General features: G+C 62.9%; 102 protein-coding genes, 2 tRNA genes and 2 pseudogenes (1 of these 106 running past the window's edge). 51 read left to right on the top strand and 55 right to left on the bottom strand.

All coding sequences use genetic code 11. The annotated features are described in order from the left end of the window. Window positions 1-74 carry the start of an adenosine deaminase gene (locus tag NKH42_RS24950; RefSeq protein WP_254816868.1) on the bottom strand. Its footprint begins 901 nt before the window's first position, so the window shows 74 of its 975 coding nt (coding positions 1-74); the start codon lies at window positions 72-74; its stop codon lies off the left edge, out of view. 167 nt (window positions 75-241) lie between these two features. On the opposite strand from NKH42_RS24950, the gene ubiE reads away from it, so the two are divergent. The 5 genes from ubiE (at window position 242) to coaBC (ending at window position 4,650) form a co-directional block, all read left to right on the top strand. Beyond that, on the top strand, window positions 242-1,018 hold the full coding sequence (gene ubiE, locus NKH42_RS24945) for a bifunctional demethylmenaquinone methyltransferase/2-methoxy-6-polyprenyl-1,4-benzoquinol methylase UbiE (protein ID WP_352506392.1): 777 nt from the start codon (window positions 242-244) through the stop codon (window positions 1,016-1,018). Window positions 1,019-1,088: 70 nt separating this feature from the next. Then, a complete protein-coding gene (gene ubiB, locus NKH42_RS24940; protein WP_352506391.1) occupies window positions 1,089-2,663 on the top strand; it encodes a 2-polyprenylphenol 6-hydroxylase in 1,575 nt (524 codons plus the stop codon). 70 nt (window positions 2,664-2,733) lie between these two features. Further along, complete coding sequence (locus NKH42_RS24935) at window positions 2,734-2,994, top strand: FitA-like ribbon-helix-helix domain-containing protein (RefSeq protein WP_254816871.1); 261 nt, start codon at window positions 2,734-2,736, stop codon at window positions 2,992-2,994. Then, the gene (locus tag NKH42_RS24930; protein ID WP_352506389.1) at window positions 2,991-3,398 is read left to right on the top strand and encodes a type II toxin-antitoxin system VapC family toxin; all 408 of its coding nucleotides are present in this window, start codon (window positions 2,991-2,993) and stop codon (window positions 3,396-3,398) included. Before NKH42_RS24935 ends, NKH42_RS24930 begins: the two co-directional genes overlap by 4 nt. A gap of 25 nt (window positions 3,399-3,423) precedes the next feature. Further along, on the top strand, window positions 3,424-4,650 hold the full coding sequence (coaBC, locus tag NKH42_RS24925) for a bifunctional phosphopantothenoylcysteine decarboxylase/phosphopantothenate--cysteine ligase CoaBC (protein WP_254816873.1): 1,227 nt from the start codon (window positions 3,424-3,426) through the stop codon (window positions 4,648-4,650). Window positions 4,651-4,672: 22 nt separating this feature from the next. Here coaBC and NKH42_RS24920 read toward each other — a convergent pair whose 3' ends face one another. From NKH42_RS24920 to NKH42_RS24895, 6 genes and pseudogenes are all read right to left on the bottom strand, one after another. After that, window positions 4,673-6,181, bottom strand: a complete 1,509-nt coding sequence (locus tag NKH42_RS24920; RefSeq protein WP_352752573.1) for an MFS transporter — start codon at window positions 6,179-6,181, stop codon at window positions 4,673-4,675. Between the two features lie 409 nt (window positions 6,182-6,590). After that, window positions 6,591-7,064: a DUF992 domain-containing protein gene (locus NKH42_RS24915; RefSeq protein WP_352506387.1), complete on the bottom strand. Its 474-nt coding sequence runs from the start codon at window positions 7,062-7,064 to the stop codon at window positions 6,591-6,593. A gap of 136 nt (window positions 7,065-7,200) precedes the next feature. Further along, window positions 7,201-8,046, bottom strand: a complete 846-nt coding sequence (locus tag NKH42_RS24910; RefSeq protein WP_352974616.1) for a tetratricopeptide repeat protein — start codon at window positions 8,044-8,046, stop codon at window positions 7,201-7,203. Between the two features lie 161 nt (window positions 8,047-8,207). Then, entirely contained in the window at window positions 8,208-8,480 is a 273-nt protein-coding gene (rpsU, locus tag NKH42_RS24905; protein WP_023675331.1) for a 30S ribosomal protein S21, read from the bottom strand. Between the two features lie 267 nt (window positions 8,481-8,747). Continuing rightward, entirely contained in the window at window positions 8,748-9,134 is a 387-nt protein-coding gene (locus NKH42_RS24900) for an SET domain-containing protein (protein WP_352506386.1), read from the bottom strand. Window positions 9,135-9,242: 108 nt separating this feature from the next. Beyond that, window positions 9,243-10,001 (bottom strand): annotated as a pseudogene (locus NKH42_RS24895) (SDR family oxidoreductase). A 272-nt stretch (window positions 10,002-10,273) separates the two neighbouring features. Between NKH42_RS24895 and NKH42_RS24890 the strand changes: the two are divergent. The 6 genes from NKH42_RS24890 to NKH42_RS24865 are packed head-to-tail and all read left to right on the top strand — an operon-like array spanning window position 10,274 to window position 16,093. Next, entirely contained in the window at window positions 10,274-11,527 is a 1,254-nt protein-coding gene (locus tag NKH42_RS24890) for a sarcosine oxidase subunit beta (protein ID WP_352506384.1), read from the top strand. Further along, window positions 11,527-11,949, top strand: coding sequence for a hypothetical protein (locus NKH42_RS24885; protein ID WP_352506383.1), 423 nt, complete (start codon window positions 11,527-11,529; stop codon window positions 11,947-11,949). The genes NKH42_RS24890 and NKH42_RS24885 overlap by 1 nt, the downstream gene beginning before the upstream one ends. An 8-nt stretch (window positions 11,950-11,957) precedes the next feature. After that, window positions 11,958-12,254 carry a sarcosine oxidase subunit delta gene (locus tag NKH42_RS24880; protein ID WP_352737020.1) on the top strand — a complete coding sequence of 99 codons (297 nt, stop codon included), beginning with the start codon at window positions 11,958-11,960 and terminating at the stop codon, window positions 12,252-12,254. Further along, complete coding sequence (locus NKH42_RS24875) at window positions 12,251-15,244, top strand: sarcosine oxidase subunit alpha (RefSeq protein ID WP_352752572.1); 2,994 nt, start codon at window positions 12,251-12,253, stop codon at window positions 15,242-15,244. Before NKH42_RS24880 ends, NKH42_RS24875 begins: the two co-directional genes overlap by 4 nt. Beyond that, window positions 15,237-15,815 (top strand): sarcosine oxidase subunit gamma, encoded by a 579-nt coding sequence (locus NKH42_RS24870; RefSeq protein WP_352752571.1) that lies wholly within the window; start codon window positions 15,237-15,239, stop codon window positions 15,813-15,815. The genes NKH42_RS24875 and NKH42_RS24870 overlap by 8 nt, the downstream gene beginning before the upstream one ends. Before the next feature lie 53 nt (window positions 15,816-15,868). Further along, on the top strand, window positions 15,869-16,093 hold the full coding sequence (locus NKH42_RS24865) for a hypothetical protein (protein ID WP_352737017.1): 225 nt from the start codon (window positions 15,869-15,871) through the stop codon (window positions 16,091-16,093). A 101-nt stretch (window positions 16,094-16,194) separates the two neighbouring features. Here NKH42_RS24865 and NKH42_RS24860 read toward each other — a convergent pair whose 3' ends face one another. Next, window positions 16,195-16,434 carry a DUF680 domain-containing protein gene (locus NKH42_RS24860; RefSeq protein WP_352752569.1) on the bottom strand — a complete coding sequence of 80 codons (240 nt, stop codon included), beginning with the start codon at window positions 16,432-16,434 and terminating at the stop codon, window positions 16,195-16,197. A gap of 177 nt (window positions 16,435-16,611) precedes the next feature. Continuing rightward, complete coding sequence (locus tag NKH42_RS24855) at window positions 16,612-17,253, bottom strand: TetR/AcrR family transcriptional regulator (RefSeq protein ID WP_352737015.1); 642 nt, start codon at window positions 17,251-17,253, stop codon at window positions 16,612-16,614. Between the two features lie 192 nt (window positions 17,254-17,445). Here NKH42_RS24855 and NKH42_RS24850 point away from each other — a divergent pair, with 192 nt between their 5' ends. Next, window positions 17,446-18,153, top strand: coding sequence for a hypothetical protein (locus tag NKH42_RS24850; protein WP_352737014.1), 708 nt, complete (start codon window positions 17,446-17,448; stop codon window positions 18,151-18,153). A 20-nt stretch (window positions 18,154-18,173) separates the two neighbouring features. Here the strand turns inward: NKH42_RS24850 and NKH42_RS24845 are convergent, their stop codons facing one another. The 3 genes from NKH42_RS24845 to NKH42_RS24835 all read right to left on the bottom strand — a co-directional run bounded on the left by NKH42_RS24845 (window position 18,174) and on the right by NKH42_RS24835 (window position 20,870). Next, the gene (locus tag NKH42_RS24845) at window positions 18,174-18,668 is read right to left on the bottom strand and encodes a MaoC family dehydratase (protein ID WP_031211357.1); all 495 of its coding nucleotides are present in this window, start codon (window positions 18,666-18,668) and stop codon (window positions 18,174-18,176) included. Between the two features lie 39 nt (window positions 18,669-18,707). After that, window positions 18,708-19,523 (bottom strand): SDR family oxidoreductase, encoded by an 816-nt coding sequence (locus NKH42_RS24840; protein WP_352752567.1) that lies wholly within the window; start codon window positions 19,521-19,523, stop codon window positions 18,708-18,710. 522 nt (window positions 19,524-20,045) lie between these two features. Next, complete coding sequence (locus NKH42_RS24835; protein ID WP_352687995.1) at window positions 20,046-20,870, bottom strand: MurR/RpiR family transcriptional regulator; 825 nt, start codon at window positions 20,868-20,870, stop codon at window positions 20,046-20,048. A gap of 145 nt (window positions 20,871-21,015) precedes the next feature. On the opposite strand from NKH42_RS24835, the gene NKH42_RS24830 reads away from it, so the two are divergent. The 13 genes from NKH42_RS24830 to NKH42_RS24770 all read left to right on the top strand — a co-directional run bounded on the left by NKH42_RS24830 (window position 21,016) and on the right by NKH42_RS24770 (window position 35,949). Beyond that, window positions 21,016-21,840 (top strand): N-formylglutamate amidohydrolase, encoded by an 825-nt coding sequence (locus tag NKH42_RS24830; protein ID WP_352752566.1) that lies wholly within the window; start codon window positions 21,016-21,018, stop codon window positions 21,838-21,840. A gap of 22 nt (window positions 21,841-21,862) precedes the next feature. Further along, window positions 21,863-23,425 carry an amino acid permease gene (locus tag NKH42_RS24825; RefSeq protein WP_352752565.1) on the top strand — a complete coding sequence of 521 codons (1,563 nt, stop codon included), beginning with the start codon at window positions 21,863-21,865 and terminating at the stop codon, window positions 23,423-23,425. 100 nt (window positions 23,426-23,525) lie between these two features. Further along, entirely contained in the window at window positions 23,526-24,896 is a 1,371-nt protein-coding gene (locus tag NKH42_RS24820; RefSeq protein ID WP_352752563.1) for a glutamine synthetase family protein, read from the top strand. A gap of 180 nt (window positions 24,897-25,076) precedes the next feature. Continuing rightward, window positions 25,077-26,465 (top strand): aldehyde dehydrogenase family protein, encoded by a 1,389-nt coding sequence (locus NKH42_RS24815; RefSeq protein ID WP_352974613.1) that lies wholly within the window; start codon window positions 25,077-25,079, stop codon window positions 26,463-26,465. A gap of 42 nt (window positions 26,466-26,507) precedes the next feature. Continuing rightward, window positions 26,508-26,993 (top strand): DUF2569 domain-containing protein, encoded by a 486-nt coding sequence (locus NKH42_RS24810; protein WP_352506368.1) that lies wholly within the window; start codon window positions 26,508-26,510, stop codon window positions 26,991-26,993. A gap of 38 nt (window positions 26,994-27,031) precedes the next feature. Next, window positions 27,032-28,204, top strand: coding sequence for an iron-containing alcohol dehydrogenase (locus NKH42_RS24805; RefSeq protein WP_352506367.1), 1,173 nt, complete (start codon window positions 27,032-27,034; stop codon window positions 28,202-28,204). 242 nt (window positions 28,205-28,446) lie between these two features. Next, on the top strand, window positions 28,447-29,553 hold the full coding sequence (locus tag NKH42_RS24800) for an ABC transporter substrate-binding protein (protein WP_352506366.1): 1,107 nt from the start codon (window positions 28,447-28,449) through the stop codon (window positions 29,551-29,553). 64 nt (window positions 29,554-29,617) lie between these two features. Beyond that, the gene (locus NKH42_RS24795; RefSeq protein ID WP_023675356.1) at window positions 29,618-30,532 is read left to right on the top strand and encodes an ABC transporter permease; all 915 of its coding nucleotides are present in this window, start codon (window positions 29,618-29,620) and stop codon (window positions 30,530-30,532) included. Then, complete coding sequence (locus NKH42_RS24790; RefSeq protein WP_352478173.1) at window positions 30,529-31,320, top strand: ABC transporter permease; 792 nt, start codon at window positions 30,529-30,531, stop codon at window positions 31,318-31,320. Before NKH42_RS24795 ends, NKH42_RS24790 begins: the two co-directional genes overlap by 4 nt. Window positions 31,321-31,336: 16 nt before the next feature. Next, complete coding sequence (locus tag NKH42_RS24785; RefSeq protein WP_254816897.1) at window positions 31,337-32,401, top strand: ABC transporter ATP-binding protein; 1,065 nt, start codon at window positions 31,337-31,339, stop codon at window positions 32,399-32,401. 140 nt (window positions 32,402-32,541) lie between these two features. Further along, window positions 32,542-34,092, top strand: a complete 1,551-nt coding sequence (locus NKH42_RS24780) for a cation:proton antiporter (RefSeq protein WP_352506365.1) — start codon at window positions 32,542-32,544, stop codon at window positions 34,090-34,092. 89 nt (window positions 34,093-34,181) lie between these two features. Continuing rightward, window positions 34,182-35,096 carry an endonuclease/exonuclease/phosphatase family protein gene (locus tag NKH42_RS24775; protein WP_352506364.1) on the top strand — a complete coding sequence of 305 codons (915 nt, stop codon included), beginning with the start codon at window positions 34,182-34,184 and terminating at the stop codon, window positions 35,094-35,096. 7 nt (window positions 35,097-35,103) lie between these two features. Further along, window positions 35,104-35,949: an EamA family transporter gene (locus tag NKH42_RS24770; RefSeq protein ID WP_352506363.1), complete on the top strand. Its 846-nt coding sequence runs from the start codon at window positions 35,104-35,106 to the stop codon at window positions 35,947-35,949. Here the strand turns inward: NKH42_RS24770 and NKH42_RS24765 are convergent, their stop codons facing one another. The 13 genes from NKH42_RS24765 to NKH42_RS24705 all read right to left on the bottom strand — a co-directional run bounded on the left by NKH42_RS24765 (window position 35,950) and on the right by NKH42_RS24705 (window position 50,630). Continuing rightward, window positions 35,950-36,261 carry a Dabb family protein gene (locus tag NKH42_RS24765; RefSeq protein WP_352506362.1) on the bottom strand — a complete coding sequence of 104 codons (312 nt, stop codon included), beginning with the start codon at window positions 36,259-36,261 and terminating at the stop codon, window positions 35,950-35,952. Between the two features lie 10 nt (window positions 36,262-36,271). Further along, entirely contained in the window at window positions 36,272-37,900 is a 1,629-nt protein-coding gene (locus tag NKH42_RS24760) for a GMC family oxidoreductase (protein ID WP_352506361.1), read from the bottom strand. 12 nt (window positions 37,901-37,912) lie between these two features. Continuing rightward, the gene (locus NKH42_RS24755; RefSeq protein ID WP_352506360.1) at window positions 37,913-38,674 is read right to left on the bottom strand and encodes a 3-ketoacyl-ACP reductase; all 762 of its coding nucleotides are present in this window, start codon (window positions 38,672-38,674) and stop codon (window positions 37,913-37,915) included. Then, complete coding sequence (locus NKH42_RS24750; protein WP_352506359.1) at window positions 38,671-40,185, bottom strand: GMC oxidoreductase; 1,515 nt, start codon at window positions 40,183-40,185, stop codon at window positions 38,671-38,673. The genes NKH42_RS24755 and NKH42_RS24750 overlap by 4 nt, the downstream gene beginning before the upstream one ends. Window positions 40,186-40,190: 5 nt before the next feature. Beyond that, the gene (locus NKH42_RS24745) at window positions 40,191-41,306 is read right to left on the bottom strand and encodes an ABC transporter ATP-binding protein (protein WP_352506358.1); all 1,116 of its coding nucleotides are present in this window, start codon (window positions 41,304-41,306) and stop codon (window positions 40,191-40,193) included. 4 nt (window positions 41,307-41,310) lie between these two features. Next, the gene (locus NKH42_RS24740; protein ID WP_254816905.1) at window positions 41,311-42,255 is read right to left on the bottom strand and encodes a carbohydrate ABC transporter permease; all 945 of its coding nucleotides are present in this window, start codon (window positions 42,253-42,255) and stop codon (window positions 41,311-41,313) included. Further along, on the bottom strand, window positions 42,252-43,211 hold the full coding sequence (locus NKH42_RS24735) for a carbohydrate ABC transporter permease (RefSeq protein WP_352506357.1): 960 nt from the start codon (window positions 43,209-43,211) through the stop codon (window positions 42,252-42,254). Before NKH42_RS24735 ends, NKH42_RS24740 begins: the two co-directional genes overlap by 4 nt. Window positions 43,212-43,353: 142 nt before the next feature. Then, on the bottom strand, window positions 43,354-44,607 hold the full coding sequence (locus tag NKH42_RS24730) for an ABC transporter substrate-binding protein (protein ID WP_352506356.1): 1,254 nt from the start codon (window positions 44,605-44,607) through the stop codon (window positions 43,354-43,356). A 60-nt stretch (window positions 44,608-44,667) separates the two neighbouring features. Further along, window positions 44,668-46,179, bottom strand: a complete 1,512-nt coding sequence (locus tag NKH42_RS24725; RefSeq protein WP_352506355.1) for an aldehyde dehydrogenase family protein — start codon at window positions 46,177-46,179, stop codon at window positions 44,668-44,670. A gap of 15 nt (window positions 46,180-46,194) precedes the next feature. Then, window positions 46,195-46,971 carry an enoyl-CoA hydratase/isomerase family protein gene (locus NKH42_RS24720; protein ID WP_352506354.1) on the bottom strand — a complete coding sequence of 259 codons (777 nt, stop codon included), beginning with the start codon at window positions 46,969-46,971 and terminating at the stop codon, window positions 46,195-46,197. Further along, a complete protein-coding gene (locus NKH42_RS24715; RefSeq protein WP_352506353.1) occupies window positions 46,964-48,565 on the bottom strand; it encodes an acyl CoA:acetate/3-ketoacid CoA transferase in 1,602 nt (533 codons plus the stop codon). The genes NKH42_RS24720 and NKH42_RS24715 overlap by 8 nt, the downstream gene beginning before the upstream one ends. Next, the gene (locus NKH42_RS24710; protein ID WP_352506352.1) at window positions 48,562-49,578 is read right to left on the bottom strand and encodes a Gfo/Idh/MocA family protein; all 1,017 of its coding nucleotides are present in this window, start codon (window positions 49,576-49,578) and stop codon (window positions 48,562-48,564) included. The genes NKH42_RS24715 and NKH42_RS24710 overlap by 4 nt, the downstream gene beginning before the upstream one ends. Beyond that, on the bottom strand, window positions 49,575-50,630 hold the full coding sequence (locus tag NKH42_RS24705; protein ID WP_352647626.1) for a LacI family DNA-binding transcriptional regulator: 1,056 nt from the start codon (window positions 50,628-50,630) through the stop codon (window positions 49,575-49,577). The genes NKH42_RS24710 and NKH42_RS24705 overlap by 4 nt, the downstream gene beginning before the upstream one ends. A gap of 245 nt (window positions 50,631-50,875) precedes the next feature. On the opposite strand from NKH42_RS24705, the gene NKH42_RS24700 reads away from it, so the two are divergent. Next, entirely contained in the window at window positions 50,876-52,030 is a 1,155-nt protein-coding gene (locus tag NKH42_RS24700) for a dihydrodipicolinate synthase family protein (protein WP_352688018.1), read from the top strand. A 162-nt stretch (window positions 52,031-52,192) separates the two neighbouring features. Further along, window positions 52,193-53,155: a GDP-L-fucose synthase gene (gene fcl, locus NKH42_RS24695; RefSeq protein WP_352752556.1), complete on the top strand. Its 963-nt coding sequence runs from the start codon at window positions 52,193-52,195 to the stop codon at window positions 53,153-53,155. A 91-nt stretch (window positions 53,156-53,246) separates the two neighbouring features. On the opposite strand, the gene NKH42_RS24690 is transcribed toward fcl, so the two are convergent. Both NKH42_RS24690 and cpdR read right to left on the bottom strand, forming a co-directional pair. Beyond that, window positions 53,247-53,321, bottom strand: a tRNA-Val gene (locus NKH42_RS24690). 103 nt (window positions 53,322-53,424) lie between these two features. After that, window positions 53,425-53,787 (bottom strand): cell cycle two-component system response regulator CpdR, encoded by a 363-nt coding sequence (gene cpdR, locus NKH42_RS24685; RefSeq protein ID WP_006199474.1) that lies wholly within the window; start codon window positions 53,785-53,787, stop codon window positions 53,425-53,427. A gap of 153 nt (window positions 53,788-53,940) precedes the next feature. Here cpdR and NKH42_RS24680 point away from each other — a divergent pair, with 153 nt between their 5' ends. Further along, complete coding sequence (locus NKH42_RS24680) at window positions 53,941-54,882, top strand: N-formylglutamate amidohydrolase (protein WP_254816915.1); 942 nt, start codon at window positions 53,941-53,943, stop codon at window positions 54,880-54,882. A gap of 326 nt (window positions 54,883-55,208) precedes the next feature. After that, window positions 55,209-55,982 (top strand): histidinol-phosphatase, encoded by a 774-nt coding sequence (gene hisN, locus NKH42_RS24675; protein ID WP_352688022.1) that lies wholly within the window; start codon window positions 55,209-55,211, stop codon window positions 55,980-55,982. Window positions 55,983-56,128: 146 nt separating this feature from the next. Here hisN and NKH42_RS24670 read toward each other — a convergent pair whose 3' ends face one another. After that, window positions 56,129-56,587, bottom strand: coding sequence for a styrene oxide isomerase (locus NKH42_RS24670; protein WP_352752554.1), 459 nt, complete (start codon window positions 56,585-56,587; stop codon window positions 56,129-56,131). Between the two features lie 137 nt (window positions 56,588-56,724). Beyond that, window positions 56,725-57,699, bottom strand: a complete 975-nt coding sequence (locus tag NKH42_RS24665; RefSeq protein WP_352688026.1) for an alpha/beta fold hydrolase — start codon at window positions 57,697-57,699, stop codon at window positions 56,725-56,727. Window positions 57,700-58,169: 470 nt separating this feature from the next. Between NKH42_RS24665 and NKH42_RS24660 the strand changes: the two genes are divergently transcribed. Further along, window positions 58,170-58,634 (top strand): Hsp20 family protein, encoded by a 465-nt coding sequence (locus NKH42_RS24660; protein WP_352478207.1) that lies wholly within the window; start codon window positions 58,170-58,172, stop codon window positions 58,632-58,634. A 90-nt stretch (window positions 58,635-58,724) separates the two neighbouring features. Here NKH42_RS24660 and NKH42_RS24655 read toward each other — a convergent pair whose 3' ends face one another. Further along, entirely contained in the window at window positions 58,725-59,777 is a 1,053-nt protein-coding gene (locus NKH42_RS24655; protein WP_254816920.1) for a threonine aldolase family protein, read from the bottom strand. 477 nt (window positions 59,778-60,254) lie between these two features. Between NKH42_RS24655 and gltB the strand changes: the two genes are divergently transcribed. Next, window positions 60,255-64,985 (top strand): glutamate synthase large subunit, encoded by a 4,731-nt coding sequence (gene gltB / locus NKH42_RS24650; protein WP_352688028.1) that lies wholly within the window; start codon window positions 60,255-60,257, stop codon window positions 64,983-64,985. A gap of 143 nt (window positions 64,986-65,128) precedes the next feature. Then, window positions 65,129-66,583 carry a glutamate synthase subunit beta gene (locus tag NKH42_RS24645; RefSeq protein ID WP_254816922.1) on the top strand — a complete coding sequence of 485 codons (1,455 nt, stop codon included), beginning with the start codon at window positions 65,129-65,131 and terminating at the stop codon, window positions 66,581-66,583. A gap of 36 nt (window positions 66,584-66,619) precedes the next feature. Here NKH42_RS24645 and NKH42_RS24640 read toward each other — a convergent pair whose 3' ends face one another. Continuing rightward, window positions 66,620-67,867: an SGNH/GDSL hydrolase family protein gene (locus tag NKH42_RS24640; RefSeq protein WP_352688030.1), complete on the bottom strand. Its 1,248-nt coding sequence runs from the start codon at window positions 67,865-67,867 to the stop codon at window positions 66,620-66,622. Window positions 67,868-67,893: 26 nt separating this feature from the next. Beyond that, window positions 67,894-69,120: a lytic murein transglycosylase gene (locus tag NKH42_RS24635; RefSeq protein ID WP_254816924.1), complete on the bottom strand. Its 1,227-nt coding sequence runs from the start codon at window positions 69,118-69,120 to the stop codon at window positions 67,894-67,896. A 207-nt stretch (window positions 69,121-69,327) separates the two neighbouring features. On the opposite strand from NKH42_RS24635, the gene galU reads away from it, so the two are divergent. Continuing rightward, window positions 69,328-70,233, top strand: a complete 906-nt coding sequence (gene galU, locus NKH42_RS24630; RefSeq protein WP_352506340.1) for a UTP--glucose-1-phosphate uridylyltransferase GalU — start codon at window positions 69,328-69,330, stop codon at window positions 70,231-70,233. Between the two features lie 131 nt (window positions 70,234-70,364). Here galU and NKH42_RS24625 read toward each other — a convergent pair whose 3' ends face one another. Further along, window positions 70,365-72,122: an outer membrane beta-barrel protein gene (locus NKH42_RS24625; RefSeq protein ID WP_352506339.1), complete on the bottom strand. Its 1,758-nt coding sequence runs from the start codon at window positions 72,120-72,122 to the stop codon at window positions 70,365-70,367. Window positions 72,123-72,272: 150 nt separating this feature from the next. Between NKH42_RS24625 and NKH42_RS24620 the strand changes: the two genes are divergently transcribed. Continuing rightward, complete coding sequence (locus tag NKH42_RS24620; RefSeq protein WP_254817072.1) at window positions 72,273-73,274, top strand: KpsF/GutQ family sugar-phosphate isomerase; 1,002 nt, start codon at window positions 72,273-72,275, stop codon at window positions 73,272-73,274. A gap of 13 nt (window positions 73,275-73,287) precedes the next feature. Here the strand turns inward: NKH42_RS24620 and NKH42_RS24615 are convergent, their stop codons facing one another. The 8 genes from NKH42_RS24615 to NKH42_RS24580 all read right to left on the bottom strand — a co-directional run bounded on the left by NKH42_RS24615 (window position 73,288) and on the right by NKH42_RS24580 (window position 83,042). Then, the gene (locus NKH42_RS24615) at window positions 73,288-73,752 is read right to left on the bottom strand and encodes an NfeD family protein (protein WP_352506338.1); all 465 of its coding nucleotides are present in this window, start codon (window positions 73,750-73,752) and stop codon (window positions 73,288-73,290) included. A gap of 4 nt (window positions 73,753-73,756) precedes the next feature. Next, a complete protein-coding gene (locus NKH42_RS24610) occupies window positions 73,757-74,704 on the bottom strand; it encodes an SPFH domain-containing protein (protein ID WP_352688032.1) in 948 nt (315 codons plus the stop codon). A gap of 131 nt (window positions 74,705-74,835) precedes the next feature. Then, window positions 74,836-75,900, bottom strand: coding sequence for a ferrochelatase (gene hemH, locus NKH42_RS24605; RefSeq protein WP_352688034.1), 1,065 nt, complete (start codon window positions 75,898-75,900; stop codon window positions 74,836-74,838). A gap of 150 nt (window positions 75,901-76,050) precedes the next feature. Then, on the bottom strand, window positions 76,051-78,177 hold the full coding sequence (locus NKH42_RS24600) for a 5'-nucleotidase C-terminal domain-containing protein (protein WP_352688035.1): 2,127 nt from the start codon (window positions 78,175-78,177) through the stop codon (window positions 76,051-76,053). A 290-nt stretch (window positions 78,178-78,467) separates the two neighbouring features. Then, a complete protein-coding gene (gene omp10, locus NKH42_RS24595) occupies window positions 78,468-78,842 on the bottom strand; it encodes an outer membrane lipoprotein Omp10 (RefSeq protein WP_254817073.1) in 375 nt (124 codons plus the stop codon). Window positions 78,843-79,029: 187 nt separating this feature from the next. Continuing rightward, window positions 79,030-80,475, bottom strand: a complete 1,446-nt coding sequence (locus NKH42_RS24590) for a homospermidine synthase (RefSeq protein ID WP_352688036.1) — start codon at window positions 80,473-80,475, stop codon at window positions 79,030-79,032. A gap of 122 nt (window positions 80,476-80,597) precedes the next feature. Then, on the bottom strand, window positions 80,598-81,836 hold the full coding sequence (locus NKH42_RS24585) for a hypothetical protein (RefSeq protein ID WP_352688037.1): 1,239 nt from the start codon (window positions 81,834-81,836) through the stop codon (window positions 80,598-80,600). 156 nt (window positions 81,837-81,992) lie between these two features. Next, window positions 81,993-83,042 (bottom strand): LacI family DNA-binding transcriptional regulator, encoded by a 1,050-nt coding sequence (locus NKH42_RS24580; protein ID WP_352688039.1) that lies wholly within the window; start codon window positions 83,040-83,042, stop codon window positions 81,993-81,995. A gap of 194 nt (window positions 83,043-83,236) precedes the next feature. Here NKH42_RS24580 and NKH42_RS24575 point away from each other — a divergent pair, with 194 nt between their 5' ends. Continuing rightward, window positions 83,237-83,563 (top strand): MoaF-related domain-containing protein, encoded by a 327-nt coding sequence (locus tag NKH42_RS24575; protein ID WP_352752551.1) that lies wholly within the window; start codon window positions 83,237-83,239, stop codon window positions 83,561-83,563. A gap of 14 nt (window positions 83,564-83,577) precedes the next feature. Next, window positions 83,578-84,021, top strand: a complete 444-nt coding sequence (locus NKH42_RS24570) for a hypothetical protein (RefSeq protein ID WP_352688043.1) — start codon at window positions 83,578-83,580, stop codon at window positions 84,019-84,021. A gap of 122 nt (window positions 84,022-84,143) precedes the next feature. On the opposite strand, the gene NKH42_RS24565 is transcribed toward NKH42_RS24570, so the two are convergent. The 6 genes from NKH42_RS24565 to NKH42_RS24540 form a co-directional block, all read right to left on the bottom strand. Then, window positions 84,144-85,082, bottom strand: coding sequence for a heme-dependent oxidative N-demethylase family protein (locus NKH42_RS24565; protein ID WP_352688045.1), 939 nt, complete (start codon window positions 85,080-85,082; stop codon window positions 84,144-84,146). Beyond that, window positions 85,079-85,366, bottom strand: coding sequence for a YciI family protein (locus tag NKH42_RS24560; protein ID WP_352688047.1), 288 nt, complete (start codon window positions 85,364-85,366; stop codon window positions 85,079-85,081). Before NKH42_RS24560 ends, NKH42_RS24565 begins: the two co-directional genes overlap by 4 nt. Window positions 85,367-85,383: 17 nt before the next feature. Beyond that, window positions 85,384-86,046 carry an aminotransferase class IV family protein gene (locus tag NKH42_RS24555; RefSeq protein ID WP_352688048.1) on the bottom strand — a complete coding sequence of 221 codons (663 nt, stop codon included), beginning with the start codon at window positions 86,044-86,046 and terminating at the stop codon, window positions 85,384-85,386. Then, a complete protein-coding gene (locus tag NKH42_RS24550) occupies window positions 85,995-87,140 on the bottom strand; it encodes an aminodeoxychorismate synthase component I (protein WP_352506327.1) in 1,146 nt (381 codons plus the stop codon). Before NKH42_RS24550 ends, NKH42_RS24555 begins: the two co-directional genes overlap by 52 nt. Before the next feature lie 156 nt (window positions 87,141-87,296). Next, on the bottom strand, window positions 87,297-88,085 hold the full coding sequence (locus NKH42_RS24545) for a helix-hairpin-helix domain-containing protein (RefSeq protein ID WP_352688050.1): 789 nt from the start codon (window positions 88,083-88,085) through the stop codon (window positions 87,297-87,299). 391 nt (window positions 88,086-88,476) lie between these two features. Beyond that, complete coding sequence (locus NKH42_RS24540) at window positions 88,477-90,312, bottom strand: M3 family oligoendopeptidase (protein ID WP_352688052.1); 1,836 nt, start codon at window positions 90,310-90,312, stop codon at window positions 88,477-88,479. Between the two features lie 152 nt (window positions 90,313-90,464). Between NKH42_RS24540 and NKH42_RS24535 the strand changes: the two genes are divergently transcribed. The 3 genes from NKH42_RS24535 (at window position 90,465) to NKH42_RS24525 (ending at window position 94,388) form a co-directional block, all read left to right on the top strand. Beyond that, complete coding sequence (locus NKH42_RS24535) at window positions 90,465-92,027, top strand: sigma-54-dependent transcriptional regulator (RefSeq protein WP_352736986.1); 1,563 nt, start codon at window positions 90,465-90,467, stop codon at window positions 92,025-92,027. A 359-nt stretch (window positions 92,028-92,386) separates the two neighbouring features. Beyond that, a complete protein-coding gene (mepK, locus tag NKH42_RS24530) occupies window positions 92,387-94,231 on the top strand; it encodes a peptidoglycan L,D-endopeptidase MepK (protein ID WP_352752583.1) in 1,845 nt (614 codons plus the stop codon). A gap of 83 nt (window positions 94,232-94,314) precedes the next feature. Beyond that, window positions 94,315-94,388 (top strand) — tRNA-Gln (locus tag NKH42_RS24525). A 41-nt stretch (window positions 94,389-94,429) separates the two neighbouring features. Here NKH42_RS24525 and NKH42_RS24520 read toward each other — a convergent pair. Then, on the bottom strand, window positions 94,430-95,068 hold the full coding sequence (locus tag NKH42_RS24520) for a 2-dehydro-3-deoxy-phosphogluconate aldolase (protein WP_352752549.1): 639 nt from the start codon (window positions 95,066-95,068) through the stop codon (window positions 94,430-94,432). Window positions 95,069-95,221: 153 nt separating this feature from the next. Here NKH42_RS24520 and trhO point away from each other — a divergent pair, with 153 nt between their 5' ends. Continuing rightward, the gene (gene trhO / locus NKH42_RS24515) at window positions 95,222-96,139 is read left to right on the top strand and encodes an oxygen-dependent tRNA uridine(34) hydroxylase TrhO (protein ID WP_352752547.1); all 918 of its coding nucleotides are present in this window, start codon (window positions 95,222-95,224) and stop codon (window positions 96,137-96,139) included. Between the two features lie 22 nt (window positions 96,140-96,161). Here trhO and NKH42_RS24510 read toward each other — a convergent pair whose 3' ends face one another. Then, the gene (locus NKH42_RS24510; RefSeq protein ID WP_352752545.1) at window positions 96,162-96,521 is read right to left on the bottom strand and encodes a YybH family protein; all 360 of its coding nucleotides are present in this window, start codon (window positions 96,519-96,521) and stop codon (window positions 96,162-96,164) included. Window positions 96,522-96,796: 275 nt separating this feature from the next. On the opposite strand from NKH42_RS24510, the gene NKH42_RS24505 reads away from it, so the two are divergent. From NKH42_RS24505 to NKH42_RS24485, 5 genes are all read left to right on the top strand, one after another. Beyond that, entirely contained in the window at window positions 96,797-97,543 is a 747-nt protein-coding gene (locus tag NKH42_RS24505; protein ID WP_352752544.1) for a tellurite resistance TerB family protein, read from the top strand. Window positions 97,544-97,769: 226 nt separating this feature from the next. Then, window positions 97,770-99,242 carry a 3'-5' exonuclease gene (locus NKH42_RS24500; protein ID WP_352752542.1) on the top strand — a complete coding sequence of 491 codons (1,473 nt, stop codon included), beginning with the start codon at window positions 97,770-97,772 and terminating at the stop codon, window positions 99,240-99,242. Beyond that, entirely contained in the window at window positions 99,239-99,898 is a 660-nt protein-coding gene (locus tag NKH42_RS24495) for a DarT ssDNA thymidine ADP-ribosyltransferase family protein (protein WP_352752540.1), read from the top strand. Before NKH42_RS24500 ends, NKH42_RS24495 begins: the two co-directional genes overlap by 4 nt. Beyond that, a complete protein-coding gene (locus NKH42_RS24490) occupies window positions 99,895-101,598 on the top strand; it encodes an ADP-ribosylglycohydrolase family protein (RefSeq protein ID WP_352752538.1) in 1,704 nt (567 codons plus the stop codon). The genes NKH42_RS24495 and NKH42_RS24490 overlap by 4 nt, the downstream gene beginning before the upstream one ends. 196 nt (window positions 101,599-101,794) lie before the next feature. Beyond that, window positions 101,795-102,550 carry an SDR family oxidoreductase gene (locus NKH42_RS24485; protein WP_352688061.1) on the top strand — a complete coding sequence of 252 codons (756 nt, stop codon included), beginning with the start codon at window positions 101,795-101,797 and terminating at the stop codon, window positions 102,548-102,550. A gap of 20 nt (window positions 102,551-102,570) precedes the next feature. On the opposite strand, the gene NKH42_RS24480 is transcribed toward NKH42_RS24485, so the two are convergent. Together NKH42_RS24480 and NKH42_RS24475 are read right to left on the bottom strand one after the other, a co-directional pair. Continuing rightward, window positions 102,571-102,951: a YciI family protein gene (locus NKH42_RS24480; RefSeq protein WP_254816974.1), complete on the bottom strand. Its 381-nt coding sequence runs from the start codon at window positions 102,949-102,951 to the stop codon at window positions 102,571-102,573. A gap of 22 nt (window positions 102,952-102,973) precedes the next feature. Further along, window positions 102,974-104,158 carry a pyridoxal phosphate-dependent aminotransferase gene (locus NKH42_RS24475; protein ID WP_352752536.1) on the bottom strand — a complete coding sequence of 395 codons (1,185 nt, stop codon included), beginning with the start codon at window positions 104,156-104,158 and terminating at the stop codon, window positions 102,974-102,976. A gap of 82 nt (window positions 104,159-104,240) precedes the next feature. On the opposite strand from NKH42_RS24475, the gene NKH42_RS24470 reads away from it, so the two are divergent. The 4 genes from NKH42_RS24470 to denD all read left to right on the top strand — a co-directional run bounded on the left by NKH42_RS24470 (window position 104,241) and on the right by denD (window position 107,273). Further along, window positions 104,241-104,927: a GNAT family N-acetyltransferase gene (locus NKH42_RS24470; protein ID WP_352647573.1), complete on the top strand. Its 687-nt coding sequence runs from the start codon at window positions 104,241-104,243 to the stop codon at window positions 104,925-104,927. A gap of 114 nt (window positions 104,928-105,041) precedes the next feature. Further along, on the top strand, window positions 105,042-106,025 hold the full coding sequence (locus NKH42_RS24465) for a cation diffusion facilitator family transporter (RefSeq protein ID WP_352736981.1): 984 nt from the start codon (window positions 105,042-105,044) through the stop codon (window positions 106,023-106,025). A gap of 62 nt (window positions 106,026-106,087) precedes the next feature. Beyond that, complete coding sequence (locus NKH42_RS24460) at window positions 106,088-106,294, top strand: hypothetical protein (RefSeq protein ID WP_254816978.1); 207 nt, start codon at window positions 106,088-106,090, stop codon at window positions 106,292-106,294. Between the two features lies 1 nt (window position 106,295). Next, window positions 106,296-107,273 carry a D-erythronate dehydrogenase gene (gene denD, locus NKH42_RS24455; RefSeq protein ID WP_352702815.1) on the top strand — a complete coding sequence of 326 codons (978 nt, stop codon included), beginning with the start codon at window positions 106,296-106,298 and terminating at the stop codon, window positions 107,271-107,273. A 25-nt stretch (window positions 107,274-107,298) separates the two neighbouring features. On the opposite strand, the gene NKH42_RS24450 is transcribed toward denD, so the two are convergent. From NKH42_RS24450 to NKH42_RS24435, 4 genes are all read right to left on the bottom strand, one after another. Next, the gene (locus tag NKH42_RS24450; RefSeq protein WP_352752581.1) at window positions 107,299-108,453 is read right to left on the bottom strand and encodes a nickel/cobalt transporter; all 1,155 of its coding nucleotides are present in this window, start codon (window positions 108,451-108,453) and stop codon (window positions 107,299-107,301) included. Continuing rightward, window positions 108,450-109,118, bottom strand: a complete 669-nt coding sequence (locus NKH42_RS24445; RefSeq protein ID WP_254816980.1) for a DUF1007 family protein — start codon at window positions 109,116-109,118, stop codon at window positions 108,450-108,452. The genes NKH42_RS24450 and NKH42_RS24445 overlap by 4 nt, the downstream gene beginning before the upstream one ends. 86 nt (window positions 109,119-109,204) lie before the next feature. After that, entirely contained in the window at window positions 109,205-110,104 is a 900-nt protein-coding gene (locus NKH42_RS24440) for a LysR family transcriptional regulator (protein WP_352688077.1), read from the bottom strand. Between the two features lies 1 nt (window position 110,105). After that, window positions 110,106-111,305 carry an amidase gene (locus NKH42_RS24435; RefSeq protein WP_352752534.1) on the bottom strand — a complete coding sequence of 400 codons (1,200 nt, stop codon included), beginning with the start codon at window positions 111,303-111,305 and terminating at the stop codon, window positions 110,106-110,108. 563 nt (window positions 111,306-111,868) lie between these two features. Here NKH42_RS24435 and odc2 point away from each other — a divergent pair. Continuing rightward, window positions 111,869-113,002: an ornithine/lysine decarboxylase gene (odc2, locus tag NKH42_RS24430; RefSeq protein ID WP_352506312.1), complete on the top strand. Its 1,134-nt coding sequence runs from the start codon at window positions 111,869-111,871 to the stop codon at window positions 113,000-113,002. A 93-nt stretch (window positions 113,003-113,095) separates the two neighbouring features. Continuing rightward, window positions 113,096-113,345 (top strand): annotated as a pseudogene (locus tag NKH42_RS24425) (hypothetical protein); the annotation flags it as partial.

The raw sequence follows: 113,345 nt of genomic DNA, 5'->3' as shown, positions 1-113,345 counted from the left end.
TCAGCCTGGCGGAGGACGAGTTCAGGCGCCGCTGCCCCTTCGATGTGGCAGTGCAGTTCTGCTTTCAAAGGCATTCAATTATCCCGTCAGGCTTTTTTTCTTATGACGCAAGTTCCTGTCGGAACCGTGTGACACTTTTCCGGAACCTGCTTCGAAGCGCGGCCGAACACCGCGCCTTAAACAATAGCGCCCGCACCATCGATCGGCTATGGTCCCGCCGATTTTATGGCGGATCAAAACGATGTCGGTTGAAAGAACCACTGCTGCGGGCGGCATGGAAACCTCCTATGGTTTCAAGCGGGTAGGACCAGGCGACAAGCAGTCCCTGGTCAATGATGTTTTCCACAAGGTGGCGAACCGCTACGACCTGATGAACGACCTGATGTCGGCGGGGTTGCATCGGTTGTGGAAGGACGCCTTGGTCGCCTGGCTCAATCCACCGAAGCGGCCGGGCTGGAGCGTTCTCGACGTTGCCGGCGGCACCGGCGATGTCGCCTTCCGCATCGTCGAGGCGAGCGGCAGGCACGCTCATGCAACGGTTCTCGACATCAACGGCTCGATGCTCGCGGTCGGCCGCGACCGGGCCGAGAAAAAGGGCCTGTCGGCAAATACCGATTTCGTCGAAGCCAATGCCGAGGAACTGCCTTTTGCCGACGCTACTTTCGACGCCTACACCATCGCTTTCGGCATCCGCAACGTGCCGCGCATCGATGTGGCGCTCGCCGAAGCCTATCGCGTGCTGAAGCCCGGCGGGCGCTTTCTCTGCCTTGAATTCTCCGAGGTCGAGATGCCGCTGCTCGACAAAGTCTACGAAGCATGGTCGTTCAACGCCATCCCGCGGATCGGCAAGATGGTGACCGGCGATGGCGAGCCATATTCCTATCTGGTCGAATCGATCCGCAAATTTCCCAATCAGCAGAATTTCGCGACGATGATTTCGCGCGCGGGCTTCGAGCGCGTCTCATTCCGCAACTACTCCGGCGGCATCGCCGCGCTCCACTCGGGCTGGAAGCTTTGAAGCTGGCCCGTATCCTTCGTACTCAATGTGCTCTTCGCCGGTCTAGGAAATCGGCGGGGCAAAGCCAGCCATGAGCAGCATCGGCGCTGGTTTCAGGCTCGTGCGGGCCGGCTGGGTGCTGGTCCGCGAGGGTGTCATCGCGGCTTTGCCCGGTGACGAGCTCTTCGGCTTGCCGAAATTCGGCTGGCGCATGGCCCGGCTGTTCACCCGCCGTCACGCGCTTGCCTATGAGCGTGGCGACAGGCTGGCCAAGGCGGTCGTGCGGCTCGGCCCGTCTTACGTCAAGCTCGGCCAGTTCCTGGCGACACGGCCGGATGTCGTCGGAAACGATATCGCGCTTGATCTTGCCATGCTGCAGGACAAGATGCAGACGTTTCCGAAGGCCGAGGCTGTCGCCGCGATAGAGGCCTCGCTCGGACGCAGGGTCGACGAGCTCTATGTCAGTTTTGGCGAGGCCGTGGCCGCCGCCTCGATCGCCCAGGTCCATACCGCCGAAATCCTGCAGAACGGCGTCGTTACCCGGGTGGCGGTGAAGGTCATCCGGCCGGGCGTGCGCCGCCGCTTCTTTCGCGATCTCGAGAGCTATTTTCTCGCCGCCCGGCTGCAGGAAAAATACATCCCGTCGTCGCGCCGGCTGCGGCCGGTCGAGGTGACCGAGACACTGGCCCAGACGACCAAAATCGAAATGGACCTGAGGCTGGAGGCGGCGGCTTTTTCGGAGCTTGGCGAGAATACCAAGGACGATCCCGGCTTCCGTGTGCCGTCGGTCGACTGGGAGCGCACCGGTCGTGACGTGCTGACCATGGAATGGGTCGACGGCATCAAGATGAACGACATTGCCGGCCTAGCCGCCGCCGGCCACGACCTGAAGGCGATTGCCGCCAACCTCGTTCAGTCGTTTCTGCGCCATACGCTGCGTGACGGTTTCTTCCACGCCGACATGCACCCGGGCAACCTGTTTATCGAAGCCGACGGCACCATCGTCGCCGTCGATCTCGGCATTGCCGGCCGGCTCGGCAGGAAGGAGCGCCGGTTCCTCGCCGAAATCCTCTACGGCTTCATTACGCGCGATTACCAGCGCGTCGCCGAAGTGCATTTCGAGGCCGGCTACGTGCCGCGCCAGCACAATGTTGCGGCTTTCGCCCAGGCGATCCGGGCGATCGGCGAACCGATCCACGGCCAGCCGGCCGAGACCATCTCGATGGCCAAGCTGTTGACGCTGCTGTTCGAGGTGACCGACCTGTTCGACATGGCGACGCGATCCGAACTGGTGCTGCTGCAGAAGACCATGGTCGTTGTCGAAGGCGTCGCCCGCACCCTCGACCCGGCCTTCAACATGTGGAAGACGTCGGAGCCGGTGGTCAGCGGCTGGATTGCCCGCAATCTCGGCCCGCGCGCGCTGCTGGCCGATGCGCGCGACGGTGCCAGCGCGCTGCTGGCGCTGGCGCGTCAGGCGCCGGACCTCGCTGCCCGTACCGAGCGGCTGTCGCGTGAGATCGACCTGATGGCCGAAAACGGCCTGCGCTTCGACGAGGGGACGGCGGACGCGATCGGCAAAGCCGAGGCGCGCCACACCCGCTCCGGCCGGCTGGCGCTGTGGGTGATCGCGCTGACGCTGGTGTATATCGCCTGGAAGCTGCTCTGATTGCAATGACAGCAGTGCTGTCATTGCAATCACGCCGCTTGTCGCTTATGTAACGGCGAGGAGCTACGCTATGAGCACTATCACAATCCGTAATCTTGATGACGAAGTGAAGCAGGTGCTGCGCGAACGCGCTGCCGCGCGCGGCGTTTCGATGGAGCAGGAAGCGCGGGATGCCTTGCGCAAAGTGACGATCCCCGAGAGCAAGCTCCAGAACGGGGAGTGGCGGCTGAAAGCGTCACGTGACGAGATCTTGGCGCTCGGACGGAAATCAGAACACCCCATTGACCTCAAAGCGCTTACTGATCACATGTGGGATGAGGGACTTCTGTGACCGTTGCAGTTGATACGTCTGCGTTAATCGCAATCATCGGCGCAGAGCCGGATGCGGCTGCATTCGTCGATGTTTTCGGCACCTCATCTGCTGTACTGATAAGCACTGCAACACTTCTGGAGGCACATTGTGTGGCGAACCGGTCCAGCGGTGGCATCAACCCCGCCGAACTTCAGGTGCTCATCGACCGCCTCGAACTGACGGTCGTTCCTTTTGATCTGGCTCAGCTCGAGGTCGCACGACTTGCCTACTCTCGGTACGGTCGCGGATCCCGCCATCGTGCTGACCTCAACATGGGCGACTGTTTCGCCTATGCCCTGGCCAAGACCCGAAACCTGCCGCTACTTTTCAAGGGTGACGATTTCATCCATACCGACATCGAATCGGCGCTGAAGCCGGCATGACATTGGACAAGAACTGGCCTCGGGCATGACCCTCTCCGGCAAGCGCATCCTGCTCATCATCGGCGGAGGCATTGCTGCCTACAAGGCGCTCGACCTGATCCGTCGGCTGCGCGAGCGCGGTGCGGCAGTGCGGGTGGTGATGACCGCCGCGGCGCAGGAATTCGTCACCACGCTGTCGGCCGGGGCGCTGTCCGCCGACCATGTTTTCACCGAACTGTTCGACCGGCAGGACGAGCACGATATCGGCCATATCAGGCTGTCGCGCGAGGCCGACCTTGTGGTCGTGGCGCCGGCCACCGCCGACCTGATGGCAAAGCTCGCCAATGGCCATGCCAACGACCTTGCCTCGACCGTGCTCATCGCCACCGACAAGCGAGTTTTGATGGCGCCGGCGATGAACCCGAAAATGTGGGCGCATCCGGCGGTCCGCCGCAACCGTGCGGCGCTGAGCAAGGACGGCGTCGCATTCGTCGGCCCGGCGAAGGGCGAGATGGCCGAGAGCAACGAGGTGGGCGAGGGCCGCATGGCCGAGCCGCTGGAGATCGTCGCCGCGATCGAGGCGCTGCTCGACGGCCGGCCAAAGCCGCTGGCAGGCAGGAAGATCATTGTCACCTCCGGGCCGACGCATGAGCCGATCGACCCGGTCCGCTACATCGCCAACCGGTCGTCGGGCAAGCAGGGCCACGCCATTGCGGCGGCGCTGGCCAGGCTCGGCGCCGATGTGCGTCTCGTCTCCGGTCCGGTTGGCATTGCCGATCCGGCCGGCGTCGCCACGCTGCATGTCGAAACGGCCGTCGAGATGAAGGACGCTGTCGAGCAGCTGCTGCCGGCCGACGCGGCAGTGTTCGTCGCGGCTGTCGCCGACTGGCGCACTCAAAGTTCGGCCGGGGAAAAGATCAAGAAGGTGGCGGGCGAGGGGCCGCCGGCGCTGCAGATGGTGGAAAATCCCGATATTCTTGCCGGTGTCGGGCATCACAAAAAGCGGCCGATGCTGGTGGTCGGTTTCGCTGCGGAGACGCAGGATCTGGTCAGGAATGCCGAGGCCAAGCTTGCAAAAAAGGGGGCCGATCTTATCGTCGCCAATGATGTCTCGCATGAAGATGGTGCTCCGGGCGTGATGGGCGGCGACCGCAACAAGGTGCGGATCGTCTCAAAGGCCGGCGTCGAGGAATGGCCGGAGATGAGCAAGGATGAGGTGGCGACGCGGCTCGCGGCACTGATCGCCGAGCGGCTGAAGACGGTCGTCGTCTAAAGCGCGTCGCGTTCGACCGGCCTCATGTGACGCGCTTTAGGTTCTTGTTTTGATGCATGTCGTTACCGCAAAACCGCTGCACACCTTTGCGCGACATGCATTGGTCAATCTTCCCTGCGAAGGGGGAGATCGGCAGCTTCGCTGGCGGCGCCCCCGAAATCCGCAAGGCGGCAAGGCATCCCAGGATCCCGAGCGGGATAAACGCCAGGAACAGCCAGGCAGCGACGTTTGCCGCGGCCTCGCGGTTCAGGCCCTCTGAAAAGCCGCTGGCGTTGGCTACGATGCCGGTCAATGCCGCACCCACCGCATAGCCGATGCGCTGCATGGTCGGCACCGCGGCCGAGGCGATCGTCTGCTCGCCTTCCTTGGCCGATACCACGATGACACGCGTGACGAACGGCCAGGCTATGCCGAAGCCGCCGCCTTGCAACAAAGCACAAAACAGGATCAGCGGGATCGAGCCGGCCGGCACCGTATAGGCGAAACCGGCGACGCCCGTGGCGACCATCAGCGCCCCGCCGACGATGATCAGCCGCTCGCGCTCCGGTGGCGCATTGGCGACGAGGATCGACAGGATCGACCAGGCGATCGATTCGGCGGCGATGATGTAGCCGGTGGTCAGGATCGGAATGCCGTGAAGGCTGGTCAGAAGCAGTGGTCCGTAGACCGCGAACGAGCAGGTCGCCACCGAAAACGCCGCGACCATGGTCATGCCCGCGCCGACCGACGGGAACAGGCGCGAGCGCGGCTTCAGTGCGTCGATATAGATAAACAGCGCCAGGCCGATCAGGCCGAGGGTGAGCAGCAGCGACGAGCGCAGCAGGGCGATGTCGACGCCGGCAGTGGCAATCAGCACGACGCTGCCGGCGAGGCAGCCAAGTGCCGCAAAGGGGAAGGGCGGCGCCGAGCCGCCCGTCGCCTGCGGCCTCGTTGCTTCAGGCGTATCGAGCACGAGGAAGCTTGCCAGCGCCATGGCCGTGCCTCCCAGGGTGAAGACGCCGAAGGCCCAGCGCCAGGACGAGAATTCGGTCATGACCGCGCCGAGCACCGGCCCGCTGAAAGCGGCGACACCCCAGATCGCCGACATGACGCCGAAAAGCTGCGGCCAGATCGCGCGGGCAAACAGCCGCTCGACCGAGACGAAGGCCAGCGACACCAGCGCGCCGCCACCGAGCCCTTCGATCAGGCGGCCGCAGAGGAACAGCGGCATCGAAGGCGCGGTGGCGCAGACCAGCGCGCCGGCGGCATAGAGCATTGCGGCGACCATCATGTTGGTACGCAGCGCGACATAGCTCACCAGCCGTCCGGCGGCCGCACCGGCAACGATGGCGCCGAGCTCGTAGATCGCCAGCGACCAGCCGACCAGTTGCACGCCGGCAAGTTCGCCGACCATGGCCGGCATGACCGTTGCTACCATGGTTTCGTTGGTGGCGTGCAGCAGAATGCCGAGGCTGATGAAGCAGAAGCGCGCCAGATCGCCGCTCGCCCACAGCGCGCGCCAATCGACCCCGTTTGTGCTTGTTTTGGTCATCCAGTCCCCCAGGCTTTCTCAGACGCTGGTCTAAAGTATTGGAGCGTTCTTCACGTCCAAATGAGTACATGCCGCAGTATGGGAGGACTTCTAGAACCTCAACCGGAGTTGAGATCAAGCGGTTTTGATCGCCGTTGACGTGGCGGATTTCAAATTGCGCGATGGGGGACGATCACGAGGCGTTGAGATTCTGGTCAGACCGAAGACAAGCAATATTGGATCGCCGCAATCTTCGGTCACGGTAACGGCATGAACACAGTTGCCATGCCGTGATCTTCGAGCGCCGCAACTTTGAACATCAGGGCGGCCCATCCTCTGCGGAGTGGGCCTGCCGGAATCTATGAACCTTCGGCAGCTATTCGCAGGCCGACACCTACGCTCCCCGCCGCTCGGGAGCCATGCCGCGCCGCTATTTGAACGAATGGATCAGGTCCAGCGAGGTGACGGCGACCGCCAGGTTGACGCCCGTCTGTGCCTGGACACTGAGCGGCTGCAGCGAAAAGGCGCTGTCGAGGCCGCCGACCAGGAGATTGGCGCCGCCACCGGTGACCACGCTGGCCTCGGCGTTCACGCCATAGTAGCTGCCGGCAAGGTCGCCTTCATCGTGATTGCGGGTCGCCGCCAGAACCGCCCATACCAGCTGGCCCTGATGCGTCCGGCCGACATCGACGCCGAGCTTGGAAATCACCCCGGTATAGACTTCGGAGGGGCCGCCACGATGTGGACGAAAGACACAGGAAACACCCTTGTTGGAGGTGACGAGATAGGCCGTGCCGCCGTCGATGGTGCAGTCGAGCACGCCGAGCTGGAGCTTGCTGGCGCTGGCGGGAGCGGCAACGACGGTCGTCGCGAAAGCGGCGGCACAAGCGAGTTTCTTGATCATGGCAGGGTCCTTTCGAAATTGCCTTGTACAAACGGCTGAGCACGCCGAGCGTTCCGCCGACAACTTGGCGCCAGCAAGGCAAGGGTAAACGCAGGGTTGTCGGGGCGCGGAAAGGGCCGCCCGATTAACCGGCCGCTCAGCCGGTGCTGGTGCGGGCCAGGCCGTCCTTGGCCGGCTGGTAGGTCGGATTGAGGTGCACGGCCTCGCGGTATGATTTCGCGGCCCTGACCTTGTCGCCGCGCCGCTCGTAGATCAGCGCCTGGTTGGACCACGCCTCGGCGTTCTTACCGTCGAGCTTGATGGCCATATTGAAGTCGGCGAAGGCATTGTCCTCGTCGTTCATGGCCAGGTAGGAGAGGCCGCGTCCATTGTAGGGCTCGGAGGCCTCCGGCGCCAGCGAAATGGCGGTCGAGAAATCCTCGATGGCAAAGGCGTGCTGGCCCTGGCTCTGGTAGATCAGGCCGCGATTGTGATAGGCGCGCGCGTCGGTCGTGTCGAGCTGGATGGCCTTCTGGAAATCGTTGAAGGCTTCCTGCACCCGGCCCGCCCTGCGGTAGAGATTGCCGCGGCCGATATAGGCGGCGTCATAGTTGGGATTGATCTGGATCGAGCGGTTGTAGTCGGCAAGCGCGCTCGCCTGGTCGCCGAGGAAGCGCTGGATGAGCGCGCGGTTCGAATAGGCCTGGTAAAAATTCGGATTGAGCTGGATGGCGGTGTTGAAGTCCTTCAGCGCCGCCTGGTACTGGCCGCCGCGGCCATAGGCCGAGCCGCGCACATTGTAGGCTTCCGGATCCTGGGGGTTGCGCTGGATCACCGCCGACAGCGAGGAGATGTTCTCGCTCGAGGCTTGCGCCTTGTCGATGTTGTTGAACTCGCCGGTCGGAACGCTCTGGCAGCTGGCAAGCGCCATCCCGGAAAGCAGGGCTGCCGTCAGGGCGAGGCCGCGCCACGCGGTTCTGCGCTCTACGGTAATTGCGTCCATGTCTGCCCTGTCCTTACTGCGCCGTCTGGTCCGTTCCCCCTCCGAACCGGCATCTCTCCCAACCGGTCCTTTCGAACCGGGTCTACATCACAACAAAAAGGTGGCGGCGATTCCGCATCGCGCCACCCTGGATATCCTTGGAAAAGGACGAAAAATTGGCGTCAGAACCGCGGCGGACGCGGGGCACCGGCACCGGCAGCACCGGCCGCGACCGGACGCGGCGTCATCGGCAGCAGGCCTTCGCGCTGGGCACGCTTGCGGGCCAGCTTGCGGGCACGGCGCACGGCTTCCGCCTTTTCACGGGCGCGCTTCTCGGAGGGCTTCTCGTAATGTCCGCGCATCTTCATTTCGCGGAAGATGCCTTCGCGCTGCATCTTTTTCTTGAGCGCGCGAAGCGCCTGATCAACATTGTTGTCGCGGACGAGTACCTGCACGGGCAATCCTGTCTTTCGGGTTTGAAATCAATAGGCAAGCGGCCATAGCCACAAGCCTCCGCGGCGCGTTACACCACGAATTGGGGCGGCTGATAGCAGAATCAAGGCGCTCTGTCCACTGCCGATTGAGAGGCGGTGCCGACCTCGAAACGAAAAAACCCGCCTCAGCGGCGGGTCGTTGGTGTGAATCAGCACCATATTGAGATTAGTAGCATAGCTGCCGGCACAAAGCAAGAACAAAATTCGCCGTGGGCCAGATAGGCGTCGCTACACCGTGGCCAGGTGGAGCTGCTCGAAACCTTCGAAGAACTCGCCGTAGTCGCAGGTTATCTCCTCGCCGGCGGCGATGTCGCGGGTCGCAGTGGCCCCGCCATATTGCGAAAAGTCGGTGTTCGGCTTGTCGGCGTGGTTCATGAAACGGCCATTGTCGACCTCATAGACCATGAAGCCCGGCCGGTCCGGACTGGGATAGGCATATCTGTCGAGCAATTCCTTGAGGTGCGGCGGCGCCGTCTCGTATCTTTCCACCGGGATCAGCCGGTCGAAGTCCGGATCGAGCCGCCAGATCTGCGCCCCTTTCCGGATCGGCTCGGCGGCGAACACACCGACGCCTTCGATTGCGCTTGCAGCGATATAGGTCCTGATCAGCAGCATGTTTCCAACCCGTTTTCGAGGAGAAGACGGAATCGTCAAATCGCCGGGAAAAGCAAGACCGGTTTTCAGGCATTGCGGCTTGCGGGCCTAGGCCGACCGCGAAACGCTTCACGTGCGGGTGATCGAGACGCCGCCGTCGGCGAACAACGCCGTGCCGGTGGTGAAGCTCGATGCATCGGAAGCCAGATAGAGCGCCGAGCGGGCGATCTCGTCAGGCTCGGCGACGCGCTTCAAGGCATGCAGGTTTTCGACGAAGGCTCGCGATTCAGGTGTCTTGAACGTTGCCGAGGGCGTGTCGGTGCCGCCCGGCAGCAGCGCGTTGACCCGCACGCCCCTAGCGCCATATTCGGCGGCCAGCACCTGCGTCAATCCGATCAGTCCGGCCTTGCTCGCGGCATAGCTGGTCATGCCGGGCATGCCGACCGTGTGGCCGACAAAGGTGGAGGTGAAGATCAGCGATCCGCCGCCGCGGTCGACCATCGCCGGCACCTGATATTTTGCGCCGAGAAAGGCGCTGGTCAGGTTGGTGTCGAGCGTCTAGCGCCAGCCCTCCAGCGACAGCTCCGAAACCGGCCCGGTCTTGCCGACCGAACCGGCATTGTTGAAGGCGATGTCCAGCCCGCCGAATTTCTCGACCGCCAGGTCGACCAGGGCCTTCGCGTAGGCTTCGTCGCGGACATCGCCGGCAAGGGCGATGGCGGTGCCGTCGGCGTCTTCGATTTCGGCAACGAGCGCGTCAAGCTCCGCCTTGCGGCGGGCAGCGACGACCACCTTGGCGCCTTCCTCCGCAAACAGCTTGGCCGTGGCGCGGCCTATGCCGGAACTGGCGCCAGTGACGATGGCGATCTTGTTGGCAAGTGCGAGCATTTTTTTTTGCATCCTTTTTTCGCGCCGGCATTTTGCCGGCAATTGGATGCTTGGTCGCAAATGGGGTTGGTCGGAGCCACCCGATACGTGCAAGGTGCTTCAGATGTGGTTTGATCGCTCCATCACGTCGCATGCCTCTTTTTCATCACGGCGCAAAACGGCAAGCGCCGTCGCAAACAGTGCAAGGCTGGCAGCGCCGTTTCGCTAGTGATACAAGCTCGCGCGCCGGGGTTGGCTGATCTGCCCGGCCGTCATTTGCGAGGCCTGCGACGTTGAAGAAATACTCGGTATTCGCCATCGCCCGCGAGGCCATGCGCGGCCACAAGGGTTGGGAGGAACAGTGGTCCTCGCCGGAGCCGAAGAAGGAGTACGACGTCATCATCGTCGGCGCCGGCGGCCACGGCCTGGCCACCGCCTATTATCTCGCCACCGTGCACGGCATCACCAACGTCGCGGTATTGGAAAAAGGCTGGCTCGGCGGCGGCAATACCGGCCGCAACACCACCATTATCCGCTCGAACTATCTCTACGACGAGAGCGCCGGAATCTACGATCACGCGCTGAAGCTGTGGGACGGGCTCAGCCAGGAGCTCAACTACAACGTCATGTATTCGCCGCGCGGCGTCATGATGCTGGCCCATAACATCCACGACATCCAGGTGCTGCAGCGCCACGTCCATGCCAACCGGCTGAACGGCATCGACAACGAATGGCTGACGCCGGAGCAGGCCAAGGAATTCTGCCCGCCGCTCAACATTTCGCGCAATGCGCGCTATCCGGTGATGGGCGCCTCCCTGCAGCGCCGCGGCGGCACGGCGCGTCACGATGCGGTCGCCTGGGGCTATGCGCGCGGCGCCTCGGCGCGCGGCGTCCACATCATCCAGAATTGCGAGGTCACCGGCGTCAAACGGGCGCCGAACGGCGCGGTCACGGGCGTCGAGACGACGCGCGGCTTCATCGGCGCCAGGAAGATCGGCGTGGTCGCCGCCGGCCACTCCTCGGTGATCATGAACATGGCCGGCGTGCGTATGCCGCTGGAAAGCTATCCGCTGCAGGCGCTGGTGTCGGAGCCGGTCAAGCCGGTGGTGCCCTGCGTAGTCATGTCGAACACGGTGCATGCCTATATCTCGCAGTCCGACAAGGGCGAACTGGTCATCGGCGCCGGCACCGACCAGTATGTCTCCTATTCGCAGACCGGCGGGCTGCACATTTTGCAACATACGCTCGATGCGATCTGCGAGATGTTCCCGATCTTCACCCGTATGAAGATGCTGCGCTCATGGGGCGGCATCGTCGACGTGACGCCGGACCGTTCGCCGATCCTGGCCAAGACGCCAGTGCCCGGCCTCTATGTCAATTGCGGTTGGGGCACGGGCGGTTTCAAGGCGACGCCGGGTTCGGGCCATGTCTTTGCCCATACCATCGCCAGGGACGATCCGCACCCGATCAACGCGCCCTTCACCATCGAGCGCTTCCGCACCGGCCGCCTCATCGACGAGGCGGCGGCGGCAGCGGTGGCGCACTGATGATGACCGAGATGGCCGTCGCCATGCCGCTGATGCTCGCCGGCGAGCAAGGCCTGTTCCATTTTCCGTCGCCGGACGAGGTGCGCACGCAGCCGATCAGCCGCGCCGAAAACGAGACCGAATGGCCGTTTTCCGTCGACGACGGCATTCTGGCCTGCGTCTGGAGCGGCGGACAAAGGGTCGTCTCGTTTCTTGAAGGCCGGCCGGCGGATCTGGACGACGACGAGCCGTTCGAACCGCGCGTCGTCATCGTCACGGTCGATCCGGTCCTGCTGACGATCGGCAACATGGCCAACCGCGACCTCTTCAGCCCTGCGGCAAGCATCGAGGAGCGCATCCGGCTCGTCGCGCCCTTCGTGACCTTGGGCCAGAGGCTTTGCGACCAACCGGCCGGCGCCCGCCTCGGCCACGGCGAATTGTAGGACCAACCATGCTTCTCATCCGCTGCCCCTATTGCGAGGAAGAGCGTCCGGAGCTCGAGTTCCGCAACGCCGGCGAGGCGCATATTGCGCGTTCCCCTAATGTCGCCGGCGAGAGCGACGACGATTTCGAAAAGTTCTTCTTCATCCGCTCAAATCCCAAAGGCATCATCTATGAGCGCTGGCGGCACATGCATGGCTGCGCGCGGTTCTTCAACGCCGTGCGCGACACCGTCAGCGACAGGTTCCTGATGACCTACAAGGCCGGCGAGCCGAAGCCCGTAAAGCTGCCGGGAGCCGCAAAATGAGCGCGACATTCCGCATTGCCGGCGCCGGACGGCTCAAACAGGCAAAGATAGCTGGCTTCAGCTTCGATGGCCGTCCCTATACCGGTATCGAGGGCGACACGCTGGCCTCGGCGCTGCTTGCCAATGGCGTCCATCTTGTCGGCCGGTCGTTCAAGTACCACCGGCCGCGCGGCTTTCTGTCGGCCGGCGCCGAAGAGCCGAACGCGCTGGTCGAGATCAAACGCGACGCGGCACGCAAGACGCCGAACGTCCGAGCTACGGTGCAAGAGCTCTATGACGGGCTGACCGCACAGTCACAGAACCGCTGGCCGTCGCTCGCCTTCGACGTCGGCGCCGTCAGCAGTATCGCCTCGCCGATGCTTTCGGCCGGCTTCTACTACAAGACCTTCATGTGGCCGAAGACTGCATGGAAAAACCTCTACGAACCCAAGATTAGGGCCGCCGCCGGCCTTGGCGTCGCTCCCGACCAGCCGGACCCCGACCATTATTCGGCGCGCTTCGCCCACTGCGAGGTGCTGGTGCTGGGCGGCGGTGCCGCGGGTATCGCCGCGGCATTGGCCGCGGCTGAAACCGGGGCGCGTGTCATCCTTGCCGACGAGCAGGCGGAATTCGGCGGCAGCCTTCATTTCGAGAGCGGCGCCAGGATCGATGGCCAGGATGGTTTTGCCTGGGCGCAGTCCGCCGTCGCCAAGTTGAAGTCGATGGACAATGTCCGCGTGCTGCCGCGCACCACGGCGTTCGGCTATTACGCGCAGAATTTCGTCGGGCTGGTCGAGCGCGTCAGCGACCATCTGCAGAACCCCGGCCGCGACCTGCCGCGCGAGCGGCTGTGGCAGGTTCGCGCCAAACGCGTGGTGCTGGCGACCGGCGCCATCGAGCGGCACATGGTGTTTGCCGACAACGACCGCCCCGGCATCATGCTGGCGTCGGCGGCGCGCACCTATCTCAATCATTACGGCGTCGCCGTCGGCAGGAATGTCGGCGTCTATACGGCAAACGATTCCGCCTACGCGGCGGCGATCGACCTGAAGAAGGCCGGCATCAACGTGGCGGCGATCGTCGACCTGCGCGACAATCCGACCGGACCGGTGATCGACGAGGCAAGGGCGCTCGGCATCGAGGTCAATTTCGGCCGCGCGGTGATCCGGGCCGGCGGCAAATTGCGGGTGTCGTCGATGACCGTGCAGCCGAAGAATGGCGGCGGCGAACGCACCATTCCGGTCGACGCGATCCTGATGTCGGCGGGCTGGACGCCGTCGGTGCATCTGTTCTCGCAATCGCGCGGCAAGGTCGCCTTCAACGACGAGACCAAGCGCTTTGTGCCCGGAATTTATGCGCAGGACTGCGTCTCGGTCGGCGCCTGCAACGGCACCGACGGGCTGTCGGCGACCATCGACGAAGCTTACGCCGCCGGCGCCAAGGCGGCCAAAGACGCCGGCGGCAGGCCGGCCAAGGGCACCAAGCCGAAGGTCGACGCCGGCGAAAGCTGGTCGCGCGGCATGCTGGGTGCAGCACCCGGTGCCGGCGCCGACACGACGGTGAAGGCGTTCGTCGACTTCCAGAACGACGTCACCGCCAAGGACATCCGCCAGGCAGTGCATGAGGGCATGCGCTCGATCGAGCACGTCAAGCGCTTCACCACCAATGGCATGGCGACCGACCAGGGCAAGACGTCCAACATGCACGGCCTGGCGATTGCCGCCGAGACGTTGGGCAAGCCGATCCCGCAGGTCGGGCTGACGACGTTCCGCGCGCCCTATACGCCGGTAACATTCGGCTCGATCGTCGGGCACGCGCGGGGTCCCCTGTTCGACCCGACCCGCAAGACGGCGATCCATCCCTGGCCCGAGCGCCAGGGCGCTGTATTCGAGGATGTCGGTCAGTGGAAGCGCGCCTGGTATTTCCCGAAGCCGGGCGAGGACATACATGCCGCCGTCGACCGTGAATGCGTCACGGTGCGCAAGACGGCCGGCCTGTTCGACGCCTCGACGCTGGGCAAGATCGAGGTGGTCGGGCCGGATGCGGCCAAATTCATGGAACTGCTCTACACCAATCCATGGGAAAAGCTCGAGCCCGGCCGCTGCCGTTACGGCATCATGCTGCGCGAGGACGGCTTCATCTATGACGACGGTGTCGTCGGCAGGCTTGCACCCGACCGTTTCCATGTGACGACGACGACCGGCGGCGCCCCGCGCGTCATGAACCATATGGAAGACTATCTCCAGACCGAGTTTCCGCATCTCAACGTCTGGCTGACCTCGATCACCGAGCAATGGGCGGTGATTGCCGTGCAGGGACCGAAGTCTCGCGACATCATTGCGCCGCTGGTCGAGGGCATCGACGTGTCGGATGAGGCGCTGCCGCATATGTCGGTGCGCGAAGGCCGGATCTGCGGCGTGCCGACCAGGCTGTTTCGCATGTCGTTCAGCGGTGAGCGCGGCTTCGAGGTCAACGTGCCGGCCGACTACGGCGAAGCGGTCTGGGAAGCGTTGTGGGCCGAGGGCCAGAAGCATAGCGCCTGTGCCTATGGCACAGAGTCTATGCATGTGCTGCGCGCCGAAAAGGGCTACATCATCGTCGGCCAGGATACCGACGGCACGGTGACGCCGAACGACGCCGGGCTCGACTGGGCGGTCGGCAAGAAGAAGACCGACTTCGTCGGCATTCGCGGCATGGCGCGGCCGGATCTGGTCGCCAAGGGCCGCAAGCAGCTTGTCGGCCTGAAGACCAGGGATCCCAAGGTGGTGCTGGAGGAGGGCGCGCAGATCGTCGCGGACCCGAAGCAGGCAATCCCGATGAAGATGATTGGCCATGTCACGTCGAGCTATTGGTCGCAAAATTGCGGCCGCTCGATCGCGCTGGGGCTGGTCGCCGGCGGCCGCGATCGCACGGGCGAGACGCTCTATGTGCCGATGCCGAACGGGGTGATCGAGGTGGAGGTCACCGGCATGGTGTTCTTCGATGAGAAGGGGGAGCGCCTCAATGGCTAAGGCCGCCGTGAAAACCAACGCCGCCGGACCCTCAGTCGAGCGCCGTCCGGCTCTCGCCGGCCAGTCGCTTTCCGCCGCCGGCGTTACACTTGCCGTGCTGCCGCCGGCCGAGCGCATATCGTTGCGCGCGCCGGAAGCCTCGATTGCGGCACTTTCGAAAGCGCTCGGTGTCGTCCTGCCGCAAAGGCCGAAAACCTCGGCGGCAAAGGCCGGACGCACGGCCTTGTGGCTCGGGCCGGACGAATGGCTGGTTATCGACGAGAACGGAAAAGATCCGCTCCCCGACTGCGCCAGCATTTCCGTACTGCATTCGGCGGTCGGCATCTCGCACCGCAACGTCGCCATATCGGTTACCGGTCCGGCTGCCGCGGCAACGATCAATGCCGGCTGCCCGCAGGATCTGTCGCTCGACGCCTTTCCGGTCGGGGCGGCGTCGCGTAGCATTCTCGGCAAGGTGGAAATTGTGCTGTTGCGCACGGCGGCCGACGCGTTCCGCGTCGAATGCTGGCGTTCCTTTTCCGATTATGTCTTTACTTTTCTGTCGGAGGCAACGCGCGACGCGGCAGCATAGGCATGTTCGCCGCGCCCGACCGTTCTGCGACAGCGAGCCGAGGGAGAATGCAAATGCCGCCGAGCTCCGCGCCGAAGTCGCCGGTCAAGACTCCGGCCGTGCGCTCTTTCGAAGACGAGCAGCGCACTGGGACAGATATCGAAGAGGAACTCGAGGAAGGCCTCGAGGATACATTCCCGGCCAGCGATCCGGTGTCGATCACCGGAACGGCCATTCCCGGCGCACCGGCAAGACCCGGCAAGCGTAAAAACGTGGCGGGACAGAAGCGTAAGAAGTGATCTGCACGCCGCGATAAAGCAGGGCTGAAGCAGACAAGATCGGCGGCCGGAAAGTCCTGTCGCCCTTTCGGTTCATCACCGCGTATTGTCGCCGGGCCGGCTCAGAAGCTGCTTGGCACGATCCACGGATCGATGCCGATGCCGAGTCTCGGGCCCTTGCTGCCGGCCTTGTGTGTCGGGGCATCGGCGTTTTCAAGCGATCCGGTCGGCGCGCAATCGAGCTTCACATCGGCCTTGGTGTCGATGCAGGCCGCTTCTTGCTTGGCTGGCTGACTGCTGCCGGCAAATGCGGCGCCAGAGAGTGCCAGCAGGGCGGCGAGCGTGAGGACTGCCTTCTTCATCGTCGGTCTCCGGTTCAGCTATTGAATTTCTCGTACGTGTACGGAACTGCGTACAGATACGCCCTGAACTCCCGGTGTTCAAGCAAAATCGTACGCGTACGGAGAATTGCCGAACGCTCGGCGCCGCAGCGCAGAACGTTCGGAGAAGATCCTGCAGATCGGGAGGAGCGCCGCTCTTCAGCAGTTGACCGACGGCGTGAGCGGCGCAATCTCGTGCGCGGCGATGGCTTCGAGCATGATGTCGCCGATCCGTGTGATGAACGTCGTCTGGTCGCCGAACGGGTAGAACGGGAAGGTGATCAGCAGCGAGATGGCGCCGTGGCCGACCGCCCACAGCATGGTAGCGATGGCGCGTGGATCGCCTTTGAGCCTGCCGGCGGCAACGCAGGCTTCGACCCTCGCGATCAGCACTTTCATCGCCGGGTTGCCGCTCTCCATTTCGGCGAAGGTCTTTCCGGCTGGCGGCCCGACTTTTTCGGTCATGAAGACGGTGCGGTATTCGTTGGGATTTTCCAGCCCAAAGGCGGCGTATTCGACAAGCACCGCCTTGAGCGCCTCGATCGGGTCGTCGGCCGTATGATTTGCGATGCGCCTGGCCAAGGTCTCGAAGGCATCCTCGGCCAGCGCGAACAGGATGTCCTGCTTGTCGGCGAAATAGGAATAGACCGACATCGGCGCATAGCCAACGCGCTCTGCGAGCTTGCGGATGGTGAGGCCGTCATAGCCTTCTTCCTGGACAAGCTTGTGCGCGGCGTCGACAAGTTCGGAACGCAGTTCGGCCTTTTGTTTTTCGCGGCGCTCCTGGACGCTCAGCTGCAACTTTCTACTGCCTTATGACTGATGGCTGGATGCAGCATATATACGCTGTACGGCGTCGGGCAAGGGTGGCACGAAGCAGAAGGCTGACTGTCGCAATACCCATGTAACCCGGCAATAAAGCCGGCAACATCGGACTGTTACAGACAAAGACTAATTCGCGGCTCTGCAAGAATTTCGTTTCGGGAGGCCGTTATGACCGGAACTGAGCTTTCGTCCGGCGTGCCGGACGTGGACCCGCTTTCCCATCGCGCCAGGATGGCGCTCAGGCGCGTCGTCATGGTCGCATGGCTGGCGATCGCGCTCGGCTTTGCCATGGAAGCTCTCATTCTGACCGTCAGATTTGCGGCTGGTGCCTACCCGGCGACGACGCAGGTTCTGATCGAACTGGCGCAAGGCGTGACCTGGTCGTTCTTCGTCTGCGCCGGCGTCAGCCTCGGCACGGCGCTCGCCAAGGTGCGAGCCTCGCTCGGCGGCTTGATCAGCGCGATTTCAGCGCCACTGGCGATGGGCATCGCCAAAGGGACGCAAAAGGTCATGGTCAGCGCGCTGGACGCGGCGGCAAAGCCGGCCATCCTGTCGCTCACGACCCTGGGTGTGCTGCGGGCGATCGAATACGGGCTGCTCGGCTGGACACTGGCGTCGCTGGCATCGAAGGAAGAACCGCGTCCGCTCCATTTCGCGCTGGCGGGCGCCCTGATAGGCGCGGTATTCGGCGGCGGGATCACGGTGCTGACCATCGAGACGGCCGCGGCAAACGACGCTGCTCTCGCACTGCCGCAGGCTATCGCAACCGGCCTCAACGAGATCGTGTTTCCAATCGGTTGCTCACTGGTCGTCTACATTGCGCTGCAGGTCAGCCGCCATATGAAGTATGTCGCGGCCGAAGCCAAACAGATTTAGGTCCCCAGGCGTTGGATACCTCAAACCGCTTCCGGTTGGCGTTCGATCAGCGTCAGCGTCAGCCAGCGCGCGGTCAGCGCCGGTTTTTTCGAGCCCTCGATCTCGATCGTCACGTCGTGCGCCGTCTGCACCCAGCCGGACGGCCTGACCTTGACGTCGGCCAGCACGAAACGGGTGCGGATGCGCGAGCCGGTCTTCACCGGCGCCAGGAAGCGCAGCGAATCGAAGCCATGATTGACGCCCATCTTGCTGTTTTCCAGCGGCGGCATGGTTTCGAAGGTCATCGCCGACAACAGCGAAAGCGACAGGAAGCCATGCGCGATGGTGCCGCCGAACGGCGTTTCGCGGCTGGCGCGTTCCGGATCGCAATGGATGAACTGATGATCGTCGGTGGCATCGGCGAACTGGTCGATCATGCGCTGGGTGACGACCCGCCATGGCGACACGCCGACTTCCTTGCCGACGTTGGCCAGAAGCACATCGAGACTGATCGGTTCCACGCTGATGTCCTCCATCTTCACCCCCGGCATTTCACTCGCCGGATGGCGTGCGTCTCATTCCTTGAATAATGTCAGCCCGTGTTGCACCGACTGCCCGCCATCGATCGGCAGGATAGCGCCGGTGACATAGCTGCCGGCACGGCTGCACAAATAGAGCGTTGCGCCGGCAATGTCATCCGGTGCGCCGATGCGGCCGATCGGAACATGGTTGCCGACATGTCTTGCCTGGTCTTCGGTGCCGGTGGCGAAGGCCGTCATCCGGCTCCGGAAAGGGCCAGGCGCAAAGGCGTTGACGGTGATGCGGCGGCCGGCGAATTCGATCGCCAGGATGCGCGTCAGGTGGTGAACCGTGGCCTTCGAGGCCGAGTAGGAGTAGGCATCTTCGGCCAAAGGCTGCGTGCCCATCACCGATCCGAGGTTGATCACCCGGGCCGGGTCGGCATCGCTGGCGGCGGCCTCGAGCAGTGGCAGCAACTCGCGCGTCAGGTGGAAGACCGCGGTCACATTGACGCCGAACACCTTGGCCCAGGCATGGTAGGGAAAGCTTTCCAGCGGCGCCCCCCAGGAGATGCCGGCATTGTTGACCAGGATATGCAGCCGCTCGGTCCGCGCCCTGACCTCGGCCACAAGCGCCGCAATGCCGGCCTCGCTGGAGACGTCGCCGGCAAAACCTTCCGCCCTGCCGGGCGCGCCAAGGCCGTTCAACTCGCCGGCTACCCCGACGCAATCCTCGCCCTTGCGCGAGGCGATCATCACGGTGGCGCCGGCCTTGACCAGAGCGGTCGCCGCCATGCGGCCGATGCCAGTCGCGGCGCCGGTGACCAGCGCCGTCTTGCCGGCGACTGAGAACAGCTCGTCCAGATAGCTCATCGATTTCCTCCGCGCAGTTCACCGCTGTTTGACTGATGGTTCAAGGAGCGGCTTCGCATCGACAAGGCTAGCCGAACTACGATTATCCTTGCCACGCCAAAAGTATCCGGACTGCGGCGATGGCACGGTTTGCGGCTGAAATGGTTAAGCCCGAACGGCAAGGTGGTCATTCGGCCGTGACATGGTTCGGATGAATGATGCAGCCGTCCCTCCAAGCGAGCACCTTGGCCCCAGCGGTTCATTTCGCGCGTGAAGCAAGTCGTCATTACTCCTCCGCCAAGCCGCAGGCGGGTCTTGATGACGTGGGACGGTGGTTGAGCGATAGGGCAGGACTGACATTCGTCGTCGTGGACGGGAGCTATGCTTCCCCGGGGGAGCTGTGGGTAAGAAACAACGCATCGTCCTGCTGGCAGCTGTTTTGGCGTCTGCCTTTGGCGTTTTGTTGCTGATCCTGATCCTGCAGATGGTCAGTTTTTTGGTTGACTAGGCGCGGCCAGGAGCGTGCTTTTCCAAAAGCCTGCGCTACCGCAGGCTTTCCAGCTCGCGGATGCGTTTGGCGCCGTCGGCCTCGAGCTGCCTTGTGACGGCGCCGATCAGCGCTTCGGCAACGACGAAAAGGGCGGCGGATGAGTCCCAGGCCGAAGGCACGGCGGTGCGCCCGGCGATGACATGGCGGGCAAAGCGGGCGATCGGCGACAGCCACTGGTCGGTAAACAGCACGATCTGCACGCCGCGCTGGTTGGCGGTCTCGGCAAAGCGGACGAGGCTGTCCTGATAGCGCCTGATGTCGAAGATCACCAGCACGTCGCGCTTGCCCATGTCGATCAGCCGGTCGCGCCAGACGCTTTCCTGGCCGGCGAGATGGAAGACGTTAGGTTTGATGATAGCAAGGTGGGCCGCCATGTAGCGCGCCAGCGGGTCGGTGAAGCGGCCGCCGATCAGGAATGTCTTGCCGCGCCGGTCGGCAAGCTTGGCGACGATGTCGGCAAGCTGCTTGTCCGAGAGATGCCGGAATGTCTCGCGCATATTGTCGAGCGTCGCCTCCAGCATCGGCGAGACGGCGCTGCCCTGCGATGGCGGATTGAGCGTGCGCGAGGCCGGCGACTGCAATTGCGCCGCCAGTTCGTCTTGCAGCGCCGACTGGAATTCCGGATAGTTCTGGAAGCCGAGCCGGGCGACGAAACGCAGGATCGTCGGCGACGATACGCCGGCGGCAGCCGAGAATTCGGCGACCGTCTTCAGCCCGATCAGCGGATAGCTGGCGATCAGCGTTTGCGCTGCGCGCCGCTCGCCGGCCGGCATGGTGCCGATGCGGTCGGAGATCAGTTCGGCAATGCTGGAAACCATGTTTTTCCCCACCCTGGCCGGGCCGTTACCGCATTATCGAAATCGCGTTTGACAAAGCCGGCCAAACTGTATGAAATCATCCATAGGGACGCAATGAGGCAAAATACGTAACATACGGTACAGCGCTCCCCGGGGACGGCAGACAATGGAGACAGCACGGCCCGCCAGCCTTGCATCGCCTGAAACCGTAAGGGTGACGAACCCCGGCGGATTGAGCCCTTTCGTGCTGACCTGCGACCACGCCTCCAATTTCCTGCCGCCGGAATTCGGAACGCTCGGACTTGCCGCCGAGGAGCTTTCCCGCCACATCGCCTGGGATCCCGGCGCCTTGCCGGTGGCGCGCCGCATGGCCGAGGCACTCGATGCGACGCTGGTCGAGACCTGCATCTCGCGGCTCGTCATCGACTGCAACCGGCCGCTCGACGCGCCGGACCTGATAGTGACGGTCAGCGCCAGCGAAAAAACCGTGGTCCCGGCCAATCAGGGGCTTTCGGCCGATCAGCGGCAGGCGCGCATCGCGCTGGCGTGGCGACCGTTTCACGAGCGGATCGCAACGATCGTCGACGAGCGCCTGGCGGCCGGGCGGGAGACCAGGCTGGTCTCGATCCATTCCTTCACGCCGCTCTACAAAGGCAAAAGCCGGCCCTGGCACATCGGCATCATCCATGACGAGGACCGCCGGCTGGCGGCGCCGCTGATCGCGGCGCTGCAGCGGCTTGCCGGCGTCACCGTCGGCGTCAACGAACCCTATTCGCCGGCCGACCGGGTCTATTTCACGCTGGAACGCCATGCGCGCTCGCGCGGGCTGCCTTGCGCGATGATCGAAATCCGCAACGACGAGATCTCCGGCGCGGCCGGGCAGCGGAAATGGGCGGATCTGCTCACCGGCATTTTTCTCAATCTGGAGCCCGAGGCGGCCAATGGCCCCAGACCAAGCGCAGTCGGAAAGTCAGTTCAATCGGCCAGCTAAGAAACCAAAAGGGGACTTCAAAATGGTAGCACCGGGTTACACTGAAGTTGATAAGAAGGAGGACCTGAAAGTTCTCCATGGAATGGGCTATGCTCAGGAACTTTCTCGAAGCATGAGCCGCTTCTCGAATTTCGCGATCTCGTTCTCGATCATCTGCATTCTCTCAGGCGGCATCAATTCCTTCGCGCAAGCGACATCGTCCATCGGTGGCGCGGGCGCTGGTATCGGCTGGATCGTCGGCTGCATGGTTTCGGGACTTTTCGCGCTCGCCATGGCCCAGATCGCCTCTGCATTTCCGACCGCGGGCGGCCTCTATCACTGGGCATCTATTCTGGGGAACCGTTTCACTGGCTGGCTGACCGCATGGCTCAACCTGCTCGGCCTGATCACCGTGCTCGGTGCGATCAACATCGGCACGGCTTTCTTTTTCGTCGGCACTTTCGGCGCAGCCTTCGGCATGACCGGCACGCCTGGTGAGATCGTCGGGTTTGTCGCCTTCATCACGGTGTTGCAGGCGCTGCTCAATCATTTCGGCATCAGGTTGACGGCTATGCTGACGGACGCCTCCGGCTTCCTGATCCTGGCAACGACAGCCGTGCTGATCGTCGCTTGCCTGGTGTTTGCGCCAGCGATCGACATCACGCGGCTGTGGACGTTCACGAACTATTCGGGCGATGCGGGGGGCGGTGTTTTCCCGCAGTCCGATTCCATGACGTATCTCTTCCTGCTCTGCCTGCTGCTGCCGGTTTACACCATCACTGGCTATGACGCGTCGGCGCATACTTCGGAAGAAACGTTGAGGGCGGCCCACTCGGTTCCGCGGGCAATCGTTTCGTCCGTACTCTGGTCGTCGCTGATCGGCTGGGTGATGCTGTGCGCGATCGTACTGGCGATTCCGGATCTGGCGGCCGGCGCCAAGCAGGGCTGGGGCGTGTTCTTCGCCACGATGGACGCAATCTTGCCGGCGTGGCTGAAGACACTGCTCTATCTGGGCATCCTGATCGCGCAGTTCCTCTGCGGTCTGGCAACGGTCACCTCTGCCTCGCGCATGCTTTTCGCCTTTTCGCGTGACGGCGGCATGCCGGTCGGCTCGGCCTCGCTAGCCAAGGTCAGCCCGACCTGGCGCACGCCGGTCAATGCGATTTGGACGGCTGCTGTGCTCGAGGTCATCTATGTCTTTCTTGCCCAGTTCATCTCGGTCGGCGGCACGAACATCTATACCATCGTCGTCAATTCGACATTGGTGTTCCTGTTTCTGTCCTTCATCATTCCGATCGTGCTCGGCATGATGGCTTTCGGAACGGAGAAATGGCCGAACCCCGGCCCATGGAATCTCGGCGCCGGCCTGTTCAAGCTGTTTTGCATCCTGTCGGTCATCGGCATGGCGATCATCTTCTACATCGCCATCCAGCCGCCGAACGACAAAGTGCTCTATATCACCCTGGGCTTCATTGTGCTGACTGCGGTGCTTTGGTTCGGTTTCGAGAACCGCCGCTTCCAGGGTCCGCCCATTGGAGACCAGATCGCAAAGCGCCAGGCGGCGATCAAGGCAGCCGAGCTAGCCATAGGCGAAGCCGGCGCCTGACGCCCTCTCATGACCATGGCCGGCATCATGCCGGCCATGGCTTTCCGTTTCCTTTTCAAAGTGACAAGCCCGAAACGACAAGCGCTGGAGTGCCAAAGGAATGGCCGGAAATTTCTCCTTCGATCAGTTGAAGCAAGCGGTCTCCAGCGGCGAGGTCGACACGGTGCTGGCCTGCATCGTCGACATGCAGGGGCGGCTCGCGGGAAAGCGGTTCCTGGCCCGCTATTTCGTCGATTCCGCGCATGACGAGACGCATGGCTGCAACTATCTCTTGGCCGCAGACATCGATATGGAACCGGTGCCCGGCTACAAGGCGGCGAGCTGGTCGAAGGGCTATGGCGATTTCGTCATGAAGCCGGACCTTGCGACGCTGCGGCGCGTTCCGTGGCTGGAAAAGACGGCGCTGGTGATCTGCGACGTGCTCGACCACCATACCCATGACGACCTAGCGCATTCGCCGCGCGCCATGCTGAAGAAGCAGGTCAAGCGGCTGCAGGATCGCGGCTATATCGGCTATTTCGCTTCCGAGCTCGAATTCTATCTGTTCAGCGAAACCTACGATTCCGCCCGTAGGAAGCACTGGCAGGGCCTCGAGACGGCATCGCCCTACATCGGCGACTACCAGATCGGCATCACCACCAAGGAAGAAGGCGTCATGCGCCGGCTGCGCAACGAGATGGAGGCGGCCAGCATCCCGATCGAGAATTCGAAGGGCGAGTGGGGTCCCGGCCAGGAGGAGATCAACGTGCGCTATGCCGAGGCGCTCGACATGGCCGACCGCCACGTCATCCTGAAGAACGGCGCCAAGGAAATCGCCGAGTCCGAAGGCAAGGCGATCTCGTTCATGGCCAAGTACAATTACGGGCTCGCCGGCAATTCCAGCCACGTCCATAATTCGCTGTGGAGCGCCGACGGCAAGACGCCGTTGTTCTACGACAAAAATGCCGAGTGGACGCTGTCGACGCTCGGCCAGCAATGGGCGGCCGGCCAGCTCAAATATGCCAAGGAATTCACCTGGTTCCTGGCGCCCTACATCAACTCCTACAAGCGCTTCCAGGCCGGCACCTTTGCGCCGACCAAGATCATGTGGAGCGAAGACAACCGCACTGCCGGCTTCCGTCTTTGCGGCGAGGGCACCAAGGGCATCCGCATGGAATGCCGCATCGGCGGCGCCGATTTGAACCCCTATCTGGCTTTCGCCGCGCTGATCGCGGCCGGGCTTGCCGGCATCGATGAAAAGCTTGAACTGCAGAAGCCCTTCGTCGGTGATGCCTACCAGGCCTCGCAGCTGCCTGAAATTCCAAAGACATTGCGCGACGCCACCGCGACGCTGGCGGAATCGAAAATGCTGAGGCAGGCGCTCGGCGACGATGTGCTGGAACATTACGTCCACACGGCACACTGGGAACAGTTCGAGTACGACCGCCGGATTACGGACTGGGAACTGCACAGGGGGTTCGAGCGGTATTGAATAATCTGGCAACGTTGGCGCCGCTCCTCACCCTCAGCCTCTCCCGTGAAGAACGGGGGAGAGGGGGCCCGGCGCTGAGCTTGTCCCTTCTCCCCGTCAGTATACGGGAGAAGGTGCCGGCAGGCGGATGAGGGGCGGCGCTAACCAACGACATTATTGTAGAATGCGAGGACCCAAAGCATGACCGAAACGGTCAAGATAAAATCCCCCGTCGACGGTTCGATCTATGCCGAACGGCCTCTTGCCACCGACCAGTCGATCGGTGCCGCGGCCGAACGTGCCAAGGCGGCGCAGGAGAAGTGGGCTGAGACGCCGGTCGTCGAGCGCGGCAAATACATGCTTGCCATGCTGGAAGCGCTGGTCGCCATGACCGGCGAGATCGTGCCGGAGATCGCCTGGCAGATGGGCCGCCCGGTGCGCTATGGCGGCGAGTTCGGCGGCGTCAGGGAACGTGTCAGCTACATGGTCGAGATCGCCGAGGCGGCCTTGAAGCCGGTCATGGCCTCCAACCCGAAGGACGGCTTTCGCCGTTATGTGAAGAAGGTGCCACTCGGCGTGGTCATGGTGATCGCGCCTTGGAACTATCCCTATCTCACCGCCGTCAACACCATCGTCCCGGCGCTGATGGCCGGAAGCGCCGTCATCCTCAAGCACGCGGCGCAGACGCTGCTGGTCGGCGAACGTTTTCAGCAGGCGTTTGACACAGCAGGCCTGCCCAAGGGCCTGTTCCAGAACCTTGTCATGAACCACGCGCAGACCGAAAGGCTGCTCGGCTCCGGCAAGATCGACCATGTCAACTTCACCGGCTCGGTCGCCGGCGGCCGCGCCATTGAAAAGGCCGCCGCGGGCACCTTCACGACGCTCGGCCTCGAACTCGGCGGCAAGGATCCGGCCTATGTGCTGCCGGACGCAAAGATGGACCATGCGGTTGCCAATCTGGTCGACGGCGCCTTCTACAATTCCGGCCAGTGCTGCTGCGGCATCGAGCGCGTCTATGTCCACGAGAAGGTCTACGATGAATTCGTCGAGGGCTTCATTGCCGAGACCAGGAACTACGTCGTCGGCAATCCGCTCGACCAGGCGACCACCATGGGGCCGATGGCGCAGGCGCGCTTCGCCGACCTGATCCGCGAGCAGAAGGCCGAGGCGTTGCGCAAGGGCGCCAGGGCACACATCAACATGAAGGTGGCCAACGACAGGCAAGGTTCCCCCTATCTGACGCCGGAAGTGCTGACCCAGGTCGACCACCAGATGAGCGTTATGCGCGAGGAAAGCTTTGGCCCGATCGTCGGCATCATGAAGGTGCGCAACGACGAGGAAGCGATCGCGCTGATGAACGACAGCCCCTATGGGCTGACGGCCTCGATCTGGACGCGCGACATTGAGCATGCGGCGGCGATCGGCGATCGTGTCGAGACCGGCACGGTGTTCATGAACCGCTGCGACTATCTCGATCCGGCGCTGGTCTGGACCGGCGTCAAGGATACCGGCAAGGGCGCGGCATTGTCGGCCATCGGCTACGACAATCTGACCAGGCCGAAATCATACCATTTGCGCGAGGTGATCTAAGGTGCCGATCGACAAGCATGCGATCGCTGTTGAGGGGGAGTAGTGGCGGATACACAAAAATCGGCTTTGCCAGATGGTGAGGGTCCCGAGGGTATCGGCGGATGGCTTGTCCTGCCGATGCTCGGGTTGATGCTCACGCCGATACTGGGGTTGGTACAACTGCACAATACGGACTATCTCGGCTTCGACTGGCAGGCCTTCAGTTTTTCTCAAGGTGCGCTGCTCGTTGCCGAACTGGTGACAGCAGGCGTTCTAAGCCTTACAGCCCCGGTCCTGTTATTGTTCTTCATGTTCAAGCGCTGGGAGATATTCCCGGGCTGGTACATGATTTGGGCAGTCGCGATGCCGGTATATGCCATCCTCGACCCATGGGCCGCGCATCTGGTTTTTCGCGAGAGCTTTCCAACCTTGGCTGATGCGTTCGACAGAGAAACGATGCGCGGAATTTACCGCTCCGTCTGGGCCGCAGCCATCTGGATTCCGTACATGATGCGGTCAGACCGTGTGGCCAATACCTTTGTGAACTAATGACATCCGAGAGCACGAAAGCAGTCAAGAAGGTCGAAATGACAAAACTCGTTTCCAAATGGAATTACCCGACGACCGTCCGCTTCGGCGCCGGACGCATCAAGGAGCTGCCGGAGGTGCTGGCGGCGACCGGCATCAAGCGGCCGCTGTTCGTTACCGACCCGGGACTGGCCAAACTGCCGGTGGTGGCTTCGACGCTGAAAATACTGGACGATGCCAAGGTGCCGTATGGCGTGTTTTCCGAGGTCAAGCCGAACCCGGTCGATTCCAACCTGACCGCCGGCATTGCCGTGTTCAAGGGGGGCAAGCATGACGGCGTCATCGCCTTTGGCGGCGGCTCGGCGCTCGACCTCGGCAAGCTGATCGCCTTCCAGGCCGGGCAGACACGCCCGGTCTGGGATTTCGAGGATGTCGGCGACTGGTGGACGCGCGCCGATGCCGATGCGATCGCGCCGATCATCGCGGTGCCGACCACCGCCGGCACCGGCTCGGAGGTCGGTCGCGCCGGCGTCATCACCAATGAAGCGACCCATACCAAGAAGGTCATCTTCCATCCAAAGCTTTTGCCGGCGATCGTCATTGCCGATCCGGAACTGTCGGTCGGCATGCCGGGCTTCATCACCGCCGGCAGCGGCATGGATGCGCTGGCCCATTGCCTCGAAGCCTATTGCGCGCCGGGCTATCACCCGATGGCCGACGGCATCGCCGTGGAAGGCATAAGGCTGGTCTTCGAAAACCTGCCGAAAGCCTATGCCAACGGCAAGGATCTGGTCGCCCGCGCCAACATGATGAGCGCCGCCGCCATGGGAGCGGCCGCCTTCCAGAAAGGGCTTGGCGCCATCCATTCGCTGTCGCATCCCATCGGCGCGCTCTACGACACCCACCACGGCATGACCAACGCCGTGTTCATGCCCTATGTGCTGGCCTTCAACCGCGAGGCGATCGAGCCGCGCATAGCCCGGCTCGCCGCCTATTGCGGCATCAAGGGCGGCTTCGACGGTTTTGCCAAGGCGATCATCAAGCTGCGCAAGGAGCTCAAGGTGCCGCATGCGCTGCCCAGCCTGATCAAGGGGCTCGACATGGACAAGAGACGCAAGGGCCTGATCGCCGACATGGCGGTGGTCGATCCGACCGCCGGCGGCAACCCGGTCAAGCTGACCAAAAAGGCGGCGCTGACGCTGCTCGAAAACGCCATCGCCGGCACCGTCTGAGACAATTTTCGCATCGGAAATCGACTTGGGAAAAGAGGCAAAGGAAAGGGGGAAAGATGAAAGGCAAGATCGAAACTAGTTAGCCGGAAAAAGAATCGCGAAGCGATTGCTACAGCCGGTTAAAAAGAGTTTACTTTTTCATACTGCGGGGCATCGCTTTCACAAAGCTTTCATCTGGCTGTCACACGAAAACGATACCGCATCGCAGGCGTCCAACGGCGTCAGTTCAACGGAGAGAACACATGTTCAAATTCACGGGAAAACTGCTTTCCCTTTCGGCCGTCGCCCTGATGGCGACCTCTGCCATCTCGTCGGCCCAGTCCATGGATGAACTGGTCGCCGCAGCCAAGGCTGAAGGCCAGCTCACCACCATCGCGCTGCCGCATGACTGGTGCGGCTACGGCGCGGTCATCGACGGCTTCAAGGCAAAATATCCTGGGATCACCGTCAACGAGCTCAACCCCGATGCCGGCTCCGGCGACGAGGTCGAGGCGATCAAGGCCAACAAGGACAACAAGGGCCCGCAGGCGCCCGACGTTATCGACGTCGGCCTGAGCTTCGGTCCGACCGCAAAGAAGGATGGCCTGATCCAGGCTTATAAAGTATCAACCTGGGACTCGATCCCGGACAGCGCCAAAGATGCCGATGGCTTCTGGACCGGCGACTATTACGGCGTGCTTTCGTTCCTGGTGAACAAGGACCTGGTCAAGGAAGCGCCGGCAGACTGGGCCGACCTGCTGAAGCCGGAATTCGCCAATACCGTGGCGCTCGCCGGTGACCCGCGCGCTTCGAACCAGGCCATCCAGGCCGTCTATGCCGCCGGCCTTTCCGGCGGTGCGGCTGCCGGCGAAGCCGCCGGCACGGCTGGTCTCGACTTCTTCAAGAAGCTCAACGCCGCCGGCAATTTCGTGCCGGTCATCGGCAAGCCCGCGACGCTTGCCCAAGGCCAGACGCCAATCCTGGTGACCTGGGATTATAACGCGCTTGCCGGCCGCGATACGCTGAAGGGCAATCCGCCGGTCGACGTCGTCGTGCCGAAGACCGGTGTCGTCGCCGGCGTCTATGTTCAGGCGATCAGCGCCTACGCGCCGCATCCCAATGCTGCCAAGCTATGGCTGGAATATCTCTATTCCGACGAAGGCCAGATCGGCTGGCTGAAGGGCTATTGTCACCCGATCCGCTTCAACGACCTCGCCAAGAATGGCAAGCTCCCGGCTGACGTGATGGCCAAGCTGCCGCCGGCCGAGTCCTATGCAGCCGCGGTGTTCCCGACGCTCGACGAGCAGGGCAAGGCCAAGGAAGCCATCACCAAGAACTGGGATGCCGTCGTCGGCGCCAACGTCAAGTAAGACTTGAGATCAGCCGGGCGGCTTAGATCGCCGCCCGGCATACCTCCAGGACGGTAGCCGGCGCATGACCGATATCTCGTTGTCCGATCACGCTGTTGCCGGGAAGACCGCGCCTCCTGCCGACGCCCGCAGTATGAGGCTGCCGACACAATGGCTTGGCGTTGCGCCTTTCTTCATCTTCGCCATCATGTTCCTGATCCTGCCCACGCTCTATCTGATGCTGGGCGCATTCCGGAACGATGCCGGCGAATTCACTTTCGAAAACATAGCGGCCTTGGCGCAGCCGTCGATCGTTGCCGCCTACTGGATCTCAATCAAGGTCAGCCTCGCCTCGTCGCTGATCGGTGCTTTCGCGGGGCTTGCCATTGCCATCGCCATCGTGCGCGGCGGACTGCCGGAATGGATACGCTCGGCGACACTGACCTTCTCCGGCGTGGCCTCCAATTTTGCCGGCGTGCCGCTGGCCTTCGCCTTTCTCGCGACGCTCGGCCGGCTCGGGCTCGCCACGGTGCTGCTCAACGTCTTGGTCGGCTTCAACATTTATGCCCATGGTTTCAACATTCTGTCGTTCTGGGGCCTGACACTGACCTATGTCTATTTCCAGATCCCGCTGATGGTGGTGATCATCGTGCCAGCGATCGACGGGCTGAAGAAGGAATGGGGCGAAGCGGCAGCAACGCTTGGCGCGACCCAGGCGCAGTTCTGGCGTATGGTCGTCATTCCGGTGATCTGGCCAAGCTTCCTCGGCACCGTCATCCTCTTGTTCGCCAACGCCTTCGGTGCCATCGCCACCGCTTACGCTCTGACCGGCTCCTCGCTTAACATCGTCCCTATCCTGCTCTACGCGCAGATCCGCGGTGACGTGCTGCACAATGCCCATCTCGGCTATGCCATTGCCTTCGGTATGATCGTCATCACCGGGCTTGCCAATGTCTTCTACATCTGGTTCCGGACGCGCTCGGAAAGGTGGCTTAAATGAAGAGCGGACGTTTCTGGGCCTGGGTCGTCTTCGCGCTGGGCGCTGCCTACTTCTTCATTCCGCTTATCGCGACGGTGGAATTTTCCATGCGCATGCGGCGCGGCGCCTATTCCTTCGATGCGTACAAAGTCGTGTTTGGCGACCCCCGTTTCCAGGCGACCTTCGGCTATTCCGTACTCGCTGCTGTTTTCACCATCATTCTCGGCGTGCTGATCGTGGTGCCTACCGCTTATTGGATCCGCCTGCGGATGCCGCAGCTCAGGCCCGTCGTCGAGTTCATCACGCTGCTGCCGCTGGTCATTCCCGCCATCGTCATCGTCTTCGGCTACATTAGAATGTACGGGTCGAACTCACCGCTGCCGTTCCTGGGCAGCGAGACAGGAGCCAATGCCTTGCTGGTCATCGGTTATGCGACACTAGCACTGCCCTACATGTATCGCGCCGTCGACACCGGACTTCGCACGATCGACGTGCGGACACTGACCGAGGCGGCGCAGATTCTCGGCGCCGGCTGGGGCACGATCATCACCCGGGTCATCCTGCCCAATGTGCTGATCGCGGTGCTGTCGGGCGCCTTCCTGACCTTCGCCATCGTGATAGGCGAATTCACCATGGCTAGCCTGCTCAACCGGCCTGCCTTCGGACCCTATCTGCAGAACGTCGGCGCTAACCGAGCCTACGAGCCGGCGGCGCTTGCCATCATCGCCTTCGCCATCACCTGGGGCTGCATGTCGCTGATCCAGATCCTGTCGCGTTTCGCGCCGCGATCGGCGAACCGTCCGAACTGACCCGAAGGAAAAAGCCATGACCGAGCCCTTCCTCTCAATCCAGCATGTGCGAAAATCCTTCGGCCCCATCACCGTTGTGCAGGATTTCAACCTCGACGTCGAGCCGGGCGAATTCGTCTCTTTCCTTGGGCCATCGGGCTGCGGCAAGACGACGGTGCTGCGCATGGTCGCTGGTTTCGAAGAGCCGTCCGCCGGCAAGATCGTCGTGGCCGGCAAGGACATCACCCGGCTGAAGCCCAATCAGCGCAATGTCGGCATGGTGTTCCAGGCCTATGCGCTGTTTCCGAACCTCACCGTGGCGCAGAATATCGGCTTCGGGCTGAAGGTCGCCGGCATGCCAAAGGCCGATGCCGACAGGCGCATTGCCGAAATGCTCGACATCATCAAGCTGCCGCAGATGGGCGACCGCTATCCCTACCAGCTTTCCGGCGGCCAGCAGCAGCGCATCGCGCTGGCGCGGGCAATTGCGCCGAAGCCGAAGCTGTTGCTGCTCGATGAGCCGCTATCGGCGCTTGACGCGAAGGTGCGCGTGTCGCTGCGCGAGGAAATCCGCTCGATCCAGAAGAAGCTCGGCATCACCACCATCTTCGTCACCCACGACCAGGAAGAGGCGCTGTCGATCTCCGACCGCATTGCCGTCATGTATGGCGGCAAGGCCGAGCAAGTAGGCACGCCGTTCGAGATCTACAACCGGCCGGCAACCAAATTCGTTGCCAATTTCGTCGGCACGCTGAACGTGCTTGAAGGCACGGTCACAGACGCGGCTTCGGGCAAGGTGCGCGTCAATTCGCAAGAGGTTTCGCTCAAGGGCAAGCTCAACGGCTCGAAATCCGGCGACACGCTGTCGTTGGCACTGCGTCCGGAAGCGATTTCGCTGGGGCGCCACCCCGGCCGCGACTCCAGCCTTTCGGGCGAAATCGCCGAAGTGCATTTCCTCGGCTCGGTCATCCGGGTGCGCGTCGGCATCGGCGGCGCCACGGTCTCGCTCGACACGTTCAACAGCCCGGCCACGCCGCCGCCGGCCGTCGGCGAAAAGGCCGAAATTTCGTTCTCGTCGGGCGACATGCTGGTGCTGCATTAGGGGAAGAGGGAATAGTGAATAGTGAGAATGCGCTTTACGCGCCAAATTCCTCTACACGCAGCCATTCACCATTCACGAGCAGCCAAAGCCGTTGCCGTTTTTGCAGTGCCAATCGCCCGGCTTCACCGCTACGATAAGGCATGGCGCTTTTTGAACTCACCCTTGTCCTGCTTCTCATCGCGGTCGTCCTGACCGCGCTGTCGCGGCGTCTGCAGATTCCCTATCCTTCATTGTTGGCGCTGGCCGGCGCTGGCATCGCCTTCCTGCCGTTTGCCCCGACCATCGAGATCGACCCGGAGCTGGCGCTCGCTCTGTTCATCGCGCCGGTTCTGCTCGACGCGGCCTACGACACGTCGCTGCGCGATCTCAACCGCTACAAGGTTTCGCTCATCCTGCTGGCGCTTGGCGCCGTCATCTTCACCACGGTGGCGGTCGCTCTGGTGGGCTGGACGATGGCAGGCCTGCCCGTCGCCGCCGCCATAGCGCTTGGCGCGATTGTGGCGCCGCCCGATGCGGTGGCAGCGGCGGCCGTGCTCGGGCAGTTCAAGGTACCGCACCGCATCACCGCCATCCTGGAAGGCGAGAGCCTTCTCAATGACGCGACGGCACTGCTGATCTACCGAATGTCGGTTTCCGCAGCCGCCGGCTCCATCCTGTTGAGCAGTGCCGTACCAATGATCCTGCTGTCGACGGTCGGCAGCCTTGCCGCAGGCTATGTGCTCGGCCGGTTGTCTCTCGCCATACTCGGCCGTATCGACGACCCGGCGAGCGGCACCGTGGTGCAATTCGCCTCAACCTTTGGCGTCTGGATCCTGGCCGACAGGATAGGGCTGTCCGCCATCATCACGATCGTCGTCTATGCCATGACGATCGCCCGTACATCGCCGCGCCGCATGCCGGCAAGGAATCGTGTCAGTTCCTACTCGGTCTGGGAGACGGCGGTGTTCGTGCTCAACGTCCTGGCCTTCGTCCTGATGGGCCTGCAAGCGCGATCGATTGTCGGTCGACTTGCCGAGCAAGGACAAAGCGAGGCGTTCGTCTTTGCCCTGGCGGTGCTGGCCATTGTCATCGTATCGCGGCTCGTCTGGGTGCTGGGCTGCGGCGCGATCCTCAGAGCGCTGGCACGTCTGGGCGACGAGGACAGGCGGAAGGACGCACCGACATTGCGCGGCGGCGTGCTCATCGGCTGGTGCGGCATGCGTGGCCTGGTGACGCTTGCGGCAGCCTTCGCCTTGCCGGCCGACTTCCCGGGCCGTGATCCGATCGTGCTCGCCGCCTTCACGGTCGTGCTCGGCACATTGGTGCTGCAAGGCGTCAGCCTGAAACCGTTGCTGCTTCTGCTCAATCTCGACCTCGACCGGACGGTCGACCGGGAGGTGGCGCAGGCGCGCGTCGCCATCATGCAGGCGGCGCTGGACGTGCTCAGCGGCAAGACATCGAGCGCGGCCGGGGCGGTGCGAGAGCAATATGCCGCCCAGCGCGCCATCGCCGAAAACCCGGAGGATGCCCAGGCGGCGACCGAGTATGACAGATTGCGTCTTTACGCCATCAAGAGCCAGCGTGATGCGCTGGAGCGTTTGCGCATCGACGGGACGATCGGCGACGAAGCCTACCACCGCCTTGAGGAAGAAATCGACTGGTCGGAACTGGCAGCATCCCCGCCCGGTCGGTTCCAGCCGCTGACCACTTAGCATCTGGCCCAAGCTCCCTCCGCCCGGCTGCACATTGCAAGGCTGTCAGCGAACGGCTACTGCCAGCAGGAAACTGAGCCGGATAAGCAATGAAGCTGGTCAGCTATAACATCCAGTACGGCTTCGGCAGCGATGGCCGCTACGACCTGGCGCGTTGTGCCAAGGTCGTGGCCGGCGCCGACATCGTCGCCTTGCAGGAGGTGGAACGGCACTGGTTGCGCAGCAACGAGGACGACCAGCCGGAACTTCTTTCGCAATTGCTGCCCGACTATCATTGGGTCTACGGGCCGGCCTTCGACATGGATGCCAGCCACCGGCGTGAAGGCCACATCGTCAACCGGCGGCGGCAATTCGGCACCATGGTTCTGTCGAAGCTTCCGATCGTCTGGTCGCGGCTGCATACGCTGCCGCTCAGGCGCACGCTGCGGCCGCTCAACACCCGCAATGCCGCACTCGAATGCATGATCCGCGCCCCTGCCGGTCCGGTGCGGGTGCTGTCGTTGCATCTGGCGCATATCGCGGCCGAGGAGCGGCTGGAGCAGATCGACTATTTGCTCGCCGAGCATCGCAGCGCGCCGTCCGAGGGCGGTCCATGGAGCGGCGCCGACGACGAGCCGGCGCGCAACTGGAGCAATGGCGAACAGGAGCCAGAAAACCCCGTAGCGGCGATCTGGTTGGGCGACTTCAACATGGAGCCGGATAGCGCCGAGTACCGGCGCATTGTCGGCAGCGCGCCCTATCATCGCGGTGCCGCCTATCTCGACGGTTTTGTCGATGCCGCCGCCGTCGCAATGGAACCGACAGCGGATTTCCACACCCATGTGAAGACTATCGATGGCAGGCTGGCAAAGCGCCGGCTCGACCATTGCTTCGTCGGCGGCATGTTTGCCGGGCGCGTGCGCTCGGTCAGCGCCGATATCGGCCAAATCGCTTCCGACCATTTTCCGCTCTGGGTCGATATCGACCTGGAGACGCCGATCGTCATCGGGACGGGCGGCGGATGAACCGCCGATGAGCCTGTTTGTCTTTTTCGCGGTGCTCGCCGCCGCATCCATGCATGCGATCTGGAACGCGCTGGTCAAGGTCCATCTCGACCGTTTCCTGTCGATCACACTGATGACGCTCGGCATGGGTGCCGCTGCGCTGGTGACGTTGCCTTTCGTCGAGGTGCCGAAGCCGGAAGTGTGGCCATACATCCTCGCCTCGGTTGTCTTCCACATGGGCTACAGGACGTTCCTGATCGGCGCCTACAAGGCCGGCGATTTCGCCCAGACCTATCCGCTGGCGCGCGGCACCGCGCCATTGCTGGCCGCTTTGGGGGGCGTTGTGGTGGTTGCCGAGATGCCGGCGCCGCTCGCCATTCTCGGCATCCTCTTGTTGTCGGCGGGCACGCTGGTGCTGTCGTTTCGCGGCGGCGCGCATCTGGAGAAATTGAACCTGCGCGCCGTCGGCTTCGCGCTGGGCACATCGATCTTCATCGCCAGCTACACGCTGTCGGACGGCAGCGGCGCGCGGCTGGCCGCCACCGCGTCGAGTTATGCCGCCTGGCTGTTCGTCTGCGATGCGCTGTGGGCGCTGGTGCTATGCGTCGTCTTTCGCGGACCACAGGCGCTGCCGGTGCTGGCGCGCGACTGGAAGCCCGGAATCTATACCGGCGTGCTCAGCGGCGGCGCCTACTGGATCGTGATGTGGGCGATGACCAAGGCGCCGATCGCCTCGGTGGCGTCGCTGCGCGAAACATCGATCCTGTTCGCCATGATGATCTCGGTGTTCGCGCTCGGCGAGAAGATGACGGCATGGCGAGGTGCCGCGGTGCTTAGCATCGTTGCCGGCGTCGTTGCGCTGAGAATGGGATAGTCACGCGATCTCCAGATCAAACACCATCAGCCCGTCGGTGCCGCCTTCGAGCGCCGCGACCAGTTTTGCGCCGGCTCGCTGATGCGCTTCATGCTCCAGATAGGCATCGCGTGCCGCAGCGTCGCGAAAGTCGATGGTGAAGCCGTGCGTGAATCCGCGGGCGAAGGGTTCCGGGCTGGTATTGGCGCTGAATTCGACCTTGCCCATGCCGTCGATCACCGCCCGCAACGCTTCGAGATCGGCATGGATTGCCGCGCGGTCGGCGTCGGCGACATCGTTGCGAAATCTGACGAAGACACAGTGCCTGATCATTCTTTGTCCCTCATGCCGCTTGGTTGGTGGAAAACACCGCCGGCGGCAGCGGCTCGCGGCCAAGGATCAGATCGGCGCCTTTTTCGCCAACCATGATCGTCGGGGCATTGGTGTTGGAGGAGGGGATGCGCGGCATCACCGAGGCGTCGCAGACGCGCAGGCCCTCGATACCGCGCAGCCTGAGATCTGGCGTTACCACGCTCATCGCATCGTGGCCCATGCGGCACGTGCCGACCGGGTGGTGGTCGGTCTTGGAACTGCGGCAGGCGTAGTCGAACAGCTCGTCGCCGCTCTGCAGGTCGGGTCCCGGCAATACCTCGCGCAGCACATAGGGCTGCAGCGCCTTCTGCCGCATGATCTCGCGCGCCAGCCTCAGCCCCTTGATCGACATATCGCGGTCATAGGGATCGGACCAATAGTTCGGATCGATCAACGGGCGGTCGGCCGGATCGGCGCTGTTCAGCCGCACCGTGCCGCGCGAGTGCGGACGCAGGAAGGCCGAGTTCAATGTCACGCCCGGATTGTTCAGCTTCTCGACGCCGGCCTCGATGCCGGAGCCGAGGCCGAGATGCAGCTGGATGTCGGGAGAGGCGGCGGTCGGATCGGCGTACCAGAAGCCGCCGGTCTCGAACAGGCTGGAAGCCACCGGGCCTTTCTTCAGGAGCAGATACTGCAGGCCGGCCCAAGCCGTCCAGTGCAGCTTGGCGTAGTTGTCGTAGGTGTGATCGCCGGTGCATTCGGCGATGACGAACAGGTCGAGATGATCCTGCAGGTTGGAGCCGACGCCGGGCAGATCGTGCACCGGTGTCACGCCGACCGCCTTCAGATGGTCGGCCGGGCCGATGCCCGACTGCATCAGAAGCTTCGGCGAGCCGATAGCGCCGGACGAGACGATCACCTCGCGCTCGGCGCGCAGGATCGTTGGCTGGCCGCCCGGCCTGTCGACGATCTCGACGCCGACGGCGCGGCCCTTGTCGACGACGATGCGTGTCACCAGAACGCCGGTCCTGACGGTGAGATTCTTTCGCTCGCGGATCGGCCGGAGGTAGGCGACAGAGGCGGAGGAGCGCTTCGCGTCCTTCTGCGTCAGCTGATAGTAACCGACGCCCTCCTGGGCTACCCCGTTGAAGTCGGGATTGAAGGGGATGCCCATCTCCTGTCCGGCACGGAAATAGGCCTCGCAGATCGGCAGCGGCGCGATCGGGTTCGACACGCCGAGCGGGCCCTGGTCGCCGTGAAAATCGTTGGCATAACGCTGATTGTTCTCGGCGCGTTTGAAATAGGGCAGCACGTCGCGATAGCCCCAGCCGGCAAGACCTTCTTCCTTCTCCCAGGCGTCGTAGTCGCGGGCGTTGCCGCGCGTGTAGATCTGCGCGTTGATCGACGAGCCGCCGCCGATCACCTTGGCCTGCGTGTATCGGAAGACACGGTCCTGCATGTGCTTTTGCGGCACCGTCGACCAGCCCCAGGCGGCGATGCCCTTGGTCATCTTGGCGAAACCGGCCGGCATGTGGATCAGCGGATGCCAGTCCTTGCCGCCGGCTTCGAGCAGCAGCACCTGATGCGACGGATCTTCGCTCAGCCGGTTGGCGAGTACGCAGCCGGCCGGGCCAGCGCCGACGATGATGTAGTCGGTCATGGCGTCACCTGTTCATAGCCTCGGCACCGACAGCGCGCCGTCGACATTGATGACCGAGCCGGTCGAAAAGCCGAACTTGCCACCGGCGAGTGCTGCCACGGCTGCACCGATATCTTCGCTCTTGCCCCAGCGCATCGCCGGCACCAGCCCGCCGTCGATCAGCCCGTCATATTTGGCGGTCACACCGGCGGTCATGTCGGTGCGGATGATGCCCGGGCGCACCTCGAACACGGCGATGTTTTCGGCGGCAAGCCGCAGTGCCAGGTTCTTCACCCACATCGAAAGCCCGGCCTTGGAGATGCAGTAATCAGCACGTTCCGGCGAGGCCATGGCGGCACTGACCGAGGTGATGGTGATGATCGATCTCGCACCATCGCTCGGCAGGCCGAGCATCGCTTTGGCGACGTGCTGGCTGAGGAACACCGTGCCGCGCAGATTGATGCCGAGCACCCGGTCGAAATTTTCCGGCTTGAGCTCGAGCAGATCGCCGCGCAGGACGGCGCCGATGCCGGCATTGTTGACCAGGCAGTCGATGCGGCCGAAGGCGCTTGTCGCGGCCTCGATCAGCGCTGCATGGCCGTCGAGGTCGGCGATGTCGCAACTGACATAGGCGAATTTCGCGCCGCGCCCGGTGATGTCGGCGGCGAGCCCGTCGGCGGCTTCGTCGGCAAGGTCGGAGACGAGGATGTCGAAGCCTGCATCGGCCAGCGCCTCGGCGCAAGCAAGGCCGATGCCGCGCGCGCCGCCGGTGACGATCGCTGCGGGGCGGCTCATGTTGCAAGCTCCGTCTTGCGGATATGATCGGCGACGCGCAGCGCCTGTGCGGCGATCGACAGCGCCGGATTGACGGCGGCCGAATTCGGCAGGAAGCCGGCATCGACGACGAACAAATTGCTGTGGTCGAAGGAGCGGCAGAACGGGTCGAGCGGCGAGGTCGCTGGATCGTTGCCCATCTTCACCGTGCCGCACTGATGCGAGGGCGTGCGCTTGTCAAACGGCCGCGACAGCACGATCGGATAGCCGCAGGCGCGGAAATTCTCGCGCATCACCTTGGTCAGTCCGTCGAGCGACTGCATGTTGGAGCGCCGCCACTGCATGACGATGTCCTTGCCGTCGACCATGATGCGGCTCTCGGGATCGGGCAGGTCCTCGCACATCAGATACCAGTCGACGGCGCGGCCAGCCATGAAATCGAGCGCGAATTTGGGCGCGCGCCTGACATTGGCCTTGAGGATGTTGCCGTCGATCTTGCCGAGGAGCTGGACATTGCCGAGCGGCTTGCCGCCCTTGCCGTCGGACAGATAATAATCGTTCAGCATCAGCGTCTTCTGGTAGACGGATTTGTTCCGGCGGCGTGGATCGATCGCCAGCATGGCGCTCGAATTGTGGTTCATGAAGTTGCGGCCGACCTGGTCGGAGCGGTTGGCCAGGCCTTTGCCACCGCCTCTGCCCTGAGGGGTGGGCGAGCGCAGCAGGATGGCGGCGGAATTGACTGCGCCGGCCGATAGGATGACCAGCTTCGGCGCGACTTTCTTCAGCGTACCGTTCTGTCGATAATGGACGGCGATGATCGTCCTCGCATCCGGCGATGCCTCGAGATATTCGACATGGGCGCCGGTCTCGAGCTTGATCTTCTGGTCGGTAAGGGCGGCGGCCAGCGGTCCCGTTTGGGCGTCGACCTTGCCGGTCCCGGTGTTGGGAAACGCGTCCCACGGCGTGCTGCCGTCTTTCAGCCAGGCTTCGATGTCGACGCCGAGCGGCAGCGATGCCGGGTGCAGGCCGAGGCTCCTGAGCTCGGCGCGGGCGCGCGCGATCGGCGGCTCGTCGGGTATCGGCCCGAAAGGGTAGGGCATCGAGTGGAATGGCTCGGTCGGGTCTTCGCCGAGTGCACCGCGCACGCGGAACAGCTGCTCGGCCCTGGAATACCAGGGTTCGAATTCCTCATAGGAAAACGGCCAGGCCGGCGAGATGCCGCCATAGTGCTCCATCTCCGAAAAGTCTTCCCTGCGGTAGCGGATCAGCACCGCGCCGTAGAATTTCGAATTGCCGCCGACATAGTAGTAATTGCCCGGGTTGAAAGGCGCTCCGCCGGCCTCGAGCCACAGCTCCTTCGGCCGATAATGGCCGTCGACGAAGATCGCGTGGGTGTCGCGTGTGTGCGGCGTTGCTGGCAGTGGTTCGCCGCGCTCCAGCATCAGGATCGAGGCGCCACCGCCGGCAAGGCCGGAGGCGATCGTGGCGCCGCCTATGCCGGAGCCGATGATGACGATGTCGGGATTTGTCATGGCCGTTAGACGATGCGTTTCTCGGTCGCCGGATCGAAGAACACCGCCTTAGTCAGGTTGAAGGCGAGCGGCGTAACCGTGCCGGGCTGGATTTTGGCATCGGCGCGCAGCCGCGCCACCACGGCCTTGCCGCCGAGATTGGTGACCGCGAACGTATCCGAGCCGGCCGGCTCGATGACCTCGATGTGACAGTCGGCGCGGGCGATGTTCGCGGCGTTGCGTTCGGCACCCTCGGGATCGGTCAGTGCTTCCGGGCGGACGCCGAAGATGATCGGTTTTCCCTGGAATGCCGACAGGCCGGCCGGCGCATTGCCCAGCGGCAGCGAGATCGGCTGGCGCGCCTCGCGCTCCATGACGACGGAGAAGCCGCTGCCGTTGCTGCCGATCGTCGCCGGGATCAGGTTCATCGCCGGCGAGCCCATGAAGTCGGCAACAAACAGGTTGACCGGATTGTTATAGATTTCGGCTGGCGTGCCGAACTGCTGCACCTCGCCGTCGCGCATCACCGCGATCTTGGTGGCCAGCGTCATCGCCTCGATCTGGTCGTGGGTGACGTAGACGATGGTGGTGCCGGTGGTGGCGTGCAGGCGCTTGATCTCGATGCGCATGTCGACACGCAGCTTGGCATCGAGATTGGACAAAGGCTCGTCGAACAGGAACAGCTTTGGATCGCGCACCAGCGCCCGGCCCATGGCGACGCGCTGGCGCTGGCCGCCGGAGAGCTGGCTTGGCTTGCGCTTCAGCAAATGGCCGATCTGCAGGACCTTCGCCACCTTGTCGATCGCCTTCTGGCGCTCGCCGGCCGGCACGCCGCGCATCTCCATACCGAAGGCAATATTCCCGGCCACCGTCATGTTCGGATAGAGCGCGTAGCTCTGGAACACCATGGCGATGTCGCGCTTGGAGGGGTGAAGATCGTTGATCGTGCGTCCGTCGACGCGGATTTCCCCTTCGGTGATGGTTTCCAGGCCGGCAATGGTGTTGAGCAGCGTGGACTTGCCGCAACCGGAAGGCCCGACCAGCACGAGGAAGCCGCCCTTTTCCAGGTCGAGGTCGATGCCTTTCAGGATCTCGACCGCTCCGAAACGCTTCTTCAGCCCGTCAATTTCCAGAAAAGCCATGCGATTATCCTTTGACGGCGCCGGCCATAAGGCCGCGCACGAAATAGCGGCCGGCGAGCACATAGACGAGGAGCGTCGGCAGCGCGGCGATCATCGCAGCCGCCATATTGACGTTGTATTCGACGACGCCGGTCGAGGTGTTGACGACGTTGTTCAGCGCCACCGTCATCGGCATCACGTCGCCTGAGCCGGCATATGCGGAGGCGAAGAGGAAGTCGTTCCAGATGTTGGTGAACTGGTAGATCACCGTCACCACGATGATCGGCAGCGAGTTGGGCAGCATGATGCGCCGGAAGATCTGGAAGAAGCTGGCGCCGTCGATCTGCGCCGCCTTCACCAGCTCGTTCGGAAACGCTTCGTAATAATTGCGGAAGAACAGGGTGGTGAAGCCGATGCCGTAGACGACGTGAACGAACACCAGGTTCACGGTTGGATTGCCGAAGCCGAAGGTGAAGCCGGTCGCGTTCTGCAGCTTGACACCGAACCGGCCGAGGCTGCCGAGGATCGTTGCCATCGGCAAGAGCACGGACTGGAACGGGATGAAGCAGGCAAACAGCATCAGCCCGAACACCAGCGTCGCCCCGCGAAAGCGCCACTTCGTCAGCACATAGCCGTTGAGCGCGCCGAGCAGGGTCGAGATAATGACCGCCGGAACCACCATCTTGATCGAGTTCCAGAAATAACCCTTCATGCCGACGCAGGTGAGACCCGAGCAGACTTCGCTCCATGCCCTTATCCAAGGGGCGAAGGTCGGCGCCTGCGGCAGCGCCAGCATGTTGCCGTTCTGGATCTCGTCCATGGTCTTGAACGAGGTCACCAGCATGACGAACAGCGGCATCAGATAGAACAGCGCAAACAGCGCCAGCAGCCCGTAGATGACGATACGGTTGACCGTCCTGGCGCTGATACCGCCTGTGCTCTGGCGAGCAGGAGTGGCTATGGCGCTCATCGCGGCTTCTCCCGAAGCTCGGAATAGAGATAGGGAACGATGATCGCGGTGATAGTCATCAGCATGATCACGGCGCTGGCCGAGCCGACGGCCATTTCGTTGCGCTTGAAGGTGTACTCATACATGAAGTTCGACGGCAGCCAGGCCGAGCCGCCCGGCCCGCCGCTGGTCAGCGCGACGACCAGATCGTAGGACTTGATGGCGAGATGCGCGAGGACGATCAAGGCGGACAGGAAGATCGGCCGCAGCAGCGGGATGACGATGCGACGGTAGAGCTGGAAGGTGGTGGCACCGTCGATCTGCGCCGCCTTCAGGATCTCGCCGTCGATGCCGCGCAGGCCGGCCAGGAACATCGCCATGATGAAGCCTGACGCCTGCCAGACACCGGCGATGACCACAGTGTAGATGACGAAGTCCTTGTTCTTGATCCAGTCGAAATGGAAGCTCGTCCAGCCCCATTGGTGCAGCGTCTGCTCGAGGCCGAGGCCGGGGTCGAGAAACCATTTCCAGGCAACGCCGGTGACGATGAAGGACAGTGCCATCGGGTAGAGATAGATCGGCCGCAACATGCCTTCGCCGCGGATCTTCTGGTCAAGCAGGATCGCCAGGAACAGGCCGAGCGCCAGGCAGATGGAAATATAGAGGAAGCCGAAAACCCCCATATTGGTGATCGAGGTGTACCAGGAGGACGGCGGATCGCTTTCGAAAGTCCAGCGCCACAGCCGCTGATAGGCGCGTGGCCCGGTGATCGCATAGGAGGGAAAGGTCTTGGAATTGGTGAAGGACAGATAGATCGTCCACAGGATGAAGCCGTAGACGAAGACGATGGTGGCGGCGAAGCTCGGCGCCAGCACGAGCTTCGGCAGCGCATCCTGCAGGCGCGAGCGCACCGAAGCGCCCGGACGGGCACCGTGCTCCGGCGTCAGCGTGATACTGGTTTCAGCAACTATGCTCATCGATCCATTCCGTATCGCGGGTCCGGAATTCTGTCGTCGCGGCCTCTGCGGCACGAAGCGTGCCGGTCAGCGCAACCGCAAAACCCCTCCGCAGGGAATCTCCCCGGCTTGCGCCGGGGAGATCGTTCACATGGGCGCGTGCTTACTTGGCGTCTTCGATCGCACTGACCAGTTGGGTCACCGCCTCGTCCGAGGTCTTGATCTGGCCGTGGACGAACTTCGAGACGACATCCTTGTAGGCGTTGGCAACCGCCGGAGGGGCGCCGTAGCCTTGCGCCAGCGAGCCGAACAGCGTGCCGCCTTCATTGGCGGCCTTCAAATCGGCCATGCCCTTCTTGCCGCATGCGTCGAAGTCGGTGTCCGGCACGTCGGTGCGGGCCGGGACCGAGCCCTTGACGACGTTGAAGGCCGACTGGAAGCTCTTCGACAGAGTTGCGGTGGCCAGAGCGATCTGGGCGGCCTTGCGGTCTTCCGGAACCTTGAACATGCCGAACATGTCGGAGTTGTAGATCACGCTGCCGTCGGTGCCCGGGAAGCGATAGCAGAGAAAGTCGGTGCCCGGGACCTTTTTGGCGGCGTTGAATTCGCCCTTGGCCCAGTCACCCATCACCTGCACCAGCGCATCACCCTTGATGACCATGGCGGTGGCGAGGTTCCAGTCACGGCCCGAGAAGTTCGGGTCGACATAGGTGACGAGCTTGGCGAGGTTGTCGAACGACTTCTTCATCGTGTCGGACTTGAGGGATTCCTCGTCGAGGTCGTTGAAGGCCTTCTTGTAGAACTCAGGCCCGCCGGTCGACAGCACGACCGAGTCGAACATGGTCGCTTCCTGCCAGTTCTGGCCGCCCAGCGCGAGCGGGATGACGCCCGCCGCCTTGGCCTTGTCGAGCAGCGCGATGAAGTCGTCGAAGGTCTTGGGCTCGGTGCCGCCGATCTTGTCCATCACCGCCTTGTTGATCCACAGCCAGTTGACCGAGTGGACGTTGACCGGAGCCGCGACCCACTTGCCGTCATAGACGGAGAATTTCTGCAGGGCGGCGGGAACGGACTTGTCCCAGCCTTCCTTTATCGCCGTCTCGGTCAGGTCGCCCATGACGCCGGCCGCGGCGTAGTCGAGCACGGTATAGCCAAGCATCTGCGAGGCGGTCGGGTAGTTGCCGGCCGCCACCATCGCCTTCAGCGCGGTCATGGCGGCGTCGCCGCCACCGCCGGCCACCGGCACGTCCTTCCAGGCAAAGCCTTCCTTGGCCAGATCTTGCTTGAGCACGTTCAGAGCGGCAGCTTCGCCGCCCGACGTCCACCAATGCAGCATCTGGACTTCCTTGACGTCCTCGGCATGGGCCGCGAACGCAACGCCCGCTGCGAGACCCGTCCCGATAAGCAGTTTGCGCAACATGTACTTCCTCCCTTGTTGAACTTACAACGACCGGCGGATGGCCACCGGGTTCTTCCCAACTCAGCCGACCCACCATCCGGTGCGCTGGCCGCGATGAAACTGGATTGTCTTTTCCTCGGTATAATCCTCGACGGCGCGCTTGCCGAGTTCGCGTCCCAGACCGGACTGCTTGTAGCCGCCGAAAGGCAGTTCGGGATAACCTTCCATGAACGTGTTCACCCAAACAGTTCCCGAACGCACATTCCGCGCCACCGACATGCAGGTATCGATGCTGGCGCTCCACACGCCCGCCGACAGACCATAGGGCGTGTTGTTGGCGATGTGCAACGCCCTTTCAATCGATTCAAAAGTCAGCACCGAGAGCACCGGACCGAACACTTCCTCGCGCGCAATGGCCATGTCTTCGGTGACGTCGCGAACGATGGTTGGATCAAGATACTGGCCGGCGCTCGCAGCAAGCTGCTTGCCGCCGCTATAGATCCGGCCGCCGCCGTTTTCCGCTGCCGTCACGTAGCCGGTGACCTTGGCCATGTGGTCGGCGGAGATCATCGCGCCGACCTTGGTGCGGTCGTCGAGCGGGTCGCCAACAGTCACCTTGGCGGTGAGGGCTTTGACGGCGCCGAGGAACTCATCGGCGATCGCCTCATGGACGATTAGCCGGCTGCCGGCATTGCAGCATTCGCCGGCGTTGAAGAAGCCGCCGAATACCGCCGCGTCGGCGGCGGCATCGAGGTCGGCATCGGGAAAGACGATCTGGCCGTTCTTGCCGCCGAGCTCCATCGAGACTTTCTTCAGCGAGTTGGCGGCAGACGCCATGGTCATCCTGCCGACCCGGGTGGAGCCGGTGAACGACACCATCTCGACCAGCGGGTGGCTGACCATCGGTGCGCCGATATCGGCGCCCAGACCGGCAAGGATGTTGACGACGCCATCCGGCAGGCCGGCCTGCATCAGGATCTCGCCGAGCACGAAAGTCGAGGCCGAGGTCATCTCGCTCGGCTTGATCACCGCCGTGCAGCCGGCGGCGAGCGCGAAGGGCAGTTTCTGGCTGACGATAAGGAACGGGAAATTCCACGGTGTGATGATGGAGACGACGCCGATCGGTTCGCGCAGCACGACGCCGAGCATGGCGTCGCCGAGATTGGCGTAGCTTTCGCCGTGAAGCGTGCGGGCAAGTGCCGCGGCATAGCGCCAGATATCGACGGCGCCGCCGATCTCGCCGCGCGCCTGGGCAATCGGCTTGCCGGATTCCAGCGCGTCGAGCCGGGCAATCTCGTCCAGCCGCGCCTCGATCAGGTCAGCAGCCTTGAGCAGGATCGCGGCGCGCTCGGCGGCCTTCATGCGCGGCCACGGGCCGGTCTCGAAGGCCCTGTGCGCGGCCTGTACCGCAGCCTCGACGTCCGCCGCGCCGGCCTGTGCATAGCGCGAGACGGTGAAGCCGTGGCCGGGGCTGCTGCGCCCCAGCGTGCGGCCGTCCCGAGCGTCCACGAACTTGCCGTCGATCAGCAGCCGGTAGCTTTTCGGCGCTGCGGCTGCCTCGGCGGGCATGGCGATGTTGAGAGGTGCGTTCATGTGAGTTTCAGGTTCCTAAGATCTTGAGAAGGCCGGTTTCTGCTTGGCGCTGAAAGCCTCGACGCCGGTCCTGAGATCGCTTGTCAGCGCGATGAAGCCGCTGGCCAGCGCTTCGGTCGCGGCAGCACTCTCCTCGCTTTCCGCAATGGCAATCATCAGCTTGGCGGCCTCGGTCGCGAGTGGCCCGCGCTCGGCGATCTTGCCGGCCCAGGCCTTGGCTTCGGCGAACGCCTTACCGGTCTCGACCACCCGGTCGACAATCCCCAGAGCAAGAGCCTCGGTAGCCAGAAACACTTCGCCGCCGAGCGCCATCCGCCGCACTGCCTGTGCGCCGAAGCGGCGCACGGCGCGCTGGGTGCCGGACCAGCCGGGAACGACGCCGATCGAGGTTTCGGGGAACCCCAGCTTCACCTGTGTTTCCGCCACGCGGAAGTCCGCAGCCGCCGCCAGTTCCAGCCCGCCGCCCAGCGCATGGCCGGCAAGCACGGCGATCGTCGGCTGCCGCAGCCGCGCCAGCCGATCAAAGACGCGATGGCCGTAGCGCACCCATTGCACCTGGAAATCGGCGGCGCTCATTTCTGCCCAAGCCTCGACATCGCCGCCGGCGCAAAAGCCCTTGCCTTCGCCGCAGATCAGCACGACGCGGACGGTCTGCGCCGCCTCGGCTTCGTCGAGCGCTGCTTCCAACCCCCGCAGCATCGGAATATCGAGCGCGTTGAATTTCTCCGGCCGGCGCAGCGTGACAATGCATATGGCGCCGTCGGTTTCAAAGGTTACCAGACGCTCAGCCATGTGCGCCTCCAAGCGACGCGCCGCCATTGAGCGACAGGCCGATCGGCCGGTCCCGGTAGAGCGCATCCGGCGTCACTTGCAGCTCGTTGGCGACGGCGAGCGGGATCTCGGCCTGCGCCAGCACATCGCGCTCGAGATCGATGCCCGGCGCCAACTCGGTCACCATCAGCCCCGCCGGCGTCAGCTTCATCACGCAACGCTCGGTGACATAGGTGATATCCTGTCCCTGCGCGACGGCACGCTTGCCCGAGAAGGAGATATGCTCGACCTCGTCGACGACTTTCTTGACCTTGCCCTCCTGGTCGATGCGGATGCCGTCACCGGCAAGCGACAGCTTGGCGCCGGCGTTGAAGAAACCGGAAAAGACGATCTTCTTCGCTCGCGCGGTGATGTCGACGAAGCCGCCGGCGCCGGCGGTGACGTGGGGCCGCGCCGAAAGCTTCGAGACGTTGACAGAGCCATGGCGGTCGATCTGCAGGAAGGACAGCAGCGAGGCGTCGAAGCCGCCGGCCTGGAAATAGATGAACTGGTGCGGAGAGGGCATGAAGGCGTCGGCATTCGACGAGCAGCCGAACTTGAAGTCGAGCAGCGGCACGCCGCCGACCGCACCCTGCTCGATGACCCAGGTGACCTTGCCGTGCTGGCCTTCCTCGATCAGGATGCGCGGCACATTGGCCGAGATGCCGAAGCCGATATTGACCGCCATGCCGTCGGCAAGCTCCATGGCGACGCGGCGGGCGATGACCTTCTGGACGTTCATCTCGGCGTTGCGGAAGCTCGACAGCGGCCGGAAAATCTCGCCGGAGATGGCCGGATCGTAGGGCGTCAGCGTCGTCTGCAACTGGTCGGGCGCCACGACGATATGATCGACCAGCACGCCGGGCACTCGTACATCGTGTGGCTTCAGCGTGCCGTTCTCGACGACGCGCTTGACCTGCGCGATGACGATGCCGCCATTGTTGCGGGCGGCCAGCGCCTGTTCAAGGCCGCCGAGATAAGCACCTTCATGCTCATAGGTGAGGTTGCCGCGCTCATCGGCGGTGGTGGCGCGGATGATCGCCACCTGCGGCACGATCGAGCGGAAATAGAGCCACTCCTCGCCATCGAACTGCTGCACCGAAACGATCGGCTCGCTGGCGGCAGCATTCATGGCGCAGCCCTGGTGGCGCGGGTCGGCGAAGGTGTCGAGCCCGACCTTGGTCAGCACGCCGGGACGCTTGGCGGCGGCTTCGCGATGCATGTCGAACAGGATGCCGGACGGCACGTTGTAAGCAGCGACCGAATTGTCGCCGATCATCTTCCAGATCTGCGGTGGTTCGGAAGATGACGGCCCGGATGGATAGGAGCCGCACAAAGTGCGCTTCAACAGGCCGGGCTTGGCTAAGTGATCGATGCCCTTGATGCCGTACATGTCACCGGCGGCGATCGGGTGCAGTGTCGTGATGTCCTTGGGATGGCCTTCGGCGTCGAAGCGCTCGCCGATCGCGGCAAGCACCGCATCCGGGCAGCCGAGGCCGCTCGACGACGACACGGAAACGACCACGCCATCCCTGATCAGGCCGGCAGCCTCAGCCGCGGAAACGAGCTTGCTCATCCAGCACTCCCGAGCTTCGGGTCGATGGCAACGGCCTTGCCGGACCTGGCCGACTGCAATGCCGCTTCGGCTGATGTCAGCGACCAGACGCCGTCTTCGCCGGTGGCGGAAGGCTGGCCCTCGCCACGGATTGCGGCGTGGAATTGGTGCAGCGAACGGGCATAGAGATCTTCGCGGTCGAAGCTCAATTCCTCCTCGCCCTGTGCCGTGCGCAGCAACACCGAGCCGACCGGCTTCTGCGTCATCACATCCCTGGCGATCAGCGAGCCTTCGCTGCCATGCACCTCGAAGCCGGTGCCGGCGAATCTGGTGGTGAAGCCCTCATGCGACTGGGCGATGACGCCCGATGCGAAACGCCAGAGGCACATGGCGCCGTCTTCCAGCCCGCCGGCGGCCATGCCGGCCGATTGCGTGAACGCCGAGATCTCGACCGGATCGTCGCCGAGCACGAAGCGCAGCGTGTCGGCATCGTGGACGGTGATATCGAGCACCACGCCGCCGCCCGCGTCCGGCCTGGTGATGCGCCAGCCCTGCAGGTTTTCCGGCAGATAGACGGAGTGGAAGACGCGCGCGGCGATCGGCCTGCCGATGCGGCCGGCAGCGATCGCTTCGCGCATCGCCCGGTGCGAGCCCGCATTGCGCAGATGGTGATTGGTGCCGAGCACGACGCCGGCGGCCCTGGCCGCTGTGACCATCTTGCGGGCGTCGGCGCTGGTCAGCGCCAGCGGCTTTTCGCAAAGCACATGCTTTCCCGCCTCGATGGCGGCGAGTGTCTGTTCGAGATGCAATTCGTTGGTGGTCGAGATGTAGACGGCGTCGATGTCAGAGCCGAGCAATTCATCAAGCGTCGAGACCGCCGCCGGAATGCGGTTTTCCCGAGCATAGGTGGTAGCCCGCTCCGGGCTGGAGCTCATCACTGCGGCGATCTCGCCGTCCGGCTGCGCGCGGATGGCGCCGATCATGAACTGTCTTGCGATCGTGCTGGCGCCGATCAGCCCCCAACTGACGGTCATGCCGCGTCTCCCATTCCTGCGCAGCCATGCTCCTTGCGATCGGGGCCGCAGCTTTCCCTGACCACGAGGTTGACGGCGCCGATATGATCCTCGGCGCGCGTGGTGCGCGATTGGATCATCTTCAGCACGACATGGGCGGCGCGCTCGCCGAGGCCGGCGGTGTTCACCGCGACGCTGGTCAGCGCCGGCATGTAGTGCTCGGCCTCGGCGACGTCGTCGAAGCCGACGACGGCAAAGTCCGCGCCGGGTTCAAGGCCGCGCTTGCGCAGCGCCAGCAAGACGCCGAAGGCGACCGCATCGTTGAAGCAAAGGGCCGCGGTCGGCGGTGAGGCCATGGCAAGGGCGGTTTCCAGGCAGGCAATGCCGCCCTTGCGGCTGGTTTCGCCCTCGAAGACCAGCCTGTCGGCTGGTGCGATGCCGAGCGCTTCACAGGCCTCGCGAAAGCCGCCCAGCCGCTCGTGATAGACGACGAGATCGGACGAACCGCCGAAGAAGGCCAGCCGGCGGTGGCCCTTGCCGATCAGATGGGCGGTGGCAAGATAGGCGCCGCGATGATTGTCGGGCGTGATCACCGGGATGCGGCTTTCGGGGAGGCGGCGCATGACGAAGACGACCGGAACGCCTGCGGTCTCAAGGCGGCGGAACGCGCCCGGCGTGGTGCCGCGCGCCGGCGACACGACGAGCCCGGCGACACCCTGCTCCATCAGCGATTTCAGAACCTCTTCCTGGCGCACCGGGCTCTCCGCCGTGTTGGCGATGAAAGGCACGATCCCGGCCGACTGGAAGACGCGCTCCATGCCGACCGCCATCTCGGCGAAAAACGGATTGGTAAGATCGTTGATGACCATGCCGATGACGTTGGAGTGGGCCTTGCGCAGATTGGCGGCGCCGCGGTTGTAGACATACCCGACATCCTCGATCGCCTTGCGCACCTTGAGCGCGGTCTCAGGCCGGATCAGCCGGCTGCCTTGCAACACCAGCGATACCGTCGATTTGGACACGCCCGCCTCACGGGCGATGTCGAGTATCGTTGCCTTGGCCCGGCTGGCCATCCAGATCTGTCCTCCCGGAGGTTTCTTATGCGATTTTATTGGAACGATCTAATCTCTGCGAGGCATTTGAGTCAATCGTGTTTTTGCGAACCCGAGAAAAATGCGGCTCAGTGGGCGCAATCCTCTGGCAGGCATGGCTTTCGCCTGCTGCGATGCAGCAATTTTGAGCTGCACGAGGCAGGCGGTCAAAATATCTTGATTTACTGGAACGTTCCATTTAATAGGCGCGGGCAAGGGAGAGAGCCATGGACATCACCTTGCCCGGGGAAGGCGGCGGCCGTATCCGCTACAGGCTTGTCGGCCAGCCGGTGCAGCCTGTGGCCGGCGCGCGGTTCTCGCGCATCGCCTACGCCGCCGCCCATGTCGTTGCCGATCCCCTCGCCATGACCGATCCGTGGTCGAGGCCCGCGGTCGACTGGGAGAAGACGATGGCGTTTCGCCGTCACCTTTGGCGGCTTGGCTTCCGTGTCGCCGAAGCGATGGACACCTCGCAGCGCAGTATGGGTTTCGATTGGGCAAACGCCAGGGAATTGATCCGCCGCTCGATCGCTGAGGCGCGCAGCGTCGACGGCGCCGATCTTGCGTCGGGCGCCGGCACCGACCATCTGGCGCCGGGGGCCGCCAGCACGCTCGACGATGTCATCGCGGCCTATGAAGAACAGCTCGGCTTCATCGAAGGGCTTGGCGGCAAGGCGATCATGATGGCCAGCCGCACGCTGGCGGCGATCGCCAAAGGCCCCGACGATTATGTCGGCGTCTACGACCGCATCCTGTCCCAGGCGTCCGGCAAGGTCATCCTGCACTGGCTGGGCGACATGTTCGACCCGACGCTGAAAGGCTACTGGGGCAGCAGCGATTTCGAAACCGCGCTGGAGACGGTGATCGCGATCATCGAACGCCATGCCGGCAAGGTCGAGGGCATAAAGATCTCGCTGCTCGATGCCGGCAAGGAGATTGCCCTCAGGGACCGGCTGCCCGAGGGCGTGGTGATGTTCACCGGCGACGACTTCAATTACCCCGAGCTGATCGCCGGCGACGGCGACAGACATTCGCACGCGCTGCTCGGCATCTTCGATGCGATCGCGCCGGTCGCCAATGCAGCGCTGGCAAAGCTGGCCGCCGGCGACCGCGCCGGCTATGACGCGCTGATGGCCCCGACAGTGCCGCTGTCGCGCAAAATCTTCGAGGTGCCGACCGAATATTACAAGGCCGGCATCGTCTTCATGGCATGGCTGAACGGCCACCAGGAGCATTTTTCGATGATCGGCGGCATGCAATCGGCGCGCGGCATCCGCCACTATTCCGATGTCTTTCGCCTTGCCGACCAGGCAGGGTTGCTGGCCGACCCCAAGCTTGCCATTGCCAGAATGACAAGCCTCTGCGCGGTAGCGGGCGTCTGATCGCGAGCGCTACAGCGTCCGATCCAAAGGTTGCTTCGCGTGGCTTTGCGATTTGCCTTGTCTGGGCAAATCTGTATGCGGTATGCGTCCGGCAACAGAGAAGCCGATCCGGCGCTCCGCCGGCCAACTGGCATAGCTGCCGTTCTGCATTGGGGTAAGCTGATGACCTTCGACCTTCAGGGCAAGCGCGTTTTCGTGGCCGGACATCGCGGCATGGTCGGCTCGGCCATCCTGCGCCGATTGGCCGACGAGGATTGCGAGCTCCTGACCGCCTCGCGCGCCGAGCTCGATCTTCTCGACCAGTCCGGCGTGCGGCACTGGATGGCCGACCGCAAGCCGGATGCAGTGGTGATGGCGGCGGCCAAGGTTGGCGGTATCCTGGCCAACAACAGGCTTCCGGTCGATTTTCTGCAGGACAATCTCGTCATGCAGAACAATGTCATCGACAGCGCCTTCCGCAACGAGGTGCAGAAGCTGCTGTTTCTCGGTTCATCCTGCATCTATCCCAAATTCGCGGCGCAGCCGATCTCCGAGGACGCCTTGCTGACCGGGCCGCTCGAGCCCACCAACGAATGGTATGCGATCGCCAAGATCGCCGGGCTGAAACTGTGTCAGGCCTATCGGCGCCAGTACGGCGTCGACTACATCTCGGCGATGCCGACCAATCTCTACGGTCCGGGCGACAATTTCGACCTCAATTCCAGCCATGTCGTGCCCGCTCTGATGCGCAAGGCGCACGAGGCCAAGCGCGCCGGGCGCAAGAGCCTGGAGGTGTGGGGATCAGGCACGCCTATGCGTGAATTCCTGCATGTCGACGACGCCGCTGACGCGCTGGTCTGGCTGCTGAAGAATTATTCGGGCGACAGCCACATCAATGTCGGCTCGGGGGAAGACATCACCATTGCCGACCTTGCCCGCACCATCGTGTCGGTCGCCGGCGCCGATGCCGCAATAACATTCGATGCGACGAAGCCGGACGGCACGCCGCGCAAGCTGATGGACGTATCGCGTCTGTTCGCCACCGGCTGGCGCCCGCGCTACTCGCTGCGCAGCGGATTGGAACAGACCTATTCGTGGTTTCTCCAGCACGTCGAGACCGGCGATCTCCGCCTCGGCGCGGCCTGAAGCTGAATTGGCGAGCTCGGCATCAGGATTGGATGAGGCTGAGAACGACAGCCGATGAAAATACCGACGGCCAATCGAGGGATTGTCTGGATGGTGGGCGTGACAGGGATTGAACCTGTGACCCCTGCAATGTCAATGCAGTGCTCTCCCGCTGAGCTACACGCCCATCCGAAGCCGCGCATACACCATTTTTGGTTCGGCACGTCAATAGCGGGAAAGGGGAAAGAATGGCTGGCTTGCGGCGTCGGTCAAGACGCGACAAAAGCGCGTCAGGCGGCCTGCAGCATCTTTTCGACTTCGTTGACGAGGTCGCGCAGGTGGAACGGCTTCGATAGCACCTTGGCGTCTTTCGGCGCCTTGGAGTCAGGGTTCAGGGCGACGGCGGCGAAGCCGGTGATGAACATCACCTTGAGGTCAGGATCGATCTCGGTGGCGCGACGGGCGAGCTCGATGCCATCCATCTCGGGCATGACGATGTCGGTCAAAAGCAGCGAAAAAGGCTCCTCGCGCAGCCGCTCATAGGCACTGGCGCCATTGTCGAAATCGCTGACCTGATAACCGGCGCGCTCCAGCGCCTTGACGAGGAACCGGCGCATGTCGTCGTCGTCTTCCGCCAGCAGAATGCGTGCCATCTTGTCCCGTCCGAATCACCCAACCGACAATGCCGTGCGGCAAGCCCGTTAACCATGCTGTATATGAGGAGGTGACGGTAAACATCAAGTGAACGTTGGGCGCACAATCCTGATTTGGCTGGCGCTTCGGCGGCTGGACATGCGAGCGGCGAGGTGGCACTTTCCTATCATGATGCATTGGTATTCCCGGGTTCGTTCAAATTGAAAACGGCAGCCGAGGATTTTTCGGTCGTTCCACCCTTCGAAATCCGATCGGGCGCCGAACAGCGCGTTCCCTTCCTCTTCAACTCGCCGCATAGCGGCCGCTACTATCCGGACCGGTTCATGGCGATGGCCAAGCTGGACCGCAACGCGATCCGTCGCTCCGAGGACTGCTATGTCGAGGAATTGTTCGGCGGTGCCGTCGCGCTAGGGGCGCCGATGCTGGCGGCAAACTTCCCGCGTGCCTATCTCGACGTCAACCGGGAGCCGTGGGAACTCGACCCGCGCATGTTCGCCGAACCGGTGCCGTCATTCTGCAACATCCGCTCAGCGCGGGTGGCCGGCGGACTCGGCACCGTGCCCAAGCTTGTAGGCGAGGGGCTCGACATCTATTCCGGCCGCTTGCCGCTGGCGGAAGCCGTGGCGCGCATCGAAGCGGTCTACAAGCCCTATCACGAGACGCTGAAACGGCTCTTGACCAGAACCCATGCGCGCTTCGGCTATGCCGTGCTGATTGACTGCCACTCGATGCCGGCAAGCATAAGGGTCGGCGACAGCGGATTGCGGCCGGATTTCATCGTCGGCGACCGTTTCGGCATCTCGGCCGCGGCGGCGTTGACCGAAACCGCGATCGGCCTGCTCACCGGCATGGGCTACAGCGTCGCCCACAACAAGCCCTATGCCGGAGGCTTCATCACGGAGCACTATGGCCGCCCAGTGCGCCATCTGCATGCGCTGCAGATCGAGGTCAATCGGGGGCTCTACATGAATGAGCGGACGTTCCAGAGATCATCTGGTTTCGACGCCCTGGCGGACGATCTGGCGCGGTTTTCAGCCGAACTGATGGCGATGCCCGATCACAATTTCATGGATCTGCCTCTGGCCGCAGAATAGCGCCGGAATCGCGGCACTCGCCGCTCATGCGGCGGCACAAAAAAAGACCGCATCGTTTGCACGACACGGTCGAAGTCTAGGGAGGAAACGCCCAAGGAGGGCATGGACAGGAACCCTGTCCGAGAACAAACGTATTGTGCGCTGCACAAATGTCAAGGCGCGTTCCGGGTTTTTTAATTCACTGTGAAGTGGAAATTGCATTTCCACGATGATTGCGTTGCATTCGAGCAACAGTTAGCGTCCAGCGAAAGGCTCCGAACGCCCTTGTTTCGGCATAAAACCGAGGGCTAACGGGCATCTCAAACATGCTGGAGCGGGAGAATCAGTTGGACGTCAGCATCGAGTTCATGCGGCGCGTTGCGCATGCCGCCGCAGCCGAGACCTTGCCGCGCTTCCGCAATCAGGGCGCGGTCACCAACAAGGAGCGCGGCAGCTTCGACCCCGTCACCGAGGCCGACCGCGAGGCCGAGCGGGCCATCCGGGCGCTGATCAACGCGCAATACCCCGATCACGGCATCCTCGGCGAGGAGCATGGCAGCGAAAACATCTCCAGCCGGCATGTCTGGGTGATCGATCCGATCGATGGAACACGCGCCTTCATCTCCGGCCTGCCGGTATGGGGAACACTGGTCGGGCTGACGGTCGACGGCGATGCCGTCGCCGGCATGATGTCGCAGCCCTTCACCGGCGAGCTGTTCTACGCCAATGCCTCCGGCTCGCATTATGAAGGTCCGGGTGGCCCGCGAAAACTCGCGACGCGCAAGACGACGAATCTCGCCGAGGCGACGCTGTTCACTACCACGCCGGCGCTGTTCAAGGGAGACGCGCGCCTGCGCTATGACGTATTCGAGAAGCAGGTCCAGCTCGCCCGTTACGGCACCGACTGCTATGCCTTCGCCATGGTGGCCGCGGGCAGCGTCGATATCGTCGCCGATCCCGGATTGAAACCCTACGACATCGTCGCACTGATCCCGATCATCGAGAAGGCAGGCGGCGTCGTCACCACTTTCGAGGGCGGACCGGCGGAAAAGGGCGGCGACATCCTGGCGGCGGCGACACCGGAACTGCACGCGGCGGCGATGGCGGCGCTGCGCGGCTAGGCATCCGGTGCACCCGCGCGTCTGGTTTTGCGCAAATCCGACGGAAACCGCGGTACGGTTCCAAAGTGCGTCGCGCGTTGAATGGGGGCGCGCTCGCATTTTTTGTATGTCGTTATCGTACAACCGCTGCGCACCTTCGACATGCATTAGCTATCGGCAGGCCAAGCGTCCGAGAGACGCAGGCCCCACAAAATGAGCGCGAAAGAGATAAGGCCGGTCGGCGCGGACGAATACGCCACACCTTTGATCACAGCTTCCTGAAAGGCGCTTCCGTGGAAGGCTCCGGCCGCTAACGGCATAGTCTCGTTGCCGGCCGCCCAGGCGCTGGCGATCACGTAGGCGGCCAGGATCGCCAAAGCCGAATAGATCAGCAGCCAGAATGCAATCCGCGACGTCGCCGCGCCGAGATTGAGCCTAGACCATGTGAGGCCTAGCGCCAGCAAGAGAACGCCCTCCAGGGCGCTGAGCGTGTGCGCGGACAGTCCGAGCCGCGGTGCGGCGAGATACGGTATTGCAAACCCTTGGAATGACGAAAACAGCAGCAGCGCGACGCCAATCTGCAGTAGCCGATGCCCCTGACGTGACAGCGTGTTTGATGCGTTCATGGTCGTTTTTCTCCCGGCGAATGGCCTCCAACCTCTTTGGCAGCAAGCTAGCGCTCGATGCCTGAACGGGAATAAGGGGGCACGCTGCGCCGGACAAGCGACCCGTGCGGGCTTTGTTGGCGGGCGCCGCGAAGCGGTCAAACAGCGTCGCCGGTTCCGGGGATGAAGGCATCGAATGCCGCAAGCAACTGCTCGCGATAGAGGTCGGCTTCCTGGAGGATCTCATGGCGGGCGCCGTCGATCATCACTAGCGAGCCGACGCGCAGACGTCTCGCATAGGCTTCGACTGCCCTGGTCGAGACAACTTGGTCGGCGCCGGCGGCGATCATCAGCAAGGGCACCTGGATCTTGGCCATGAAATCCGGGTCGCTGACGATCAAGGATGCCTCCGTGGCCGCCTTCAGCCAGCGGATCGTCGGTCCGCCGAGCGCCAGCTGCGGATAGGTTTCGTAGATCAGCGTGTTGCGCCGATAGCGCGCCGGGTCGCTGGTCAGCTTGTTCATGGCGAAGGGCACCGATTCCTTCGGCCGCGGCCCCCATGCGGCATAGAGCCGGCCGAGGCCGAGAAGGCAGAACAGCGAACAGATGCGGCGAACGGTTATTACCGAAACCGGCAGGTCGGGCACTGTGAAGAACGGTGCGATCAGCACCATGCGGCGCACGCGGTTCGCCATCGAGGGCGCGGCGAGCAGCGCAATCACCGCGCCAGCCGAATGGGCCAGTATGTAGTAGGGTCCTCGGCAATCGGGCAGCACGATCTCTTCGAAGAACTGCTCCAGATCGCCGGTGTAGTCGAAGAAGCTCTGGACGTAGCCGCGCTGTCGGTTGCCGATCATCCGGTCGGAAGCGCCCTGGCCGCGCCAGTCGAGGGTTGCCACGCCAAAGCCCCGGTCGGCAAGGTTGCGAATGGTCTCGAAATACTTCTCGATGCACTCGTTGCGGCCGGTCAGGACGACGACGGTGCCCTTCATGGGGCGGGCAACCGCGGCAAACAGCCCATAGCGGATCTTCTTGCCGTCGCGCGTGGTGAAGAAGCCACCGGCTGCGTTTTCCGGCAGCGGATTGCCCGGAGTTTCATGGAAGACGGGGGTCTGGTGGAAAAGATCGGTCATACGGTGTTTGGCTGGTGTCGGGGCCGACGGGCGCAAGTCAGGCATAAACGCCCATGCGCCAAAAGCAAAGGAATTCGGGACGCCGGGGAGCTCGACAGGCAGCGAAGAAATAAGGCCGGAAGCAGCCTTGGGCGTACTCCCGGCCTCTGTCGACCCGGGAGGAAGGGACGTTGCACCCGGTTCGGCCTCGTCGTGTCGCCTTTTTCGCGACCTGTTCGTTATCTCGAGAACAGTTTTAATGCCGCTTGGCTGAACGCTCGCCGAAGCCACGGTTCATCTGCCGTTCATCGGCATCGGGACGTCGGCCGGGACCGGTCCTGTTTGGACGCGGGAAAATCTTGAAATGCCGTCGTCCGCTTCCCAAATTTGTCATGCGGTCGCCAATGTCGGGGCCGCTGGCCCATCCGGAACGCTGTTACGGGTTTCGCACCGGCCATACGCAACCTTGTTGCTCAACAGGAGAACACATCATGCGTCACGTTGATTTTTCCCCGCTCTACCGTTCGACCGTCGGTTTCGACCGGCTGTTCACCATGCTCGACTCGCTTGCGCAGCCGGAAGGCCAGACGTATCCGCCTTACAACATCGAGCGCACGGGCGAGGATGCCTATCGCATCTCGATGGCTGTGGCCGGCTTCTCGGAAGATGAGATTTCGATCGAAGCTCACCGCAATGTGCTGACCGTCAAGGGTGAGCGCAAGGAGGAAGGCAATGGCGAAGGCTCCGAACTGCTCTATCGCGGTATCGCCAGCCGAGCCTTCGAGCGCCGCTTCCAGCTTGCCGATCACGTCGAGGTTGTCGGCGCCGCGCTGAAGAACGGGCTGCTCTCCGTCGACCTCAAGCGCAACATCCCCGAAGAGCTGAAGCCGCGCAAGATCGCGATCACCTCGGCTCCGGCCAAGGCCAAGCAGATCGAGGCCAAGACTGCCGCCTAAGCCAGGCAGCTACGTTCTCCGGGGACGCCAACTCCCCGGGAAGAAAGGGCGGTGCAGCAATGCGCCGCTCTTTTTGCTGGGTAAGGCTTGCTATCCGGCGAGCAGGTAGCCGAAACGGTCGACCTCGTCGGGCGTGGTCGCGAAGCTGGTGACGAAGCGGTAGAGCGCTTCGTCCTCGCCGATGTGGCCGTCGTAGCCGAGCGGCCTGTGCCAGTCGTGGAAGGCCGCGCCTGCCGCTTGCATGCTTTCGGCCTCGGCCTTTTTCATGACCGCGAAGACCTCGTTCGCCTGCGGCAGCCAGGCCAGCCGGGCGGAAGGGGAATCTTCTATCGCCGCGGCAAGCCGTGCCGCCATCGCATTGGCGTGCCGTGCCGTATCGAGCCATAGCCCACCCCTGAAATAAGCATCGAATTGCGCGGCGATGAAACGCGATTTCGAGAACAGCTGGGCCGCGCGCTTGCGCAAAAAGGCCAATTCCTTGGCTCGCTCGAGGTCGAACAGCACGATCGCCTCGGCGCACCAACAGCCATTCTTGGTGCCGCCGAAGGAGAGGATGTCGATACCGTGCTTCCAGGTCATTTCGGCCGGCGTCGTTTCCAGCGCGACGAGCGCATTGGCAAAGCGGGCCCCGTCCATGTGCAGCGGCAGTCCATGCTGCTTTGCGATCGCCGAAATCCTGGCGATTTCGTTCAGCGTGTAGACGGTTCCGACCTCGGTCGACTGAGTGATCGAAACGGCAACCGGCCGCCCGGAATGGACGTTTTCGGGTGCGAAACGGTCCACCGCCCGTTCCAGATTGCCGGCATCGATTTTGCCGAGCGCGCCTTCGACTGTATAAAGCCGCGAACCGCCGGTGAAATATTCCGGTGCACCGCATTCGTCCTCGATGACGTGCGATTCGCGATGGCAGAAGGAAATGCCGCCTGGCTTGTTATAGGTAGTCAGCGACAGCGAATTGGCAGCGGTGCCGGTGGCGACGAAAAACACCGCGACTTCGCATTCGAAGATCTCATTGAAGCGCTGGTAAACTGCCTTGTCGAGGACGCCGTCGCCATAAGCGGTGGAGAAGCCCTCGGCATGGGCCGAGAGGCCGGCAGCGATACGGGGATGGGCGCCTGCCCAATTGTCGGAAGCGAAAATCATGCGTCTGCCTATGCTGGGGAAATCGGGGCGAGCTTGGCCGCTTTCGCATGCCGGCCGCAAGGGGCAGACACCGAAAATCCGCTAAAGCCAGCGAAACGCATGAGCGTACATGCAGCGACGAAAGGTTACGCTGATACCGCGTTCCGCGCAATTTTCTGTGGCGAAAGCTTCAAGAATTTTGTGAATCGGTCTTGTGTGCATCCAAAATTTCTGTCATAAAAATTTAGGACAGTAGTGCTGTCTTATTTTGTCGCACAAAACTGCCCGCATTGGCATTATGATTGCGCCTCTGCGGCCATTGCCGCGAGCGACAGCTAGACAGCCTGGCTCTGGCCTGTACGAATACCATATGCGAACGATGCGGAAAGCCGCACGGTCGGCAAGAATTTCGCAAGACGTGCCGCAAGATTGAAAGGGGAGCCACGCGCTTCCCGACGGAAACCAGCGCCCGAAGGGGACGGAACGGAGGACAGGACGATGACGGACATGACGCCATCTGCGACGAAGGCCGCGCAGACGAAAGCGGCAGCCGTCAAAAATCCGTCTCTGACCAATATTTGGCGAACCAACACCGGCTATGCCGCGCGCGGCCTCTACGATCCGCGCAACGAGCATGATGCCTGCGGCGTCGGCTTCATCGTCAACATGAAGGGCGTGAAGTCGCACCAGATCGTCGAGGACGGCCTTGCCGTGCTCGAAAACCTGACGCATCGCGGCGCGGTCGGCGCCGATCCGCTGATGGGCGACGGCGCCGGCGTGCTGGTGCAACTGCCGGACCGCTTCTTCCGTGAGGAGATGGCCAAGCAAGGGGTCGAACTGCCGAAGCCCGGCCACTATGCCGTCGGCCAGGTGTTCATGCCGCGCGACCCGGAGCTGCAGGCGCATATCGAAGGCATCATCGCCGAGGTGGCGCAACTCGAGGGCCAGCCGCTGCTCGGCTTTCGCGACGTGCCGGTCGACAATTCGTCGCTGTCCAAGGCGCCCGACATCGCCGCTTCCGAGCCGGTGCACCGGCAGGTGTTCCTGGGCCGCGGCGCCGAGATCGAGAACGACGACGATTACGAGCGGCGGCTCTACATCCTGCGCAAGGTCATTTCCGGACGTATCCACGAGGAGACCAAAGGCGTCGACAACGGCTTCTATGTCGTCTCGATGTCGTCGCGGACCATCGTCTACAAGGGCATGTTCCTGGCCTATCAGGTCGGAGCCTACTACAAGGACCTCACCGACCCGCGTTTCGAGACGGCGCTGATCCTGGTCCACCAGCGCTTCTCGACCAACACGTTCCCGTCGTGGAAGCTGGCGCATCCCTACCGCATGGTCGCCCACAATGGCGAGATCAACACGTTGCGCGGCAACGTCAACTGGATGGCGGCGCGCCAAGCTTCGGTCGATTCCGAACTGTTCGGCAACGACATCTCGAAACTGTGGCCGATCTCCTACGAAGGGCAGTCGGACACCGCCTGCTTCGACAATGCGCTCGAATTCCTGACGCAGGGCGGCTATTCGCTCGCCCACGCCATGATGATGCTGATCCCGGAAGCCTGGGCCGGCAACAAGCTGATGGGTCAGGACCGCAAAGCCTTCTATGAGTATCACGCAGCCCTGATGGAGCCGTGGGACGGGCCGGCGGCGGTTGCCTTCACCGACGGCCGCCAGATCGGTGCCACGCTCGACCGCAACGGGCTGCGGCCGGCGCGCTACATCGTTACCGATGACGACCGCGTCATCATGGCCTCGGAAGCCGGCGTGCTGCCGGTGCCGGAGGAAAGGATCGTCAAGAAGTGGCGGCTGCAGCCCGGCCGCATGCTGCTGATCGACCTGGACAAGGGCCGCATCGTTTCCGACGAGGAGATCAAGTCGGAGATCGCGACCAGGCACCCCTACAAGAGCTGGCTCGCCAACACCCAGCTCATCCTCGAAGATTTGAAGCCGGTCGAGCCGCGCGCCCTGCGCAGGGACGTCAGCCTGCTCGACCGCCAGCAGGCGTTCGGCTACACCCAGGAAGACACCAAGCTGCTGATGTCGCCGATGGCGACCACCGGCCAGGAAGCAGTCGGCTCGATGGGCACCGACACGCCGATTTCGGCGATGTCGGACAGATCGAAGCTGCTCTACACCTATTTCAAGCAGAATTTCGCCCAGGTCACCAACCCGCCGATCGACCCGATCCGCGAGGAACTGGTGATGAGCCTGGTGTCCTTCATCGGGCCGCGGCCCAACATCTTCGACCTGGTCGGCAATTCGCGCCGCAAGCGGCTCGAAGTGCGCCAGCCAATCCTGACCAATGGCGATCTCGAAAAGATCCGCTCCATCGGTCACACCGAGGACCGTTTCGACACCAAGACGATCGACATCACCTATGCTTCGAATGAAGGCGCGGCCGGCATGCAGGGCGCTATAGACCGGCTATGCGAGCGCGCCGAGGCGGCGGTCGCCGGCGGCTACAACATCATCATACTGTCGGACCGTCAGCTCGGCCCGGACCGCATCGCCATTCCGGCGCTGCTGGCAACGGCGGCCGTGCATCATCATTTGATCCGCAAGGGATTGCGCACCTCGGTCGGGCTCGTCGTGGAATCCGGCGAGCCGCGCGAGGTGCATCATTTCTGCTGTCTCGCCGGCTACGGCGCCGAGGCGATCAATCCCTATCTCGCTTTCGACACGCTGCTCGACATGCACAAGCGTGGCGAATTGCCAGCGGAGGTCGATGCCTACGAGGTCGTCTCCCGCTACATCAAGTCGATCGGCAAGGGCATCCTGAAGGTGATGTCCAAGATGGGCATCTCGACTTATCAGTCCTATTGCGGCGCGCAGATCTTCGATGCCATTGGGCTGAAGTCGGAGTTCGTGCACAAGTACTTCACCGGTACGGCGACGCTGATCGAAGGCGTCGGGCTGGACGAGATCGCCGCCGAAACGGTCAGCCGTCACACCGACGGCTTCGGCAACGACCCGGTGCTGCGCAACAGCCTCGAGGTCGGCGGCGAATACATGTTCCGCATGCGCGGCGAGGCCCATATCTGGTCGCCCGACGCAGTGGCGACCTTGCAGCACGCTGTGCGCCAGGGCTCGTGGGAGACGTTCAAGGACTATTCCGCCCAGATCGACAGCGAGACGGCGCAGGCGCAGACCATTCGCGGCATGTTCAAGATCAAGCTTGCGCAAGAGACCGGGCGCAAGAAGGTCGAACTCGACGAGGTGATGCCGGCGGCCGATATCGTCAAGCGCTTCTCGACCGGGGCGATGTCCTTCGGCTCGATCTCCAGGGAAGCGCACACGACGCTGGCGCGCGCCATGAACGCCATCGGCGGCAAGTCGAATACCGGCGAGGGCGGCGAAGAGGCCGACCGCTATCTGCCACTGCCGGGCGGCGGCAAGAACCCCGAACGCTCGGCGATCAAGCAGGTCGCTTCGGGACGCTTTGGCGTCACTGCCGAATATCTGGTCAATTCCGACATGATGCAGATCAAGGTCGCGCAAGGGGCAAAGCCCGGCGAGGGCGGCCAGCTGCCGGGCCACAAGGTCGACGCAACCATAGCCAAGGTCAGGCATTCGACGCCGGGCGTCGGCCTGATCTCGCCGCCGCCGCATCATGACATCTATTCGATCGAGGATCTGGCGCAGCTCATCTACGACCTGAAGAACGTCAATCCGGCGGCCGACGTATCGGTCAAGCTGGTCTCGGAAGTCGGCGTCGGCACGGTTGCGGCCGGCGTCGCCAAGGCGCGTGCCGACCACATCACCATATCAGGCTATGACGGCGGCACCGGCGCTTCGCCGCTGACCTCGCTCAAGCATGCCGGCAGCCCGTGGGAGATGGGCCTTGCCGAGACGCACCAGACGCTGGTGCTCAACGGCCTCAGGTCGCGCGTCGCGCTGCAGGTCGATGGCGGCCTGCGCACAGGGCGTGACGTCATCATCGGCGCGCTGCTCGGCGCCGACGAGTTCGGCTTCTCGACCGCGCCACTGATCGCGGCCGGCTGCATCATGATGCGCAAGTGCCATCTCAACACCTGCCCGGTCGGCGTCGCGACGCAGGACCCGGTGCTGCGCAAGCGCTTCAAGGGCACGCCCGAGCACGTCATCAACTTCTTCTTCTATGTGGCGGAAGAGGTGCGGGCGCTGCTTGCCGAGATGGGCTACACCCATCTCGACCAGATCATCGGCGACACCGACCTTCTGGAAAAGCGCGAGCTGATCCAGCACTGGAAGGCGCGCGGACTCGACTTCAGCAAGATGTTCTACAAGCCCGATGCGCCACACGAGGCGGTGCACTGGACCGAGCGGCAGAAGCATCCGATCGACGACGTGCTCGATCGCAAGCTGATCGAACTGGCAAAGCCGGCGCTTGAAGCCAGGCAGCCGGTCGGCATCGAACTGCCGATCCGCAACGTCGACCGTTCGACCGGCGCCATGCTGTCGGGCGAGGTGGCAAAGCGCTTCAAGCACAAGGGCCTGCGCGAGGACACGATCTCGGTGAAGCTCACCGGCACGGCCGGCCAATCCTTTGGGGCCTTTCTGGCGCGCGGGATTTCGTTCGAACTGGTGGGCGCTGCCAATGACTATGTCGGCAAGGGTCTGTCGGGCGGCCGCATCGTCATCCGCCCGCCGGAGAACACGAAAATCGTTGCTGCCGAGTCCATTATTGTCGGCAATACCGTGCTCTACGGCGCAACCGAGGGCCAGGCCTATTTCTGCGGCGTTGCCGGAGAGCGTTTTGCTGTGCGCAATTCGGGTGTCGCCGCGGTCGTTGAAGGCGTCGGCGACCACGGTTGCGAATACATGACCGGCGGTATCGTCGTCGTCATCGGCCAGACCGGCCGCAACTTCGCCGCCGGCATGTCGGGCGGCGTCGCCTATGTGCTCGACGAGGCGGGCGATTTCGCCGAACGCTGCAACATGGCGATGGTCGAGCTGGAGCCGGTTCCGGAAGAGGACGACCTGATGGAAAAGCTGCTCCACCATGGCGGCGATCTCGACCATAAGGGCCGTGTCGACGTATCGGGCGATATGACCAGCCACGACGAGGAGCGGCTCTACCAGCTGATCTCCAACCACGTCCACTACACGGGCTCGGTACGAGGTCGCGAAATCCTCGACGATTGGGCGACTTTCCGGCCGAAATTCCGGAAGATCATGCCGGTCGAATACCGCCGCGCGCTGATCGAGATGGAGCGGATGCGCATGAACGTGGCGGCGGAATAGATTTGGAAATTGCCGGGGGCCCATGCGTCCTGGCAACCATCTTCATCAACAATCCTGACCTCGGACTGAAGGTTGCCACGGCTGCCTTATGAGGTTAACGGGTGCGTCGCCAGGCGTACCTTCCGGACAGCAGGGACTGGACTATGGGCAAGGTAACAGGGTTTCTCGAGATCGACCGGCAGGTGCACAAGTACCAGCCGGCTTCCGACCGCATCCGGCATTTCCGTGAGTTCACGCTGCCGATGTCGGACAAGGAGGTCGAGAAACAGGCTGCGCGCTGCATGGATTGCGGCATTCCGTATTGCCATGGACCGACCGGCTGCCCGATCCACAACCAGATCCCCGACTGGAACGACCTCGTCTACAATGGCGACTGGGAAAACGCGATCCGCAACCTGCATTCGACCAACAATTTTCCGGAGTTTACCGGCCGCATCTGCCCCGCACCTTGCGAGGAAGCCTGCACGCTGAACCTCGAGGATATTCCGGTCGCCATAAAGACGATCGAGCAGGCGATTGCCGACAAAGCCTATGAAACCGGCCATATCCGGCCCTATCCGCCGGAACGGAAGACCGGCAAGCGCGTCGCGATCATCGGCTCGGGGCCGGCGGGAATGGCGGCTGCCCAGCAACTCGGCCGCGCCGGCCATGACGTTCACGTCTATGAGCGCGAGAGCCGGCCGGGCGGGCTGATGCGCTACGGTATCCCCGACTTCAAGATCGAGAAGCATTATATCGACCGGCGCATCGAGCAGATGCAGGGCGAAGGTGTCAGCTTCCATTGTGGCGTCAATGTCGGCGTCGACAAGCCGGTAGCCGAACTGCTCGCCGAATATGACGCGGTCCTCTATTGCGGCGGTTCCGAAACACCGCGTCCGGCCAACATCCCTGGCGACGATCTCGACGGCGTGCACGACGCGATGCCGTATCTGGTTCAGCAGAACAAGCGTATCGGCGGCGAGCCGATCCAGTCGGTGGCATGGCCGTCGCGCCCGATCGTCGCCGGCGGCCAGCACGTCGTCGTCGTCGGCGGCGGCGACACTGCCTCCGACTGCGTCGGTACCGCCTTCCGCCAGGGCGCGGTGCGCGTCACCCAGCTCGACATCCGGCCGCAGCCGCCGGAAAAGGAGGACAAGCTGTCGGTCTGGCCCTACTGGGCGACCAAGATGCGCACGTCGTCCTCGCAGGCCGAAGGCGCCGAGCGCGAATTCCAGGTGGCGACGCTTGAATTCATTGGCGAAGACGGCCAGCTGACCGGGGTAAAATGCTGCGAAGTCGACGAAAAGCGCAAGCCGATCGCGGGCACGGAATTCGTCATCCGCGCCGATCTCGCTTTCATCGCCATCGGCTTTGCCGGGCCAGCCGCTCGCGGGCCGGTCTCGGAACTCGACGGGCAGATGAAGATCGTCACCGACAGCCGCCGCTCGAAGAATGTCGAGGCCAATGACCGGGACTACAGGACCAGCGTCGAAAAGCTCTATGCGGCGGGCGACGTGCGGCGCGGCCAGTCGCTGGTCGTCTGGGCGATCCGCGAGGGCCGCCAGGCGGCGCGTGCAATCGACGAGGCGCTGATGGGATCGAGCGTGCTGCCGCGCTGAGCCCGTTCCGAAACTCTACAGAAAGAGGCGCCAGCTTTACTGCCGGATCGCCGTCGTCGTATCGGATGCGGCCGCCGTCGCAGGCTGTGTCTTGGGCGGCCAGGAGAAATCGTCAGCGCGGCCCGGTGAGGCGTCGGGCGCCTTGCCCTCGACGATCAGCCTTTCCCCCGGCAAATTCTTGTCAGCTTTTGCCGGCGGGGCGGCGCCGAGAAGTTCCGAACCGCCGTCCAGCGCCGGATCGCTGAGCAGCATCGGCACGGTGCGATCGACAGCTATCGGCGCGGCAGCAGGTGCCGGCGCCTCGACGGGAGCGCCGGCCGGGGCAGAAGCCGTCACCACGCTTCCCGGCGCGGCCAGCCCCAGGATCTTCATCAGCGGCTTTTCGGTATAGAAGGCGAGCTTGCGCTTGCCGGCCTTCGACATGTTGATGCCGTCGTCGGAGCGCAGGCGCACCGATTGGCCGTTGATGTCCGGTCCGCTGGTGATGAAGGCGCCGTTCTCGTCGACAAACCCGTCCCAGACGTCGACGAATTCGCCGCCGTGGCTTTCGGCGGACGAGCGGAAGATATCGTTGAAGGCCAGCATGTCGGAGGTCATTTTCGAGACCCGGAAGGCCGGCATGCCAACCCACAAATACGGCACCTTGGTTGCGGCGATGGCCTTGCCGAACGCATCGGTCCGGCGCTCGTATTCCTTGGTCCAGTTCTCGGATCGCGGCTGCTCGCGCACATCGCCGACGCGCATCTGCTGCCGGTCGTTGGATCCGAGCATGACGACGACGGCTGCCGGTTTTTCGGCAGCGATCAGCGACTTGACCTGTTCTGGCCAGTTGTAGACATCGTCACGCACGAAGCCGGACGATCCGTTGGCACGGACGACGATCCTGACGCCGGTGTTTTCGGCAAAGGCGGCGTCGAGCCCCTCAGCCAGCCCAGACGCCATGAAATCGCCGACCACCAGAACGACGCGTGCATCCGGCGCCTTCTCGGCCACTGGGGTTGTCGGCTCGGCCGGCGGCGGCCGGCGAACTGACCGGGGCTTTCTCAGCTTGGGCCTAGGCTTTGTTCTCTGGAATTCTCTCTGGAATTCGGGCGGCGGCTGCTCAAACCGCTCGCTTCTGCGCGGAAACAACAGGTCGCGCAGCGACCAGCCACGACTTTCCGGCTCCTGCGCCATGGCCGAGGTATGAAAGGCACTGGCGGCGCCGACTGCCAGAACGGCGATCGCCAGAACCAGAATCGGCACGCGACGAACAATTAACCGGATGCGCGCAGCCGAAACCAATCACCCTCTCCATCCCGTAACCGGCTCTAGTTCTGCCTGAGCCATTTGAGCACTTCCTTGCTAGGATACCCGTCCTGGGTCAAGCCGGCCTTTGCCTGGAAGGCCATGATGGCGGTTTTCGATCCGTCACCGATCTTGCCGTCGAACTTGCCGTCGTAAAAGCCGTGCTCGGAAAGTCGCTTCTGAAGCTCCTGCCTTTCCTCGAAGGAGAGCTTGGTAAACGGTCGCTTCCAGTCCTGCACAAGCCCGCCATAGCCGGCGATTTCGTCGGCAAGAAGGCCCACGGCGAGCGCATATTTGTCAGCATTGTTGTAACGCTTGATGACCGAGAAATTCGTGATCATCAGGAAAGCCGGCCCGCCGCGGCCGCCGGGCAGCTTCAACGTCGCCTTGTCGGCACCGTTCTTGAACGGCTTGCCGTTGGCACGGGTGACGCCCAGCGCCTGCCATTGCGACAGCGACTTCGAGCCTCCGGGCAGCTTCTTGCCGTCCGGAAGGCTGACTTCATAGCCCCAGGTCTTGCCTGCCTGCCAGCCGTTCTTCCGCAGCAAATTGGCGGCTGTCGCCAGTGCGTCGGGAATAGAATTCCAGATGTCGCGCTTGCCGTTGCCGTCCATATCGACCGCATAGGACAGGTAGCTGGTAGGGATGAACTGGGTATGGCCCATCGCGCCGGCCCATGAGCCGCTGAGATGGCTTTCGTCGATGTCGCCGGTTTGCAGGATCTTCAGCGCCGCGATCAGCTGGGTGCGGGCAAATTTCGCTCGCTTGGGGTCCGCATAACCAAGCGTCGCCAGCGAGCGCACGACATTGCGCATGATATCATCGCGCTTGAGGGTTTCGCCGTAGTTCGATTCCATCGACCAGATGGCCAGCAGGATGTAGCGGTCGACGCCGTATCTTGCCTCGATCCTGTCCAGCCAAGGCTTCCATTTCCTTGCCATTTGCTGGCCGACGGCGACCGACTGGTCATGGACGCGGTTGTCGAAATAATCCCAGGCGGGTGCGGTGAATTCGGGCTGAGTACGAGCCTTTTCCAGCACCACCGGGTCAGCATCGTTGATGCCCTTGAATGCCTGGTCGTAGACGGAGCCGGAAACGCCGCTCGCCACGGCGGTAGCACGGAAGCTGGCGACCCATTGGCGGAAGCCGGCATCGGCAAAAGCCGGCCCGCTGGGCATGAGCAAAGCAAGCGAGAGGCTGGCGGCCGTCAGGACGCTGGTGAAGCGCCTTGCGGCGTTGCGAACGGACATCTTTTCCTCCTTCTTCATCTCAGGAAGACTATTCATCGCCGAACCCGGTTAGCATTTGGTTTACCATAGGTGCCGTGCGGGGTGAAAAGATGCGTCAATGCTTTACCAGCTGAGATTTATGACCCACCGTTCAGTAATCCTCGATTTCGGCATGAAAATGTCTCGAATCGGGATTGCCGAACAGGCATGCAAATGGATAATTGGCACATGAAGAGAGTTCGCAAGGCAGTGTTCCCGGTTGCCGGTCTCGGCACGCGCTTTCTCCCTGCTACCAAGGCCATTCCCAAGGAAATGCTGACGGTCGTCGACAGGCCGGTCATCCAGTATGTGGTCGATGAGGCGCGCGATGCCGGGATCGAGCATTTCATCTTCGTGACCGGCCGCAACAAGGCGGTCATCGAGGATCACTTCGATGTCCAGTTCGAGCTCTACGACACGCTTGCGCAGCGCGGCAAGGACGACCAGCTCGCCCGCCTGCAGCGGCTGCAGCCGGCGCCGGGGCAGACCAGCTTCACCCGCCAGCAGGTACCACTCGGCCTTGGTCACGCCGTCTGGTGCGCGCGCGAGCTTGTCGGCGACGAGCCCTTTGCGCTGCTGTTACCCGACATGATCATGCAGTCGGAAAAAAGCTGCATGAAGGATATGGTCGAGCTTTACGCCGAGACCGGCAACAACATCGTCGCCGTGCAGGAATGCGATCCGGCCGAGGCGCACAAATACGGCATTGTCGGCCGCGGCGATGACGCACATCACGGTTTCCGCATCACCGGCATGGTGGAAAAGCCGAAGACCGGCACGGCGCCGTCGAACCTCTACATCAACGGACGCTACATCCTGCAGCCTGAGATATTCAAGATACTCGAAGGCCAGGAAAAAGGCGCCGGCAACGAGATCCAGCTCACCGATGCAATGCTGAAACTGCAGAAACAACAGCCCTTCTACGGCTATCATTATCGCGGGCGCACGTTCGACTGCGGCTCGCCCGAAGGCTTCGTCGAGGCCAACGTTGCCTTCGCGCTGTGGCGCAGCGACATGAATGCAAGCATGGCCGGTGTCATTCGCACACTTCTCGACGAACTCGCGCCGTCAGAGCGCCGCGGCCTAGCCTTATAGTGTCAGCACCGGTTGCCGCGCTGGTCGGCAAAAGCGCGCCGCGTTCGATCGGCCTCATGCGACGCGCTTAGGCTCTTGTTTTATGCCAGTCGTTATCGCAAAACCGCTGCACACCTTTGCGCGACATGCATTTAGCGCTGCAACTTCACGCCAACGAAAATGCTATTGGCCGTGTAGTCGCGCCCAACCAGGTTGCTGGTCAGTTTTTCAGTCCTGGCGCGGGTGGTTAGCCCGGTGTAGCGGTTCAGCCACCACGTCAGCCCTGCCTCGGCGCTCAGCGTCAAATCATGATCGTCGGAGCCGGTATAGTCGCGCCATTCAAGGCCGAGAGCGGCATTTCCGGTCAGGTTGGCGCGGATCTGCCGCTCGCCCGTGAGGCTGCCGGAATAGAGCATGGAGCCGCTTTCGCCCGCATTCGTCGTGTTCTCGGCGGTCGTCTGTGCGGTGAGCCCGATCGTGGTGCCGCGTTCCGGCGACCATTTGAGATCGGCATTGACCGTCGCGCCCGAAATCGCCGGCAGGGCGTCGTCGTCGATGGCTTCGCGCAGCCATCCGACCGAGAACTCGCCGGTAAGCTTCTCGCGGAGATCGAGCTCGACGCCGGCCCGTGCGCCAAGCCTGGTCGAGGAGCGCTGGAAGCCGTTTGGATCGACGCGCAAATCATAAGCGCGCCGGCCGATCTCGATTTCGGTGAACGGCGTGATGGCAGGCGAGATCTCGTAACCAGTGCGCAAAATGGCCGTGTAGAGCGTCGAGTCGCGGCCCTTCTGCGACAGTGATCCGCCCGACGAAAGCTTAGCGTCGCCAAAGATGTCGTGCTCGACCGCGCCGGTCAGCGCGAAGCGCATCTTGCCGGCATCCTTCTCGACGGCGAGACTGCCGTTCACTGTCTGGCGCACCGGCTGGCCAACGGCGCCGACGACTGCGTCCGGCGCCGAGGCCGATTCGGGCACGGCCTCATAGCCCAGCTTGGCGATGGCGCGCAGATCATTGTCGAGATCGATGTTGAGTGTGCCGTCGACGTGGCCTTGCGCCTCGTGAATGTCATAGCCGGACAAGGTTTCGCGGAAGATGCCATAGCCCTCAACCGTCGCTGAATTCTCCTGCCAATCGGAGACGGCGTTGAAGCGCAGCGTCGTTTCCGACAGCAGGGCCGGCTTGCCGAGGCTGCTCGAATCGGCGTTTGTCGAAGACGTCAGGCCTTGCTCGAGCGTCGGCCGGATCACGAACGAGCCGAGCTTGATGCCGGTGGCGGCGAACGGGTCGTCCTCGTTCTTTTTGTTCTGGCCTTCGATGGCTTCGGTGCGCTCGGCGCCGGGGTCGAGCCTGAGCCTTTCGGCGGAATCGATGGTCACCGCACGGCGGTTAGCCGTATCCTGCTCGTCTATGGCGGCGGTATCGGTGTCCTTGGTCGTCGCTGCAGTCGCGGTTCTCTTGCTCGTATGGCTGTCCGTGGTCTCGGCTTCGGCGTTGGCGGCGTTGGCGGCGCGCGTCGCGCTTGGCCGCCGTCGCGGCGGCGGAGCTGGGTTGTCGGGAAATGGGTCGCCGCTGGCCGCCGGCGGATCGAAAGTGCCGCCGGTTGCGGCCGCTTCGCCCGTGCCGTCGTCAGGCAACGCCCCCTGGCTGGTCGGACGATAGGTAGGCAGCGGCGTATTGTCGTTGGGGGTTGCAGCCGCCTGGGCGGCTTGGGTTCCAGCCATGCTCGTTTGCCTGATCTTGTACTGCTGGTCGTCCAGGTTTGGCGAATCCGAAACCTCGCCGCGCAGCTCGGTTTCCTGGGCGCAAAGCAGTGTCGGACGCGACAACGCAAAGACAGTGGTTGCCAGCAGCAATGCGCGAACCGCCTTGCCCTTTCGTCCCATTTTGTTTTGAGGCTGAAACCCGGACATCGGCACCACTGCTTGCGCGGCGCACGCGCGCCATACTTACGAAACCGTAAATGGGGATGGTTAACGGAGCGTTGAGGGATGGCCCGTCAGGGTGTTCGGAGCGGCAATTCCGTTGGACAGGCGCGTGCCGAAGCGCTAATCGCATCGTCCATGGACGTGAAATCCCCAGACAGGAAGCGGCACGACGGGCAGGCCGCGATTGCCTCGGCGCTGAGAACGGTGGCGACAGAGCAGGCCGGCGTCGCGGCATTGGCCGACGCGCTCGAAAACGGGCTGGCCGAGCCGTTCGCACGGGCCGTCGACATGGTGTCGCAGATCGATGGCCGCGTCATCGTCACCGGGGTCGGCAAAAGCGGCCATATCGGCTCGAAGATTGCCGCAACGCTCGCCTCGACCGGCACGCCGGCCTTCTTCGTTCACCCTGCCGAAGCCAATCACGGCGACCTCGGCATGATCGCCAGGAACGACGCCATCATCGCCCTGTCGTGGTCGGGGGAAAGCCTCGAGCTCAAGGGCATCATCGCCTATTCGAGGCGCTTCTCGATCCCGCTGGTCGCGGTCACCGCGGGCGAAAAATCGGCGCTGGCGCGTGCGGCCGACGTGGTGCTTCTGCTGCCGCGAGCACCGGAAGCCTGCCCGCACGGCCTTGCGCCGACGACCTCGACGCTGCTGCAAATGGTGATGGGCGATGCGCTGGCCATCGCGCTGCTCGAGGCACGCGGCTTCACCCCGGACCATTTCCGCACGTTCCATCCCGGCGGCCAGCTCGGAGCCAACCTGACTCAGATCCGCGAGATCATGCATGTCGGTGACAGGCTGCCGCTGGTGTCGTCCGGCACCGGCATGCGCGAGGCAATCCTCGAATTGTCGCGCAAGGGGTTTGGCTGCGTGGCGGTGACTGCGGCGGACGGCAAGCTGATCGGCATCATCACCGATGGCGACATCAGGCGCCATATCGGCAGCGATCTCTTGGCCATGAGCGTCGATCAGGTGATGACCAGAGAGCCAAAAATGGCCGCGCCCGACACGCTGGTGGCGACGGCGCTGCAGACGATCAACGACTCGGCCATTACCAGCCTGATGGTGGTCGAAGGCAGGCGGCCGATCGGGCTCGTCCATCTGCACGACCTGCTGCGTATCGGTGCTGCCTAGTCTGGCGAGTTTTCTAGACCGCCTCGACCGTCAGTTCCAGATCGGTATCAGCGGCACCCGTCACGCGCACCTGCGTGCCGGCCGGGAGGTCGGGGCCGGAGACACGCCACAACGTGTCGCCCAGCTTGATGCGGCCGCGCCCATTCTTGATCGGCTCGGCAAGGGTCGCCGTCCGGCCGACCATCTGTGCGCCGCGGCGGTTGAGCAGAGGCTGGTCGGTCTCATCGTGGCGTCCGCCCACCAGCCGCTTGCCGACATAAGCCGAGACCAGCGACAGCACGAGGAAGGCGACGACCTGGACCTGCCAGGTCCAGAAACCGGCGTCCCAGATGAGCAGCGAGACGACGCCGATCAACAGCGCGGCAATGCCGATCCACAGCATGAAAATGCCGGGCGCGATGACCTCCATCACCAGCAGGATGAGGCCGAGGACCATCCAGCTCCACGGGCCGAGTTCGGAAACAATGCGGTCGAACATGGCCTCAGGTCTCGCTGGGACGAACCACGGGCGGGCGGGCCTGTCGTGCTGGACCGGCGGTGCCTTCGCCCTTGAAAACTTCCCTGGCGATTTCGCCAATGCCGCCAAGCGTGCCGATCAGTGAGGAAGCCTCTATCGGCATCAGCACGAGTTTACTGTTTGTCGCGGAGCCGATCCTGGTCAGCGCTTCCGTGTATTTCAGCGCGACGAAGTAGTTGAGCGCCTGCACGTCACCCTTGGAAATCGCCTCCGACACCACCTGCGTGGCGCGTGCTTCAGCCTCGGCCGATCGCTCGCGCGCCTCGGCGTCGCGGAAGGCGGCTTCCTTGCGCCCCTCGGCCTCCAGAATCTGCGACTGCTTGAGGCCCTCGGCGGCGAGGATCTGGGCGCGCTTATTGCGCTCGGCCATCATCTGGCGGCCCATCGATTCGACGAGATTGGCCGGCGGGTTGATGTCCTTGATCTCGACACGGGTGATCTTGATGCCCCAGGGATGCGCGGCCTCGTCGACGACGCGCAGCAGGCGCTCGTTGATGGCGTCCCGGTTCGACAACAGCTCGTCGAGGTCCATCGAGCCCATGACGGTGCGGATGTTGGTCATCGTCAAATTGAGGATAGCGTTCTGCAGGCCGGCGACCTGGTAGGCGGCCTGCGCCGCGTTGAGCACCTGATAAAAGGCGACGCCGTCGACGGCAACGGTGGCGTTGTCGCGCGTGATGATCTCCTGCGTCGGGACGTCGAGCACCTGCTCCATCATGTTCATCTTGGCGCCGATACGATCGACGAAGGGCACGATGAGGTTGAGGCCCGGGCTCAATGTCTTGGTGTAACGGCCGAAGCGTTCGACGGTATAATTATAGCCTTGCGGAATTGTCCGGATGCCTTTGAAAAGCACCAGCACGACAAGGGCGACAAGAACAAGAAGCGCGATATCGAAACCACTGAAACCCATTTGGCTCTCCCCTCAAAGGCCGGCCATGCCGGACAGTTCCACGCGGCCGGCTTGATCAAACACTTAAGTGTGTTTTAGCAACGTTACAATCAGGTGATTATGGATTGCCGGTGAATAGACGGGTGATCTGTTCAGGCCCAGCCGGACAGCTCGCGCCGTACCATTGCCTCGATCACCGCCATGCCCTCGGCACTGTCGTTGAGGCAAGGGATGTGTGTGAACTTTTCACCGCCGGCATGGTGGAAGGTCTCGGCCGCTTCCCTGCCGATCTCGTCCAGCGTCTCGATGCAGTCGACGGAAAAGCCCGGGTTGACGATGGCGATCGATTTCACGCCTTCGCGCCCTAGTCTTTCGACCGTCTTGTCGGTGTAGGGCTGCAGCCATTCCTGCGCGCCGAAGCGCGACTGAAAGGTGGTGATCAGCTTCTTTTCATCCCAGCCGAGCTTTTCGCGCAGCAGCCGCGTCGTCTCGAGGCAATGGGCTTGGTAGGGATCGCCCTTGTCGGAATAGGGTTTCGGAATGCCGTGATAGGAAGCGATGACAATTTCCGGTTCGAAGTCGAGGCTCGCCAGATGCTTTTCGATCGAACGGGCGAGCGCCTCGATATAGGCCGGCTCGTTGTAATAGGGCGGCACGCTGCGAATGGCCGGGGCGCGGCGCATCTTCATTAGCGCGCGAAACAGCTGGTCGTTGGCAGTCGCAGTCGTCGTCGCCGAATATTGCGGATAGAGCGGGAAAGACAGGATGCGGTCGCAGCCTTGCTCGACCAGTCTCTCGGCCACGCTCGCGGTCGAAGGGTTGCCGTAGCGCATCGCCCAGTCGACAACGACATTGGGTAGGTCGCCGAGCGCGAGCCCGAGCTTCTCGGCCTGGGCGCGGGTGTAGGTGCGCAGCGGCGACTCGTTGCGCTCCCGGTTCCATATCCTGGCATAGTTGGCGCCCGACTTCTTCGGCCGGGTGGTGAGGACCACGCCGTAGAGGATCGGATACCAGATCGCCTTGTTTAGCTCGATGACGCGTGGATCGGACAGAAACTCCCGGAGGTAGCGCCACATCGGCTTGAAGCCGGTGCCGTCGGGGGTGCCGAGATTGATCAGCATGACACCGACCTTGCCGGTCCTGACCGGAGGGCGCCCTGCCGACGGCGAGGCGGCGGTCTTCTCGGCTTTGATTTCAGCAGGGTTGGCAAGCGTCATGAGGTTCTCCAACACCGCGAACCAACGGTGCCGCGGCGAAATTAGCGATGCCGCGCCGGTTTTCAAATGCTGCGTCTGGCCGCACCTTATCCCAGAAATGCAACACCCGCCCGGTCTGCCGGGCGGGTGCATTGCGTTCCTGCGGCCGGATTACTTCGACGCCGCCGGGATCGTCAAAGTTGCGCCGACCGGCAGCCGGCGTGGCTCGTAGGCTTTGTTGGCATCGGAAATCATTTTCCATTTGGTGCCGTCGCCATAGGCCTTCACCGCGAGATCCCAGTAGGTATCGCCGGCGACGATTACATGGCTGCCTTCGGCCGGTGCCGGCTCAGCCGGCTTGGCGGGCTCGGCAGGTTTTGCCGGCTCGGTTGGCGCCGGTTCACTTGGGGCCGGCTGACTCGGGGCCGGCGCTGTCTCGGCGGGCTCGGCCGGAGCAGGGGTCGCCGGAGCCGGTGTGACCGGAGCCGCAGGTGCCGCCGGCTGGGCCGGCTCGGCGGGTGCGGGTGCCGCCGGCGCGGTTTCCGCCGGGACGGCCGGCGGTGTCTTGGAAATGTCGCCTGAGCCGGCCGGCATTTCGGGCATTGCCGGTTCAGCAGGCTTTACCGGCGCAGCCTCAGCAGGTTTTGGCGGTTCGGCAGGCTTGGCCGGTTCCGCGGCCGGGGTCACGGTCGCGGCGATCTCGGTGATGCGGCCGTCGAGCTTGGGCGTATAGGGCCGGTGCGCGCCGAGGTAGTCGGCGACGACCTGTTCCAGCCCGGGGCCGTAATCATAGGCGTTCTTGGCCTTCTCGGCGAACACCTTATAGCCGTCGCCGCCCTGGCGGACATAGTTGTTGGTGGCGACAAGGTAATCCTTGTCCGGCTTGATCGGCGTCCAGACGCCGCCTTCCATGACCTCGACCGATTTGACGCGTCCGTTAGGCGGTGCCGATCTGTCGAACGCATATTTCAGGCCGGCAACCTGCGGGAAGCGCCCGGCGCCGTCCTCGACCTGGCTGAGGCCGCTTTCGAGGCCGGCAACCAGATCCTTGCCGGAGATATGGAAGGTCGCCAGCGTGTTCTGAAACGGCAGAACGGTGAGAATCTCACCCATAGTGACGGTGCCCTGGTCGATCGAGGCGCGCAAGCCGCCGCCATTCGAGATGACGATCTCGACACCCTGGCCCCTGACCCGGTCGAGGACGGCGTCGGAGACCAGATTGCCCATCTCGCATTCGCGGGCGCGGCAGTTTTCCCGACTGCCGTCGATCGCCTTGGTGGTCTCGGCGACTTCCTTGTTCTTCAAAGCCTCGATCGGCGCGCCGAGTTCCTTGATGCGGGCAAGCACGGCGGGGTCGGGCGTGATCGATTTGTCGAGATGTATGGGATCGCCGCTCGCCTCTTTGACAACGCCGTTGTCGTCGAACACGACCTTGAGCTCGCCGAGATATTTCGAATAGGACGCCGCCTGGACGACCGGCACTTTGTAGCCGTCCGGATTGTCGACCATCGTCGGATAAGGGCCTTCCGCCTTGGGGTCGGTGTTGGAGAGCAGCGAATGGCTGTGGCCGCCGACCACCACGTCGACGCCCGGGATCTTGGCGATCACGTCGCGCTCGCGCTTGTAGCCGATATGGGTGACCGCGATGATTTTGTTGACGCCCTCTCCCTTCAGTTTCTCGACCTCGGCGGTGATCGACTTGACGTCGTCTTCGATGGCGATGTTCGGGCCAGGCGAGGCAAGCTCCGGCGTGTCGTTGGTGACCGCACCGACGATGCCGATCTTCTGGCCGCCGACCTCGACCACGATCGATGGCTTGACGCGGTCGCCGAGCTTGGATTGCGCATTGGCCTTCACGTTGGCGCCGAGCACCGGAAACTGGATCATGTCGAGAAACGGCGCCAGCGCCGACTCGCCATCGTCGAACTCATGGTTGCCGAGAGCCTCGGCATCGAACTTCATCTGGTTGAGGAATTCGCCTTCTGTCTTGCCCTTGTAGGTCGTGTAGAAGAGTGAGCCCTGGAAATTGTCGCCGGCGCTGAGCAGCAGCACGTTCTGGCCTTCCAGCTTCTTGCGCTCCTGCGCGATCGCTGTGACGAGGCGGGCGGCGCCGCCGACGCATTCACCCTTGGTCTCCTCCTCGGCCGAGCAGGTCGATTCGTACTTGTTGTTGCTCTCGATGCGGCTGTGCCAGTCGTTGATGTGCAGGATGTTCAGCGTGTAGTCGGCAAAGGATGCCCCTGCCGACAGGCCAAGCGCCGATGCCGACAGCGCGGCGATGGCAGCGATCTTCTTCATTCTCGTCTCCCGGATGACTCGAGTACAGCGCCGCGCGTCATTTGGGACGCGCAAAGGACGCTGTACCATTTTTATTTTGCGCATGATCCTTTCCGAAAATCGACTCCGATTTTCGGGGTCATGCGCAGACGCGTTTAACGCTCTTGTTTGACTTGGATGTAACAGCCTCTCGGGCCATGTTCACATCGCGTTTCAGTCGATGCAAGCGGAAATCGGCATCAGCTTTGCCGGCGCAAGAAAACGGCGGCTTGAAGCCGCCGCCTTGTGCAAAGTCAATTCGGAATCGAACTTCAGGTGCGCCTGGTCAGCACAAAATTCTGTCCGCTCGCGCTGGTGCAATTGAGCTGGCTGGTCGAGACCATCAAGCAGTTGAAGCTGATCGGCGTCTGGCGGATCAGCGAAGTGCCATGGATCTCGACCGAGGTGCCGCCGGTCATGGTGTAGCTGCCATCGGCAAGCTTCTGACCGGTATCGGTGGCGACGGTCGCGAAGCTGCCGCCCTTGAAGGTGGATAAGCCGGTGCCCTGCGCGTCGATCCAGGAGCCTTCGACCCCTTTGGCGGTGATCACCGGTGGCTCGCCCGGGCCGGTGGTGGTGCAGGCCGCCAACGTGACGGCAGCGGCCGCGGCAATGCCAGCCGAAAGCAGTCTTTGCGCAATCGTCATCATCAAGATCCTCTCCTCTCGCATCGGCTCGAAAATCGATCCGATTTTCGGAAAGCACGATGCGCACATTCAAAGTGCTGGAGCGTACTTTGTGCGTCCAAATGGACGCACGTCGCTCTAGGCCGCCCCTCTTCAATCGCCCGATTTCCGGGCGATTGCAAGCTGGCGGAGTGTCGAGGCAACGCTGCTATCGAACGAGGATGTTGCGGAATTGCCACGGGTCTTTGGTGTCGAGGTCCTCGGGAAACAGACCAGGCCGATTGTCGAGCGGTGTCCAGTCCGTATAATAGCTCCTGACCGGCCCCAGATAGGGGTTCTGCACGTCGAGGCAGCGCTTGTAATCCATCTCGTCGGCTTCGACGATGCCGGCCTCCGGATTTTCCAGCGCCCAGACCATGCCCGCCAGCACCGCCGACGTGACCTGCATGCCGGTGGCGTTCTGATAGGGCGCCAGCTTGCGCGCCTCGGCCAGCGACAGCTGCGAGCCGTACCAGTAGGCGTTCTTGGCGTGGCCGTAGAGCAGCACGCCGAGTTCGTCGATGCCATCGACCAATTCGTTTTCGTCGAGCACGTGATGCACGGGCTGAGCCTTGCCGGCGGCACCGAACATCTCGTGCAGCGACAGCACGGCGTCGTTGCAGGGATGATAGGCGTAATGGCAGGTCGGCCGGTACTGCACCTTGCCCTTCTTGCCATGCAAGGTGAAGAAATCGGCAATCGAAATCGCCTCATTATGCGTCACCAGGAAGCCGTATTGCGGACCGGCCGTCGGGCACCATGTGCGCACGCGCGTGTTGGCGCCGGGCTGCTCCAGAAAGATAGCGGCCTTCGAGCCGTTCTTGTGCTTTTTGGCGTTCTTCGGCATCCACGCCTCGTGCGTGCCCCAACCGAGCTCGGCCGGCTGCAGGCCTTCCGAAATGAAGCCTTCGACCGACCAGGTGTTCCAGAACACGTTCATCGGCTTGGGTTTCTTGGTGCGCTGGGTGTCGCGCTCGGCGATATGGATGCCCTTGACGCCGGCCTTCTTCATCAGCTTGGCCCAGCCTTCGCGATCGTGCTGCGCGGGTTCCGCGAAGTCGAGGCCAAGATCTGTGGCGAGGTTGACCAGTGCCTGCTTGACGAACCACGAGACCATGCCGGGATTGGCGCCGCAGCATGAGATCGCCGTGGTCCCGCCCGGGTTCTTCGCGATTTCGGTACGCACCGTTTCGCGCAGCGCATAATTGGTGCGTGAGGCGTTGTCGGCCTTTTCGTCGAAATAAAAGCCGAGCCAGGGCTCGACCACCGTGTCGATGTAGAGGACGCCAAGCTTGCGGCAGAGCTTCATCAACTCGAGCGAGGAAGTGTCGACCGACAGGTTGACACAGAAGCCCTGGCCGCCGCCATTGGTCAAAAGCGGCGTCAGCAGCTTCTTGTAGTTCTTCTTGGTCACTGCATCCTGCATGAAAGTGATGCCGCGCTCGTCGAGCAATTTGCGGTCGCCGTCGCGCGGGTCGATGACGGTCATGCGCGACTTGTCGAATTTGAAATGGCGCTCGATCAGCGGCAGCGTTCCCCGTCCGATCGAGCCGAAGCCGATCATCACGACAGGGCCGGTGATCTCACCGTAAACGGGCCAGTTTTCATTCGCCATTTATCGATTACTCCCTCAAAAAACGCTTCGGAACAGCGGCTTGGCCGCGGCGCGACAAACCATAGATCATTGTCACAATAAAGCGAAAAGCGGACGGCCGGCCTCACGCCGCGCCATCCCGGCTACGGCTCGACCTGTCTTGCGAATTCAGGCTTGAAGAGGGCATGTGCCTCGGAGACCGGCAGTTCAAGCAGATCGTCGGCGCAGGCCTGGATGGCATGCGGTAGGGTCTGGAGCCCGAACACCAGAACCTGCTTGTCGCCCTCACGCCAGAGGCTGACCGCCAAATATTCGCCGATGAGATCGTCCATACCGCATTCGGCTTCGTGATCAATATCGGTCTGGTCGGTCGGTTTCTTGCGCCGCTGCTTGACCAAGGAGACGAGGGAAGGACCGGGCTTGCCATCCACCGTATCCGAGAAAATGTCCTGAAGGCCAAGCAGGACGCCGCGCCGCACATCCATGATGTAGGCGTCCGAATAGTTGGTCGGATGCGCTCCGCCGCAGAAGATGCTGCCGGACTCCCGCCAGCTCATCAGCAGCGGCGTCAGCGAGCTCACTTCGAATGTGCTGTCCGCATAGCCTCCGAGCGTGCCGTCGTTCACGCCGTCAATCGGCCCGCCTTCGTTGAAACCGGCATATTGCGCCGCCACGCAGCCCAGTGCGCCGATGTTTGCGCGCCAGTGCCTGTCTTGCAGCAGAGCATTCGCGGCCTCGATCGGAACGTTGCCGGACAGTTCGACAATGCGCGGCGTGGCGAATTTGGTGCGGGGGTCGACGACATAGCGGTAGGTCGCGTCCGGCCAGCCAGTCGTCTTGCCGTTATCAAGCTGAGTGTTCAGCCGCAGATAGTCATACGGGGACGTCTCCATGGTGATCGGCGTGTCATTGGCGAAGAACTTCATGAAGCTGAAATCGTAGAGATCGAGCGGGCTGCCGGGCTCGTTCCCGGTCACCTGCCGACTTGCGACCCGCTCCAATCTGAGCGGCAGCGCCCTCTTTCCGTTCCAACTGCCTTCAAGGGTCTTGCCGTTACTGGACGAGGCCAGGCGCCACACGGCGGCAATCGGCGCGGCCTTTCCGTCATCGCAATTGTCGGCGCCGCATGCCTCCTCCTCGGCCAGTTCGAACCTGCTGCCCTTTTGGGACCGGGCCTGCAGCGGGATGTCGACGCCCTTCGAGCGGTAGAAATAGCGGCCGGCCAGCGGGCTGCCGGGCGCCGCGGGGTCGTCGGTGAATTCGACGACGATATCGCTCTTTCCAAGCTTGCCGGCATAAGTCACCGGCTCTGCCTCGGCTGCTGTCGACAGTACCAGGATCGCGGCCATGAACGTGACCGGCCTGCTAAGATGCTGGATCATTGCTCCCCAAGCCACAAGTTAGAGTTGTCGTCCGCCAGTAGTCACGGTCGGCTGTCAGGCCCTTTTAGTCAAGTTGTGCCTCGTCCAGCACCAGACGCTGCTCAGCGAAAAAAAGCTGCGACGCCGCCCCTGGTGCGGATGCCGCATCCGCCCGTTTCAGCGGATTTTTGTCCTCGGCGCGGCTGTGGAGGCTCGAACCACCAGTTCTACCGGCAGAACGACCTGGCGGGGGGCTTCATTGTCAAGAACCATTCGGGCGGCAAGCCTGCCTTTTCCGATCACGTCTTGCGCGACAGTAGTCATCGGAGGCGTGGTGCGTGCGGATTCAGCGGTGCCGTCAAAGCCGACGACCGATACGTGGCCCGGCACGTCTATGCCGCGGCGAACCGCCTCGTCCAATATCGTGATCGCCTGCCAGTCCGACATGGTCAGGATCGCGGTTGCTTCAGGCACCCTGTCGAACACCACTGCTCCGGCAGACGGCTCGCCTGGGATCGTCTCGATGATCGGGACATTATCGATTGACAAATTCGCCTCCGCCAAACCCTGTTTGAAACCGTCGAGCCTTTCATCGTCGAGCGGGAAGCCGGCCAGAAGCGGGCGCGTTGCGTGTCCGGGCATGTGGACAATCGGCGGGCCGGGAGTCCGGCGCACCGAAAGGATGGCAAAATGCCGGTGCCCCAGCCCGGTCAAATGCCGGACTGCAGCAACCGCGCCGCTCCGGCCGTCGATCTTTATCGAGTTGATATCGGGACCTGCGTCGCTTTCGAGAATGACGAAGGGCAGACGGCGTCTCTGGACCGAAACTATGAGACCAATGTCGGCGCTGTGACCAAGGATAAAGCCGTCAACCAGGGCATCGCGGATGCTGGCGAAGCGCGTGTTGTCGGTGCCGTTTACAAGGCTGAGCGTCGTTCCAGCCTCGTCGCAGGCGAGCGAAACGCCGAGCACCAGCTCGCGGCCGTATGGGCTTCTCATCACTTCGGAGATGGCATAGGCGCCAGGCGGCATGAACCCGATGGCATTGAACTTGCCGTCCCGCAGCAATCGTCCTTTCGGATCGGGGCCGCCAAACCCGAGCGCTCGCGCGGCCGCTTCGACGCGCTCGCGCAATTCAGGCCTGACCAGCTCCGGCCGGTTGAAGACGTTGGAGACAGTCCCCCGGGAAACTCCGGCAGCCTTGCCGACATCGGCTAGGGTGGGCATTGGCGATTCACTCGTTTTCCCTGAGGTAGACCATTTTTTGGAGCGCTCCAAGAATTTTATTGACTCCAAACCGAAATAGGTGGATCGTGTCTCTTGGAGCGCTCCAAGAGCACATATTCGAAGTGTTTCTGCGACTAAGACATTGAGAATCGTCAAATGGCGTGGCCGCAGCGGCCATGCCCAAGGAGAGGATGATGGCAGAAACCAATGTTTTTCCAGCCTCGCTCGTCGGCAAGACTTTCGACTGCGTTTTCGGCCCCTTCGTGCCGCGGCTGACGTTTCTCTCGGCGCAGGAATTGCACATCCAGGCGTCGATCGGGACCACCGAAATCGACGAGGTGGTCAATGTCGGCCTGACCAGCGTACGCCAGAATCTCGTGCTCGCGAGCTGGACGGAGAAAAGCGGCAACTTCATTGTGCAGTTGCAGGACCACGAGGAGGGGATCGTTCATAATTATGCGCGGCTGGCCGATGGGCAGCTCTTCTGTGCCCAGGGCGCCATTCAAGTCGTTCCTGCATAAGGGAGGAAAATGCGATGGAACTCGCTTACGACAGTCATCTGCTTGCTCGAATTCTGCTGAGTGTCGCGACCGTGGGCTACGGTGTGGTGATGATCAAAGCCGACTTGAACGCCACCCACGCCACCAACCCGCTCTGGACTCCCCACGCCCGGTTTCACGTCGTCTGGCAGGTGTTGAGCTATACCGGAGTGGCGCTGATTGCGCTCGGACTCATCTGGATCAAGGGGCAACTCGAAGCCGAGCGGCTCTATCTCGCGGGCGGATTGGCCGCGGCCATGTATGGAGCATTCTTCGCGGCCATGCTCTCGCGGCCGATCTACGGCGGCGTGCTGTATGACGAGAACGGCTATCTGCCGTTCCGGCCGCCGTTTGGACCGGCGGGCTGGCGGTGGGATGTCAACGTCACAGTCTTTACCGCGATGTCCGCGATCCTGCTGCTGGGCGTGGCTGCGATTTAGGGAATCCCAGGAAAAGTGTGAAACGGTTTTCCGTCCGGAATTGCGCAAGAACAAGCAAGGACAAAGAGATAGAGCGGTTCGGCGCTTCCGTGAAACGACGAACTGCTCTAGCAACTGTAGTACTAGGACAGCGCCAGCGCCCCGAGCCGCTCGACCAACCGGTCACGGTCGGCGGTCATCCCCTTGTAGTCGAGCTGTGCCTCGTCCAGCGCCAGAAGTTGTTCGGCAAAGGACGCTGCGAGCGCCGCGCGGTCGCGGAGGCGCTCCAGCACGGCGAGCGGGTCGAGATGAATGCGGATGGTGAAGAGTATGTCGCCCGAGACCGGGAGCTTTCTCAGCGTCTGACGCTCGACGCGGATGAAAGCATGAGCGTCGATGTCGCCGTCCGGGAATCTCGACGGGCGATTGCTGGCGCGGTCGATGCGTTCGATGTTGGAGAGCGGATGGTAGAGTGCGTCGCCCGCCTGGATCGACCAGTTGTAGCGCTCGACGGCTTGGCCCTGGAGGCCATCGAACATGCGGTTGATGAGATCGGCCGGGCGTGTGCCTGGACCGAAACCCGGTACCGGCGCGTGGATCTGCTGCAGCGGCTTGCCGAATTTTTCGATCAGCGACCAGGACGACGGGAAGCAGAGCGAGCCGGCCGCCAGACGCCAGCCGCTCTCGTCGCGGCGCATCAGGATCAAATCCTCCTGGACGAGCAACGAGGCCGCGACAAGCGGCGCATCGCTGAAAGAAGCTGAGGTGCCTGAGCCCTCGAGATTGTCGATGCCGTCGATCACCTCGATCGCATTGTCGGTACGCCTGTGGGTCTCAGGAAAGTTCGCCGCCAGATGCACACCGAGCAGATCGAGTACTTCGCGCTGGGCGTCGCGCGTTGCTTGCTCCTCGACAAAAACCTTGTCGGGAATTTCCGTGTAAAGCCGGCGTTTCTTGGCAAGATAGGGCAGCAGATATTCGTCGACCTCGATCCAGCTATCGAGATTGAGCGGCTTCAGCCCGATGGTGAACAGTTTCGACGAGCCGTCATAGGGTGTGTGGGTCGGTGGGCGGAAACTCATGCTTCTTTGTAGACTTCCAGTGCGGCGGCGGCCATTCTCGCCGTGAATTCGGTGATTTCGTAGTCGGCGGCACCTGCCTTGGCGAAGGGATCGTCCGCCAGTCTGGCATCGAGCACTTCGCGTGGACCGCGCGCGATGATGATGCCGCCGGTCCTTGGCCGCTTTGGCCCGGAGGCGACAAAGATACCTTGCGTATAGCAGGCCTTCAGCCACTCGACATGCGCTTGCTGCAGACGGTCGATCTCGGTCAGCGGCACCTTGTAGTTCAGCGAAACCACGAACATTGTTGTCTCCCGATGCTTCAGCCCAGCCGCGCCGGGATCAATCCGCGCAGCGAGTTGCCGACGAACAGCGCCTTGGCCGATTTCAGTTCGTTCCACGTGTAGACCGCTTCACCGGCGCGGCCTTGATCCAGCAGTTCGCCGCGCAGGACGCCAGCCAGCAGGCCGCAATCGAGCCGCGGCGTGGCCAGCACGCCGCCGCCGAAATCGGCAAAGACGTTGGTGATCGTGCCCTCGCAGATTTCGCCGCGCTCATTGGCGAGCAGCACCTCGTCGGCCCGGCCGGCCAGATATTCGGCGCGGGCGCGCGTATAGGTTTGTCGGCGGCTGGTCTTGTGACGCAGCAGCGTGTCGCTCGAATCAAGCCGCACCCGTGCCAGCTGCAGGGTCCAGACCTTGTCTGCGGCGAGCGGCTCGTAGGGCTGCACCGAAACCGCTGCTTCGCCATTGCGCGACAGGACGAGGCGGGTGCGCAACGCGATGTGCTGGCGGCCGACCGCATTCATCAGCGCTTCGCCGACCCGTTGCGGATCGCAGGCGAAGCCGAGTTCGTTTGCCGAGCCGTAGAGCCGCGCGAGATGGCGGTCTAAACGGAGGAAACCCGAGCCGGGTTCCCAGCGCATTGTTTCGATCAGTTCGAAATCGGCAGTGTTCCCGTCGCGAAACGGGCTTTCAGCAGACACTCCTGGTACTCCTCTTCGGCTGTCGAATCGAAGACGACGCCACCGCCGACATTGTAGACCGCCTCGCCATCGGCAAAGAGCGAGATGGTGCGGATCGCCACCGAAAAGCGCATCCGGCCGCCGGGCGCGATCCAGCCTATGGCGCCGCAGTAGACATCGCGCGGGCCAGCTTCCAGCTCGCGCAGGATCTCCATGGCGCGGATCTTCGGCGCGCCGGTGATCGAACCGCAGGGGAACAGCGCGGCGAAAATCTGGCGGATGGTAAGGCCGGGCAAGAGTTTCGCCCGCACGCGGCTCACCATCTGGTGGACGGTCGGGTAGCTCTCGATGCGGAAAAGCTCCGGCACATCGAGCGTGCCAACCTCGCTGATCAGTGAGATGTCGTTGCGCAGGAGATCGACAATCATCCGGTTCTCGGCCTGGTTCTTCTCGTCGTTGCGCAAGAACGCTTTCAGGCGATCGTCCTCGGCTTTTGTTGCGCCGCGCGGCGCGGTGCCCTTCATCGGATGCGTCTCGATCATGCCTTCCGCGTCGACCTCGAAGAACAGTTCGGGCGAACGCGACAAGACGATCGGATCGCCGAGCGCGACCAGCGCCCCATACTTCACCGGCTGGCGTTCAGTCAGCGCGTTGAAGGCGACCAGTGGATCGCCCGACCATTGTGCGTGGACCGGAAAGGTCAGATTGCCCTGGTAGCAGTCGCCCTTGCGGATATGGTCATGCAGGCTGGCAAAGCGTTTGGCGTAGTCATCCGAAGACCAGGCTGCCTTAGCGTCGAAGATTGGGCCGTTGCTGGCCGGCAGATCGCCTGGCGCGATCGTCTCTTCGGCTGGCGCATCGAACACGCCGAGGCAGAAAAGCGGGGCGCGGCGGCCGGCCGGCAGCAGCGGAACGAGCTTGGGTTCGAGCAGGTAACCGGCCTCATAGGAGAAATAGCCGGCCAGCCATTTGCCGCCGTCATGTGCTGCCTGCGCTGCTTCCAGGACCGGCAAAAAGTCCGCCTCGCCATGCGCTGCGATTATCTCGGCCGGCCGGTCGAAAACGAGCTGACGCGCGGTCTCGTCGTTCCGGAAAATTGCAAAGGGCAGGGGCATAAGGCTCGAATGCTGCGGTCACCAGCGATCGATCTATATGGGGGCTCGACCGTGTGCAATCGAGGGAGCGGCGTCTCAAGACGCAAAGGCGCGGGGCAAAAACAAATGCGGCGCCAGTGGGCGCCGCCTTGTTCCAAAATGCCACCTCGCGATGGGTCAGGTGTTGCTGGCTTCCCCCGCGGTCGGGAAGCGGCGCGCAAATTCCTTCTCGTCACCGGCGGCAAGCAGTTTCGCCTGCTCGATCCAGCGTTCACGTTCGATGCGGCCGTCGAAATTCAACGTCGCCTCGATCCGCTTGACATCGTCGGGCGTCCAGGCGGCGATCTGGGCATAGGTCGTGACGCCAAGCCCTTTGAGCAGCCGCTCGTTGGTGGGGCCGATGCCGAGCAGGCGACGCAGATCGTTGGCTTTGCCTGCCGCGGTGGCTGTTGCCTTGCCGGTCGCGGCTTTCTTTGCAATTGGCGCAGCCTTGCTTGCCGCCGGCGCGGTCCTGGGCGCGGCGCTCGCCTTCGATACAGGCGGTTTCTGCGTTGCCGTTTTCGCGGCACTTGCGCGTGGCGCGGTGGCGGCCTTCGCCGTTGCAGATTTCTTCGGCGCCGGTTTGGCCGGTGCGGATGTCGACATCAGGGTTGACGGCGCCTGCATCGCGGCTTTGATCGCGCCGGTCCTGGCGGCTGGCGCCTTGGCTGTTGCCGCCTTCGCGGTTGGCGCCTGGGTGGTTTTCGCCTCGCCCAGCCGGCGTTCGAGATCGGCGCGGGCGCGGCCGCATGCATCCAACTCACCGGTCAGACGGTCGCTATCGGCCCGCAATCTGTCACGTTCGCTGCGCGTGCGGTCTAGATCGCCGCGCAAACTGTCGAGCTCGCCACGCAGGCGTCCCCAAATGAACCAGCCAACCAACACACCTACCAGGAACGCCAGGAGCATGTAGAAAAAAGTGCCCATTGTCTTTCTCTCTCCAGTCCCATCCGTCCGCCCTGGCCTGTAGAGCCATGACCTCGGCGAAGGACCATTCGATGGTGGTTCCGCAATTTGCAGAACAGCCGGCTTCGATCGAGCTGTCGGCGACCGGTTTGCCCCTGGCCAACAGCCATTGTCGCATCCGCCGACACGCCATGACCGGTCGGGACTTTCCGACCAGGCCCATTCGTGCCCGGCTGAGCTTGAGGGCGGACGCTATCATACAGCTTACGGGAATCTAACGGAAAACTTCCATGGAAAGTTATTTAAGAACAAATAACCAAGACAAGAATAGAACCACCGCCAATATGCATTGCAGCTAAACTGTTCTGGAAAACCCGGTCATCCGGTGTTGCGCATCACCCAGTGTTGCGCATCAATTGTCCAGTGCTTCCAGCTCGTCGATCAGTCCGCTGATCACGCCAAGCCCGATTTGCCAGAAGGCAGGGTCGGCCGCGTCGAGGCCGAACGGCGCCAGAAGCTCGGAATGATGCTTGGTGCCGCCGGCGCGCAGCATGGCAAAATATTTCTCCTGAAAACCGCGCTCGGCGTTCTGGTAGACCGCGTAGAGCGAGTTCACCAGGCAATCGCCGAATGCATAGGCATAGACGTAGAAAGGCGAGTGGATGAAATGCGGAATATAGGTCCAGAAAACCTCGTACCCCTCGCGCAGCTTGATCGCCGGCCCGAGGCTTTCCGCCTGCACTTCCAGCCAGAACTGGCCGAGCTTGTCGGAGGTCAATTCGCCGCTCTTGCGCTCGGCATGCACCTTGCGCTCGAACTCGTAGAAGGCGATCTGGCGCACGACGGTGTTGATCATGTCCTCGACCTTCTGGGCGAGCATGGCCTTGCGTTCGCGCTTGTCGGTGGTCTGCTCGAGCAGCGAGCGGAAGGTCAGCATCTCGCCGAACACCGATGCCGTTTCGGCCAGCGTCAGCGGCGTCGACGCCATCAAGGCGCCCTGGCCGCCGGCCAGCACCTGGTGCACGCCGTGGCCGAGCTCGTGCGCCAGCGTCATCACGTCGCGCGGCTTGCCCATGTAGTTGAGCAGCACATAGGGATGCGCCGAAGGCACGGTCGGATGCGCGAAGGCGCCAGGCGACTTGCCGGGTCTCACCGGTGCATCGATCCAGTTGCGGTCGAAGAAAGTTCTGGCGATCTCCGCCATGTCGGGCGAAAAGCGCTGGTAGGCGGAAAGCACGGTGTTCTTGGCCTCGTCCCAGCCGATGACCGCCTGCGGGGTCTCCGGCAGGGGCGCATTGCGGTCCCAGTGGTTCATCACCTCCATGCCGAGCCAGCGCGCCTTCATCGCATAATAGCGATGCGACAGGCGCGGATAGGCGTCGCGAACCGCGGCGGCGAGTGCATCCACCACGCTGCGTTCGACGCGGTTGGCGAGATGGCGGGAATCGGCAATATCCTCGAAGCCGCGCCAGCGGTCAGAAATCTCCTTGTCCTTGGCCAGCGTGTTGGTGACCAGCGTAAAGACGCGCAAATTCTTGCGGAAGGTCGTGGCCAGCGCCTCGGACGCCCGGCGGCGCACCTCGCTGTCTGCGTCCTGCAGGCGATTGAGCGCCGGCTCCAGCGTCAGCTCCTCGCCGTCGACGTCGAAGCGCAAATCGGTCATCGTCTCGTCGAACAGGCGGTTCCAGGCCCCGCGCCCGGTAATCGATTTTTCATGGAAGAGCTGCTCGATGCGGTCTTCGAGCTGATAGGGCTTGTCCTTGCGCAGATCGAGCACCCAGGGCCGGTAATGGGCGAAGGCCGGATCGGCGGCGAGTGCGGTTTCGATCGCGCCATCGTCGATGAGGTTCAGCTCGAGCGCGAAAAACAGCAGGTGCGCGCTGGCATCGGTCATCTTTTCCTGGATATCGCCATAGAGCTTGGCTCGCTGCGGATCCGACGTGTTGCCGGCATAGACAAGCCCGGCATAGGAGACGATGCGGCCGATCAGCTCCTCCAGCGCTTCATAGGCCTGAAGCGCCTCGCCAAGCCTGCCGGCGCTGCCACGCCCGGCCTCGGCGGCGAGCGTGCCTTTCCAACGGCTCTCGAAGGCGATGGCATCGGCGGCGGCCTTGGCGATGTCGCGCTTCAATTCGGGCGCTTCCATGCCCGAATAGAGATCGGCCAGATTCCATTCCGGCAGGTCGCCAAGCTCCGCCACGCCCTGACCGGGCGCCGCCGCCAGCTTTCGAGCAAAAACCATGCGCATTGCCGATCCTTCCAGACACAAAAATTCGAAGAAACGAGAAGCCGGTCAAATCCTAAGGAATTCGTTCACCGGGTTTTTTGAAAGCTTATTTAGAACCCTGTGCCAAGATGATCCATAGGGCGCATTCTCGGGCGGGCACGGTCGGATCAGTCATGGCAGCTTCCATACTCATAGTCGATGACGATCCCGTGCAGCGCCGGCTGCTCGAGGCGGCGGTGACGAAATTCGGCCACACCGCGATCGTCGCCGATGGCGGCGAGGCGGGTCTCGAGTTTGTCGACGGACCCAATGCGCGCGACGTGTCGGTGGTCATCCTCGACCTTATGATGCCTGGGCTCGACGGCATCGGCGTGCTGAAGGCGATGCGCGAGCGCGGCATCCACATCCCCGTCATCGTGCAGACCGCGCAGGGCGGCATCGAAACCGTCGTTTCGGCAATGCGTCACGGCGCCTTCGACTTCGTCGTCAAGCCGGCCTCCCCCGACAGGCTGCAGGCGTCGATCGGCAACGCCCTCAAGGTCGAAGCGCTCGAAGGCGAAGTGAAGCGCTCGTCCCGGCAGCGCGGCGGCCATCTGACGTTCAAGGACATGATCACCCACAGTCCGGCGATGGATCGGGTGATTCGGCTCGGCCGCAAGGCGGCGGCGTCCAACATTCCGATCCTGATCGAAGGTGAATCCGGCGTCGGCAAGGAACTGGTGGCGCGCGCCATCCAGGGCAGCGGCGACCGCCGCTCGAAACCCTTCGTCACCGTCAATTGCGGCGCCATCCCCGACAATCTGGTCGAATCGATTCTGTTCGGGCACGAGAGGGGCTCGTTCACCGGCGCCACCGAAAAACATACCGGCAAGTTCGTCGAAGCGCACACCGGCACGCTGTTCCTTGACGAAATCGGCGACCTGCCGCTCGACGTGCAGGTCAAGCTGTTGCGCGCGGTACAAGACGGCGAGGTCGATCCGGTTGGCGGGCGCTCGACCGTCAGGGTCGACATCAGGCTGATCTCGGCAACCCATCGCAACCTGCTGCAGCAGGTCAAGGACGGCAAGTTCCGCGAGGACCTGTTCTATCGGCTGAACGTCTATCCAATCTTCGTGCCGCCATTGCGCGACCGTCGCGACGACATCCCCTATCTGGTGGAGCACTTCATGGAGAAGGTGGCGCCCGCCAATCCGCGCCACCGTCTGCGAGGCATCTCGGCTGCGGCGCTTGCCATGCTGCAGGCCTATGACTGGCCGGGCAACATAAGGCAGCTCGAAAACGCCGTCTTCCGGGCCTCGGTGCTCGCCGACGGCGACATGCTGACCGAAGAGGAATTCCCGCAGATCCGGGCGCAGGTCGAGGGCACGGTCAATCTCGATTCGGGTATCGCCTTGCCCAATTCAGTGGGGCCAGCTTCAGGGTGGCCAGTTTCCGGGTTGGCTTCGGGAAGCCTGCCGCGTGATAACATATCGGCCGCTGGCGGCATCGCAGCCGCCGACGCCGATGCACCGGCCAAGCCTCGTTTCGGCACGCTGCGGGCGCTCGACGAGCGCGGCAATGTGCGTGCGCTGGCCGACGTCGAACTCGAAATGATCAAGCTCGCCATCGATCACTACAACGGCCAGATGAGCGAAGTCGCCCGCCGCCTCGGCATCGGTCGGTCGACGCTCTACCGCAAGCTCAAGGAATACGGCATCGACCCGGAAACCGGCCGCGTCGAACGGCTCGCTTCGTGAGTTACAGGGCCAAGCCGGTTCGCATCCGGACATCATTCCACGCAACTGCGCCTCGAAATGATGTGTTCGCCACAGTGTTCACGTATTAAGGCGGATGGTAACAGATCGTGTTTCGAGCTGGCGCCAAAACATGATCTAAACCAGCGGTTTACCAAGATATCCGGCGCAATATTTTTGGCGGGATATCGCCACCGTGTTACCGCATTTCGGCTTCAATAAGCGATGATTAACCATTAGGATCGATATTCGGATGCACACACCACGCATCCGTTTGGTCAAATCCGGGGACAAAACGGCAGCCTGCAAGGCCTTTTGATTTGAACAGAATCGAACGACACGAAAACGGGCGGCATTATCACATGGGCGTCTGGCCGAGATGGCTGGCAGCGGTGATTGTTGCCGTCGGGTTCCTTGCAGCGGCGGCAACCGGCGCCAGCGCCGAGACACGTTCGCTGAAGCTCTATCATCTCCACACGCATGAAAAGGCGGAGATCGTCTACAAGCGCAACGGCCGCTACGACCAGGCGGGCTTGCGAAAGATCAACATCATCCTGCGCGACTGGCGTCGCAACGAGCCGACCAAGATGGATCCGCGACTGCTGGATCTGGTCTGGGAGGCTTATCGGGAGAGCGGCGCCACCGATTACATCCAGGTCGTCTGCGGCTATCGTTCGCCGGCCACGAATTCGATGCTGCGCAGCCGCAGCAGGGGCGTCGCCGAGAAGAGCCAGCACATGCTCGGCAGGGCGATGGATTTCTACATTCCCGGTGTCCCATTGAAGAAGCTGCGTGATATCGGCCTCAGGATGCAGGGCGGCGGCGTCGGCTACTATCCCAGCTCCGGCTCGCCCTTCGTGCATATGGATGTCGGCAATGTGCGCCACTGGCCCGGCATCAGCCGCCAGGAACTGGCGCGCGTGTTCCCCAACGGCAAGACGCTGCATGTGCCGAGCGACGGCAAGCCGCTGCCTGGTTATCAACAGGCGCTCGCCTCCTACAAAGCCCGCAAGGGCGCCGGCGCGCCGGCCATTGAACTGGCCAGCGCAAGCGGCGGCAAAAAATCCCACGGGTTCCTGGCAGCCTTGTTCGGCGGTGGCGACGACGAGGCGGACGACAGCGCCGATGTGGCGATGGCCGAGCCGGCACCAAGGCCCCGTAACGTGAAGCCGGCGCCGTCCGCCAAGAGCAGCAACCTGCCTGGTATTGCCATCGTGGCGCCTCAGGATGCCAAGCGCGCCGAGATTCCGGAAGTCGCCGATGCTCCGGCGCCTGAACCGGAGAACGACACGCCGGAGACGATCATCGCGGCATTGCCGGCGCGCAGCGTCCCGCTGCCGGATTTTGCTCCGCGTCCGAAGACCGACGTCGGCGCTCAGCCGCCTGAAAACGTTCCGTTCGGCGTGGCGGATGCGGCTGGATCGACTGAACAGGCGGTGGCGACCGCGCAAGCGCCGGCAAGCGTGGCGCCGGCAAGTGTTCCGTTCGGCATAGCAGACCCGTCTGTCGCTGCCGGCCCGGTGCAGGTCGCGGCAAACAACATTCCCGTGCCGAGCTGGCGGCCCGATCATTCGCTGCCGGCCGATCTGTCGCCGGCGGGTCTTGCGCCGCAGGACAAGCAAGTGTTGCTGGCGCTGGCGAGTGCGGCAGAGCGGAGCAACACCGCCACCGACGCATTCTCGGTATTGCCGTCGGCGCGGCCCGACACTTCCCAGCCCGACGAGGTCAAGGCCGTTCTGGAAAGGGTCAGCGCGACCGACGAATACAAGGTCGCGTCGCTTTCCGAGCAAGCATCGGTGTTCGAGGAACCGGCTAGCGACGACCGGGCCTCGAACGACGGGGCATCGCCGCGCGAGGCCATCGTTGCCCGCCCGGCCGGCTCCGATCCGGCTGCCGTCATCGGTGCAGGCGTGAAGACCACACGCAAGGAACCCAGGGCAACCGCCCGCGACCTGAAACCCGGCCCCAAGCCGGTGGTGGTCGCCGCCGCGCCGCAGGCCGCCCGTTGGGCGCTGCACAGCGGTGAGTATGTAGCAACCGTCTCAGATGCGACAACGGCGCCGCGCTACGCCTACGACTTCGTCCGTACGGCGCCGAGCGAGGTCTATACGGTAGGCTTCCAGCCGGGCAACGAGATGGCCGACGCCAACCGGTTCACCGGCAAAGCCGTCAAGTTCATGTCGGTGGCACGCTTCAAGACCGAGTAGGCCCCGCTCGGCACCTCGCGCGGCTGCCTCCACGCCGACACTGGCTTCCTTCATCCCGGGATGCTAACCAGCGGTCAGCATTCTCCCGCTTCGTCTAATGGTAGGACAGCGCCCTTTGAAGGCGTGAATCGTGGTTCGAGTCCATGAGCGGGAACCAGCCGGCGAACGAGATCGGCGGCGACTTTGATGCAGAAGATGCTAGCGCCCGAGCTTGCTTGCCGCGCGTGCCAAGGCTTCGATCTCGTCCCATTTGCCGGCCTTGACCAGATCGTCCGGCGCCACCCAGGAACCGCCGACGCAGATGACGTTGGGCAGGCTGAGATAATCGGCGGCGTTCTTGCCGGTGATACCGCCGGTCGGGCAGAATTTCACGTCGGCAAGCGGCGAGGCGAAAGCCTTGAGCGAGGCAATGCCGCCCGACTGTTCGGCCGGGAAGAATTTCAGAAAGCGCAGGCCGGCTTCGCGCGCGGCCATGACCTCTCCCGGCGTGATGGCGCCGGGCAGCAACGGTACATCGCTGTCGTTGGCTGCCGCGAGAAGCTCGCGGGTGATGCCGGGGCTGACGATGAACTTCGAACCGGCGGCCGCCGCCGCGCCGAACTGCCGGGCGTCCAGGATGGTGCCGGCGCCGACGACGGCGTCTTCGACCTCGCCCGCCACCCGGCGGATCGCCTCCAGCGCGTCGGCGGTGCGCAGCGTAATCTCGATCGCCGGCAGGCCGCCGCGGGCCAGCGCCCGGGCCAGCGGCACCGCGTCGGCGGGATTGGCGATCTTCAGCACTGGTATGACCGGCTGGCCGTTGAGGAGCGACAGGAGCTTTTCGGTCGTGCTGGGCATTCGTCTTCATCTCCTCTGTTGATCAAGTCGATCGGTTAGCAGAAGGCGATTTTTCTGTCCACGAAACGCGGCGTGTCGCGATGTCACGCGTGGTGTTCGAAACCTCCCGGCTCTGCCTTGATCCGGCTGTCGTGAGCGTTTAGTGGCTTGGTGATGACACCGCCCAGCCAAGCCTTCCGCGTTGCGGCGCTTTACCGCTTCGCCCGGCTCGACACCTTCGAGGCGCTGCGCGCGCCGCTTGCTGCCTTCTGCTGCGCACGTGGCATCAAAGGCACGCTGCTGTTGGCGCGAGAGGGCATCAACGGCACGGTCGCCGGCAGTGAAACGGCAATCGCCGCGCTCATCGATCATCTCGAACCCATCGACGGTCTCGCCGGCCTCGAGATCAAATTCAGCAGCGCCGCAACGATGCCGTTCCACCGCATGAAGGTGCGGTTGAAGCGCGAGATCGTCACCATGGGCGTGGACAATATCGATCCGGCAGGTGCAGGCACCTATGTCGCGCCGGCCGACTGGAATGCACTGATCTCGGATACGGGTACCATCGTCATCGACACGCGCAACGCCTACGAGGTGTCGCTCGGCACCTTCAAGGGCGCTGTCGATCCCGCCACCAACAGCTTCCGCGAATTCCCGGCCTGGGTCGAGCAGCATCGGCACGAGCTCGACGGGCGCAAGGTCGCCATGTTCTGCACCGGCGGCATACGCTGCGAGAAGGCGACGGCCTATGTGAAGTCGCTAGGCTTCGAGGATGTGTTCCACCTCAAGGGCGGTATTCTGAAATATCTCGAGGACGTCCCCACCGAACAGAGCCTGTGGCAAGGCGAATGCTTCGTCTTCGACGAGCGCGTTTCGGTGTCGCACGGGCTGGTCGAAGGCGAGGCCGAACTTTGCCGCGCCTGTCGGCATCCGCTAGCCGCGGAAGACCGGCTGTCGCCGCAATATGCTACCGGCGTTTCATGCCCGCATTGCTTCGATGCCCGCTCGGACGAAGATCGCGCCCGCTACGCCGAGCGCCAGCGCCAGGTCGAGCTGGCGCAAGCGCGCGGCGACCGCCACATCGGAAGTTAGCTTCACGTTAAGCAACTTCACGTCAAGCAACAGAGAAACGATCGATGACCCACAGCCATGTCCCGTCGTTCTGCCGGCGCGCCACCTCGGTGGTGATGGTGCCATCGGGAAGCCGGGTCGAGGTGAGCGCCAGGTCGCCACTGACGACAGCCGGGCGCTGATCTCCGGACTGAAATTTTCGGCCGGTCGCGGTGATCTCCGCGAACAGCGCCCGGATGGCTTCGCGGCCGAACGTCAGGTGTCCGCCACCGCTGTCGATGACTGCATGGGGCTCAAAAAGCGCGGCCATGCCGTCAATGTCTCCGACCCATTGCCGTGAAATCAGCAGGCGCTCCAGTTCCTGGGGGTCGCGTGCCGGTTCGCGGTCAGTCTCATCGGTCATGCCAGGCTCCTCTCAAGCGACATGCCGCGACATTAGTTGAAGTCGAGGGCGGTTTCGACACGTCCAATGTCCAAGCGCCACGTGTTTTTGGGCGCGGAAGGAGGCTGCAGCTCTTTGATTTCTGCGTGTAATCCCAGCAGATGTCGGTGCGAGGTCATGCGTGGCACCGGGCAAAAGGATGCACCCCGTCATTGTAATGTCAAACTGCGGGACCTAGGTCTTCGACGTCCAAACCTGCCCGCGCACCTTCGGCCGGGCCAATTCTGGAGGCATTGATGTTCGATCCCAAGAAGCTCCTCGACGATCTGCTCGGCTCGCAAATTCCTGGCACCGGATCGACCGTTCGCGACAAGGCTGGGCAGGCGGTGCAGATGGCCAAGGACAATCCGCTTGCCGCCGGTGCGCTGGCCGCGGTGCTGCTCGGAACCGGCCCAGGCCGTCAGGTCACCGGTGCGGCGGTGAAGCTTGGTGGGTTGGCTGCGATCGGCGGCCTCGCCTACAAGGCCTACCAGAACTACAAGAACGGCAACGCGCCGGCCGAGACGCAAGCTGCAGGCGAACCGGAATTGCTGCCGCCGCCGGCCGATACCGCCTTCCATCCGTCGCAAGCGCCGCAGGGCGAAGACGAATTCACGCTAACGCTGGTCAGGGCGATGATCTCGGCGGCGAAGGCCGACGGCCACGTCGATGACGAAGAGCGGCAGAAGATCGCCGGCAAGCTCAGCCTCGCCGGCGTCGGCGCCGAAGCGGAGAAATTCCTGATGTCGGAACTGGAGGCGCCGCTCGATCTGGATGTGCTGATCGCCGGGGCCAAGACCGATGCGCAAAAGCTGGAACTCTACACCGCCTCGCGTCTTGCCATCGATCCGGACACGCGGGCCGAACGCGGCTATCTCGACCTGCTTGCCGGCCGTCTCGGCTTGCCGGATGCGCTGGTCGACCATGTCGAGGCGACGGTGACGGCGGCGAAGGTGCCGGCAGTCAAGACCAAGGCCGGGACGGCGCCGAGCCCGAACTGGTAGAGTAGAAGGCTCCTCTCAGAGGCGCAGAGACCGGTCCAGTTCGCGGGCAACGTCAACGGTGGTCTCAGCCGTCCTGCTTTGTTAGATCAATCGGATAGGCCAGCATGTCGTTGCCATTCCCGCCGGTTTAGCTCAGGGATCAATCGCTTGGTTCCTCTCGAAAGGTCGGCAGGTTGCCGACCTTTCGAATTTGCGAATTCCTCTACATCCTTGGTTACCACTAGGGGTGGTCATCTTCGCGCGCGCTGGCATTCGCCTCGTGGTGAGTGTATGTGGTGCGGCGGGGGGCACTAAATTGAAAACTTTACCACAGGTCACAGCAACTGCCGAACAGCTACCACTCATCAGTCAAAATAGATTTGGTGTAGAGATTATATGTGGCGCTGCCGGTAGCGGCAAAACTTCGACAGCGCTGCTGCGATTGCGCTCACTCTGTTACATGTTCGCAGCGCGCCGGGCGCGTCGCGGGGATCAGAATCCAGTCCGAGTTCTCGTGCTCACTTTCAATCGAACTCTCGCTGGGTATGTGCGGTCTTTGGCTGAACATCAGATCGCCAGCGATCTCGAAGTTAATCTTGAAATAGAGACGTTTGGTCGATGGTCAATGTCGGCCTTGGGCTTTCCCACAGTCGAAAACGATCGCGCTAGGGCAGAGTTAAAAAGGCTAGCGCGAGGCTTCGGCGCGCTTTCACCCGACTATATCGTCAAGGAAGTGGAATATTTACTAGGGAGGTTCGAACCAGAAGATCTTGAACGCTACATCAATGCAGAGCGGACAGGCCGTGGGACCATGCCACGAGTTGATCGGAACCTGCGCAGACGCATCTTGGACGAAATGGTTTCGCCTTATCTTGAGTGGCTTGAAAGCGAAGGCGTGCTCGATTGGAATTCAGTTGCGGTTCAGATGACTCGTGACGTCGATCCCATTGGTTACGATGTAGTCATTGTCGACGAGAGTCAGGATTTTTCTGCCAATCAGCTTCGTGCGATCAGGCGACATTTAGCGGCGGATCACGCGGTCACGTTCGTTATAGACACGGTTCAGAGGATATATGCCCGCGGCTTCACTTGGGCAGAAGCCGGGTTTGATGTTCGTCCAGAGCGAGTCCATGTGCTGCGAGCCAATCACCGAAACACGGTGGAGATAGCTGCCTTTGCGGCAGCGATATTGAACGGCATTGGCATCGAAGGCGACGGGGTGCTCCCGAATCTTGAGGGTGCAACAGCTCATGGTCCGCTATCTACAGTGCTCTGTGGGCGGTACGCACTCCAAGCCCGTTGGGCGATTGATTTCATTCAGCGTGACGTCGATCTGGATAGAGATTCTGTGGCTTTTTTAAAGCCGCAGGGTGGAAATTGGTTTGGGCAAATCCGCACTTTGCTGACTGCAAATCGGATAGGCTATGCTGACATTACCCGGGAAGCAGAATGGCCTGAGGGGCCGGAAAATGTAGCGTTATCAACCTTCCATTCAGCAAAAGGGCTGGAATTCGACTACGTTTTTATTCTCGGATTTAATGATGAGAATACTCCTCACAGAGATGAGGAGTTAGATGACGAGGTATTTGTTCTCAGAAGGCTTTTAGCCGTAGCCGTCGCCCGTGCGCGAAAAGCGGTCATTGTTGGCTACAAACCCGGCGAGGAGTCGCGTCTCGTGCGTTATTTTGCTCCCGGCACGTACAATCTGGTCAACCTATGAGCATCCACGAGGTGATTGCCGCGCGCGAAATAACTGAGTTGCTTCATTTCACCACTAATAGAGGAATCGTTGGCACTCTCGCAAGCAACGCCCTCCTTTCCCGTTTCAAGCTCCCGCAGGATAAGTATTTGGAGCACGTTCTGCACGTCAATGCGGCAGTCCGACCCGAAGCGGCAGCATTTTTTGATAAGAGTCACAATTGGCTCGATTACGTGAATTTATCGATCTCGGAGATTAACGCTCGCTACTTCGCAGTGTCTAATCGATGGCACCATGATAAGGATGTGTGGTGGGGCATCTTAGGTTTTGATCCTCAGATTATGACTCACGAAGGCGTGGTTTTCGCGACTACCAATAATTCCTACGACTGCTGCATTCGACAAAGCGCCGTTGAAGGGCTCGAACGCCTATTTGCTCCCACAATTGACCGGAAGGGTACGTGGAAGGCTTGGCGAGGATCCCGTGGGGCGCGCCTTCCAACGTGCGAACAAGCTGAAGTGCTTTATCCGGCAGCGGTGTCGACGGAATTTCTGCGGCGTATTTACGTGAGAAAAGAGGAGCATCAAGACCAAGCGTCGGGCTGGCTGCGAGAGTTTGGCTATCGGGGCGTTGACGTTGTATTGTCCTCACAGAAATTCATTGGGAAGCCAAATTGAACACCGAGATCAAACCCTCAGTCCCCTATGGCGACATGGAGAAACATCGTGAGCGAGCCGTCGTGGGCTCTGCGTTGTGGGCAGCCGCAGGAGACGCCCTTGGCTGGATAACTGAGCTTTCGCGGGGACCCTCGGGCGTAGCACATCGTACAGGCTCATCAGAAGTAACTAGGCCCGTGAACTGGCGACGTCTGATCGGTGGAAGAAATGGTCCTCGCGTCGACCTGCCTGCAGGCACCTATTCGGATGATACGCAACTTAGGCTGGCAGTGTGTCGATCAATCAGAGGTGATGGCTCGTTCGATGTAGAGACGTTCGGAAAGATTGAGGTCACAGTCTGGCCAACCTATGCGCTCGGCGGTGGACTCGGGACAAAGGCGGCTGCTGTGAATCTATCTCGGCGGAGCGTCAATTGGTTCTCCAACTTCTTTGAAAGCGCGGGTCAGAAGTATGTGAATGGTGGCGGGAACGGCGCCGCCATGAGGATTCAGCCTCATGTTTGGTCGTCCTCGAACTTGGGTGACCGGATGCTGCTCAACGTATTGCGTGATGCCTTGGTCACCCATGGTCATCCGCATGGATTTTGCGGGGCAATGTTTCATGCTCTGTGTCTTTCGGACGCGATCAGTACCGGCCAAATCCCAGAGCCGAAAAGTTGGCATGGTTACATTGATCGCTTCAGCGATTTCGGTCGCTTCATCGGACTTGATCCTCAACTGTCGGCATTCTGGCAATCTGCATGGGCGAACGATGGAGGTATCCCGGTCACTCAGGCAATCGAGAAGATGATGAGTGAGGCTCGCTCCGATCTGGACGTGGTCCTGAAGCTCCTGGGAGAAAATACAAACCTGGCGTATCACGATTGCCTTGACGCTGTAGGCTGTCTAACGCCAAAATTTCGCGGCTCTGGCTTCAAGACGGCATTGGCAGCTGTCGTGCTAGCCTATCTTCATCGCAATCAAAATCCTAGCGTTGCGCTGGTGGTCGCTGCCAATGAATTGGAAAGCGATACTGACACAATCGCAACAATGGCTGGCGCGTTACTCGGAGCTGTTAGCGATCGTCTGCCAGAATGGCCCGTGCAGGATAGCAATTACATTGTTCAGGAGGCCCGCCGTCTGGCAGCAATCGCTCGCGGGGAACCGCAGGACAGTTTCTCCTATCCGGATCTTGGGCATTGGAATCCACCTGCGAAGCAAACCGCATCAATCGGGTGGCGGAAGGGAAAGCTCGCAATCGTCGGCCTCGGTATCCTTGAGCCATTGAGTGAGGAATATAGATCAGGCGACGCGGTGTGGCAGTGGCTGGCTCTGCCATTTGGGCAAACCATTCTCGCCAAACGCAAATCCAACCTGACAGATATGATCGCCGACTCGCAACTTCCCGGACCGCGTCAAAAAGCCAAGCCAACTCCACAGTCCACGAATGCCGGACCGACACCACCAAGCGTACGCGCGAGCGATTCGGCACGCGGCAGAGAGAGTATCCGCCAACAGGACTTGAGTACGCCGGCCAAGAGAATTACACGTAACGACATAGACGCTTGGACAGATGAGGTCATTCATTCAAATTTCGATGATCTTGCTCTGGGGCGTTTGTTGAACCTTTGCATTGATGCCACGGGTTCTGTCGATGCTGCGGTTGCCTTTTCGGCGATAGTAGCAAAAGCTAAGCTTGCTCGACAGAGGAGACGTTCGTAACTCGCAGCTGAGTTAACCTATCGTTAACCGAGGAAGCGCATCATTTAAGGCAGTCGGATCGGCTTTCCTCCTCCCATGCCCGGTTCGGATCAGGGGCGGTCGCCAACGGCCGCCCTTTTTGTGAGCACAGGCTTTGGGCCGGCTTGCCATGGTTCCCGTCATTTGCGATGCCTCATCCCTTTCAGGGAGTACAGCCATGACCGACTATAAAACCGCCATCGTCACCGGCGCCGGCACGGGCATCGGCAAGAGCGTCGCCACAGCGCTGCTCAAGGCCGGCTGGAATACGGTCTTCTGCGGTCGCCGCAAGCCGGTGCTGGAGGATGCGATCGCCGCGGCCGGGCCGACGCGGGCCAAGGCATTGGCCTTCGCCTGCGACATCAGCAAGGCCGATCAGGTCGACGATCTGTTCGAGACGGTGGCAGCGGCTTTCGGGCGCGTCGACCTGCTCTTCAACAATGCCGGCACGAGCTACAAATCGACATTGATCGACGACATCCCGGTCGAAGTGTGGAACGATATCGTCGGGGTCAATCTCACCGGCTCGTTCCTGTGTGCTCGCGCCGCGTTCGGCGCCATGCGCAGGCAGCAGCCGATGGGCGGCCGCATCATCAACAACGGCTCGGTATCGGCCTATGCGCCACGGCCGGGCTCGGTGCCCTATACGGCGACCAAGCACGCCATCACCGGGCTGACCAAGACGCTGGCGCTGGACGGCAGGCCCTTCGACATTGCTTGCGGTCAGATCGACATCGGCAACGCGCTGACCGACATGGCGCAAGCGATGACGGTCGGCGTGCCGCAAGCCAACGGCACCATTGCCGCCGAAGCGGTGATGGATGTCGAGCGCGTCGCCGATGCGGTCCTCCATATGGCCAGCCTGCCGCTCGACGCCAACGTGCTGTTCATGACCGTGATGGCGACGAAGATGCCATTTGTCGGGCGGGGCTAAATTAGTCTCACCCGGTGAAATCAGGGCCGGGTGACCGGAAGCGGCACGCCGGGTAAATATAGCGAAATCGGGCGGATTTCGTAGACGGCGGTCGGATTGACGCGGCGAAGGTCGCGCGCAATGTCGATGGCGGCGTCACGGTTGGCGCAGTCGACGACATAGAGCCCCAGCAATTGTTCCTTGGTCTCGGCGAAGGGGCCGTCGATAACCATTCCGGTGCCTGGCCCGCGCAAGGTGCAGGCGTCTTGTGTCGCGCCGAGCCGGGCCGCCGGCCCAAGGGTGCCTTGGCGGTAGAGCCGATCGTTGATCTGGAGAAGATCGGTCATCAGCGCCGCATCCTGCTCAGGCGTCAGTGCCGTAATCGCTTCTTCCTCGTGATAGGCAAGAATGGCATAGAACATCTGGCGTCTCCTTTCGTCGTCCTCACTTTGCCAGAAACGTCTCGATCCGCTCCAGCGCGCGCAGGATGTTCTCTTCGGAATTCGCGTAGGACAGCCTGACATAGCCTTCGCCGAGAATGCCGAAATCGGGGCCGCCGATCAGCGCCACGCCGGCATCCTCGAGCAGCGCCGAGGCGAGCTTCTTGGCCTTCCAGCCGGTCTTGGAAACATTGGGGAAGGCATAGAAGGCGCCTTTCGGCGTGATGCATGAAACGCCCGGCAAGGCATTCAACCCCTCGACCACGACCTTCCTGCGGCGGTCGAAGGCGCGCATCATCCTGTCGACGTCGTCCTGCGGGCCGTCGATGGCGGCTATGCCGGCATACTGGCTCGGCGCGTTGACGCAGGACCAGCAATTGACCGCCAGCTTGCGCACCTTGTCGTAGAGATGCGCGCCCTTGTCGCCATTCGGCCAGATCGACCAGCCCATGCGCCAACCGGTCATCGCCCAGGTCTTCGACCAGCCGTTGAGCACGATCAGCCGGTCGCGGATTTCGGGGAAGGCGAGCAGCGAGCAGTGCGTCTCGCCGTCATAGGTCATCACGTCGTAGATCTCGTCGGAGAGGATGGCAACGTCCGGGTGCGCTTGCAGCCCCCTGACCAGCTTTTCGATCTCGGCGCGAGGCGTGACGCCGCCGGTCGGATTGGCGGGCGAGTTGAGGATCAGCAGCCTGGTCTTCGGGGTGATCAGCGCCAAGGTCTCCGCAGCCGAAAAGGCAAAGCCGTTCTCCTCGCGCATCGGCACCGGGATGGGGGCAGCGCCGGTGAACTCGATCATCGAGCGGTAGATCGGAAAGCCGGGATCGGGATAGAGGATTTCGGCACCCGGCTCGCCGAACATCAGGATGGCCGCGAACATGGTCGGCTTGCCGCCGGGCAGGATCATCACCGCTTCCGGCGAGACTTCGACGCCGGTGGTGGCCAGCGTGCGGCGGACCACCGCTTCGCGCGTCGCCAGCAGGCCGTTGGCCGGCGTATAGCCGTGATGGCCGTCGCGCAGCGCCTTGATCGCCGCCTCGACGATATGCTGCGGCGTCTTGAAGTCGGGCTGGCCGATGCCGAGATTGACGATGTCGCGGCCTTGATGGGCAAGTGCCGTGGCGCGCGCCAGCACCGCGAACGCATTTTCCTCGCCGAGGCGGTCGAAGGCCGAAATCGTGTGGAGCATTTTTCCCGTCCGTGTGGTTCTTTCAGCGAGCGTGCGTTTTTGTGAGCGTCCGCCCGAAAAAGTCAACGGATCGGAGCTTCGCGTGTCGGAAAATCTCAAGAATTGGCAACCGCGCCCGCGGCCGGAACGCAAGGTGCTGGAGGGACGAACTGTCAGGCTTGAGCCGCTTAACGCTGAAAAGCACGGCGACGGCTTGTTTGAAGCATCTTCGGTGCCCGACATAGATGGCCGCTTCGCCTGGCTGCCCGACTACCCCCCGCAGACCCGTGCCGCCTTCCAGCCCTGGCTGGACAAGGCCGAAGCCAGCGAGGACCCGCTGTTCTTCACCGTCATCGACAAGGCCAGCGGAAAAATTGCCGGACGCCAGACGCTGATGCGCATCGACGCCGCCTATGGCGTGATCGAGATCGGCAACATCTATTGGGGTCCGCTGATCTCGCGTAAGCCGGCGGCGACGGAAGCGCAGTTCCTATTCATGAAATACATCTTCGATGAGCTTGGCTATCGCCGCTACGAATGGAAATGCAACAACCGCAACGAGCCGTCGAAGCGCGCGGCGGAACGTTTCGGCTTCAAGTTCGAGGGCATTTTCCGCCAGCATCTTGTGGTCAAGGGCGAAAACCGCGATACCGCGTGGTACTCGATCATCGACAAAGAGTGGCCGGCATTGCGCAGAGCCTATGAGGCATGGCTCGATCCGGCCAATTTCGAGGGCGACGGCCGGCAGAAGCGACGGCTCGAGGATTTTCGCGCTGAGTTCGGCGCCTGACCATGATCCCGAAAAGTGGACGCCGGTTTTCGGATAAGATCATGGTCAAACATGAAGACAGAGCCTCCGTCCCGGGTCTGCCGGGATGGATCAGGCTCTAGCAGGAGCTCATAGATGGCGCATACCCACGACCATGCTGCGCAGGGCCACGACCACAGCCATGGCGCAGGTGATGTGCACGGCTCGACCGACAAGAAGCGCGTGCTGATCGCTGCTTGCTTGACCGCCGGCTTCATGGTTGCGGAGACGCTGGGCGCCATCTTCACCGGCTCATTGGCGCTGCTGGCGGATGCCGGCCATATGCTTGCCGATTGCGTCGCGCTCGGCCTGGCCTGGTATGCCTTTCATCTTGCGAGCCGGCCGGCGACCGTGCGCCTCACCTACGGTTTCGGCCGGGTCAAGACGCTGGTCGCCTACACCAACGGCATCGCCATCTTCGCCATTGCGCTGTGGATCGTCTACGAGGCTTGGGGCCGCTTGCTAGCGCCGGCTCCGGTGCTCGGCGGGCCGATGCTGGTCGTCGCGATCGCCGGCCTGCTGGTCAATCTCGGCTCGTTCTACGTGCTGCACGGCGGCGACCGCGGCAGCCTGAATATGCGCGGCGCCATTTTGCATGTGCTGGGCGATCTGCTCGGCTCGGCGGCGGCGATCGTCGCGGCGCTGGTGATCCTGGCGACGGGCTGGACACCTATCGATCCGATCCTGTCGGTCCTGGTCTCGCTGCTGATCCTGTCCACGGCCTGGTCGCTGATGCGCGAGGCTGCCCACGTCCTGCTCGAAGGCGTGCCTGCAAGCCTCGACCGCGACCTGATCGCGAGGGACATCGAAGGTTCGATCAAGGGCGTGCGCGAGGTACATCACATGCATGTCTGGTCGCTCGACGGCTCCAGCAACATGGCGACGTTGCATGCCTGCCTCAATGACGGCGTCGACGCGCATATGGCGGTAAGCGCGATCAAGAAGCGGCTTGCGGCGGAACATGGCATAGCCCATGCCACGGTCGAACCGGAATTCGGTCAATGTGCAGACAGACATGAGTATGATGACGAGCACGAGCATGCGCATGACACGGCAGCGCACCGCGGCCATTATCACTGACTTCGGGAGTTCTGGGCATTGGCAACGATCGACATGAACTCTCGCCGCCCTGGTGCCGCGTGATGGACCGCGACACTCGCAATGCGGCGATCGGCGCCGCCTGGGTTTTGCTGCTGTTCGGCATCGCAGCCTATAATCTTCCAACAGTGATGCTGGCGGTCGGCAAGATCTCGACGGTTCTTGCCGGCGTCGTCGCGGCGATCTTCATGGTGGCAATCTTCGTCGTGTTCTGGCTGCGTAGCCGCAGCCAGCGCAAAAAGGGAAAGTGACATGCGCATTCTGATTACCGGCGCGGCAGGCATGGTCGGCCGCAAACTCATCGCCAGGTTGGCCAAGGACGGGGCGCTCGGCGGCCGCAAGATCGCCGCGCTCGATCTTCACGATATCGTGCCGCCGCAAGCACCGGTGCTCGAAGGTGTCAGCATTACCCCCCACACCGGCGACCTTGCCGCGCCGGGCGCGACGACAAATCTGGTCGCGCTGCGCCCCGACGTGATCTTTCATCTCGCCGGCGTGGTGTCGGGCGAGGCGGAGGCCAATTTCGATCTCGGCTACCGCGTCAATCTCGACGGCACAAGGGCGCTGTTCGATGCCATAAGGCTGGCGGGGTTTGCGCCGCGCGTCGTCTTCACCTCGTCGATCGCCGTGTTCGGCGCACCGTTTCCCGACGTCATTCCGGACGAGTTCCACCCGACGCCGCTGACCTCCTACGGCACGCAGAAGCTGATCGGCGAGGCGCTGCTTGCCGACTATACGCGCCGCGGTTTCTTCGACGGCATCGGCATCAGGCTGCCGACCATCTGCGTCAGGCCGGGAAAGCCGAACAAGGCGGCCTCGGGCTTCTTCTCCGGCATCATCCGCGAGCCGCTGAGCGGCCATGAAGCGATCCTGCCGGTGCCGCGCTCGGTCATCCATACACACGCCAGCCCGCGTTCGGCGGTGAATTTCCTGATCCATGCGGCTCAGATCGACGGTGCCGCCGTCGGACCGCGCCGCAACCTGACGATGCCGGGCGTCGCCGTCAGCGTCGGCGAGCAGATCGAAGCGCTGGAGCGTGTCGCCGGCGCCAAGGCGGTGAAACTGATCCGCGAGGAGCCCGACGAGACGATCTGGGCTATCGTCAAGGGCTGGCCGACACGCTTCGAGGCGCAGCGCTCGAGGGACCTTGGCTTTGCCGCCGAGACGAGCTTCGACGAGATCATACGCGTCCATATCGAGGACGAGTTGGGCGGCAATATCCCTAGTTAAAGCGCTCCGATCGGACGCAACGAGGTCAGGCGCCGGTCAGGCTGGCCGAGAGCAGCAGCAGGCCGAACAGGAAGACGAAGGCGACGCCGCCGATCTCGACGAAGGAATGGATGCGGTTGCCCATGCGGCCGTCGCCGGCGAAATACACCGCCCAGTTCTTGGCGGTCACCGCAAGCGTTGCCAGGGCCGAGACGGTGATTGCGGTGCCGAGGGCCATGGCCAGCACCGACAGGATGCCGCCGAACCATAGCCCGTTCAGCAAGGCGAAGCTCAGCACGATCAGCGCGCCGGAGCAGGGGCGGATGCCGACGGCAGCGACAGCCGACCAGGCCGTGCGCCAATCGAAGCGATCGCCGGAAAGCAGCGCCGGGTCGGGCGCATGCGAGTGGCCGCAGGTCTCGCAGACCTCGCCCGCCGCATGGCTGTGGTGATCGTGCGCAGCATGGGCGTGGTCGTGTGCGCCGTGGTCATGATGGTCGTGCGCATGGTCGTGATCGTCATGCGCATGAAGCGCGTGGGAATGTGCCGCATGGGCATGCGCGGAATGTGAATGGCCGGCATGTGAATGGCCGGCATGGGCAGCCGAGAGGCTGTAGCCGGGGCTTGCGCCGAACAGGCGAAGGATGGCCGGGCCGGCCTTGCGCCAAAGCAGCCAGGCGCCGAACAGGGTGACGAAGACATAGCTCATGATTTCGAGGAACCATGCGGCGTCGGTCATCGATATCGCGGTGCCGCGCAACACGAAATAGGCGAGCAGCATCACCACGATCGCGGTCAGCGCCTGCAGCAGGGCCGAGACGAAGGACAGCATGATGCCGCGCTTGAGCGCCACCTCATTGGCCACCATGTAGGACGAGATCACCGCCTTGCCGTGACCGGGGCCGGCGGCGTGGAAAATGCCATAGGCAAAGGACAGGCCGATGAGCAGCCACAGCCTGCTGCCATCCTGGCGCATCGCCTTCATCGCGCCGGCAAGCGCATGATAGAATTCCTGCTGGCGCAGATTGATCCACATCAGGATGTGGGCGAACGGGCCGGTGGCGGTTGGAGCCATGCCGTCATTGGTGCCGATGCCCAGCGAACTCTGGGCGTGGGCGGAGCCGAGAAAGTGCGTCATCACAAAGGCGGCGGCCAGAAGACCGAATGCCAAACGCAGGGACGGTTTCGCCACTGGATCTATCCTTCCGGCTGACAGGTCAGTTCGAGCTTGGTGGCAAAGATCTTGCTCATGTCGGTACCTGTCGGATCGTTGAAGAAGGCCTCGGTCAGGGTCTTCTGGTTTTCGGCGATCGCCTCGTCCGGGTTGGGGCGGACAACCTTGCTGGTGCAGGCCGGCGGCAAGCCATCGACCTGCAGATTGGCATCCTCGGTGAAATCGATCGCGGTGTAGAAGGTCGGATCGTAGACGCCGATATCGATCTTGCCGCTAAGTTTGATCGGCACCTTCGGTTCGGATTCAAACAGGATGATCAGCTGGTCATTATCGAAATTGGCCATCAGATGCGGCGGCGGGGTCATTGCCACGTCCTTGCCGTCGACGGTGACGAGCTGGAAGTAGTTGAATTCGGCAAGCGAGGCATGGACGGTGTCGGCAACATCCTTCAGCTCCTTGTCGTCGAGCTTCAGGTCGGAATTCTTGTCGAACTCCATCATCACCGTGCTCGAAAACAAATCGTCGAACCGCCAGACATGGCGCAATGCCTTCACAGTTTGGTGATCCGGGCCCAGGACCACTTCGAGGCGGGCTTCGGCGAAGACGTGGGGATGCACCTCAGCCGGTCCGACGGCGGCAAACGTCGCGGTCAAGGCCGAAGCCAGCATGATGGCTTGCTGTTTCAGGTGCATTCTCGGTCGCGATTCAATCGGCTTCGGTGAATTGCCGACAGTTACCAGAAAGGGGGCGAAAATGGGACCGCAAGGCGGCTGAAAGCTCATGCGTTGTCCAGCGCCTTGAACCACTGCACCAGGAAGTCGACGAAAACGCGAACTTTCGCAGGCAGATAGCGCCGGTGCGGATAGACGGCGAAAATGCCGCCACCAGGCAGGATGCGGTCATCCAGCGCAGTCACCAGCTTGCCGCTTTCGATGTCGGGCGCGGCGATGAAATCCGGCAGGATGGAAAACCCCAAGCCCGCCACGGCCGCCGCCCTTGCCGTCATCGGGCTGTTGACCTCCATCGGGCCGGAGACCGAAACGCTCACCGTATCGCCACTGTCGCCCTTGAAAGGCCAGTTGGTCAGCCAGCGGCCATTGGTGTCGATAATGCAAGGCACACGCGCAAGATCCTGCGGCCTGACCGGCATGCCGTGCTTGGCGATCAGCTCGGGAGACGCGCAAAGCCGCACCGAAAACGGCGCCAGGCGCCTGGCGATCAACGAGGAATTTTCCAGCCGCGAAATGCGCACCGCCAGATCGAAGCCCTCCTCGACCAGATCGACGAAACGGTCGTCGAGTTGAACGTCGAGTACGATATCGGGATGCTGCTTGGCGAAGTCGATCAGCGACTGGCCGATCGGCGCGTCGGCGAAAGTGCGCGGCGCCGATAGCTTGATCCTGCCGCGCACGTCGCCGGAGGATTCGCGCACCGCATCGGCAAGGCTGTCGACCTCGCGCACGATCTCCGAGGCGCGCCGGTAATAGGTGTGGCCCGCCTCGGTCAGGGAGAACTGCCTGGTGGTCCGGTTGAGCAGCAGTGCGCCGAGTTCGTCCTCCAGTTCGCGCACATATTTCGACAGCAGCGCCTTCGAGCGGCCGATCTTGCGCGCCGCCGCCGAAAAGCCTTCGGCCTCGACCACGTCGATGAAGGCGCGCATGCGGGTCAGCGTATCCATGTCATGCGCCTCCTTGGTGGGCTGAAAGGATGCGGGCGGCCAGCGCAATCAACTGCCGGTCGCTGTTCTTCGGACCGAGCAGCGAAAGCCCGAACGGCGCCCCGCCGACCTTGCCGAGCGGCAGCGTGATCTGCGGAAAGCCGGACAGGCCGGAAAGACACAGCAATCTCAGCGCGCGCTCGCGATAGGCCTGCAAATCGTCGAATGACGCGGCCTTGAGCGGCGCGGCACCCGGCGCGGTCGGCAGCACAAGAACGCCGTCATCGCCAAGCAGGCCGGCAAGCGCGAGGCGAAACGAAACGCGACGTTCCGTTTCACGTTGTGCGGTTGCCGCGTCGATGGTCGCGCCGTGCTCGAAACGCTCCTTGACCCCGGGTCCGAGCATGCGGTCGCCGCCGGCGATCCAGGCGCCGTGACTTTGCCAGGCTTCATAGCCTTGCAGCTTGCGGAAGCACCAATAGAGATCGTCGGTGGAATGCGACAGCGGGCCGACGGTGCGCGGTGCGCCCAGCACGGACGCGACACTGCGGACCATGGCGCGATATTCCGCGGCCTCCAGCGTGCCGAGCACGAGGCCGTCCAGTGCATCGAGAGCGATGGGGCGCCTCAGTTCGTGGCGATGCGGATCGTCGCCGAGCAGCAGCGTGCCGACCTTTTCATAGATGACGATGTCGCTTGCGAACCAGCCGAACGTGTCCAGCGAAGGCGCCAGCGGCATGGCGCCGTCGAGCGAGATGCGGCCATGCGTCGTCCTCAGGCCGATCAGGCCGCAGAAGCTTGCCGGCGCACGGATCGAGCCGCCGGTGTCGGACCCGGTGGCGATGTCGGCCAGCCCGCCGGCGACTGCCGCGGCAGAACCAGAGGACGAGCCGCCGGTGACGCGGTCGGGTGCTGCCGGGTTGACCGGCGACGGGAAATGCGCGTTCAACCCAAGCAGGGAAAATGCGAGTTCGTCGGTCTGCGTCTTGCCGACGAAGCGCGCGCCCGAATCAAGCAGCGCCTGGACGGCCGGCGCGGTCGCCATGGCCGGTGAAGCGTCCCGGTACTTCTGCGGGTTGCCGCAGCCGGTGCGGTAGCCGGCGACGTCGAAGATGTCCTTGACGGCCAGCCGCAAGCCGGCAAGCGGGCCGGATTGCGCATTGGCTACAGGGATTGGATCAAGGTCGAGAAAAGCGTTCAGCGGGCCGCGAGTGCCTGTCATGCGTTCGATATCCGGATGTGCTTGCCGCAGCATTTTTCTTCTGGTTGCCGCAGCATTGTTCGATGCCACAAATTTTACAACCTGCCATACGATTTTTATTGATTGTGAAATCTTTCGATCTTATATCGCGCTTGCCCAAAGTCGCACGTGCGTGTGGGTGTCCGCCGATCCTCGAATGGTGAGGGCAATCGGTAAGGTAACTGGAGCCAACCCCTCCAGTCGGTTTAGCGGCCAACCGCCAACCGAGGACACCTTGAAGCAACGACGGTGCGGGCCTTTCTGGTGTTCTGCCGGTCGTCCAAAGACCGGGGTTACTGAAGAGGCACACCTTCATTGCCGGCAGTGCGGACGGGCCTCCCATCCAAGCCAAGGCAGACAAAGCGAACCGAGGCCGGGCAAGGCCAAGGTTCACCGCCGCGAGACGGCGCTTCATGGTTCCGGGGTCTCCACCGGCTGGTTCCATGGATTTGACGTCCCGCCTTTGTCCACCGCGTGTTCGCGAGGCCGAGAGCCCGCGTCCGCAAGCCTTTGTGCGCGCCGAAAGGCGCTGATGGAGAGACCCGATGGCTACCCAGCGCATCCTTGACTTTCTCGCCACCCGACGTCCAAACGGCCCGTGCCTCGTCGTCGACCTCGATGTCGTGCGCGACAATTTCCGCGCCTTCGAGAAGGCGCTTCCCGATTCCAAGATCTACTATGCGGTGAAAGCAAATCCGGCGCCGGAAATCCTGCGCCTGCTTGCTGCGATGGGCTCGTCCTTCGACACCGCTTCCGTTGCCGAAGTCGAGATGGCGATGGACGCCGGTGCGCCGGCGGACCGCATCTCCTTCGGCAACACCATCAAGAAGGAGCGCGACATCCAGCGCGCCTACCAGCTCGGCATCCGGCTGTTTGCGGTGGACTGCGTCGAGGAAGTCGAGAAGATCGCACGTGCTGCTCCCGGCGCCCGTGTGTTCTGCCGCGTCCTGACCGACGGCGAGGGCGCCGAATGGCCGCTGTCGCGCAAGTTCGGCTGTGTGCCGGCGATGGCGGTCGACGTGCTGCGCCATGCCAAGGCGCTCGGCCTCGACGCCCATGGCGTGTCGTTCCATGTCGGCTCGCAGCAGACCGACCTGACTGCCTGGGATCGCGCGCTCGCCGATGCCAAGAAGGTGTTCGCGACGCTGGCCGACGAAGGCATCGTGCTGAAGATGGTCAATATGGGCGGCGGCTTCCCGACCCGCTATCTCAGGGATGTGCCGGTGGCTCAGGCCTATGGCCAGGCGATCTTCTCGGCGCTCAGGAAGCATTTCGGCAACGCCATCCCCGAGACGATCATCGAGCCGGGCCGCGGCATGGTCGGCAATGCCGGGGTGATCAAATCGGAGGTCGTGCTGATCTCGAAGAAGGCCGACAACGACAATGTGCGCTGGGTGTTCCTCGACATCGGCAAGTTCGGCGGTCTCGCCGAGACAATGGACGAGGCGATCCGCTATCCGATCGTCACCGCGCATGACGGCAGCGAGACCGCGCCTTGCGTGCTCGCCGGCCCGACCTGCGATTCGGCCGACGTGATGTATGAAAAGACGCCGTATCCGCTGCCCTTGTCACTGACCATCGGCGACGAGGTGCTGATCGAGGGCACCGGCGCCTACACGACGACCTACGCCTCGGTCGCCTTCAACGGCTTCGAGCCTCTCCGATCCTACGTGATCTGAAGGCTTCGGCCCTCAGATCACCCCGAGGTGGGCGCCTTTCGCCTGCCCGGGTTCGCCTGTGGAACAGATCTCCGCTCGTGAAGGATCGCGGAAATGGACATTGTAGATTTCATTGTTGAAGGCGCCTGGCTGGTCTCCCCCCTTGAGGGGGAGATGGCCGCGAAGCGGCCAGAGGGGGTCGGTTCGGCTGCGTCGACCTCTCTTGGACTGTGCGGGGCCAGCGCTTCACGCGCGGCAACCCCCTCTGTCGCCTGCGGCGACATCTCCCCCTCAAGGGGGTGTTTGGACCGGGGACATCGCGAACAGGTGTGCGAGGACATCGCGAACAGTTTGGCGCGCTTTG

Source organism: Mesorhizobium sp. M1142 (assembly GCF_040318565.1).
In the GTDB taxonomy this organism is placed as follows: domain Bacteria; phylum Pseudomonadota; class Alphaproteobacteria; order Rhizobiales; family Rhizobiaceae; genus Mesorhizobium.
This window is presented reverse-complemented; position numbering and strand designations above follow the sequence as displayed.

What these genes read in the sequence shown, in the direction of transcription:
- ubiE (WP_352506392.1), top strand. Translation starts at nt 242, where the DNA reads ATGTCGGTTGAAAGAACCACTGCTGCGGGCGGCATGGAAACCTCCTAT.
- ubiB (WP_352506391.1), top strand. Translation starts at nt 1,089, where the DNA reads ATGAGCAGCATCGGCGCTGGTTTCAGGCTCGTGCGGGCCGGCTGGGTG.
- NKH42_RS24935 (WP_254816871.1), top strand. Translation starts at nt 2,734, where the DNA reads ATGAGCACTATCACAATCCGTAATCTTGATGACGAAGTGAAGCAGGTG.
- coaBC (WP_254816873.1), top strand. Translation starts at nt 3,424, where the DNA reads ATGACCCTCTCCGGCAAGCGCATCCTGCTCATCATCGGCGGAGGCATT.
- NKH42_RS24920 (WP_352752573.1), bottom strand. Translation starts at nt 6,181, where the DNA reads ATGACCAAAACAAGCACAAACGGGGTCGATTGGCGCGCGCTGTGGGCG.
- NKH42_RS24915 (WP_352506387.1), bottom strand. Translation starts at nt 7,064, where the DNA reads ATGATCAAGAAACTCGCTTGTGCCGCCGCTTTCGCGACGACCGTCGTT.
- NKH42_RS24910 (WP_352974616.1), bottom strand. Translation starts at nt 8,046, where the DNA reads ATGGACGCAATTACCGTAGAGCGCAGAACCGCGTGGCGCGGCCTCGCC.
- NKH42_RS24900 (WP_352506386.1), bottom strand. Translation starts at nt 9,134, where the DNA reads ATGCTGCTGATCAGGACCTATATCGCTGCAAGCGCAATCGAAGGCGTC.
- NKH42_RS24885 (WP_352506383.1), top strand. Translation starts at nt 11,527, where the DNA reads ATGATGACCGAGATGGCCGTCGCCATGCCGCTGATGCTCGCCGGCGAG.
- NKH42_RS24880 (WP_352737020.1), top strand. Translation starts at nt 11,958, where the DNA reads ATGCTTCTCATCCGCTGCCCCTATTGCGAGGAAGAGCGTCCGGAGCTC.
- NKH42_RS24875 (WP_352752572.1), top strand. Translation starts at nt 12,251, where the DNA reads ATGAGCGCGACATTCCGCATTGCCGGCGCCGGACGGCTCAAACAGGCA.
- NKH42_RS24870 (WP_352752571.1), top strand. Translation starts at nt 15,237, where the DNA reads ATGGCTAAGGCCGCCGTGAAAACCAACGCCGCCGGACCCTCAGTCGAG.
- NKH42_RS24865 (WP_352737017.1), top strand. Translation starts at nt 15,869, where the DNA reads ATGCCGCCGAGCTCCGCGCCGAAGTCGCCGGTCAAGACTCCGGCCGTG.
- NKH42_RS24860 (WP_352752569.1), bottom strand. Translation starts at nt 16,434, where the DNA reads ATGAAGAAGGCAGTCCTCACGCTCGCCGCCCTGCTGGCACTCTCTGGC.
- NKH42_RS24850 (WP_352737014.1), top strand. Translation starts at nt 17,446, where the DNA reads ATGACCGGAACTGAGCTTTCGTCCGGCGTGCCGGACGTGGACCCGCTT.
- NKH42_RS24845 (WP_031211357.1), bottom strand. Translation starts at nt 18,668, where the DNA reads ATGGAGGACATCAGCGTGGAACCGATCAGTCTCGATGTGCTTCTGGCC.
- NKH42_RS24840 (WP_352752567.1), bottom strand. Translation starts at nt 19,523, where the DNA reads ATGAGCTATCTGGACGAGCTGTTCTCAGTCGCCGGCAAGACGGCGCTG.
- NKH42_RS24835 (WP_352687995.1), bottom strand. Translation starts at nt 20,870, where the DNA reads ATGGTTTCCAGCATTGCCGAACTGATCTCCGACCGCATCGGCACCATG.
- NKH42_RS24830 (WP_352752566.1), top strand. Translation starts at nt 21,016, where the DNA reads ATGGAGACAGCACGGCCCGCCAGCCTTGCATCGCCTGAAACCGTAAGG.
- NKH42_RS24825 (WP_352752565.1), top strand. Translation starts at nt 21,863, where the DNA reads ATGGTAGCACCGGGTTACACTGAAGTTGATAAGAAGGAGGACCTGAAA.
- NKH42_RS24820 (WP_352752563.1), top strand. Translation starts at nt 23,526, where the DNA reads ATGGCCGGAAATTTCTCCTTCGATCAGTTGAAGCAAGCGGTCTCCAGC.
- NKH42_RS24815 (WP_352974613.1), top strand. Translation starts at nt 25,077, where the DNA reads ATGACCGAAACGGTCAAGATAAAATCCCCCGTCGACGGTTCGATCTAT.
- NKH42_RS24805 (WP_352506367.1), top strand. Translation starts at nt 27,032, where the DNA reads ATGACAAAACTCGTTTCCAAATGGAATTACCCGACGACCGTCCGCTTC.
- NKH42_RS24800 (WP_352506366.1), top strand. Translation starts at nt 28,447, where the DNA reads ATGTTCAAATTCACGGGAAAACTGCTTTCCCTTTCGGCCGTCGCCCTG.
- NKH42_RS24795 (WP_023675356.1), top strand. Translation starts at nt 29,618, where the DNA reads ATGACCGATATCTCGTTGTCCGATCACGCTGTTGCCGGGAAGACCGCG.
- NKH42_RS24790 (WP_352478173.1), top strand. Translation starts at nt 30,529, where the DNA reads ATGAAGAGCGGACGTTTCTGGGCCTGGGTCGTCTTCGCGCTGGGCGCT.
- NKH42_RS24785 (WP_254816897.1), top strand. Translation starts at nt 31,337, where the DNA reads ATGACCGAGCCCTTCCTCTCAATCCAGCATGTGCGAAAATCCTTCGGC.
- NKH42_RS24780 (WP_352506365.1), top strand. Translation starts at nt 32,542, where the DNA reads ATGGCGCTTTTTGAACTCACCCTTGTCCTGCTTCTCATCGCGGTCGTC.
- NKH42_RS24775 (WP_352506364.1), top strand. Translation starts at nt 34,182, where the DNA reads ATGAAGCTGGTCAGCTATAACATCCAGTACGGCTTCGGCAGCGATGGC.
- NKH42_RS24770 (WP_352506363.1), top strand. Translation starts at nt 35,104, where the DNA reads ATGAGCCTGTTTGTCTTTTTCGCGGTGCTCGCCGCCGCATCCATGCAT.
- NKH42_RS24765 (WP_352506362.1), bottom strand. Translation starts at nt 36,261, where the DNA reads ATGATCAGGCACTGTGTCTTCGTCAGATTTCGCAACGATGTCGCCGAC.
- NKH42_RS24760 (WP_352506361.1), bottom strand. Translation starts at nt 37,900, where the DNA reads ATGACCGACTACATCATCGTCGGCGCTGGCCCGGCCGGCTGCGTACTC.
- NKH42_RS24755 (WP_352506360.1), bottom strand. Translation starts at nt 38,674, where the DNA reads ATGAGCCGCCCCGCAGCGATCGTCACCGGCGGCGCGCGCGGCATCGGC.
- NKH42_RS24750 (WP_352506359.1), bottom strand. Translation starts at nt 40,185, where the DNA reads ATGACAAATCCCGACATCGTCATCATCGGCTCCGGCATAGGCGGCGCC.
- NKH42_RS24745 (WP_352506358.1), bottom strand. Translation starts at nt 41,306, where the DNA reads ATGGCTTTTCTGGAAATTGACGGGCTGAAGAAGCGTTTCGGAGCGGTC.
- NKH42_RS24740 (WP_254816905.1), bottom strand. Translation starts at nt 42,255, where the DNA reads ATGAGCGCCATAGCCACTCCTGCTCGCCAGAGCACAGGCGGTATCAGC.
- NKH42_RS24735 (WP_352506357.1), bottom strand. Translation starts at nt 43,211, where the DNA reads ATGAGCATAGTTGCTGAAACCAGTATCACGCTGACGCCGGAGCACGGT.
- NKH42_RS24730 (WP_352506356.1), bottom strand. Translation starts at nt 44,607, where the DNA reads ATGTTGCGCAAACTGCTTATCGGGACGGGTCTCGCAGCGGGCGTTGCG.
- NKH42_RS24725 (WP_352506355.1), bottom strand. Translation starts at nt 46,179, where the DNA reads ATGAACGCACCTCTCAACATCGCCATGCCCGCCGAGGCAGCCGCAGCG.
- NKH42_RS24720 (WP_352506354.1), bottom strand. Translation starts at nt 46,971, where the DNA reads ATGGCTGAGCGTCTGGTAACCTTTGAAACCGACGGCGCCATATGCATT.
- NKH42_RS24715 (WP_352506353.1), bottom strand. Translation starts at nt 48,565, where the DNA reads ATGAGCAAGCTCGTTTCCGCGGCTGAGGCTGCCGGCCTGATCAGGGAT.
- NKH42_RS24710 (WP_352506352.1), bottom strand. Translation starts at nt 49,578, where the DNA reads ATGACCGTCAGTTGGGGGCTGATCGGCGCCAGCACGATCGCAAGACAG.
- NKH42_RS24705 (WP_352647626.1), bottom strand. Translation starts at nt 50,630, where the DNA reads ATGGCCAGCCGGGCCAAGGCAACGATACTCGACATCGCCCGTGAGGCG.
- NKH42_RS24700 (WP_352688018.1), top strand. Translation starts at nt 50,876, where the DNA reads ATGGACATCACCTTGCCCGGGGAAGGCGGCGGCCGTATCCGCTACAGG.
- fcl (WP_352752556.1), top strand. Translation starts at nt 52,193, where the DNA reads ATGACCTTCGACCTTCAGGGCAAGCGCGTTTTCGTGGCCGGACATCGC.
- cpdR (WP_006199474.1), bottom strand. Translation starts at nt 53,787, where the DNA reads ATGGCACGCATTCTGCTGGCGGAAGACGACGACGACATGCGCCGGTTC.
- NKH42_RS24670 (WP_352752554.1), bottom strand. Translation starts at nt 56,587, where the DNA reads ATGAACGCATCAAACACGCTGTCACGTCAGGGGCATCGGCTACTGCAG.
- NKH42_RS24665 (WP_352688026.1), bottom strand. Translation starts at nt 57,699, where the DNA reads ATGACCGATCTTTTCCACCAGACCCCCGTCTTCCATGAAACTCCGGGC.
- NKH42_RS24660 (WP_352478207.1), top strand. Translation starts at nt 58,170, where the DNA reads ATGCGTCACGTTGATTTTTCCCCGCTCTACCGTTCGACCGTCGGTTTC.
- NKH42_RS24655 (WP_254816920.1), bottom strand. Translation starts at nt 59,777, where the DNA reads ATGATTTTCGCTTCCGACAATTGGGCAGGCGCCCATCCCCGTATCGCT.
- gltB (WP_352688028.1), top strand. Translation starts at nt 60,255, where the DNA reads ATGACGGACATGACGCCATCTGCGACGAAGGCCGCGCAGACGAAAGCG.
- NKH42_RS24645 (WP_254816922.1), top strand. Translation starts at nt 65,129, where the DNA reads ATGGGCAAGGTAACAGGGTTTCTCGAGATCGACCGGCAGGTGCACAAG.
- NKH42_RS24635 (WP_254816924.1), bottom strand. Translation starts at nt 69,120, where the DNA reads ATGTCCGTTCGCAACGCCGCAAGGCGCTTCACCAGCGTCCTGACGGCC.
- galU (WP_352506340.1), top strand. Translation starts at nt 69,328, where the DNA reads ATGAAGAGAGTTCGCAAGGCAGTGTTCCCGGTTGCCGGTCTCGGCACG.
- NKH42_RS24625 (WP_352506339.1), bottom strand. Translation starts at nt 72,122, where the DNA reads ATGTCCGGGTTTCAGCCTCAAAACAAAATGGGACGAAAGGGCAAGGCG.
- NKH42_RS24620 (WP_254817072.1), top strand. Translation starts at nt 72,273, where the DNA reads ATGGACGTGAAATCCCCAGACAGGAAGCGGCACGACGGGCAGGCCGCG.
- NKH42_RS24615 (WP_352506338.1), bottom strand. Translation starts at nt 73,752, where the DNA reads ATGTTCGACCGCATTGTTTCCGAACTCGGCCCGTGGAGCTGGATGGTC.
- NKH42_RS24610 (WP_352688032.1), bottom strand. Translation starts at nt 74,704, where the DNA reads ATGGGTTTCAGTGGTTTCGATATCGCGCTTCTTGTTCTTGTCGCCCTT.
- hemH (WP_352688034.1), bottom strand. Translation starts at nt 75,900, where the DNA reads ATGACGCTTGCCAACCCTGCTGAAATCAAAGCCGAGAAGACCGCCGCC.
- NKH42_RS24600 (WP_352688035.1), bottom strand. Translation starts at nt 78,177, where the DNA reads ATGAAGAAGATCGCTGCCATCGCCGCGCTGTCGGCATCGGCGCTTGGC.
- omp10 (WP_254817073.1), bottom strand. Translation starts at nt 78,842, where the DNA reads ATGACGATTGCGCAAAGACTGCTTTCGGCTGGCATTGCCGCGGCCGCT.
- NKH42_RS24590 (WP_352688036.1), bottom strand. Translation starts at nt 80,475, where the DNA reads ATGGCGAATGAAAACTGGCCCGTTTACGGTGAGATCACCGGCCCTGTC.
- NKH42_RS24585 (WP_352688037.1), bottom strand. Translation starts at nt 81,836, where the DNA reads ATGATCCAGCATCTTAGCAGGCCGGTCACGTTCATGGCCGCGATCCTG.
- NKH42_RS24580 (WP_352688039.1), bottom strand. Translation starts at nt 83,042, where the DNA reads ATGCCCACCCTAGCCGATGTCGGCAAGGCTGCCGGAGTTTCCCGGGGG.
- NKH42_RS24575 (WP_352752551.1), top strand. Translation starts at nt 83,237, where the DNA reads ATGGCAGAAACCAATGTTTTTCCAGCCTCGCTCGTCGGCAAGACTTTC.
- NKH42_RS24570 (WP_352688043.1), top strand. Translation starts at nt 83,578, where the DNA reads ATGGAACTCGCTTACGACAGTCATCTGCTTGCTCGAATTCTGCTGAGT.
- NKH42_RS24565 (WP_352688045.1), bottom strand. Translation starts at nt 85,082, where the DNA reads ATGAGTTTCCGCCCACCGACCCACACACCCTATGACGGCTCGTCGAAA.
- NKH42_RS24560 (WP_352688047.1), bottom strand. Translation starts at nt 85,366, where the DNA reads ATGTTCGTGGTTTCGCTGAACTACAAGGTGCCGCTGACCGAGATCGAC.
- NKH42_RS24550 (WP_352506327.1), bottom strand. Translation starts at nt 87,140, where the DNA reads ATGCCCCTGCCCTTTGCAATTTTCCGGAACGACGAGACCGCGCGTCAG.
- NKH42_RS24545 (WP_352688050.1), bottom strand. Translation starts at nt 88,085, where the DNA reads ATGGGCACTTTTTTCTACATGCTCCTGGCGTTCCTGGTAGGTGTGTTG.
- NKH42_RS24540 (WP_352688052.1), bottom strand. Translation starts at nt 90,312, where the DNA reads ATGCGCATGGTTTTTGCTCGAAAGCTGGCGGCGGCGCCCGGTCAGGGC.
- NKH42_RS24535 (WP_352736986.1), top strand. Translation starts at nt 90,465, where the DNA reads ATGGCAGCTTCCATACTCATAGTCGATGACGATCCCGTGCAGCGCCGG.
- mepK (WP_352752583.1), top strand. Translation starts at nt 92,387, where the DNA reads ATGGGCGTCTGGCCGAGATGGCTGGCAGCGGTGATTGTTGCCGTCGGG.
- NKH42_RS24520 (WP_352752549.1), bottom strand. Translation starts at nt 95,068, where the DNA reads ATGCCCAGCACGACCGAAAAGCTCCTGTCGCTCCTCAACGGCCAGCCG.
- trhO (WP_352752547.1), top strand. Translation starts at nt 95,222, where the DNA reads ATGACACCGCCCAGCCAAGCCTTCCGCGTTGCGGCGCTTTACCGCTTC.
- NKH42_RS24510 (WP_352752545.1), bottom strand. Translation starts at nt 96,521, where the DNA reads ATGACCGATGAGACTGACCGCGAACCGGCACGCGACCCCCAGGAACTG.
- NKH42_RS24505 (WP_352752544.1), top strand. Translation starts at nt 96,797, where the DNA reads ATGTTCGATCCCAAGAAGCTCCTCGACGATCTGCTCGGCTCGCAAATT.
- NKH42_RS24495 (WP_352752540.1), top strand. Translation starts at nt 99,239, where the DNA reads ATGAGCATCCACGAGGTGATTGCCGCGCGCGAAATAACTGAGTTGCTT.
- NKH42_RS24485 (WP_352688061.1), top strand. Translation starts at nt 101,795, where the DNA reads ATGACCGACTATAAAACCGCCATCGTCACCGGCGCCGGCACGGGCATC.
- NKH42_RS24480 (WP_254816974.1), bottom strand. Translation starts at nt 102,951, where the DNA reads ATGTTCTATGCCATTCTTGCCTATCACGAGGAAGAAGCGATTACGGCA.
- NKH42_RS24475 (WP_352752536.1), bottom strand. Translation starts at nt 104,158, where the DNA reads ATGCTCCACACGATTTCGGCCTTCGACCGCCTCGGCGAGGAAAATGCG.
- NKH42_RS24465 (WP_352736981.1), top strand. Translation starts at nt 105,042, where the DNA reads ATGGCGCATACCCACGACCATGCTGCGCAGGGCCACGACCACAGCCAT.
- NKH42_RS24460 (WP_254816978.1), top strand. Translation starts at nt 106,088, where the DNA reads ATGGACCGCGACACTCGCAATGCGGCGATCGGCGCCGCCTGGGTTTTG.
- denD (WP_352702815.1), top strand. Translation starts at nt 106,296, where the DNA reads ATGCGCATTCTGATTACCGGCGCGGCAGGCATGGTCGGCCGCAAACTC.
- NKH42_RS24445 (WP_254816980.1), bottom strand. Translation starts at nt 109,118, where the DNA reads ATGCACCTGAAACAGCAAGCCATCATGCTGGCTTCGGCCTTGACCGCG.
- NKH42_RS24440 (WP_352688077.1), bottom strand. Translation starts at nt 110,104, where the DNA reads ATGGATACGCTGACCCGCATGCGCGCCTTCATCGACGTGGTCGAGGCC.
- NKH42_RS24435 (WP_352752534.1), bottom strand. Translation starts at nt 111,305, where the DNA reads ATGACAGGCACTCGCGGCCCGCTGAACGCTTTTCTCGACCTTGATCCA.
- odc2 (WP_352506312.1), top strand. Translation starts at nt 111,869, where the DNA reads ATGGCTACCCAGCGCATCCTTGACTTTCTCGCCACCCGACGTCCAAAC.